This is a genomic window from Novosphingobium sp. ZW T3_23, from assembly GCF_044987305.1.
Lineage (GTDB): Bacteria > Pseudomonadota > Alphaproteobacteria > Sphingomonadales > Sphingomonadaceae > Novosphingobium.
Map to the genome: position 1 here is coordinate 1 of NZ_JBJDRF010000005.1, position 115,343 is coordinate 115,343.

A 115,343-nucleotide genomic window follows, 5' to 3' on the forward strand; every position below is an offset into this window, starting at 1 on the left:
GCCCCCTGGGGACCGCCCGCCCGTATCCGCGCGCCGTCCGCTATCGTCGTGACCTGCGCGATGTCGGCGCCGCTGGCATAGTCCGAGGTACCTACCAGCACTTCGCCGCCGCGTGTGCCCGAAGCATCGATATTGGCGGTTCCCGCCAGATGGACCTGCGCGCCGTTCACCACGACCTTGCCGCCGCTGCCGTCCGCGCCGGTTGCGGCAAGCGTGCCGCCCACTTCCACCGAGCCCGAAGGCGCGGTGAGCCACAGCTGGCCGTCGATCGTCGCCGTGCCGGTCGCCTGGACCAGGCCCTCGCGATTGCCCGCCAGAGCGAAGATGTTGCCGTTGGCGGCCTTCAGCGCCACCGCCGCAGCCTCTATGCGCCCGGTCTGGGTAATGTCGCCGCCACCTGCGCCGTAGGAAACGTAGATGCCGTCCGCCTTGCCGTCGGTCGTCGCGAGCAGGACGTCATCCGCCGCAGCCAGCGTCACCCGCCCATGGGGCGCACTGATCAGCCCGCTGTTCGCCACCGAACGGGCGATGAGCACGACGCTGCCCTCTCCGGAACGAATGGTGCCCTGGTTCTCAATGGCCCCCAATGAGGAACCCGAAGCACGAACCGCGCCTCCCGCCATGAAGGCGGCGGAATCGATGGCGCGGGTCGTGCCCACAAAGCTGCCGCCGGTGAGCACTTTGCCGCCCGGTCCGACGATCATCCCTGCCGGGTTCATCAGGTAGACCGAGCCCGTCGCCGAAAGCGTGCCGTCGATCCGGGCGAGCTGTCCGCCCATCACCCGGTTGAGCGTGGCGCCGGCGGCATTGTCGATCTGCACCTTGCGGTCCGCGCCGATCGAGAAATCGCTCCAGTCGATCACCGCCCGGGCCGAGCCCTGGGCGATCGTCATCGTCGTGCCGGATGTCGAGATAGTGCCGGAGCCGCCGACGAACACGCCGCCGGTAGGCAGGCTCACCGTCTGCGCCATCGTGGGACTGGCGGAGACGATGCTCATCAGGATCGCGGCGCCGGGCAGAAGGGTGAGGGCGTGGCCTGCGGGCGAGCGTCGGAACAGCCGTTCCAACGAGGTCGTGCCCAACGAAGTCGAACGAAGCATGATCGACCGGATGCGCGCAGATGGATGCATGATACCTCGCCAACTCCACCCGCCTCGAAGACTACCCCCCTGCCGGTGCTGCCGACATCGGGGATATCCCCGAAGAACAAGCGTAATGCTGGCGATGGGATTTTCAGAGTCAGGCCAAGGCCTTGGCCGCGTCGATCAGAACATCACGCCCAGGCCGATGATGCCCACGTTGGCATCCACCTCATCCTCTACGAAGAGGTGCTTGAATTCGAGCTTCGCGTAGATTTTCTCGGTGAGGTTCTGCTCCCAGCCGGTTCCCAGACCGATGGCGTTTCCGCACTCGCGGCAATCCTTCGACTGCCAGTTCGTGCCGACGAACACCTTGCTGCGCGGCAGGACTTCCGCGCCGACACGGCCACCGATACCCCATGCCACGCGGGTACCGCCGGTCAGCAGCTTTTCGGCCGTGGCTTCGACGCCGACGAAGACCTTTTCGCTCACGTCCACATCGTAGCCGACCGCGAAACCGCCGATCGCATCGGTAGCCTCATCGCTCCAGCTCACCCCGCCGGTTGCCTCGACATAGGCCTCGTTCGCCTGCGCCACGCTACCGGTGCAGCACCAGGCCAGCGCGATGAAAGTCGCGATGAATGTGACTGCGCAACGCATCGCCAACTCCTCGGTTTCGAAGAGCAATGCTATCGGGTGCGCAGAACCCATCCATCGGGATTAACACCGAGGCATCGATGGAAAATCGGTCGAGCCGTTTCGGGGAAGATCGAGGGCCTCGGCGGCCTCAGGTACACAGCGACTTGCCGCCGCCCCCCGTCACGCCGCCTGGCGTCCCGGTTGGATTGAGGCTGCGATCGTCGCGGATCATGTAGGCAGCCTCCTGCTTGAACACCGTCTCGTTCACGAACATGGTCCCGAACAGCGGCCGGTAGTGATAGTAGACTTCCACGAACATCACCGCCGAATTGGGAACGGCGTGGATCTTGTGGTCTTCCGCGCCCATGCCGTCGAGCAAGGCTCCGGTCTTGCCGGCCATGGCTACGCCATAGGCGGAATCGTGGTCCAGCTTGCCCCGGCAGCGCTGCCAGTGGATATATTGCCGCCCCGTTTCCTGATCGACCTCAAGGCTGGACAGGACGACCTTGCCGCGATCCTCGAAATCGTAGCTGCTGCCTTCCTTCAAGGCGCCCCACATGACCGAATCGACGTCCGTCTCCTTCACCGTGGGCATGACCGAACTGTTGTCGGTCTGGCCGAGACGCGAGGCATTGTCGGCGACGGAGGTCGCGATCTCTCCCACCTGCATGTTGATCATCGCCATGAAGGCAACCTCGGTGCCGTAGAGGCCGAGGGTGAGCAGGACGGGCAGCATGAGGGCCAGTTCGATGAAGGAAACCCCGCCCCTGTCCTCGCGCAAGGCGCGCAGGAAGGCTATGGAGCGGCGAACCGCTCCCGGATGCGGAACCGCAAGCCTCATTCGCAGACCCCGGCGGCGGCGCCATAGGCCATCTGGGTGGCGTAGGGCTGGTTCTTGCGCACCGAAGTTGCTGTCATCGTCCGCCGCGTGCCGGAATTGGTCAGGCCGGGAACGGGGAACACCGGGGCATAAGTGACCTTGACGGTGTAGACGACGACGTCGTTGGCGCCGCCGTTGCCGCTCTTGCCGATGTCCGCATCCCAGCGGCTGTTCTTGTTCTCGTCGGTATAGGCTTCGCCGTTGTCGCAGATGCCGTTGTTGTTCTTGTCGTTCCAGGCTTCGGCGCGGGCGATATCGGTGAAGTCGTAGTAGCTCGACCGCGAGACTTCCACCTCCGCCCCCGGCGCCACCCCGCGCACGAGTTTGCGGACATAGGCATCGCCCGCTTCCGTCTGCGCAACCTCCAGCGTGCCGTTGCGCGCCACTTCCTGGACGGCGCCCTGAAGAACGGCGCGGATATAGGCCATATGGCCAAGGTCGAAGATGCCCATCAGCAGGATGAACAGGACTGGCCCCGCCACCGCGAACTCGATGACCGTCACCCCGCGCCGATCGTCCCGGACACGCCGAAGCGCGGCCCTCGCCCGGCCTGCGACCGCTCGGAGGAAGGTCACTCGGTGATCCTCAGCTCGCCCACCTGCTTGGCGATTTCCTGGAAGGCGGTGTTCAGGTCAGTGGCGTTGGTGGCGATATAGGAGCTGTCGTCGGAAGCGCAGGTCTTGAGGTTGGTGGACAGGCCGGAGGTGAAGGCGATCACCCAGACGCGAATGCCCTTGGCCTTGATCGCCTCGCATACCGCCAGGAAACGGGAGTTGTGCCGCGCGTTGGCGGTGTCTTCCGATCCGTTGGACGTCACCCGCAAGTCCCACCAGTCCATGCCCCATGCGGTCGGCACATAGTTGGCGGTATCCATCTGACCATCGGTCATGAAGATGATGTGCCGCGCCACTTCACCCCCGTTGGTGGGCGCCTCGTTGACGACTTTCTTGAAGATGCCGTCCGGCGAGAGCAGCCGCCCGCCCCAGATCATGCCGATATCCAGATAGGTGCCGCCAACCGCCGTGAGCGAATTGGCGTAAGTGTTGAAGCTGGACTGGTCCATTTCGGCCAGGGGCTTGGCTTCCGCCGGGCAATAGGTTCCCGCCGAGGCACCGTCGCTGGTCGTGCTGCGGGTCCAGGTGCTGGAGTTGCTGCCGGCGCGGCGATAGGAAATCTCCGGCCAGAGCGGCCCCCACTTGGTCCTGGCATCGCCGGTCGGCGCGCTGTCGATATCGACGTCGAGCGCGGAGGACGGGCTCATGCCGGTTATCGTGGAATAGGAGAAGTCCGCCGTGTTGGAAGTGCTGCGCTCCTCGATACAGCCGCTCCAGGTGTAGTTCACCGAAGCGCCGTTGCTGCCGTTGAGCACGGGAGTCCGGGCGAAAGTCTTGAAGGTGCTGGTGTCCACGCCGGTGACCTGGCGATATTCCCAGTGATCGAACTTCGATCCCGCCACGTTGGTCGAATTGGTGGCGTCCTTGTAACTGTCCGTAGTTACCTTCGTCCGCGTGTAGGTCCGCGTGTAGCGCCTGCTGCTGTCGCAATAGTACGTCAGCATCTGCTGCGGCTGGCGGGTCACGACATTGACCGTGATGTTCGGAGTAGTGCCCGAGGTTGTCTGGGTGGTCGTCGACGATCCGGAGTTCGAATAGGCGGTCTGGTTGGATGGCAGGGCCTTGGTGCAGGCGCTCTGCGAGTTATATTTGCTGCCCGACGAGGTAGTGTAGGTCGGATCGGGGTACTCGTATTCCTCGCGAGAACCCGTCTTGGTCCCCTGCGACAGATTCACGAAGATCGGCACGCGCGACTGGTAGTTCCAGCTATCGGCCAGATAGCTCGGGTCGAGATCCTTGAGCAGCTTCCCGACGTTCACCGTCGAGCTGTAGGGCACGAAGCCGTAACGAACCCGCGCGTTGGTTTCGCGGGTGGCGGTGGAAATCGTGGTGTAGAAGTTCTTCATCGCGGCGCGGAGCGCTGCGATGCGGGTGCTGCCGCCCAGCGATTCTGACATCGATCCGGTGGTGTCGAGCACCATCATGACGTCCGCATTTCCGATGCCCATGGAGGAGGTGCACTTCACCGAAAGCGCGAAATTGTCGAAGCCGAACAGGCGCATCACCACCGTGTTGAGCACAGTGGAAGCGGTGCCCTCCACGGTCTGGCCGTTATCGGGCGAGGTGACGTCGAAACCGGTCGTGTCGGTGCCCTGGACGCCGTTGAAATTGGTGCGGAAATAATTGTCCGCCACGGTGTGAACCGAGGGCGCAAGGCCATGTACCGGAGGCTCGGGATTGGCTTCCGTGGCCACCGTGCGCCGGGCCGCCAGGACGGCGGAGTCGCAGGCCGCCTGAAGCTGGCTCTCCACCTTGAAGTTGCGGCTGAGATCGATTGCCGATCCGACGATCGCCGCCGCCACGACCATTCCGATCGCGGCAAGCGGCAGGACATTGCCGGCAACATCCGACACAAGGCGCTGCAACGGAAGGGTGATGGTGCGCATCGGAGAAACGGTCTTTCCGCGAAGTTCGTCGGTATTCCTGCACGATCTAACGGAACTTACTTAATGAAACCCTCACTCCGCCCCGCGCCGCCCTCGCGCCTGAGGCTCGGTAGCCCTGCGTAAATCGCCCTAGGTGAAAAATTTACCGCCTGTCTCGGGAACCTATCGCAATTCGCCGCGTTCAACCCTCCGATCCGGGGACCGTCTTTGGAAGTTTGGGGGAAAGGCGGTCCGCCTGCAGCCGGCCCGATCCCTTGAGATTCATAATGTCGCCCAGCAAGGCCCTCAGTCTTCACGTCCAGCTTGCGCTTGTCATCATCATCGTCCTGGGGTTCTGCCTGCTGGTAGACATCACGATCCCGCTGGGGACCGGGGTCAGCGTCCTCTATCTGATCCCCACGGTGATCGCCTTCATCGCACGGCGGCCGGTAACGCCATTGCTCACGGCCATCTGCGGCATCGGCTGCGCCATGGCGGCCTATTTCATCGCGCCTCAGGGCCTGGGGCTGGAAGTGGCGATGACCAACCGCGCCCTTTCCGGCGTGACCAACCTCCTGCTGGGAGGCATCGGCTTCTTTCTGATCCGCTACCGCAACGCCAATCGCCACCAGCAGTGGCTGCGCGAAAGCGAGACGGAACTCGCCCGCGCCACCGCCGGCAGCCTACCGCTGAACGAACTCGGCAGCCGCACGCTCGCCTTCCTGGCCGAGCGGTTCGGCGCAGTTGCCGGAGCGCTCTACGTCCGCGAGGAAGGCACCTTCCACAAGATCGCGACTTACGGCGTGCCCGCAGACGCGCAAGTGCCTGAACGGATGGCGCCGGGCGAAAGCCTGCTCGGCGAAGTCATGCGCCACGGCCGCACCACGACCATAACGAGCGTGCCGACCGGCTACCTGTCCTTCGGAACCGCTCTGGGCCAGACCACCCCTGCGCGCCTCGTGCTGGGAGCCGCGCAAGTTGACGGCACCGTGAACGCCGTGCTCGAAATCGGCTTCATCGACGCGCCGGAGGCCCGTCCGCAAGACCTTGCCGCTTTCCTCGATCTCGTCGGCGGCGCGCTGGGCATAACCCTGCGCTCGGCCAAGTTCCGCGCACGGCTGGAGCACCTCCTCTCGGAAACCCAGCAGCAGGCAGAGGAACTCCAGAACCAGAGCGAGGAACTGCGCGCCACCAACGACGAACTGGAAGCACAGAGCAAGCTCCTGCTCCATTCGCAGACGCAGCTCGAAGAGCAGCAGGCCGAACTTGAGCGCAACAATTCGCAGCTGGAGGAGCAGGCCCAGTCGCTCGAAGCCCAGCGCGACGAACTGACCCGTTCGCAGGCGCGCCTGCGCAGCCAGACCGACGAACTGGAACAGGCCAGCCGCTACAAGTCGGAATTCCTTGCCAACATGAGCCACGAATTGCGCACCCCGCTCAATTCGCTGCTGATCATGGCGCGTCTCCTGGCCGACAATCGCCAGGGCAATCTTTCCGGCGAGCAGGTGCGCTATGCCGAGACCATCGAATCCTCGGGCAACGACCTGCTGACGCTGATCAACGACGTGCTCGACATCTCTAAGATCGAGGCCGGCCGTCTGGAACTGGAGCCGCACCGGGTTCCGGTGCGCGCAATGCTCGGCAAGCTGGAGAACACCTTCGGCGCCGCCGCCTCGGGCAAGGGCCTGACGCTGACCTTGCGCGCAGCCGATAACGTGGACGAGATCGAAACCGACCCGCTCCGGCTCGAACAGGTGCTCAAGAACTTCCTGTCCAACGCGGTCAAGTTCACCTCCCATGGCGAGGTATCACTTACCGTCGCCCCGGCCGCGAAGGGCCGCATCGCCTTTGCCGTGCGCGATACCGGGCCGGGGATCGCCGCGGACCAGCAGGACGCGATCTTCGAAGCCTTCCGCCAGGCCGACGGCGGCATCGCCCGCAAGTATGGCGGCACCGGGCTGGGCCTGTCGATCTCCCGCGAGCTGGCGCATCTGCTGGGCGGCACGATCACGGTGGACAGCACCCCCGGCATCGGCAGCACCTTCACGCTCGAACTGCCCGAGAGCTTCAAGCCCGGCGATTCCGCCAGCACCCCGCTCATCCCCGGCCGTGCGACGCCCACCCCGACGCCGGCCGCCACGGCAACGACGGCGCCGCCGCGTCGACGCGGACCGGCGCTCCAGGATGACCGCGAGACGCTCTCGGGCGATTCCCGCGTGATCCTCATCGTCGAGGACGACCCCGCCTTCGCGCGCATTCTCTCTGACCTTGCCCATGAAGTCGGCTTCGAATGCCTGATCGCGGGCACGGCGGACGAAGGCGCCCTGCTCGCCCGCCAGTACCTGCCGCAGGCGGTGATCCTCGACATGCACCTGCCGGACCACACCGGCCTCTCCGTGCTGGACCGGATCAAGCGCGACACCCGCACCCGCCACATCCCGGTGCACATCGTTTCCGCCGACCATGACGATCACGCCGCGCTGGCCAGCGGTGCGGTCGGCTACCTGTTCAAGCCGGTCAGCCGGGACACGCTGGTCGACATGCTGGAAGGCCTGGAAGCCCGCATGGACCAGCGCCTGCGCCGCGTGCTCGTGGTGGAGGACGATCCCCGGCAGGCCGAGGCGATCCACCTCCTGCTCGCTTCGCGCGACGTGGAGACGGTGGACGTCCAGAGCGCCGCCGGCTGCCTTGCCCGCCTGGGCCAGGAGACGTTCGACTGCATGGTCCTGGACCTCAACCTGCCCGACATGTCCGGGCTCGACCTGCTCGAACGGCTCTCCCATGACGAAAGCGTCGGGTTCCCGCCGGTGATCGTCTATACCGGCCGCGAACTCTCCGAGGAGGAAGAGATGCGGCTGCGGCGCTATTCCAAGTCGATCATCGTCAAGGGCGCCAAGAGCCCCGAACGCCTGCTCGACGAAGTCACCCTGTTCCTCCACCAGGTCGTGTCGGAAATGCCCGACGAGAAGCAGCAGTTGCTCGCCCGCTCGCTGGGCCGCGATGCCGCGCTGGAGGGCCGCCAGATCCTGGTGGTGGAGGACGACATCCGCAACATATACGCGCTCACTTCGGTGCTGGAACCGCACGGCGTCCAGGTCCGCATCGCCCGCAACGGCATCGAGGCGCTGAACGAACTGGCCCGCGTGGCCGACAGCGACGGCGCAGGCGTGGACCTGGTGCTGATGGACGTGATGATGCCGGAGATGGACGGCCTCGCCTGCACGCGCGAAATCCGCCAGCAGGCCCAGTGGCGGAACCTGCCGATCATCGCCCTCACCGCCAAGGCCATGGAACGCGACCATCGCGAGTGCCTGGAGGCAGGCGCCAACGACTATCTGTCGAAGCCGCTCGACGTGGACAAGCTGCTCAGCCTGGTGCGCGTATGGATGCCCCGGTGAAGCAGATAACCGTGAAGCCGATGACCGCAAGGTTCCCCGGAAGGCGCGGCGTCGAGGCCGTGGAGGACATCGAGGTCGATCTGCTGGTGGAGGCGATCTGGCGGCGCTACCAGTACGATTTCCGCGACTATTCCCGCGCTTCGCTGCTGCGCCGACTCCAGCGGGCGCAGTCGCATTTCGGCTATCCGCACCTCTCCAGCCTGCTCGACCGCATCCTCCACGATCCCGAAAGCCTGAACGTCCTGATCGGCTTTCTCACCATCCAGGTCAGCGAGATGTTCCGTGATCCGGAGTATTTCCGCGCCATCCGCGAACAGGTAATCCCGCACTTGCGCACCTGGCCGTCGATCAAGGTATGGGTCGCCGGCTGCGCCAATGGCGAGGAGTTCTACTCACTGGCCATCCTCTTCCGCGAAGAGGGCCTGGAAGAGCGCACCATGTTCTATTGCACGGACATCAATCCCGCCGCGCTCGCCAAGGCCGAAGCAGGCGTCTACGAGATCGAGCGGATAGCCGGCTTTTCCCGCAATTACCGCGAGGCAGGCGGCGCCGGTTCGCTGGCGGACTACTACACGGCCAACTACGGCGTCGCGCGGTTCGATCCCACCTTGCGCCGCCGCGCCGTCTTCGCGGACCACAATCTTGCGAGCGACGCGGTGTTTTCCGAGGTCCAGCTGGTATCCAGCCGCAACGTGCTGATCTATTTCGACCGCGCCTTGCAGGACCGCGCGCTGGGGCTCTTCGCGCAGTCCCTCCCGCCCGGAGGATTCCTGGGTTTGGGGTCGAAAGAAACCGTGCACTTCTCTACAGAGAGCGACAACTTCGCCGAGTTCGCGCCTTACGAAAAGATCTGGCGCCGCAACAAGAACGACATCCAGGAGGCGACCTTTGCTGAATGAGCCGCTGAAAATCCTGGCCGTGGACGACATCCGGGAGAACCTGCTCGTCCTCGAAGCCGCGCTCGACCAGCCCGGCGTGGAACTCGTCACCGTCTCGTCCGGGTTCGAGGCGCTGGAGGCCATGCTCCGTCACGATTTCGCGCTGGCCCTGCTCGACGTCATGATGCCGGAGATGGACGGCTTCGAACTGGCCGAACTGATGCGCGGCACCGAACGCACCCGCGCCGTGCCGATCATCTTCCTCACCGCGCTCGCCACCGACGAACGCCGCCGCTTCCGGGGCTACGAGGCAGGCGCGGTGGATTATCTGCTCAAGCCGCTCGACATGGTGGAGCTGAATTCCAAGGTTGCGGTCTTCGTCGAACTGGCCCGCCAGCGCCGCGAGATCGCCCGTCAGCGCGACGAACTCGGCCTCGCTCTCGGCCGTCTGCGCGCCCACGGCGACAATTCGCCGCTCGCGGTGCTCGAGATCGACGCCAACCTGCGGATCGTCAGCTGGTATCGCAGTGCCGAACGCGAAGTGGGCTTTGCCGCGCAGGAGATCCTCGGCCTGAAGGTCGAGGAAGCCCCGTTCCTTGCCCCGGCCGACCGGCCCGGCTTCGTCGAAGGCATGCGCGCGCTGCTGGGCGGCGAAGACCGGCGCGAGACGCAGGAACATCGCTTCGTCCGTGCCGACGGGGCGCTGCGCGAAGGCGAATGGTACTGCTCCTCGCTGGCCGGCACCGGCTCGCGCGGGGCCAGCGTCATGATCGAGCTGCTCGACGTCACCGAACGACACCGCGCCGAGGAGACCCAGCGCCTGCTGATCGGCGAGCTGAACCATCGCGTGAAGAACACCCTGGCGACCGTACAGGCTATCGCCTCTCAGGGCTTCCGCCATGCCCGTTCGACCGAGGATTTCCAGCAGTCGTTCAGCGGCCGCCTCCAGTCCCTCGCCCGCGCCCATTCGCTGCTGAGCGTGACGACATGGGAACCGGCCAGCTTGCGCAGCCTGATCGCCGACCAGGTCGCCATCGGCGCCGTCAGCGAGGATCGGCTGAAGCTGTCGGGGCCCGACGTGGAACTGCCGCCGGAAATTGCGCTGCGGTTCTCGCTCATTCTCCACGAACTGGCCACCAATGCGCACAAGTACGGCGCTTTTTCGAATGAAGCGGGCACCGTCACGCTGGACTGGGCGTTCCGGGGGCAAGTGCTCTCGCTGACCTGGACCGAACGCGGCGGCCCTCCGGTGACGGCGCCGGATCGCCGCGGCTTCGGCTCCACCCTCATCGAGAGCAGCATGGCTGCCGATGGCGCCCGGATCGGCGCGGACTACGATCGCGAAGGCGTTCGCTGGCAGCTGGTGTTGCCGCTTGCCGATCAGGGCATCGAGAACGAGGTGGCTCGCACCGTCGACTCCGATCGACCTTCGGAAGAACCGCAAGCGGCTCAAGCCGCCCCGATCGAACGCAGCCCCCGCGAACTCAAGGTGCTGATCGTCGAGGATGAGCCGCTGGTGGCCATGGAACTGATGATGGAGATAGAGGACTGGGGCGCCATCGTGCTCGGTCCCGCCACGTCCTGCGAACAGGCGCTTGCCATGATCCGCGAAGCCGATCCAGACCTCGCCCTGCTCGACGGCAATCTCAATGGCGAGCGAATCGATGTGGTTGCGGACGAACTCGCCGCCCGCGACACGCCTTTCGCCTTCGTCAGCGGATACGACCGCCGCCATCTCCCCGCCGATCACGCCGACCGGCCGATGCTCGGCAAGCCGTTCATGGCCAAGGAGGTCTGCGACATGGTCCGGCTGCTTGCGCAGGAGGCCGGAGCGCCGGTCTGAGAGCCCGCCAGGAACGGCCTTGCTGCACGGTTAAGGAAACTTTCAGTCAGACTCGGGGTTTATTCTCAGGAATGACCCCGAGGAAAGGAGCCTCTGCCCATGGCCCTGACGCAAGACAGCACCTATCGTTCCGAGCGGATCTGGACCCCGCGCACCCCGCTCGATCCCGGCCTCCGCCGGCGCTTTCACGGCCCGATCCAGCCGATGGACCAGCCCACCCTTCTCGAACGCATCTTCGGACACCGCTAAACGCACGGCGGCGATTTTCGACCTGATTTGAGATCGCCCCGCTTCCGCGCTAGCTTCGGCTCATGTCCGAAAACGCGCATCGCCCCTCCGTCCTCTTCGTTTGCCTCGGCAATATCTGCCGCTCTCCCCTTGCTGAAGCCGCCCTGCGCCAGGCGGCGGAAGCCGCGGGGCTGGGCGTGGAGATCGATTCGGCGGGCACGGCCTCCTGGCACACCGGAAAATCACCCGACCCGCGCTCCTGCGCCGAAGCGCTCAAACACGGCATCGACATTTCCCGCTATGCGGCCCGCCAGGTGACCGCGGGCGACTTCAAGCGGTTCGACCGGATCGTAGCCCTCGATGCCGCCAATCTTGCCGACCTGAGGCGCATCGCCCCGGTGACGGCGAATGCCCGCCTGTCGCTATTGCTCGATCATGTTCCGGGCATGGAGGGGCGAGACGTGGAAGATCCCTACTATGGCGGTACGGAGGGGTTCGAAACGACCTGGACACAGGTCAAGCAAGCCGCGCAAGGCCTGGTTGCCGAACTCTCCGCTGCGCGCGGCTGATCCGTTCCCGCCCCCGTTCGGACAACGTCTCCCGCAAGCGCCGTTTGCTTTTGCCCCTGCTTCCATTATATGCCCGCTCGAACGCCCCGGCCCCGATTTCTCGTGATGCGATTTCCATCGGACCGAGGCTTGCTCTTTTACAGTTTCAAGGACGAACACGCATGTCCCGTCGCCGCCAGATCTACGAGGGCAAGGCCAAGATCCTCTACGAAGGCCCCGAACCCGGCACCCTGATCCAGTATTTCAAGGATGATGCCACTGCGTTCAACGCGCAGAAGAAGGGCACGATCCAGGGCAAGGGCGTGATCAACAACCGCATCAGCGAGTACGTGTTCACGCGCCTCAATCACATCGGCGTGCCCAACCACTTCATCCGCCGCCTCAACATGCGCGAACAGCTCGTTCGCCAGGTCGAGATCATCCCGATCGAGGTCGTGGTGCGCAACGTGGCCGCCGGTTCGATCTCCAAGCGCCTCGGCATTCCCGAGGGCGAGCCCCTGCCGCACACGCTGATCGAATACTATTACAAGGACGATGCGCTGGGCGATCCGATGATCGCGGAAGAGCACATCGCCTGCTTCGGCTGGGCCACCAACGAAGAGATGCAGGACATCTCGGCCATGGCCATCCGCGTGAACGACTTCATGTGCGGCATGTTCGCGGCGATCAACATCCGTCTGGTGGACTTCAAGCTTGAGTTCGGCCGCATCTGGGATGGCGACTACAGCCGCGTGATCCTGGCGGACGAAATCAGCCCCGACGGCTGCCGTCTGTGGGACATGCACACCGGCGAAAAGCTGGACAAGGACCGCTTCCGCCGCGATCTCGGCGGTGAAGAAGAGGCTTACCAGGAAGTCGCCCGCCGCCTCGGCCTGCTCCAGGACGACAACGGCCCGAGCGAAGTCCTCGACCTTTCGAAGCATCGCAAGCTGCGCGGCAAGTAAGCCTCGCAGGACAGCTGAAAAAGCCCGGCCACCGCAAGGTGCGCCGGGCTTTTTGCCGTCTTCGCCGCACACGGCTCCTGAATTCCCCTGCCCACGCCCCCTTGTTATCAGCGGCTTGCTGAGGCAGGCCATCGCCATGCGAACTGCTCTCATCGCCGCGCTGGTCCTTGCCGCCTCGCTTCCGGCCGCTGCCGTGCCCGCCCTGGCCAAGGACGCGCGCATCGACGACACGCGTTGGGCCTTCGAAACCAGCGACGTGCCTGTCGATCCCGATTTCCGGTTCGGCCGCCTCGCCAACGGCATGCGCTACGTGATCCGCCACAATGCCACCCCCGCCGGGACCGGGGTGGTGCGGATGGAAGTTTCCGCCGGCTCTCTCGACGAGAATGAGCGCGAACAGGGCTATGCGCACTTCGTCGAGCACATGGCCTTCAACGGCAGCACGCGCGTTCCCGAGGGCAAGATGATCCCGCTGCTCGAACGCGACGGGCTTGCCTTCGGCGCCGACACCAACGCCTCCACCAGTTTCGAACAGACGGTCTACAAGCTGGACCTGCCCCGCAACGACGCCGCCTTGCTGGACACCGCGCTGATGCTGATGCGCGAGACGGCCAGCGAGCTGACGATCTCGCAAGGCGCCGTCTCGCGTGAGCGCGGCGTGATCCTCTCGGAAATGCGCGACCGCAACACGTTCTCGCTGCGCAATGCCATCGATTCGGCGCGCTTCTTCTACCCCCGCGCCCTTTACGCCAGCCGCTTCCCGATCGGCACCGTCGCCACGCTCGATGCTGCCGACGCGCAGAGCCTCCGCGCCTTCTACGAGCGCGAATACGTCCCGTCCCAAGTTACCCTGGTGGTCGTCGGAGACTTCGATCCGAAGCAGGTCGAAGCCGGAATCGTCCGCCACTTCAATGACTGGCAAGGCCCCGCCGCCGAACCGCAGCCCGATGCCGGACCCGTGGATCGCAAGGACCGCGGCAGGACCGGCCTGTGGATCGACCCGGCCCTTTCCGAACGCGTGGTGATCCAGCGCAACGGCAGCTGGCTGGACGAGCCCGACACCATCGCCCAGCGCCAGGAGAACCTGCTCCGCTCTATCGGCTACGCGGTCGTCAATCGCCGCCTCCAACGGCTGTCGCGCAGTGCCGAGCCGCCGTTTCGCGGGGCCGGGTTCGGCACGGGAGACGTCTTCGAGACCGCCCGCTCCACCCGCCTCATCATCGACAGCGTCGACGGGAAGTGGGCAGAAGGCGTCAACGCCACCGCCCGTGAATATCGCCGCGCCCTCGCCCATGGCTTCGGCGCCGGAGAAATCGCCGAGCAGCTCGCGCAGTTGCGGACTTCGCTCATCAATGCCGCCGGTTCCGCGAACACGCGCAGCAATGCGACGCTGGCGGCGATCGCGCTGGCGCTCGTCGATGACGGCATCGTCCCTTCCACGCCTTCCTCGGCGCTGGAGCGCTTCGAATCCTTCGCACCCGCCATCACGCCCAAAGCCGTGCTTGCCGCGCTGAGACGCGAGGCTGTCGCGCTCGACAAACCGCTGATCCGCTTCGAAGGTCGCAAGGCGCCCGAAGGCGGAGAGCCGGCCATCCGCGACACGTGGAAACGCGCCATGCGCGGTCCGATCCCGCGCGAGGACGGGCAGGCGGCGGCGCAGTTCGCCTACACGGATTTCGGCAAGCCCGGCGCTGTGGTCGGCGACGCGCAGGATCCGCTGCTCGGCATCCGTAGGCTTCGCTTCGCCAACGGCGTCATGCTCAATCTCAAGCAGACCGAGCTGGAGAAGGACCGCATCCGCGTGAGCCTGTCCATCGACGGCGGCGACATGCTGGACACGCGCGAAAATCCCCTGGCCACCGACATGGTCGGCTGGCTGGAAAAAGGCGGTCTGGGCAAGCACAGCCGCGACGACCTCGACAGCATCATGGCGGGCCATTCCCTGGGCTTCGGGCTCTCCAGCGATGCCGCAAGCTTCGATGCGCAGACCGCCACCACCCCGCGCGACCTCGAACTGCAGCTGCAATTGCTCGCAGCGCTCGTCACCGATCCCGGCTACCGCCAGGAAGGCGAGGTGCAGTACCGGCAGCAGGTGAACAACACTTTCGCCCAGCTTCGCGCGACGCCATCCTCGGCACTGGGCGCGGACCTTGGACGGATCGTCTCGGACAACGACCCCCGCTTCAGTCTCCAGCCGGTGGAAGCCTATCGCCAGCTGACTTACGCGAAGCTGCGCGACGCCATCTCCGACCGGCTCGCAGGCTGCGCTCTCGAAATCGGGATTGTCGGCGATTTCGACGAGGCGAAAGCCATCGCCTTCGTGGCTGCCACTTTCGGCGCCCTTCCCTCGCGCGAAGCCGCCTTCCGGCCCTACGACGAACAACCGCCCCGCACTTTCACCGCCGATCGCACCCCCCGCGTCGTCCGCCACACCGGCCCCACGGACCAGGCCCTGCTCCGCCTGACCTGGCCCACCCGCGACGATGCCGATCCGCTCGATGCCCTCAAGCTGCAGATGCTGGAACGCGTCGTGCGCATCGAACTGACCGACAGCCTGCGCGAGGCGCTCGGCAAGGCCTATTCGCCCTCCGCCGGAAGCTCGCTTTCCCGCTACTGGAAGGGGTACGGCACTTTCGCCATCGCCGCCTCGCTCGACGTGGCGGACGTCCCCGCCGGACGCGAGGCCATTGTGAAAGTCCTGCGCGAACTGCGCGCGGCGCCGGTCAGCGATGATATGCTGCAACGCGCCCGCGCGCCGCTCGTCGAAGCCTACCAGAATGCGCTGAAAGGCAATGCCGGCTGGCTTTCGCTGGTCGATCGCGCGCAGAGCCAACCCGATCGCATCGAACGCTTCAGCAAGGCCCGCGATCGGCTGATGACCATCACTTCCGCAGATGTCCAGGCGATGGCGCAGCGCTATCTCGATCCGGCGCAGGGGCTGGAGGTTCTTGTCTTGCCGGAGCCTGAAAAAGTCTCGAAGAAGTAAGTGAAAGGCAGGGGCCATCGCCCCTGCACCCCGCTACTGTCGATGTTGCGCCTCGCCTATCCGTCCGGCGCCCATGGCTGCGTTGCACGCCTTATTGGCTGCGCCGCAAGACGTGAGGGTACTTCTCCTACCGCGCGTGATTGGGCCGCGTCGGCCGGCCCGTCCGCTCCGCCCATCCGACGATCAGGTCATCGTAGAGTTTCTGGTCGATCAGATCGTACTTCTCGGGGAAGTTGGTGAAGGCATTCATCGCGCTTTTCACCGCCCCGGTTTCCATCAACTCGCGCGCCATCGCCAGATGGCCGACCGCCGCCGAAACCCAGCCCCAGGCTGTGGAGAGCGTGAAGGCGGTGTTCGGCAAGTTGAAGCCGAGCGTGCAGACGGGAATCGGCATATGCGGAATGACTTCGGCCTGCTGCTCCGGCGGCGCGCTGGCGAAGACGATGGCATCCGCCCCGGCCTCGGCATAGGCATGCCCGCGCTTTATCGCTTCCTCGACCGAACCGGTGCCGCCGCCGCCATTGGCGATGGTATAGAGTTCATCGCAGCGCGCGATGATGACGAGCCCCGAATCGCCCCGCGCCTTCACCCCGGCCTCGATGCGCAACTGCATGTCCTCGATCGAGCAGAGCCCGTTGACGTGCTTTGAGTGCTTGGGGTTCACCTCGTCTTCGACATGATATCCGGCGATCCCGGCGGCGGCGTAGCGGCGGGTGAAGTGGTACGCGTCCGCCACCGTCTCGCCCAGGGTATCGGCATCGACGATCAGCGGGATATCGATGGCCTGCGCGATGCGGGCCGACTGCTCGATCATCTCGACCTGGCTGAAGATGCCGTTGTCGGGCACCGCATAATGAAACGCCGAGCAGGCATGTCCGCCGAGGTAGGCCGCCTTGAAGCCGACATGCTCGACGATCCTTCCGGTCAGCGCCGAATAGGCTTCGGCGGCCACGAAGTGCTCGCCGTTCTCGATCAGCGCGCGCAGTTTTTCACCCGGCGTCGGCATCGCGTTTCTCTCCCGCTCCTGTCCAGCAGGGGCTGGCACGATTGCGTCTGCGCCACAAGCCGTGGCCCCGCTTATCGGCAGGGCGTTGTGATCAGAGTCCGTTTGAAAAATGCCCGCAGGGGCATTTTTAGAGCGGCACCGGCCCGCGCCGCGAAATTCGCCTTCAGCGAATTTTCAAACGGGCTCTCAGGCGGTTTCGGCTGCCGCACCGATACGTTCGAGCGTCGGGATCAGTTCGTCGAAGTGATCGATAACCGCCGTCGCGCCAAGTTCTTGCGGGGGCCTGTCGTTGAACCCGAAGCTCACCGCCACGCAGGGAACGCCCGCCGCCGCCGCCGCACCGGTATCGTAAGTCGTATCGCCGACGAAGGCCGCCCGGATCGGCACGCCTCCGGCCCGCTCCAGCATCAGTTCGATGAGGTCCGGCCGGGGCTTGGCGCGACCGGGGCCGAGCGTATCGCCGCCGATGACCGTGAAGAAGTGGTGCGAAAGCTCCATCTCCGCGAAGATCTTAACGGCCAGCCGTTCCAGCTTGTTGGTCACGACCGCGATCTTCACCCCCCGCGCCGCCAGCCCCTGGAGCATGGCTTCACCGCCGGGATAGAGCCGCGTTTCCACGGCGATATGATCGCTGTAGAAGTCGATCAGCGCCTGGTGCAGTTCGGTCAGGCGCGCGTCCGAAACCGACCCGCCGGTAACCTCCAGCCCCTTGGCCAGCATCTTCCGGGCGCCGCCGCCGACCAAGTCGCGCACCGCATCCTTCGGGATAGCCGCCCGCCCCTCCAGGGACAGGGCGTGATTGAGTGCAACGCCCAGATCGCCAAGCGAATTGAGCAGGGTTCCGTCCAGATCGAAACCGACGATATCGAAAGGGAAGTCCGTCATTCGCAGATCAGTGGCTTGTCGCTGTGGAAACCGCAACAATTTGCTGGCAAGTGATGCGCATGGTCGAACATTCCACCCCTCTCGCTATCGTCGTCCTCGCCGCCGGCAAGGGCACTCGCATGAAGAGTGACCTGCACAAGGTGCTCCATCCCATAGCCGGCCGCCCGATGCTGGAACACCTGCTGGAAAGCGCAGCCGCACTGGCGCCGGAGCGGCAGGTGGTGGTGGCCGGTCACGGCCGCGAGCAGCTTGAAAAAGCGCTTGGCAGCCGCGCCGCGATCGCGGTGCAGGAACCGCAGCTGGGCACCGGCCACGCGGTGCAGCAGGCCGAAGGCGCGCTGGCGGATTTCACGGGCGACGTGCTGATTCTCTACGGCGACGTGCCCTTCGTCAGCACCGCGACGATGCGGGCGATGATCGACCGGCTTCATGCCGACGATTCGCCCGCTGTGGTCGTTCTCGGCTTCGAGCCCGAGGATCCGCTCCAGTACGGCCGCGTCCTCGCCCATGACGACGGGCGCATCGCGATGATGGTGGAATACAAGGACGCCACCGAAGAACAGCGCGCCTGCCGCCTCTGCAATTCCGGTCTCATGGCGGTAAAGTCCGCCGACCTGTTCGACCTGCTCGCCCGCGTGGGCAACGACAACGCCCAGGGCGAATACTACCTGGTGGACATCGTCAATGTCGCGACGCTGGAAGGGCGTGCCTGCGCGGTGATCGTCACGCCCGATCCCGATGAAGTGGGCGGCATCAACAGCCGCGGCGAACTGGCCGAGGCCGAGTCGCGCTGGCAAGCCAAGCGCCGCATCGCCGCCATGGCAGACGGCGCTACCCTGATCGCCCCGGAAACGGTGTTCTTCGCCTGGGACACCAAGCTGGGCCGGGACGTTACCGTCGAGCCCAACGTGGTCTTCGCACCCGGCGTGACGGTGGCCGACAATGTGGTCATTCACGCCTTCTCGCACCTCGAAGGCGCCACGCTGGAAAGCGGCGTCGCCATCGGGCCCTATGCGCGCCTGCGTCCGGGCGCGGTCCTGCGCAAGGGCGCCAAGGTGGGCAATTTCGTCGAAGTAAAGAATGCCGAACTGGGTGAAGGCGCCAAGGCCAATCACCTCACTTATGTCGGCGATGCAATCGTTGGCGCCAAGGCAAACCTCGGCGCGGGGACTATCACCTGCAACTACGACGGCTATTTCAAGCACCGCACCGTCATCGGTGAACGCGCCTTCATCGGCTCGAACAGCGCCCTCGTCGCGCCAGTGAAGATCGGCGCCGATGCCATCGTCGCCGCCGGTAGCACGGTGACCCGAGACGTGGCCGATGGCGAACTGCGCCTCGTTCGCGGCGAACAGCTGGTCAAGCCCGGCTGGGCCGACCGCTTCCACGATGCCATGAAGAAAAAGAAAGCCGAGAAGTCAGGAGGTTGACAGGAAACGGGCGGCCCATGGACCGCCCGTCCTCCCTGACGAACTTATCAGTATCAGGCCGCGATCAGGCGCCGATAGCCTGCTTCTGGGCGATGAAGTCCAGCTCGCTCTTGGCGCCTGCATTGGCGGGATCGTACTCCAGCGATTGACGGAACAGCCGTTCCGCCTCGCCAAGCTGGCCCATCTCGATCTTGGTATAGCCCATGCCGCGCAGCGCCCGCGCCGCTATCCCGGCATCACCGCCGGACGTGCTCTTGTCCACGATGTCCCAGGCATGCGCGAACAGGTCGTAAGAACGCTGCCATTCGCGGCGCGACTTGAACAGTTCCGCATACTCGTTGGCGAAATGCGCATCGGTCGGCGCGAGCTCGGTGGCGCGGCGCAATTCGGCTTCAGCGAGATCGCCCCGGCCGAGATCGACGAGCGCGAAGCCCTTGCCGAAATGCGCATCGCAAACCGCGCTGCTCACCGCCACCGCCTTGCCGGCGACGATCGGTTCCGGCGTCGCCTTCGACTGGCAGAGCCGAGGGCGAACGTCCCCGCCCAGCGCCTGTTCGTTGGCCAGGATCACCGAATCGAACATCTTGACGGCCTGCGCCGGCTTGCCTGCGCGAATGAGGGCGAAACCCTTGCTGACGTCGCTGCGGCTATCGACATGAAGCGCGGTGTTCACAACCGACGCACTGCCGATGTCCCGCGCGGAAGCAGCTCCGGAAAAAGCCCCACCTATGCTGGCCAGGCCGATGAAAACGAATGAAACCGACTTCTTGTTGAAGTTCATCGGCGCTTATCCTCTCAAGGAACACCGATCGCGCCCCAGTCTTGAACCAGCGGTTTCTTGAACCGAAAGGTCTTGCCGGGCGATTTTAGTCGGAACGGTGTTCGTCCAAGCGTCCAGACTATCCGACGAGCGCTATTTGACAAGAACTTTCACGATTCCCACATAGAACGCAACGAATCTGTCCCGATTACCGGAGTTTACATGTCGAACAGTCCTTGGACCCAAAGCCCTTCGAACCATAGGCGCAGCGCCGCGATCGCGGACGATGTCGATTTCGAGATCAAGGGGCATGAACTCCAGTTCGTGGAGATCGAGCTGGATCCCGGCGAAAGCGCGGTGGCCGAAGCTGGCGCGATGGTCTGGAAGGACTCTTCGATCACCATGTCCACCGTGTTCGGTGACGGCGCGGGTCAACAGGGCGGCGGCTTCATGGGCAAGCTGCTCGGCGCCGGCAAGCGCCTCGTCACCGGCGAAAGCCTGTTCACGACTGTCTTCACCCATGAAGGTCGCGGCAAGGCCCGTGTCGCCTTTTCGGCGCCGATCCCCGGCTCGATCGTGCCGATCAAGCTGGACGAGGTGGACGGCCGCCTGATCTGTCAGAAGGACGCCTTCCTCTGTGCCGCGCGCGGCGTGTCGATCGGCGTCCATTTCCAGCAGAAGATCATGACCGGCCTGTTCGGCGGCGAAGGCTTCATCATGCAGCGCCTCGACGGCGACGGCTGGGTCTTCGTGCAGATGGGCGGCACCGTGATCGAGAAAACGCTGGAACCCGGCGAGGAACTTCACATCGACACCGGCTGCGTCGCCGCCTTCACCTCCGGCATAGACTTCGACCTGGTGCGTGCCGGCTCGGTCAAATCGATGATTTTCGGCGGCGAAGGCGTGTTCTTCGCGCGGCTGCGCGGTCCGGGGAAAGTCTGGATCCAGTCGCTGCCGTTCTCGCGCCTGGCCGGGCGGATGATGGCCTCCGCAATGCCTTTCGGCGGGCAGAACCGCGGTGAGAGCACCCTGCTGGGCCTTGGCGCAGTCGGCGGGATCGGAGCCCTGCTCAGCGGAGACGATTGAGCAGGCGGATTACATCCGAAAAGCCAACCACTTTGCACACATTACCAAGCCTTCATGGTGGCGTCACCAGACACCAACCATTATCGAGGTATCGGTAAGGCAGTTTCGTTTCGAACCAGGGTACAGCAAGCACAATGTGTGGAATCATCGGCATCGTCGGCAAGGAACAGGTCGCGGATCGGCTCGTCGACGGCCTGAGGCGCATGGAATATCGCGGCTATGACAGTGCGGGCGTCTGCACGGTCGAGAATGGCCAGCTCATCCGCCGCCGCGCCCAGGGCAAGCTGATCAACCTCGTCAACGAACTCGCCCGAGATCCGGCGCCGGGTCTGATTGGCATCGCCCACACCCGCTGGGCCACCCACGGCGCGCCCACCGCCGCCAATGCGCATCCGCACGCCACCGAGCATCTCGCTCTGGTTCACAACGGCATCATCGAGAACTTCAAGCCTCTGCGCGAGGCCCTCGAATCGCGCGGTCGCACCTTCGAGAGCCAGACCGATACCGAAGTGGTCGCCCACCTCGTTTCCGAGCAGGTCGAAGCCGGACTGTCGCCGGAAGAGGCGGTGAAGATCGTGCTGCCGCAACTGCGCGGTGCCTTCGCGCTCGCCATCGCCTTCCGTCAGCATCCGGACTTGCTGATCGGCGCCCGCCTCGGCTCGCCGCTGGTGGTTGGCTACGGCGAAGGCGAGACCTATGTCGGCTCGGACGCCCTGGCCCTCGCCCCGCTCACCCAGCGCATCTCCTACCTTGAGGAAGGCGACTGGGTGGTGATCACCCGTGAAGGCGCGCGCATCTTCGATGCTGAAAACAACCCGGTCGAGCGCGAGATCGTCTCCTCCGGCGCCTCGGCCGTCGCCATCGAGAAGGGCAATTACCGCCACTTCATGCAGAAGGAGATCTTCGAGCAGCCCACCGTGGTGGCGCAGACCCTGCGCAGCTACATCCACCAGGTGGACGAATCGGTGGCTCTGCCTCAGATCGACTTCGACCTTTCGACGGTGAAGCGCATCACCATCGTCGCCTGCGGCACCAGCTTCTACGCGGGTATGGTGGCCAAGTACTGGATCGAGACTTTCGCGCGCCTGCCGGTCGACATCGATGTGGCTTCCGAATTCCGCTACCGCGACCCGGTGCTGGAACCCGGCGGCCTGGCTCTGTTCATCTCGCAGTCGGGCGAGACGGCCGATACGCTGGCAGCGCTGAAGCATTGCAAGGCCGCCGGCCAGACCATCGCCGTCGTTGTCAACGTGCCCACCAGCACCATGGCGCGCGAGGCGGACCTGCTGCTGCCGACGCACGCCGGTCCGGAAATCGGCGTGGCTTCCACCAAGGCCTTCACCTGCCAGCTTGCCGTGCTGGCCGCCCTTGCCGCGCATCTCGCCGTGAAGCGCGGCCGCATGGACCGGGCGGAAGAGAGCGAGGTGGTCCAGCATCTGCTCCAAACCCCCGCCAGCCTCAATGCCGCGCTCGATCATGACGAAGAGATCGCCGCTATGGCGCACCTCATCGCCCCGGCTCGGGACGTGCTCTATCTCGGCCGCGGCCCGGACTATCCGCTGGCGCTCGAAGGCGCGTTGAAACTGAAGGAAATCAGTTACATCCATGCCGAAGGTTATGCCTCGGGCGAGATGAAGCACGGCCCCATCGCCCTCATCGACGAGGCGGTGCCGGTGATCGTGCTCGCCCCGTCGGGCCCGCTGTTCGAGAAGACCGTCAGCAACATGCAGGAAGTGCGTGCGCGCGGCGGCAAGGTCGTGCTGATTTCGGACGCGGAAGGCATTGCCGAAGCGGGCGAAGGCTGCATAGCCACGATCGAGATGCCGCGCGTCCACCCGCTTATCGCACCCCTGGTCTACGCCGTTCCCGCCCAGTTGCTGGCCTATCACGTCGCCTGTGTAAAAGGCACCGATGTGGATCAGCCGCGCAACCTGGCCAAGAGCGTCACCGTCGAATAGCGCCGGATCGGAGGCTTTCCCCAGAGCGGGCGCCTTCACCGCAACGGCAAATGCGCTATGGTTTACCGGGCGATAAGGCTTCGCCCGGTAAAGGCTAGTTTGTGAGAAAGCGGTCACATTCCATTCACCCGCTGCCGCAGGAACTGCCGGTCTCCGCGATCCTTGGGTTTGCCCGGCGGGATAGCGATTCGAGCGCGGCATGCGACTGGGGACAATTGCGTGCGCTTCAATATGCCTGCCTTGGGCGGGCACCCGTCGCCCGTGCCGCAACGCGGTTCGCCGCCATGCTGGCCGCTGTCGCGCTGCTGGGGCCGCATTTCGATTATCGCCCGATCCTCGGTTGGATCGCAGCCGTCTGTATCGTCGGCTGGTACGCGGCTCGCGCGGAAAGAGCGCTTGCGAATGCGGAAGGCACTGGCCCCCGGCCGGATCAGATCCGCACCTATTTCACCGCGATCGCCGCAAAAGGACTGATCTGGTCGCTCCTTCTATGCGGATTCGGCCCATTCCTGGAACCGCGCGACCAGGTCATGCTGTGGACCGTAGTGGCGATGCTGATGACCGCATTCGCCGTGCTGGTCCCCGGCGTTGCATTCGGTACGCTGGTTTTCACCGCAATCGTCGGCGGTTCGGCCGTGGCCTGCTTCCTGTCTCTCGGCCTCTATGACGTTGCCCTTGTCACCTCTGCCTTCATCGTCGTCGTCTTGGCCGGAGCCGTCCAGTCCGCCCGGCAGTTCCTGGTCGGCAAAGTCGCCGAAGCAGGCATGGTCGAGCGCGACGAAGTGGTTTCGCTGCTGATGCGCGAATTCGAAGAAGGCGAAGCCGACTGGCTCTGGCAGACCGATCCGGCCCGCCGCATCCGGGCCGCCTCGCCCCGCCTCGCCTTCGCAATGGGCATGGATGCCCGCGAGATGGAGGGCCTGCCGTTCCTTCAACTGATCGCCGGCCCAACCTGGGAAACCGGAGACTTCCCGGCAAGCCTGCACGATCTGGCCGAACGCCTCAAGCGGCGCGAAAGCTTCTCCAACCTGCTGGTCCGCGCCACCGTAAGCGGCAGGCCGCGATGGTGGGAGCTTTCGGGTACACCGCAATTCGATGAAAGCGGCCGGTTCGAAGGGTTCCGCGGCCTGGGCTCGGACGTCACCGAGGCGCGCGAGAATTCGGATAAGATCGCCTGGCTCGCCCGCTACGATCCCCTCACCGGCATGCCCAACCGCCTGATGCTGACCGAGGCCCTGGGCCAGGCGCTTTCTCATGCCTCGCAATTGCGCATGCGCTGCGCGCTGCTGATGATCGATCTCGATCGCTTCAAGACGATCAACGAAACACTCGGCCACCACGTTGGCGACCAGTTGCTGACGCGCGTTGCCGAACGACTGAAGGAGCAGATGACCGAACGCGAAGTCTGCGGCCGCCTGGGCGGCGACGAATTTGCAGTGGTCGTTCGCGACGCTTCGGAACCAGGGTACGTGGAAAAGGTGGCGCAGCGCGTCATCCGGAGCCTTTCACAGCCCTACCAGGTCGATCATCACACCCTCTTCGTCGGCGTCTCCATCGGTTCGGCCATCGGTCCGCGCGATGGAGCGACGGCGGAAACCCTGATGCGCAACGCCGATCTCGCGCTCTATCGCTCGAAGGACGAAGGCGGCAACGCCCATTTTCCTTACGAGCCTGCGCTCCACGCCCATGCCGAGGAACGCCGCAAGCTGGAGTTCTCGATGCGCCGTGCACTGGAGCGCCGGGAGTTCTCGCTCTGCTTCCAGCCGGTGGTGGATGCGCGGGACGAAACCCTGGTCAGCTTCGAGGCGCTGCTGCGCTGGAACAGCGAGGAGCACGGCACGATCAGCCCGGTCAAGTTCATCCCGCTTGCCGAAGACACCCGGCAGATCGTCCCCATCGGGCAGTGGGTTCTTCGCGAAGCCTGCCGCGAAGCGATGAACTGGCCAGAGCATGTGCGCGTCGCCGCCAACGTATCGGGCGAACAATTGCTCGATCCGAACTTCGTCACCAGTGTCGTGTCGGCTCTCACCGAAAGCGGGCTCGCCGCCGCACGGCTGGAACTCGAAGTGACCGAGAGCATCTTCCTGCGCGATGCCACGCTGGCCCGGTCGGCGCTGGAACAGGTCATGGCGCTCGGCTGCAAGGTCGCGCTGGACGACTTCGGCACCGGCTATTCCTCCCTCGGTTACCTGCGCAAGCTTCGGTTCTCGACCATCAAGATAGATCGGTCCTTCGTTCAGGGCGCGGCGACCGGCAATGCGGAAAGCCTGGCGATCGTCCGCGCCGTGGTCGCCATGGCCGACAGTCTCGGCATGTCCACGACTGCCGAAGGTGCCGAAACCGAGAGGGAAGTCGACATGATCCGCAAATTGGGCTGCGGCAAGATCCAGGGCTATTACTATGGGCGCCCGATGTCTGCGAAAGATGCGATTGCCCTGTTTCGCAATCGCGCCTGTTCGTCACCCCGATCCATCGAGCAGGCTCCGGGGGTTTGAATCTTAGCCGAAGATCGGCAGGATCTGCGGCAGATCGGCCGTCGTGCGGATCCCCGGCGGCGCAGCGCAGACGGCAGGGATAGCGTTGACCGGCCGATGCGCCGTAAGCCCCGGCGTGTAGGCGGCGTATTCTTCCGCTGTGACCGGAAAGGTGATGTCCACTTTCACCGGCGTGTCCCCCTCAGTGGCAATTCGCCAGCCGGATTCGCGCAAGTCCCAATCGTGCTCGATATCCTGCGTGACGTACCAGTTCGCTCGAAAGCGCATGACGGGGCGGCCCCCGCTCTTGCAGGTGATGGTGGTGCGCATCGCGCCCACCGTTCCGGCGGGAACCGTTCCCGCCGCGATCGTCACGTCGCTCTGCGCCGGCGAAAGTTCGCCGAAAGCCTCGATCTCGTCCACTTCAAGGCCCACTGCATCGGCGATCTGCGATAGCGAACTGCCGAAGTCTCCCTTGAGATGCTCTGCCCGCTGTTGATCGAAGGGCGCCATGGGCGCACCGAACCCCATGACTTGAAACAGCATTTTCGGCGAGTTGCGACTGGAGACATCGGCATATTCGTCGATGGTGAGCAAGCCGTGCCTGCGCTGAAGCGCCATGAGCGGGATCGCCAACGCCTCGGTCACGAATCCAGGGCTGGAGCCGGTGCTGTAGACAGAGGCGTTCCCCGTTCGGCATGCCTGCTCCACCCGCTCGCGGAGCACCGGGTCCATTCGCGCCGGATTGTGAAAGTCCCCTCGCGTGGTGACGATGTTCTTGCCGGATTCCAGCAAGGCGCAGATTTCATCCCAGTCGGTGCCTTGCCGCATGTAGAGGACACAGTCCGCATCGAGCGCCACCAGTTCCTCCAGCGAATGCGTCGCCTTCACGCCCATCGGTCCAAGGCCGCAGAGTTCGCCCGCATCCTTGCCCACCTTGCCCGGCGAACTGACCCAGAGGCCGACCAGTTCCATGCGCGGATGCTCGATCACCGTGCGCAAGGCGCGGCTGCCCACGTTGCCGGTCGCCCATTGGATCACGCGCCAGGTGCGGCTTTCCGCCATCATCACTCTCCCTCGATTGGTTGCCGCCAGCAGGCCAGCGCCCCTGCCCCGCCGCAATCCCCGGATGGGAACAGCGGCGGAACGGCCCGGATCACGGAGCGATCCAGCTAACGGTGTCCTGCCGGGGATCCAGCGATTCGGCCTTCCAGCGCACCGATCCGAACGGCCGTTCGAGACGACGGCGGACGCGATTGCCGTGATGCGAACGATTGAACGAATCCGCCTGCGCCTGGATATCGGAATCTCCCTGGGTAAACCGGTCGCGCAGACGCAAGTAGTCGCCCCAGGTTGGGCAATGATAGCGTTCCGTCCAGAGCGCCGGATCGGCTATGTCGCGCGCGAGCGACCATTCGAAGCCGCCGTTCCGCTTGCGCATGGACTGCATCTTCATCATCACCGCGTAGAAGTCTCGCGCGCGGTTCGGGTCGACGTCGTAATCGACTTCGATGACGATCGGCCCCGATCGCAGGGTCAGCGCCATTCCTACCGCCGGTTCATGAAGGAGCGGCGCTTCGGCCGTGTCCGTCTGATCCGCCGCTATCGGAAAGATGAATCCCAGCAAGGCGGTGGCGCCCACTGCGATGCCGGAGGCGACGAGCGCGAAGGCGACGCTGCGACCGCTGGCGATCTCGCCCCAGGCCCATGCGCCCAGGGCGATCCCGGCAGTGATCGCGGAAGAGAACAGCGAGAGCGCCCGTGCCGTAACCCATCGCGGCGCGGAAAGTTGAACCGTCACATTGAGCATGGCGATGGTGAGGATGTTACAGGCCCCCACCACCAGGAACGCAGCGCAGGACACGACGAGATCCCGGCTCATGCCGATCGTGACGAGCGCCACTCCCGTGCCCACGGCGAAGATCCGCACCGCCAGTTCGGTGGAAATCGCCTCACGAATACGGCTGACGAACAGCGCGCCGATCACCGCGCCCACCCCCTGCGCGCCGAGGAGGATGCCGAACGTGGAAGCATCACCCTGCAACAGGTCACGCGCGATCAGCGGAGCCAGCGCCGAGGCCGTCGCCGTGCTCAGCCCGAAGACCAGCACCCTTACGAGCGCCGTCCGGATCGCGGGAGCATGAAGCGCATAGCGCACGCCGCCGACGATGGCCCGGTCCATGCGCTCCGGCGGCAGTCGCGAAGGCGCATGTCGACGCCGCCACAGGAAGAACGCGAAGAGCAGCGGCAGATAGAGCAGCGAAGTCATACCGAACACGGCTTTCGCCCCGTAGATGACGACGATCAGCCCACCCAGCGCGGGTCCGAAGCTGCGGGCGATATTGTAGCTGATGGTCCCCAATGCGACAGCCGCCGGCAGGTTCGCGCGGGAAACCTGTTCCGGGATGGAAGCCTGCCAGGACGGCGAATAGAGGGCCACCCCTGCGCCGATCAGCACGCAGAAGCCGAGCAACAGCCAGGGAGTCACCAGCCCCACGAAGGCGATGGCGGCCAGCACCGCCGCGCAGATGGCACTGAACGTCAATCCCGCCATGGCGATGCGGCGGCGATCGAACATGTCCGCGATCGCTCCTGCCGGCAATGTCACCAGCACCAGCGGCAGCATCATCGCCGACTGCACGAGCGCCACCATGCTGGGCGAATTGCTCAGCTGCGTCATTTCCCATGCCGCGCCGACACCGAGGAAAAGCTGGCCGAAATTCGAGAACAGACTGGCGATCCAGATCCGCCGAAACGTGGGTTCGCGCAAGGGTGCGAATGCACCGCCCGGCTCTTCGTTGCCTTCCATTCCCTCCCTTTCGCCCTACCTGGAAGAAGATGTTGGCGCAGCGCGCGGGATCGTCAAGCCGTGTCGCGCCGGCCTGCCGATGTTCCAGCGCAGCGTCGCTCCCGCGATATACTTTCACCTGAAAGCAACGCCAAGGCGATAGGAAACCGGCGTCCAATTGCAATTCGTCCGGGGCACCAGCATGACCCCTTCGAGGAACGACGGCCGCTTCAAACCGGCGCCCGACTTGGCCGACCACAAGATTCCCGAAGGAGAGCAGATCGTGACCGACGCCTATATCATCGACACGGTCCGCACGCCGCGCAGCATCGGCAAGATGGGCAAGGGCGCGCTTTCGACGATGCACCCCGAGCACCTTTCCGCTGCCGTGCTGGCCGCCCTGAAAGAACGCAACAGCTTCGACACGGCCGAAGTGGACGATGTGATCTGGGGCGTATCGGCGGCGCTCGGCCTCCAGGCCGGCGACATCGGCCGCATGGCCGCGCTCGATGCGGGATACGACATCAAGGCCGGGGGCGTCACGCTCAACCGCTTCTGCGGCTCCAGCCTCACCGCAACCAGCCTCGCCTCCGCGATGATCATGTCCGGCATGTCCGATCTCATGATCGCGGGCGGGATGGACATGCTGTCCTACGCGGGCGCCCATGGCATGAAGATGCGCGAGGCCGGGCTCGGCAGCGCGGGCATGGGTGCCGGCAATCCGCGCCTCCAGGCCAAGCACCCGCAGACCAACCAGGGCGTGGCAGCCGATGCCATCGCCGCCATGGAAGGCATCACGCGTGAGGAGCTGGAAGCGCTCGGCGTGGAAAGCCAGCGCCGCGCCGCCAGGGCCATAGCCGAAGGCCGGTTCGACAGATCCACGATCGTGGTGAAGGACGATGAGGGGCGGGTGACCCTCGATCATGAGGAATATCCCCGTCCCGACACCACCGCCGAAAGCCTTGCCCAGCTCAAGCCGGCTTTCGAGATGTTCCTCGACATGCCTTCCGCACCGGGGGGCAAGACCTTCCGCGACCTCGTGCTTCAGGTCTATCCCGATCTCGACATCAAGCCGATCCATCACGCCGGGATATCTTCCGGCGTGGTCGATGGCGCTTCGGCGATCCTGCTCGCCTCCGGGGCCTATGCCGAACGACACGGCTTGAAGCCCCGCGCGCGCATCGTGGCCATGGCCGAGACCGGCGATTGCCCCACCCTGATGCTCAACGGCCCGGTTCCAGCGGCGAAAAAGGTTCTGGCCAAGGCGGGACTCACCAAGGACCAGATCGACGTCTGGGAAGTGAACGAGGCTTTTGCCGTGGTCGTCGAGAAATTCGTGCGCGACCTTGACCTGGACCGCGCGAAGGTCAATCCGAATGGCGGGTCGATCGCGCTGGGCCATCCCATCGCGGGGACCGGGGCGATACTTATCGGCACCGCGCTCGACGAACTCGAACGCACGGGAGGCCGCTATGGCCTCATCACCATGTGCGCGGCGGGCGGCATGGCGCCGGCGATCGTGATAGAGCGCGTCTGACCGCCGGAATGAATCAGGAGTATTGCGTGGATACCGAGGCTGAAGAAAAGCTGACCGGAAAACTGGGCGAGGCCCTCAACGGCCGCGACATCAGCGTCCGTCGGCAGGTCGGCTTGCGCATGACCGTGATATCCCGCCTCCAGCGCAATAATTTCGACCGTAAGGTGGCGACGCTCAACGTCACCCGTTCGCAGTGGGCGATGATCGCCGTGGTCGCCCGCAATCCGGGCTCCACCCAGCGTAGCGTCGCGGAATATCTGGAGATGTCGGAGGCCTCCGCCGGCCGCCTGATCGACCGCCTCTGCGCGGAAGGACTGCTGGAACGCCGCGACCGGACGGACGATCGCCGCGCCCGCGCGGTCTACCTGACACCCAAGGCCAAGCCGCTTCTCGACCAGCTGGGCGAGATCGCCAACGAGAGCGAGGACCGCATGTTCCAGGGCTTTTCGGACGACGAAATCGAGCAGCTCCGCGATTACATGAGCCGCATCTACGACAACGTAAACCGCGGCTGATCAGCTGGCAGGCTCGCGGTTGCGGGCCAAATCTTAAGCCAGTGTCTCAGCGATGCACGAAAGCAAAAAGGGCGGCTCGCGAGAGCCGCCCTTTTCTTGTGCGCTTTGAGAAAGGACTTACTTCGCCGAAGCGATGTCCTTCTTCGAGAGCGAGGTGATCAGCTTGCCGTCGACCGACGAGAGGCTCGAAGCCGGTACGGTCACAAGGCGACCGTTGAGGATCACCTGCGGATTGCCGTCCGCAGCGACGCGATAGATCGGCGCAAGGCGGCCGTTGGCGACATAGAGCATCTTGCCGGCGGTCAGGTCGAGAGGCGCGGCGGCTTCTTCGGTAACGGCGCGAACCGACTGCGTGGTTTCGGCAAAGGCGGCCGGAACGACGGCGAAGGTGGCGACGGAAGCGGCAGCGGCAAGGGCAACGAACTTGTTCATCTTGGCATCTCCAAAAAACTTTATCTGTCGTTCTGGGAGAGCTCGAAAGTGCAAGCCCTGCCTCATTACTAACCTAGGTTAGGAGTTTTTGAACATTCGGTCAATTGTGATTTCTGCATTTGCGCAAACATTTTTTGCATCCGCGCACAATCACGCTGCTGCGCTGTTTTTTGCAGTGTGCACTGCAGCACGGCAAGATCGCACCGGCGTATGAAAGCCGGCAGGCGCGGCATGATCGTCGGCACGATGGCGCGCGGGTTGCCAGTGCCAGCCTTTGCGCTCACATCCGAAAGCAACCTCGGCAAGGGCGGAAATCCAGTCTTGCGGCGCGAGGGTTGGTGAAAAAATTACAGCGATGACGGGGACTGGCTGAACATGGCAACGAAGGTGATGCAGGGTGTGCGCGTCCTCGAAGTGGCGCAATTCACGTTCACGCCCGCAGCCGGCGCAATTCTGGCCGATTGGGGTGCGGACGTCATCAAGATCGAGCATCCGGTGCGCGGCGATACCCAGCGCGGCTTCCTCAACATGGGCGGCGTTCAGCTCGACCCCCTGCGCCACACCCTGTTCGAGCATCCGAACCGCGGCAAGCGCAGCGTCGGCATCGATCTCTCGACGGCGGAGGGCCAGGAACTGCTCTACGAGCTGGCGAAGCAGTGCGACGTGTTCCTCACGAACTACCTGCCGCAGGTTCGCCAGAAGAACCGGTTCGATGTGGAACATATCCGCGCCGCCAATCCCAACATCATCTACGCGCGCGGCAGCGCCTGGGGAGACAAGGGCCCCGAACGCGAAAAGGGTGGGTTCGACGGCACGGCGTTCTGGTCCCGCAGCGGCATCGCCGACTGCATGACCCCGCCGGAACTGCCCGGCCCGCTGTCTCAGGGCATGCCCGCATTCGGCGATTCCATCGGCGGCATGTTCATCGCCGGCGGCATCTCGGCGGCGCTGTTCCACCGCGAGAAGACCGGAGAGGCCGCCGAACTGGATGTCTCCTTGATGAGTACGGCGGCCTGGGCATCGGGCGCCAACATCGCGCAGGCCGTCGAGACCGGCATAATCTCGAAGAATTCGATGCCGAGTTCGGGGGGCGGCAAGAAGAACCCGTTCATGGGCAACTTCTGGACGTCGGACGACCGCACGATCAACTTGTGCATGGTCAGCCCCACCGGCCTGATCCGCGACACGTTCGAACATGTGGGCCGGCCCGAAGCCGCCGACGATCCGCGCTTCCAGGATGTGCTCAGCCTGATCGAGAATGCGAAGCCTGCCAGCGACATCCTGGTCGAAGCCTTTGCCGAAAAGCCGTTCGCCTACTGGCGGGAACATCTGAAGACCCTGAAGGGCCAATGGGCGCCGATCCTGAACCTCTTGGAACTTGCCGAGGACGAGCAGGCGCTGGCGAACGACATGCTTATCGAAGTGGAAGGCGCCGATGGCGGAAAACCGCTGAAGCTGGTGCGCGGCCCCGTCCAGTTCAACGGCGAGGCGCTGGAGACGACGCGCTCCCCGCAGGCTTCCGAGCACACCGAAATCGTCCTCATGGAAATGGGCGTGGAATGGGACCGGATCGAGGAACTCAAATCCAAGGGCGCCATTGCCTGAGGCAGGACCGCCGCCAGATCCTCCGGAATTCAGACTAACTGCAAATCGACCTCAAGGACCAAGAAGATGAAGCCTGGAACCCGTCTCAAGAGCGCCGCCTGCGATACCGAGGTCATGGTGATCCGCTGCGCCGACGGCACGATCGAATGCGGCGGCGCGCCGATGGGTGAAGCCAAACCCGCCGATCTTTCGCCCCTTGCCGCCGACTTCTCGGCCGGCACGCTGATGGGCAAGCGCTATGTCGACGCCGACGGCAAGTACGAACTGCTCTGCGTCAAACCCGGCAAGGGTTCGCTCTCGGTCGACGGAGTGGCTCTGGTGGTGAAGGATGCAAAGCCGCTTCCGGCCTCGGACTGACCCCGAACGGCCGCTTCACGGCACGCGATTCAAGGCACCTCAAAACGATGAACATCGCCCTCCTCCTCGAAATGGCGGCTGAAGCCGCACCGGACCGCGTCGGCCTCGTCTGCGAGGGGAAGCGGTGGACTTACGGCGATCTCCTGGATGCCGCCAGAGGCGCCTTCGAACTCATCCGGCAAAGCGACGCACAGTATGTTGCCCTGCTCGACGAGAGCAGCGAAGCGGCCATGATCGCGGTGTTCGGGGCGGCGCTGGCGGGCGTGCCCTACTGCCCGCTGAACTATCGCCTGCCGGATGCGGACCTTGCCGCCTTGCTCGATCGCATCGCTCCGGCCCTCGTCATCGGCGACGAAGAGCGCATTATCCGCATTGCGGGCGATCAGGGACACACCGTGCTCGCGCGCGAGGACTTTGCGCTCAAGGCGCAGGAAACCGTCCCGGCCGAAGATGCCCGCGAATACGATCCCGGCGAAGGGGTTGCGATCCAGCTTTTCACCAGCGGCACGACCGCCGCTCCGAAAGCCGCAATCCTGCGTCACTCGAATTTGCTCGGCTATATCCTCGGCACTGTCGAATTCGGCTCGGCCGACGAAGCGGACGCAGCGCTCGTGGTGGTGCCGCCCTATCACATCGCGGGGATTTCCGCCCTGCTCTCCTCGATCTACGCCCTGCGCACGATCGTCATGCTGCCCGCCTTCTCTCCCGAAGCATGGCTGGAGCTTGTCGCTGCGGAACGCGTGTCGAACGCCTTCGTCGTGCCGACGATGCTTTCGCGCATCATCGAAACCATGGAACGGACCGGCGGAGCGGACGTGTCGAGCCTGCGCTCGATCGCCTATGGCGGCGGCAAGATGCCCATGGAGGTGATCCGCAAGGCGCTGGACCTGTTTCCGGAAACCGGCTTCACCAATGCCTATGGGCTCACCGAAACCAGTTCCACGGTGGCCCTGCTCGGCCCTGAAGACCACCGCCAAGCCTTGGTTTCGGACGATCCGGCGGTGCGCGCAAGGCTCACCTCGCTCGGCAAGCCCATCCCCACCGTGGAAATCGAGATCCGCGGCGAGAACGGCGAAGTCCTGCCCCCCGGCGAGCCTGGCGAAATCTATGTGCGCGGCGAACAGGTCTCGGGCGAATACAAGGAAAAGAGCGCGCTCGATGCGCAAGGCTGGTTCCCCACGCGCGATGCGGGATACATGGATGAATATGGCTATCTCTTCCTTTCCGGCCGGGCCGACGATGTGATCGTGCGCGGCGGCGAAAACATGTCGCCAGGGGAAATCGAGGACGTGCTGCTGACTCATCCCGCCATCGCAGACGCCTGCGCCTGCGCCATCCCCTCCGTCGAATGGGGCGAAGCGGTGGGAATCGCGATCGTCCTTCGCGAAGGCCACGACGCCCCCGCCGAGCCCGACATCAAGGATCTCGTCCGCGCCCGCCTGCGCTCATCGCGCGTGCCGGAGAAAATCGTGTTCCTTTCGGAGCTGCCCTACAACGAGATGGGCAAGCTGCTGCGCCGCAAGGTCAAGGACGTACTTGCCGGCTGAACCATCCGCGACCGGGCCGGCGATCCCGCTGGCACGCTGGGCGGACCGGCAACTGGAGGCGCTCGCGCGCGACCATGGCCTGCCCCGTCTCGACGGTGCCACTTTGCTGGGGGAACGCGGCGCCAACGGCGGCTACCGGATTCGCGGACCCATCTCCGCCGGTCTGGGCGGCAGCCGCCTCCTGCCGACCCGCGACGGCGGATGGTTCGCCCTGACCCTGATCCGCGAGATCGATCGTGAACTGCTTCCCGCGCTGTTCGGTGACGCCACGCTCGCCATCCACGACAACGATGCCATCGCCGCCGCCACCCTGGCGCATGACTGCCACAATCTCGTCGAGCGCGGGCGCCTCCTTGGCCTTCCCGTCGCCGGAATTGACGAAGACCCGGTTTCACCCCCCATCGAAGTGCTTGAACTTGGCAAAGCCCGGTCCCGACCGATCGGACACCGGCCCCTCGTCGTCGATCTCTCGGCAATCTGGGCTGGCCCTCTGGCGGGGCACTTGCTCTGGCAAGCGGGCATGGACGTCGTCAAAGTGGAAAGCCGCACGCGTCCCGACCTCATACGCCGTGACGATCCCGCTACATTCGACCTGATCAACCAGGGAAAGGCCAGCCTGCTGGTCGACTTCGACAGCACCGATGAGAAGGCCCGCCTCATCGACCTGATCCGGCGTGCGGACGTGGTGATCGAAAGCTCGCGCCCCAGGGCGCTGCGCCACCTCGGCATCGATGCGGCCGCCCTGGTCCGGGAGGTTCCGGGGCTGGTCTGGCTGACGGTAACGGGCCACGGTGCGCGGGGAGAGGCCGCCGATTGGGTGGGCATCGGCAACGATTGCGGTGTGGCCGGGGGGCTTTCGCGGGCGCTCGCGGAGGTCACGGGCGAAGTGGGATATGTGGGCGATGCCATTGCCGACCCGCTCACCGGAATCGTCGGCGCCCGCACCGTGCTTCGCGCCTTGCACGAAGGGCGCGCAAAGCGCATCGGCCTCTCGATGAGCGCGATTACCGCCATGGCTGTTGCAGAGGAACGCGCCCACGATCGCGCGGCGTTCGAAGGCGAGTTGCGCGCCTGGGGGCGAGCCGTCGGCAGCGGTTTCCCCCACGTGTCCCGGCGCGCGTTGACGGCTCCGGTCCGGCCGATCGGCGCCGATACCGACCGCTATCTGGGGGCGTGCGTCGCATGCTGATCCGCGATGCCGAAATCTACAGGCAGGGCGTGGCCGACCTGCGCATCGAGGGGCGAACCATCGTTGCCATCGGCAATCTTGCCCCTCGCCCCGGAGAGCCGGTGATCAAGGCTCATGGGGGCGCCCTCCTGCCGGGCCTTCACGATCATCACATCCATTTGGCCGGGCTCGCCGTGCGGGACGCCTCCGTCGCCTGCGGCCCTCCGCAAGTTTCAAACCGTGACGATCTGGTCGCCGCCCTCGCCTTGCCGGGGCAGGGCTGGCTGCGCGGCGTCGGGCTGTGCGAAAGCGTGTTGGATGGCAAGCTTCCCGACGCGGCCATGCTCGATGCCATCGTGTCGGACCGTCCGCTGCGGATCCAGCACCGCACCGGCCGGATGTGGTTCCTGAACAGTGCCGCTCTCGACGAATTGCTTCGGCAGGCCGCGCCGTCGCCAGGTCTGGAACGCGATGGCGCAGGCTTTACCGGCCGGCTGTTCGACGAGGATCGCTGGCTGCAAGGCGCGCTCGGCGGTTCCCCGCCCGATTTCGGCAAGACCAGCGCCTGCCTCGCATCGTTCGGCATCACCGGCCTCACCGACCTTTCGCCCGCCAACGATGCGCGGATCGCCGACCATTTCGCGGCGCAACAGAACGACGGCACACTGCGGCAATCGGTTGTCCTCGGCGGTGCACTCTCGCTCACCGAGGCATTTCTCGACACCGATGTTCCAGACGGCCTGCGTCTCGGCCCCGCCAAGCTTCACCTGCACGAAAGCGCCCTGCCGGATTTCGACGAAACGCGCCGCTGGATCACGCAGGCCCATGGCCAGGGCCGCGACGTGGCGGTTCATTGCGTCACCGAAGTCGAGCTGGTGTTCACGCTGGCCTTGTTCGAAGCGACAGGAACGCGAGCCGGCGACCGCATCGAACATGCCTCCGTCGTTCCGTCCGCCCTTGTCCAGGCGATCGCCGCGCTCGGCATCGCAATCTGCGTGCAACCCCAGTTCGTTGCAGCACATGGAGACCGCTATCTGGCCGAGATCGAACCGGCCTGCCACCCGGATCTCTACCGGCTTCGCAGCCTGCGGGAAGCGGGGCTGGTCCTCGCCGGAGGAAGCGACGCCCCTTACGGCGCTGCCGATCCCTGGAGCGCCATGCATGCCGCGGTCCATCGGCGCACAGCGGCGGGCGCGGCCTTCAACGAGGAAGAGACCCTCACCCCGGAGCAGGCTTTGGCGCTCTATCTGTGCGATCCGATGGATCTCCGGCGTGAGCGCCGGGTGGCAGTGGGAGAGCCTGCGGACTTGTGCCTGCTCGATCGCCCCTGGCAAGCCGCGCGCGTCCGACTGAATGCTCGCGACGTACGAATCACCATCGCTTCAGGTCGGGTCGTCCACCAGAGCATCGACCAGCCCCCAGTCCAGCGCCTCTCGTGCATTGAGCCGACGACCGCTTAGCACCATCAACAAGGTCCGCTGGCGGCCGATTCGCTGGCTGACGGACACGCAACCGCCCGCTCCTGGAAGTATGCCCATCGCCAGTTCGGGAAGCTGGAACCACGATCGCCGGGTTGCCACGATGCGCGAGGCGAACGCGGCCAGTTCCAGGCCCGCGCCCACGCAAGCGCCGTCCACATGAACCTCCATACGGTCCCTGCACTTCACCGCCTCGCGCGCAGGCAGGGTGGTTCCGCGGATCGCATGGGCAAGAGCCGGATCACGCGTCGTGCCGAATTCGGCAAGTTCCGCGCCCAGGCTGAAACTGCGGCCACGCGCTTGCAAGACGACGCGCTCGATAGTGCGATCGGCATTGGCCAGAGCGAACGCTTCGTGCAGTCTATCCCGGATCGGGCGATCGATTGCATTATTCGCTTCGGGCCGATCGAGGACCACCGTCAGGGCATTTCCGTCTCTTGAAAGCTCCACCCTGCCCTCCGGCAAAGGAGCGCTCATAGAAGGCCGCCCGTCGATCCAGTCCCGATGGGCCGCGCTGCCCTGCAAGGTGGCATAGGCAAGCGATTCGGCGGTAAGAGCCTCCTCGTCGGGCAGATGGGGCAGGATCCGCAGAAGTTGCGTCACGATGGCGGCGGCAAGCGGCTGCGCGGCCGTCGCGGCGATCACGGATTCCCGTGTGAACCGGGGCTCCAGGAACGCATCGAGGCGCGTAGCCAGGGGATGATCGGCGGCTCCGAAACCTATCAGCGGAAACCTCGGGAGAACGCCGATTTCGGCTTCGGAACTCTCTCTCGACAGGTCCACGAATCCAACCGGCCAGTCCGGCAAGCTTCCGGCGCCGCCCAGATCCGAGGCACGCAGGATCATGGCGTCGAAACTATCGTGCATCATCTTCCTTCACGGTAATCTCACCGTTTCTTCCAGATCGAGATCCTCTGCACAATCCGAAGCGTCTCACCCTCCGAAAATGGCGCTTCGGCGCAATGTCCACGGGAAGATTCCACGATTTCCTCCGAATTCGTGCGGTTCCCGAAAGGGAAAGGCCATCGCGTGTGCGAAGCCTATTGATGCATCATCGCAGTGATGCTAACCAGGCTTAGCAAAAAACGAGTCAGGCTCAGTTTTATAGAGACCGACTCGCGGAGAGAAGTGAGTTTCCATCACCACCCTGAGGGAGGAGAGACCTCATGCCTGGAAAGACGACCTCATCGAACAAGGCGAAGATCGCCCGCCGCGTCATCGAAGTTCTCGAGTATTTCGACGACTCCCATCGTGAAGCAACCGTCATGGACATCGTCCGCCGCTATAACCGCCCGCAGTCGAGCACGTCGGAGCTGCTATCGAGCCTGGTGGAACTGGGCCTGCTCCACAAGGATCCCTATTCGCGTGCCTACAGCCTCACGCCGCGAGCAGCGCTGATCGGCACTTCCGGCCAGCCCGAACTCGTCCGCGACGGACGCATCGTTCGCCTGATGGACCGCCTCGTCGCGCAGACCGGACTGTCGGTCGCCCTGACCTCGATGGTCGGGCTGGACGTGCAGATCGTGAACTGGCGCCATGGCCCGCGCGCTCTTGCCGCTACTCGCGAACTCGCGGGCGGGATCAAGGAACCGCTGGGCCGGAACGGCGCCGGCTGGCTCATGCTCTCCACGATCGCGCGTCAGCGCTGCGAAGGCATGGTGCGTCGCCTCAACGCGGAAGCCACCGAGCTCGACAAGTTCCAGTTCTCGGACATGATGACCCGGATCGATACCTGCCGGGATCCCCGCTACGTGTTCGGTCCCGCTGGTTTCGGCAGCGGCGCCGAGGCGCTTTCGGGCCTCCTTCCGCGTCAGCCCGAAGGACATCCCCTGGTGATCAGCCTGATCTACGGCAAGGATGACAAGGTCAATTCCGAAGCGCTGCTGCAATCGCTCAGCGATGCGATGCGCAAATGCCTGCCCGACCCTACGCCCATGGCGGAGCCCGAGCAGCTTCCCCACGCCGCATGATGACATCCTGATCGGGTCGCACCGGACAAAGAAGGGCCTCGCGAGCGGATCGCGAGGCCCTTTTGTTTATGGTTTCGCCTTCGTGCCGGCTTCGATTTCATCCAGCATCGTTTTTGCGATTTTCAGGAAGTTCACCGTGTCCGTCTGCGCCGAAGGGATTGCCTGCCGGAACGTCGCGAAACCATGAACCAGTCCCCGGCCTTCGTAATAGGCCGTGGGCACGCCCGCCTCGACGAGCTTGGCGGCATAGGCCCTTCCCTGGTCGCGAAGAGGATCCAGCCCCGCCGTCACCAGCACCGTGGGCGGCAGGCCGGACAGGTCTCCCAGGAGCGGAGAAGTGCGCGGGCTCTTCGCGTCGGCTGCGTAGTGCTGGCGAAACAGCGCCGTCATGCTGTCATCCAGTCCATAGCCGTGCCCGAACTGTCCCGCAGACGGATAGTCGCGGGTAAAGTCGGCGGCCGGATAGATCGGCAACTGGAGGATGACCGGTACCGCCGCCGGTTTGTCGCGCAAGGCCGCCGCCGCGATCAGGGTAAGATTGCCGCCGGCGCTGTCGCCGCTCAGCACCAGACCCGTGACCTCGCGGCCCAGCGCCTTGCCGTTAGCCGCCACCCACCGCGCCGCAGCTTCGCCGTCGTCGGGAGCTGCAGGCCAGGGATGCTCCGGCGCCAGCCGATACTCGACCGATACGACCGGCAGATCGAGCCGCCGCGCGATCTCGGCTGCCAGGGCGGCGTGGGTATCGATGCTGCCGAGGACGTAGCCGCCGCCATGATAGAAGACCACCACCGGCCCGGGGCCGCGCTGGGCGCGACTGTCGAACAGGCGCAGCGGGATGGCCCCTCCGGAGCCGGGCATGGACAGATCCTTCACCACCGCCAGTTCGCCCACCGGAAGATCGCGCGACGGCATGGCCGAGGGCGGCAACTTGCGTATCTGTGCGATCACTTGCGCGGTCAGCGGCGGCATCGGTTGGGCGTTGGTGGCCTTGAGATAGGCGGCGACATCCGGCCGGACATAAGGCGCATTGCCTTGCCCTGCCCCCGCAGCTTTTACCGCTCCAACGGTCGGCGCCGCAGCACTTTCCTTCGCAGCCAAGCCCTGCGGAGCGCACAGGATCGGCAGGGCCGATAGCCCCAACGCAAGGCGCCCCAGCGCCACATGGCGGCGTTTCAGACGGGTCGAACCCGGAGATTTCTTCGCATCGTCTACGCGTCGCATCCAATCCTCCCTGTTATGGAGAATCGTTGTACGTCGCTTCAGTTGGGTTGGCGAGCGAGAGGCGCCGGCAAGCGCCCCCCGATGCTCAATAAACGCCCCCCTGTTGTTCCGCGAAGTCCTGCTGCTCGGCGGCACTTGCCGAAGCCGCAGCCTGACGCGCTTCGCGCACGCCGCGAATTTCCGCGACCAGCGCATCGCGACGGCGCGCGAATTCGTCTTCCGGGGTATATTGGCGCGGCTCCGTGTCCGGCTTGAAAGCCTCCCAGATGACGGCCGCCTTGGGATCGTTGCCCGGCTCGGCTCCCATCACCTGCTTGCCGCTGGCGCGATCGATCCGCACCATGCGAATGCCCGGAGGCGCGACGAAGGGCTGGGTGCCCCAGCGGTCCCTAGTAGCCTGCACGACCTGCTTGAAGATCGGGGCGGCGATGCGGCCGCCTTGGGCATATCCGCCCAGCGAACGAGGCGTGTCGTAACCGAGATAGACGCCGCCGACATAGTCCTGGGTGCCGCCGACGAACCACACGTCGGTAGGGCCGTTGGTGGTGCCGGTCTTGCCAAACATGGGAATGCCGAGATCGCGCAGGACCACGGCCGTTCCACGCGTCACCACGCCTTCGAGCATGTGGACCACCTGATAGGCCGTCCCCGAATCAAGCACCTGCTTGCCGCGACGAACGACGCGCGGCATCGGTTTACCGTCCCATTCGGCCATGTTGCAGGTATCGCAGCGCCGGTTGTCCGGCTTCCAGATCACCTTGCCGTTGCGATCCTGTACATAGTCGATCGGCGAAGAGGCGAACTGCACGCCGTTGTTGGCCAGCGCCGCATAGGCGTTGACCATACGGGCCACCGAAGTCTCGCCCGCGCCCAATGCGAACGAGAGATAAGGCTTGTAGTCACCGATGCCGACGGTCTTGAAGGTCTTCACCACGCGCTTCATGCCGGTATCGTTGGCGATGCGCACCGTCATCAGGTTGCGCGACTGTTCCAGGCCCCAGCGCATCGTATGACTGCCGGCCCCGCCCTCGCCGCCGAAGTTGCGGAAGCATTTGTTGCCCAGGGCGCCGCCCTGATAGACGCAGAAAGTGCCGTCCAGCACCTGCGTTGCCGGGGTCATGCCGTATTGCAGACCCGTGGCGTAGACGAAGGGCTTGATGGTCGAACCGGGCTGACGCTCTGCCTGGACGGCGCGATTGAAGCTGTCGAGGCCGGAATCGAAACCGCCCTGCATGGCCATGATGCGGCCCGTTCCCGGTTGCTCGATCACCATACCGCCCGAGACTTCGGGAATCGTGCGGACGGAGTAGCTATCCGAGGAAACCGGCGCCGCGGCGACGAGATCGCCCACTTTGGCAAGCTCGGAAATATTGGTCAGCGTCGCCGTATTGCCGTCGGAAAAGCCGATCCGGCCGGTCGAACCGCTGCGGTCGAGGATCACGCCGACGCGCCAGTCCTTGTAGTCGACCGTCTTGTTGGAAACGATCAGCTGCGACTGCCAGGTGCTCATGTCGTCGATATGCGCGATCGGCCGCGACCAGGCGCGGTTGCCCTGATAGCGCAACAGCCCGGCACGGAGCGAATCGCGCACGGCATCCTGCATCTGGCGGTCGAGCGAGGTGCGCACCCACAGCCCCCCGGCATAGACGCTGTTCGCCCCGTCTTCGGCCTTTTCGCCGTACTGGTCGATCAGGCGGCGGCGCACTTCCTCGATGAAGTAGCCGTTTCCGGAAGGGTAGGTCTCGACACGGCGCGGAATGAGGCCGAGCGGCTGCGCCTTGGCGGCGTCGGCATCGGCGCGGCTGGCCCAACCGTTGGTCACCATCTGGTCGAGCACCCAATTGCGACGCTCGATCGCCATGCCCTCATACTGCTTGCGGCCGTAGCGTTCCGGCGCCTTGGGCAGGATCGCCAGGAAAGCCGCCTCGTGCAATTGCAGTTGATCGACGTCCTTGCCGAAATAGGCACGCGCGGCAGCTTGAACGCCGAAACTCTGGCGACCAAGCGGGATCTCGTTGAGGTAGAGTTCCAGGATCTGCGGCTTGGTAAGCACGCTTTCGATCCTGCGGGCGACGACCATTTCCTTGAGCTTGCGGGTGACGGAATATTCGTCGCCGATCAGGATGTTCTTGGCCACCTGCTGCGTGATCGTCGAACCGCCGCGCGCACGTCCGCCGGTGCCGAGCTTGGAAGCGTAGTCCACAACGGCGCCGGCCAGGCCGGTGAAATCGACACCGCCGTGTGTCCAGAACGTCTTGTCCTCGGCAGAGAGAAAGGCATCCAGCAGCGGCTTCGGGAAATCGACGTAGCGCAGCTGCACGCGCCGCTCTCTGGCGTAGCTGTATATGATCTCGCCATCGAGGCCGCGCACCATCGTGGGCAACGGCGGCTGGTATTCCAGCAGCTTGTTGGCGTCCGGCAAATCATGGGTGAAGGCCACCCAGACGCCGCCGAACACGACCAGCCCCGCCCCCGCAACATAAGTGAGGCGCCGAAGCACCTTGCGCTCACGCCAGGCCCTGCCGATCGCGGCGAAGGGACCGGCGAAGCGGCCGCCAGCCCCGCGACGAATGCGATAGTGGGCGTCCTCAGGCGGCTGCTCGGAGCCGTTGTCGATGATCTCGTCGGTCATTTCGACTGCCTCTAGAGCATTTTCCGCTCAGGTGGAAACACCCGGCCTCATGGAAAATGTGGCAAGAATGGATTGATCGGAGCTTGCGCCCTTTGTTTAAGCGGAACGCCTAGCACGCCGATTTCGCGCAAGGCCAGATATCTGCACTCGCTTCATCGCAGGATAGCCCCCCCTCGAATGCGCGGCTCAAAGGCTGCCCTTCCTTGCGAAGTAGGCGCGAATGGCGCGGGCAGCGGCATCTGCAAGCGATTGCTGCCCCGCGCGCGAGGTGAGCAATTGGGCATCCGCCTCGTTGTTGATGTAGCCTGTCTCGAACAGGATCGAGGGAATATCCGGCGCCTTGAGCACGGCCAGTGCCGCCGTCTGCACGTCCTCGCGATGAAGTCCCAAGTTGGCTTCGCGCATTTCCCGCAGCACGAGTTCGCCCACTTGCGTCGATCCTGCCTGGGTACCGCGCTGGGACAGGTCGAGCAGGATCGCGCCGACTGTCTGGCTCGTCTGCGCCAGGGCGACCCCGTTGACGCGGCCGGCCGCATTCTCGCGCGCGGCAAAGCGCTCGGCCGCCTCGCTAGAGCCCTTTTCGGACAGGACATAGACGCTGGCGCCCCGCGCAGCATCGCTGTCGGCACTGTCGGCGTGGATCGACACGAAAAGGTCGGCGCCCAGCCGCCGCGCGATATCCGGGCGATCCGCCAGGGCGATGAAACGATCGGTATCGCGGGTAAGCGCGACACGGATGCCCCCATCCTCCAGCAGACGATTGCGCAGCGCCAGCGCGATCTTGAGCGCAACCGTCTTTTCGCTGGCCTCATCGTTTCCGGCACCCGGATCGAAGCCGCCGTGCCCGGCATCGATCACCACCAATGGCCGGCTGGCATCCGCCGGACCGTCGACACGCGGGAGGTCCACCGGCATGCCCACATCGGGAAGGTCGAAGCGCACGACATAATCCAGCGCTCGCTGGGACGGAAACAGACGCGGCCAGAGAACCGGCAACGCGATCGCCAGCGCCAATGGCGCGGAAAGGATCATGACGAGCTGGATGCTGCGCGACATGCCCTCTGACTAGAATCGCCGCGCCTTCACGACAATCCCGGCGAACGACGCTTTTCCCCCGATTTCGCCCCGGCCCGCACAATCGAGAGCCCTATATGAAGCACAATCGGGCAATGAACTTGCCGTACAGTGTCTTGGATGCTAGGCCGTTTCGACCCGGGCCAAAGAGCATCGGTCCTCGTATTCCGGAAAGACGCCACTTGGATGGCGCCGGACAGGATCGGCCAAACCTAGTCCCGGCCGTCAAAATCCGGAAAATTCGTTCCGGATCGAACAGGTTGACGCGAGAGATGAGAAGCCAATTGCCGCTTTGCCAGCCGACGCCTGAAAGGGCGGTGGCGGTATGGGCGCAATTCTTCGCGTGTCCGAAATCGCCACGCGCACTTCCGCTCGCAGACACGCCCGCCCGCCCCATGGCATCATGCCGGAAGGCCGCAGGCAACTTCGCCGCGCATGTCGCGGCAGACAAGAGAACAGTCGCACTCGGGGCGCTGGATTGCCCCGTTTCCAATTTTACCTCCGCCCGCAACAACGTGGGCCTTGCCGCATCCGGCAGGCCCGACGATCCCGGCGCGGGCTTCATCGAACAGACACGCGCCACCCTGGCTGATCCGGCCGGGGCAGAGCGCGTACGGAGACTATACAATGGCAACGCGCATGCTCATCGATGCGCGCCACCCGGAAGAAACGCGGGTGGCGGTACTCAAGGGAAATCGCATTGAAGAGTTCGATTTCGAATCGGCCGACAAAAAGCAGATAAAGGGCAACATCTACCTGGCGAAGGTCACCCGCGTGGAGCCTTCGCTTCAGGCGGCGTTCGTCGATTTCGGCGGCAACCGCCACGGGTTCCTAGCCTTCAGCGAAATCCATCCCGACTACTACCAGATCCCCAAGGAGGACCGCGAGGCCCTGCTGGCGGAAGAAGCCGCCCATGCCGAGGAAGAAGCCGCCCTGCGCGCTTCGGAAGGCGATGACGAGGACGAGGAAGGCGGCGAAGGCTACGATGCCGATGGTTACTCGGATGGCGGCCTGACCGAGGTAGACACGTCCGAAAAGGACCAGGTCGCCACGATCGAGGACGGCGCCGTCGAGAACGGCTTCGAAACCGCCGAGGAAGAAGCGTCCGAGGAAGAGAACGGTGGTCGTGGCCGTCGTGGTCGTGGACGCCGCCAGGGTGGCCGCAGCGGCGGTCGCTCGAAGGAAGCCGACGAACTGCGCGCCAAGCGCATGGCGCTGCGCCGCCGCTACAAGATCCAGGACGTGATCCATCGCCGCCAGGTGCTGCTGGTGCAGGTCGTCAAGGAAGAGCGCGGCAACAAGGGCGCCGCCCTTACCACCTACCTCAGCCTGGCGGGCCGTTACTGCGTGCTCATGCCGAATTCGAGCCATGGCGGCGGCATCAGCCGCAAGATCAGCTCGGCCTCGGACCGCAAGCGCCTGAAGTCGATCATCGCCGAAATGGACCTGCCGCGCTCGATGGGCTGCATCGTCCGCACCGCCGGCCTCCAGCGCACCAAAACCGAGATCAAGCGCGACTTCGACTACCTCGCCCGCCTCTGGGACGAGCTGCGCGAAATGACCATGCGCTCGGCCGCGCCAGCGCTGATCCATTCGGACAGCGACCTGATCAAGCGCGCCATTCGCGACATCTACAATCGCGATATCGAGGAAGTGATCGTCGAGGGCGAGGAAGGCTTCCGCGCGGCGAAGGACTTCATGAAGCTCCTGATGCCGAGCCACGGCCGCAAGGTTAAGCCTTACTCCGACCCCGTGCCGCTGTTCCAGCGCTTCGGCGCCGAAGATCAGCTCACCGCAATGTACGACCCCGTCGTGCAGCTGCGCTCAGGCGGCTACATCGTCATCAACCCGACCGAGGCCCTGGTTTCGATCGACATCAACTCGGGCCGCGCCACCAAGGAGCACGGCATCGAGCAGACGGCGGTCGCCACCAACCTCGAAGCCGCCCAGGAAATCGCCCGCCAGCTGCGTCTGCGCGACATGGCCGGCCTTGTCGTCATCGACTTCATTGACATGGAGTACGGCTCCAACGTCCGTAAGGTCGAGAAGGCGGTCAAGGAAGCGCTGAAGAACGACCGCGCCCGCATCCAGGTCGGCCGCATTTCCAGCTTCGGCCTGATGGAAATGAGCCGCCAGCGCCTGCGCACCGGCGTTCTGGAAGCCACCACGCGTTCGTGCCCGCACTGCGACGGTACCGGCCTGGTCCGCACCGCCAGCTCGGCAGGCCTCTCGGCGCTGCGCCTCATCGAGGACGAAGCCGCCAAGGGCAAGGGCGTAGTGGTTTCGCTGTTCGCCTCGACGGAAGCGGCGATCTACCTGCTCAACGCCAAGCGTGCCGATCTCGCCGACATCGAGGAACGTTACGGCGTCAACGTCGAAGTGATCCCCGAGGGCGAGAACGAAGGCGCGAAGATGCGCGTCATCTCCTCCGGTCCGCGCAACGATTTCGTGCCGCGCTTCGATCCGATCGCCGACGAGGTCGAGGACGACTTCATCGAGGAGGATGAGGAGTTCGAGGACGAGGACCGCGAGGAATCGCAGGGCCGTAGCGAAGGCGGAGACGACGAAGGCGGCTCCCGCCGCAAGCGCCGCAAGCGCCGTCGCGGCCGCAACCGCGACCGCCGTGACGAGGATGGCTCGGAAGAAGGCGCGAGCGACGAGTCCTTTGCCGAGGACGCCAACGACCAGACCGGGGGCGACGAAGCCACCGAGGGCGAAGGCGAAGCCGGGGATGACGAAGACTTCGGCCCCGCTTCCGAAGGGGACGATTCGGAAGCGCCGCGCAAGCGTCGCCGCCGTGGCGGTCGCCGTCGGCGCGGACGCCGCAACGGCGAAAACGAAAACGGTGAAATCGAGAACGGCGAAAACGGCGATCACTCGTCGGACGACGCCGCTCACGATGAAGCCGTGATCGAAGCCGCAGCGCCGGTGGAAGCAGACGCCTCAGCGGAAATCGTCGTCGAGCCTGTCGCGGAGGAAGCTCCGGCCAAGCCGAAGCGCACCCGCCGCAAGAAGGCCGATGTCGTCGAGGCGGTCGCACCGGTAGAAGCGCCTGCGGCCGAAGCCCCGGCCGCGGAAGCCCCAGCTGCCGACGCGCCTGCCGAAGAGGCGCCTGCCAAGCCCAAGCGTACGCGCCGCAAGAAGGCCGATACGGCCGAAGCCGTCGCGGAAGCACCGGTCAAGGCTCCGGCCCGGACCACCAGGGCTGCAGCGAAGTCGGTCAAGCCGGAAACGGCCGAGCCGGAAGCGGGCGAAGAGGCTCCCAAGCCGAAGCGCACGCGTCGCAAGAAGGCTGACACCGTCGAAGCCGTCGCGGAAGCCCCGGCTGAACCGGCGGGCGAGGAAGCCCCTGCCAAGCCCAAGCGCACGCGCCGCAAGAAGGCTGACAACGTCGAAGCCACGGCCGAGCCGGTCAGCGCTCCTGCGCCAGCGCCTGTCGAGGAACCGGCATCGCTGGAAGCGGCTGCCCAGGACGAATCGGGCGATGACAACTCGCCGCGTCGCGGCTGGTGGCAGCGCACCTTCGGGAACTGATCGCGAGCGGGGAGCGGCCTCAGCGCCCTCTCCCTCCTGATCCAGCTATAAGGGCCTCCGCGCGGAAGCGTGGGGGCCTTTCGCTTTTTTGATCGGGCTTCACGCTAGGCACGCAGCGTTGGAATGATCGGCCATCGCAGAAGGCGCGCGCCTCGCTAACCCGAACCGCGATTTTCAGAGAATCGTTCGTCCGCCGCAATCCCGCGGGACCGATTTGCAACACCATGGCACCACGAAACCGCTATCACGCGCACTCTGGCCCTTGCCCCACGCGGTTGAATCGCTAAGGGGACATTCAGTCGCGGTTCGTGCCGCAGTGCAAGATCACGGGGATTTCTTCATGGCTAGCTTCACCCTCCCGGCGAACAGCAAGATCAAGAAGCAGGGCAAGGTTCACAAGGCCGAGGGCGCTGCGCGCGTCAAGAAGTTCACCGTCTACCGCTACGATCCGGATTCGGGCGAAAACCCGCGCTACGACAGTTTCGAGATCGATCTCGACAATTGCGGCCCGATGGTCCTCGACGCGATTATCAAGATCAAGAACGAGATGGACTCGACGCTGACGTTCCGCCGTTCGTGCCGCGAGGGCATCTGCGGTTCCTGCGCGATGAACATGAACGGCTCGAACGGTCTGGCCTGCACCACGGCGATCGAAGACCTCAAGGGCGACATCCGCATCACCCCGCTGCCGCACATGGAAGTGATCAAGGACCTCGTTCCCGACTTCACGCATTTCTACGCGCAGTACGCCTCGATCCGCCCCTGGCTGCAGACGGTTTCCACCACGCCTTCGGGCAAAGAGCGCCTCCAGAGCCCCGAACAGCGCGAGAAGCTGGACGGCCTCTATGAGTGCATCCTCTGCGCCTGCTGCTCGACTTCGTGCCCCAGCTACTGGTGGAATTCCGACAAGTTCCTGGGCCCGGCCATCCTGCTTCAGGCCTATCGCTGGCTGGCCGACAGCCGCGATGAAATGACCGGCGAGCGCCTGGACGAGTTGGAAGATCCGTTCCGCCTCTACCGCTGCCACACCATCATGAACTGCGCCAACGTCTGCCCCAAGGGCCTGTCGCCGGCGCGCGCCATCGCCGAAATCAAGAAGATGCAGGCAGAGCGCCAGGTCTGATCCTCGCGGATCGGTCCGGGTAATCGTGGTCGTGTCCAGCGCCGCATTCATCCATGAACCGGCCCCGGAACACCCGGGCTGGTTCACCTGGACTCTCAACGACGACAGCCGCTTCAACGCGGTGGCGCTGGGTCCGATGGTGATCCGGCGCGAAGGCGAGCGCGCCGCACGGGTGCGGCTGCTCGAACTGGAACGCCGCCACAGCAACATGCACGGCAACGTCCACGGCGGCGTCACCCTTGCCCTTGTCGACGTAGCCATGTTCGCGACGATGTTCAGCGTTCTGGGCGCCGAAGTGGCCGGCTCGGTGACACTCGACCTCAACAACCAGTTTATCGGCGCGGGCCGAATCGGTGAGCCGCTGGACGTTTCCTGCGAGATCATGCGCGAGACGCGCCGCCTGGTGTTCCTGCGCGGCACGGTCGAACAGGGCGAAACCCTCGTGTCGAGCTTCCTCGGCACCCTTCGCAAGCCGAGCGTACGATGACCGCGATGCTGGAACGCTACGAAGCGCTGGTCGCGACCGGAGAACTTCGCTCGGACCCCGAACAGGCGGCCGCAGCCGAGCGACTCAACCAGCTTCAGCGGGAAATCTACAAGGCGCGCACCTCTACCGGCCTGTTCGGCAAGCTGCTCGGCAAGAAGGCCCCCTCGCCGCGCGGCCTTTATATGTGGGGCGGCGTCGGGCGCGGAAAGTCGATGCTGATGGACCTGTTCCACCAGACCCTCGACATCGAGGACAAGCGCCGCATCCATTTCCATGCCTTCATGCTGGAAGTCCATGCGCTTCTTCGCGAGGAACGGCGCAAGGAAAGCGGCGACCCGATCCCTCCCGTCGCCGCGACTATCGCCCGCAACGTTCGTGTCCTGGCCTTCGATGAGATGGTCGTGAACAATTCCGCCGACGCGATGATCATGAGCCGGCTGTTCACGCATCTTATCCTCGACGAAGGGGTGACCATCGTCACCACATCGAACCGAGCACCCAAGGATCTTTACAAGAACGGCCTCAATCGCGAGCATTTCCTGCCCTTTATCGATCTGATCGAGAAGGAGCTGGACGTACTGACGCTCAATGGACCGACTGATTATCGGCTCCACCGTCTGGGCGGCATGGCCACCTGGCATTCCCCGCTGGGCGAGGAAGCGACCGAACAGGCGCGCGAGGCATTCTATCGCCTGACTGACTACCCCCCCGAAGACAGCGATCATGTCCCCTCTGCGGACATTGACGTGGGTGGCGGGCGCATGTTGCACGTTCCCAAGAGCCTCAAGGGCGTGGGTGTCTTCAGCTTCAAGCGCCTCTGCGGGGAGGCACGCGGCGCCGCCGACTACCTGGCGATCGCCCGGGCCTATCACACAGTGATCCTGGTCGGCATCCCGAGGATGGGACCGGACCATCGCAACGAAGCAGCGCGTTTCGTCACCCTGATCGACGCCTTGTACGAGAACAAGGTCAAGCTGATCGCCGCTGCGGATGCAGCGCCGGAAGACCTTTACGAAGCGGGCGACGGCCGCTTCGAATTCGAGCGCACGGTTAGCCGTCTCAATGAGATGCAGAGCGCCGATTATCTCGCCATGGGCCACGGCGAAGACTGAAATCGTTAACAGTTTGCGAATCAAAAGTTAATGCGAGAGGCGCCTGCCCGCTTCCGCGCTGGGAGATTCGCGCGTGCCTTCCCCTGACTAAAGGTCGCCCTGCAATGAAAAACGCCCATTCCAACAGTGGAAAGGGCGTTGCGGCGCTTGAGAAAAATGGCTGATTTCTGCGGTTCTGAAAGTAAAAGTGCGGCACTTCCTGAGAAGTGCCGCACCTAATTGGTTATTAGCGGCCGAGGCTGCCCCAGTTCCAGCTGTACATAACATTACCCCATGTGAAACGCCGCTATGTTGCGGCTGAGCACATGGATAACAATAGGTTAAGAAGTCATCAAGACTTTTTTAACCAGTCTGCCGCGCTTCCCTTCCCACGATCTGCGTGAGGAGATCCCGGAACGGGACGGGCCGGCTGACATAGTACCCCTGGATGGCGTCGCACTGCATCGCCCTCAGTATCTCGAGCGCGGCTTGAGTCTCCACGCCTTCCGCCACCACCGTTCGATCCTGGGAATGCGCCATCTCGATGATCGACTGGACCAGCAGGAGATCCTCCTTGTTGCCTTCCATCGCCTGGATGAAGACCTTGTCGATCTTCACTTCGGTGGCGGGAAGGTAACGCAGATAGTCGATCGTCGCATTGCCGGTTCCGAAGTCGTCGATAGACAGGCGAATGCCTGACTGCACCAGCTTCTGAAGCATCTGGAACGTGCGCGAACTCCGATCGAGTCGGTCGGTTTCGGTGATCTCGAGAATCAGCATCTCGGCGGACAATCCGTAAGTCGCCAGGATTTCCGCTATCATCCCCGGCAACCCCGGATTCCGGAGGAGCTGGGCCGAGATGTTCACCGATACGGTCATGTCGAAGCCATGCCGGCGCAGTTCGACGGCACACCTTACGGCATCGTCGATCACGAAGCGGGTGATCCGCTCGATCCGGTGAAACTCCTCGGCGATGCGGATGAACTTGTCCGGACTGATCGGGCCGCGTTCGGGATGAGTCCAGCGCACGAGCGCCTCGGCGCCGGTGACGCGGTTGCTCGCGACGTCCAGCTTGGGCTGGTAGGCCACCCAGACCTCGCCATTGTCGATCGCGCGATCGAGTTGGGTCAGCAGCGAGATTTCCCACTGCGCTTCGTGCTTGCGGCTGTCGAACTTGTAGACCAGCTCGTCATTGCGGACGGCTTCCTCGGCCGACTGCATGGCGCTGGCGACGCGGCTGGATACGGGGCGGTCGAATTCCGAATCGATGCCGCAATTGAACGACAGGTCGATATCCAGCCCGCCGACCTGAATGCCGTTCTGAACGATGCGGTGCAGCCCTTCCAGATTCTCGAACAAGTCGAAAGTGCTGCGGATGGTCGAAAGCCACATGAACATGCCGCCTTCGTGATAGACCGTGACTTCGCTGTCGCTGATGCGGATGCGGCGGACGATCTCGTTGGCGACCTGCGCCTCGACGTGCTCGGCGAAACTGCCGATGATCGCGCCGTAATTGCGGATCTGAAGCGCGACGAGGATGCGGCTGGATACCGCTTCATACTTGCGGAGCACCTGCACGCTGGGCATTCCGGAGCCGGAGTTGGTCTCTCCGGCCACTTCCACGCGGTCCAGGTTGCGCATGCGGAATACGGCCACCGCCGCCATGGCGATGGCAGGAACGATATCCACCTGAATACGAAACTGGTCGAGCGCCAGGGGCGCGACGATAAGAACGCCAACTAGACCAGAGAACCGATAGACGTCGAGCACGCGACCTCGACCCAGGCCGGTAAGGATCACCCCCAGCACCACCAGGAAGGCAGGAAGCCAACCCATCTCTATCGGGACGCCTTCCTTCAGCGTTTCCGCCGCGATGGCGTGGAAGAACGCACCGGGCGCGTAGCCCTGCGCCGGCAAGGTATGGAGGTCGTGATAGACTTCCGCGCTTGGGGCGATGATGATGTCCTTGCCGCGGACAGTTGCCTTGTCGAAGCGCCCCTTGAGGATGTCGACATAGCTTACGGTCGGAATCGTCGTGTAATCGATGGCGTAATCCGGTCGAAACACGCGATCGGCAGGCCTCGTCACACCCGCGATGCTCGCAGCCAGACTGGGGACCACGCCTCTCGGACTGTTGGACGAGAACGGCAGGCTTTTGCTGAGGTTGAACGGATGATCGAGCGCCAGGAGCGAAACAGCCCGCGCATGTTCGAGAAATGCCCGTGAAGGCATCGCCGCAGCATAATTGCCGCGTGGTCCGTCCTTGGCAGGCATCGCGCCCAGGAAAACACGCTCCGGAAACGCCTTGAGCGCTTCCAGGAACTGCCCCCGGCCCGGATCCTTTGCACTATCGTCCAGATAGCGGTTGATGAAGACACGCTTCACGCCGGCGCCCTGCAAGTTGCGGATGACCTGCGCGTCTTCCGCGCGGGTCACGTCCAGAACTTCCAGTTCCTCAAGCGTTTTCCCGTCCTGCAGGACCATCACGATCTCGCCCTTGGACGGGTGGAGGCGCAGCCAGGTGCGTCCGTTCACCAGGACGTCCTCAAGCGGTAGCGCGGCGCCGGTGATGCCCAGAACTATGCCGGTAAGGGCCGCCCAGAAGACGATCCGGAATCTGGCACTCTTCCAGACTTTCGCGGTCCTTGTGCGGAGGTCAGACATGATGGCCTCGCAAATGATTCCCCTCTGCGCCCAATCGCAAGACATGGCTTTCCTCACCGGAAAGCTTCCGCATTTCAATCCTGTAATGGCGACCTGCTATCTTCATGCACGCCCTGCGATGACCATGTCGCTGCCCGAGTTAGAGCAAAGGTCCTAAGAAGAAGTTAGGTTAACCGGCATTGACAATAATTTCGGCAAACCGCTGCCGGATGAGGAAGCCGCCGAAAAGGGGAAAAATCAGGCGATCCCCAAATGGGTTAGCGACCGATCGAGCATCAGCAGCTGCCACAGGAGACGCGAATGGTCGCTCCGTGCGGCAATATGGTCTTCTACGAGGGTACCGATGCGGGCCGTGTCGAGCCATCCCGTGCGGGCCAGTGTGGCGCTGGACGCTATTTCCCGGGCGGAAGCAGCCAGGGGGCCGCGGAACCATTGCGCTATAGGCGTGACGAAGCCTTGCTTGGGGCGATAGAGAATCTCGTCCGGCAGGCTGCGCCGCATGGTGCGTTTCATCAGCCACTTGCCCTGCCCTGCCCGCACGCGCATCGTTTCGGGCAGGCTGGCCGCAAACTCGATCAGGCGGTGGTCCAGCAGCGGCTCACGGGCCTCCAGGCTTACCGCCATGCTCGTGCGATCGACTTTGGTCAGGATATCGCCGGGCAACCAGTGCTTGAGGTCGGCATATTGCGCGCGGTCCAGCCCCGACCGGGCAGGAGCGCCGCGCATCAGATCGATCACCGCGTCTTCGGCGCGATAGGCACCGCGAAGCCGGCGAAAATCATCGGAATAAAGGCCGTCCCGCAGTTCCGGCGCGGCAAATCCGATCGCACGGGCATAGCCCTGCGCGCTGTCCGCCGCCAGCGAGAGCAGCGTAGCCTTGGCCCGCAACGGACGCGGCGCCCAATCGGCTTTCGGATAGAGCTTGCCGAGAGAGCCGAACAGCGGTCCCCGGATCGCCTGGGGGATGACCCCGCGTACGCGATCCTCTCCGCGCTGGAAGACATGGCGGCGATAGCCGGCGAAAGCTTCGTCGGCGCCGTCTCCGGAAAGGGCCACCGTCACCGATTCGCGGGCCAGTTGGCAAACCCGCCAGGTGGGCAAGGCGGAGGCATCGGCGAAAGGCTCGTCGAACATCCCGGCGATAGCGTCGATCGCTTCGAAATCGTCGGGTGAGACCTGCCGGCCGCGGTGATCCGTGCCGAAACGCCCTGCGACTTGCGCGGCATAGTCGCTCTCATCCAGCGCGGCGATGTCGAAGCCGATCGAGCACGTCTTCACCGGCTGCGTGCTTGCCTCGGCCATGAGCGCGACGACGCTGGAACTGTCCACCCCGCCCGAGAGGAAAGCGCCGAGCGGAACGTCCGCCGCCATGCGGGATGTGACCGCCTCGCGCAGGAGGTGAAGCAGTTCCGCTTCGAGATCCTCGACCTTGCCCTTGCGGCGTCCGGCGAAGGATACGTCCCACCATTGATTCGGCTTCGGCAGGGGCTGGCCATGGCGCAGCAACAGGGAATGCCCCGCCGGCAGCTTGATCACGCCCTTCAGGATCGAGCGGGTGTCCGGCACATAGCCCCAGGCCAGGTAATCCTCGATAGCCAGCGGATCGATCTCGCGCCGCAACAGGGGGTGGGCCAGCAGTGCCTTGAGTTCGGAACCGAAGGCCAGGCTGCCGTCGCTGAGGGGAGCCAGGAACAAGGGCTTCACCCCCAGCCTGTCGCGGGCGAGGAACAGGGTCCGTGCATCGAGATCGTAGATCGCGAAAGCGAACATGCCGTGCAGGCGGGTCACGCAGTCCGGCCCCCAGCGCCGCCACGCTGCCAGGATCACCTCGCTGTCGCCATCGGTGCGGAACTCCGCGCCCCAGGCTTTCAGGTCACGGCGCAGTTCCCGGTAGTTGTAAATCTCACCGTTGAACACCAGCATGGCCCGCCCGTCCGGCGAAGCCATCGGTTGCGGGGAACCGGCAAGGTCGATGATCGAAAGACGCCGATGCCCCAAACCCACGCCGGGCGCGGTCCAGACGCCGCTGCCGTCGGGGCCGCGATGCGCCAGGGCATCGCACATGGCTTCCACCCGCGCCGGTTCGACCGGCTTGGGAGTTTCGAGATGGTAGATACCGGCGATGCCACACATACCGGACCGGCCTAGCGGAGCTTCACGACGCGGTCCATCCACGCGGCGGTCGGCCCGGTGGCGGCCAGGAAGCGCGTGATCGAATCGGGCGCGCGGGTGCCTTCCGAAGAGAGGATCAGCGTGGTCGTGGGCCTGGCGCACAGCAACAGGTTGTCACCGATGACGCCCAGCTTCAGGCGGGCATTGCTGCCGGTCAGGAGATCGCCGGTCCGATACCAGGTCACGGCGAGTCGCTCCACCTTGCCGTGACCGAGCAGGCGTTCGCTGCGCCCCTGTACGAAGACGGGGCCAGAGGCTTGCCACGACCAGCCCGTACCGGGCGTCAGCGCGCCCTGGCCGAAGCCGCCAGCCTCGCGCCCTTCGCCCTGTCCGGCATAGAGCGCAACGAACACGTCGACCTCATGGCCTTGCCCATCGGCATAGCGGCCCAGCAGGCGATGGTCGGCGCCTTCGGCACGCGGTTCCCACCAGATTGTCGGGGTGTAATCCACCCGCTTCCAGCCGGGGACGGCAGGCAAGTCTATATGCGTGGGCAGAGGCGCTTCAAGCCGGTCCCCGACATGCGCCCAGGCCTTGGCCGCCGCCAGCAGCAGCGCCAGAAGAACGACGGCGGCAACCGGCGAAAGGCGCATCCGCTCCAGTCGCGTCAAGGCCGGAGAACGCACGATCCGGTCGGCATCGATCATCGGTGCGTCGAGCGGGCGGTCGAAAAAGCGCCATGCCCCGGCGATCACCATCGCCAGCACCGCGGCGAAGAACACCCAGCCGTAGACGATGTGATCGAACCCCGCCGCCTTCTCCACCCCGACGAATTGCGCGGCGAAGATCGTGCCCCAGGCCCGTACTCCGTTGGCCAGGATCGGAACCACCACGCAGGCCAGCATCATCGCCGCGCGGCGGCGCCAGCTGACGAAGCAGACATGGCTGGCCAGCACGCCGAAGGCGATCATGGCGATCAGGAACTTCACGCCGGAGCAGGCCTCGGCCACCTCGAACAGCCCGGCGGGCGTATCGATGAACACCCCGTCGATCGTGGCGGGAATGCCGCTCAGATGCGTGAGCGCCACGGTGATCGCCGCCGTGACGGTTTGCAGGACTTCAACCAGTTCCTCGCCCACCGGCACCAGGAACGCCATGTAGCAGAGCGGGAAAAACAGCCCCGCCGTCACGCGCGGCCCCAGCAACAGCGGCACCGTCGATCCCAGCATGGCCACCGCACCGGCCTGCCGCGCGAGATCGAGGCCGGACAGCGCGCCCAGCAGCCAGAGGAACGCCGCCCCGATCATCGGCAGGAACCCCGGCCACCAGCACAGCGGCGTCAGCTTCGCCAGCTCGGCGCGGCGCTGCCAGACGAGCCAGACCAGGATCGGCGGGATCAGGACGATGTGGTTGTAGGTGGAGATATCCCACCATTGCCGGGCCATCTTGGCCCAATCATCCAGCAGCACAGCCACGACGACCAGCGCCACAAGACCCCAGCGCACCAGCGCCGGGCGCCAATGCGCGGGGATATCCAGCCAATGCGGGGCTCGCATCGGCGCTGCGGTTTCAGGCGGCATCGTTGAGGCTTTCCTGCGAAAGGGCCAGCATGTGCGGCAGGTCGGCCAGGGCGGCCTCCCAGCTTGCATTCGCGAGAATCCACGTCCGTGCGGCCTGGCCCATGTTGCGGGCGCGATCCCGGTCGCAGGACAGAGCGAGCACTCTCTCCGCCAGGGCCTCGTCGCTTTCGGCCATCGCGAAGTCGCGCCCGTCCACGGCATCGATGCCGGTTGCCGCGCCGGTCGAGAGCACGCTCGGCAAGGCCATCGCCATCGCTTCCAGTACCTTGTTCTGCACGCCCCGCGCAATTTCCAGCGGCACCAGCGCCAGATCCGCCGCGGCGAGCCAGGGCCGGATATCCGCGACCCGCCCCCAGACGTGAACACCCTCCCGTCCGTGACGGGCGAGCAGCGAGGCGGGTGGATTGCGGCCGACGACATGCAGGCTGGCCTGCGGAAGGCGCGCACGGACCAGCGGCAGGATGCGGTCCATCGCCCGTTCCACCGCTTCGATGTTGGGCGCGTAGTCCATCTGCCCGGTGAACACGAGACGGGGGCCTTCGATGGCCAGCATGCGTGGCTCCGGCACGACACGCGCGGGATCGAAAAGCGCACTGTCGATGCCGTTGCCCATGGATTCGATGCGATTCTCGGGCTCGCCCAGCCGCGCGGCGAAGAGCGCCGCCTCCGCCTTGCTGACGAGCAACGTGCGATCCGCGCGGCGCGCGATCCGGGCCTCCTCCGCGCGCAGGAGGCGCCCTTCCCGTCGCTCCATCCAGCCACGGAAGCCGCGACCTTTGGCGCCGTAAGCCTCGAACTTGGCGGAATCGACATCGACCAGATCGACGATCAGTCGTCCGCGATAGGTCTTGGGCACGTATTGCGCCATCTGGCCGGAGAACACGAAGATCGTCTCGATCGGACGGTTCGCGACAATCCGCTCCACCCACTCTCTCATGCGACGGTCCCGGAAAGCGGCGAGACTCAGCGGATCGCCGCCAATGAGCGCTTCCAGCCCGGCCACGGCCAGTGACTTGCCGCGCGGCAGCAGGAGATGGCTCTGCGCCAGGGCCGCCATCTCGCCCTCGCAGGCATGATCCGCCTCGTCGTCCGCGAAGCAGCCCAGATGGACCGGAGCCAGCGCGGCCAGCGCCTTGAGCACATGGTGCGAGCGGATCTTGTCCCCCCGATCGGGCGGAAACGGAATGCGATGCGCAAGAAACAGGATCTCGCCCATCAGCCGATTCCGCGCGCGATCAGCGGCCCGAGTCGGTTGGCCACCGCCAGAGGCAGGCGCTGCCAGAGCCGGATCTGGAGCGAGAGGCTGGAACTCGCGGGATCGGCCTCCCGCTTCGGAACGCCGGGCGCGGTCCATGCGGCATACGTCAGCGGCTCCGGCTCGAAGCCCCAGTTGCGCTTGAAGTGATAGGCTCCGCTGCCGGTCTTGGAGCGCCCGAAGTCGAACGTCGTGCACCCGCGCCGCCGCGCATGGAGCATGAGTTCGTAATACATGCGGTCGTTGGCGCGAAGGTGCCGCGCTTCACGCGTGCCGCCGCCCCAATAGGGCATCGCCGCGCCGCGATGGTAGAGCGTGATCACGCTGGAAACCGGCCTTTCCTGATGGCGCACGGTCAGCACGTCCGCCTCGTCGCCGAAAGCGTTCAGCACGGCATCAAGCAGGCAACGCGGAAATACCGGGGTGCCGAGATTGCGGTAGCTCTCCGCGAAGACCTGATAATGGGCGGCGCGGTCGCGCTCGGACGTGCCGATCTCGACTTCGAGGTCGCCTGCCAGCGCCTTGCGCACTTCCGCGCGCTGCTTGCGCGGGATGTCCAGAAGCTGCGCCTCGTCATCCGCCGCCAGTGGCCGCGCGAAGTTGCAGTGGCTCTCGGTCTTGAGCGTCCAGCCCGCCCCCGCATCGGGAAGCACCCCGCCGCGCAGCTCGATGGCCGGGCACGACTGGCGCAGCGCCAGTTCCTCCAGCGCCGCGAAAAGCGCGGACTTATCGGCGCCCGGCAGGGTCAGCAGCCCCCCGCCCACCGCGAAGCCGGTCGAGGCCAGCAGGCGTCCGAAGATCGGGGAATGGATCGCGTCGAGCGGGAGAAAGCCGAGGATTTCCCCCTGCCGTTCCTCGACCAGCGCCAGCGCGCGGTTGCCCGTGGCCTTCGCGACCGAGAGAAACCAGGCCGGGCGATGGAAGGGCGTCGCTTGCGCATGTCGGGCCGTGAACCGTTCCAGCCGCGTGACTTCGTCGGGGTCGGAAAGATCGACCAGCCGCACCGCGCCCGCAAGGGGAGCGAAAGGCGCGTTCATGCCGCCAGCGCCGCTTGCAGGGAAACGGCGCGGGTCGCCTCGCGCGCGGCAAGTTCGTCCATCCGCCCCCAGCGGAATTCGCCGATCAGCTGACGCAGCTTGCCGGCCATGACCCGCAAATTGGTATAGTGCCGCAGCCGCGACCGCAGCGGCGCATCGGGCACGCGCGGCTGGTTCGGGTCGATCTCCCAGGGGTGGAAGTAGAACACCGCAGGACGGCCCTCGCCGTTGACCTGCCGGATCGCCCAGCGCGAAAATCCGTAAGGCAGCACGCGGAAGAACCCGCCGCCCCCTGCTGCCAGCCGCCGCCCAGCAAAGGTCGCGGTGGTGACGGGAATCTCTACCAGCGGGCTGTCCGGCAGTGGGTTGAACGCAAAGCGCGGCGCCTCGCGCCAGCCGTAGTGGTCATGCACGATTGGCGCGACGCTGGAGCTATAGGCATAGCCCTGCTCGGCCAGCACGTCGAAGGCCCAGGGCGTGCGCGCATCTATGGAAAAGCTGGGCGCGCGGTAACCCGTCACCCGGACCCCTGCGGCATCCTCGATCGCCTTGCGGCTCATGTCGAGATCGCGGCCGAACATGGCGGCATCCATGCGGAACACGCGCTCATGGTCCCAGCCGTGGCTGGCCACTTCATGGCCCGCCTCGGCTATGCGCCGCAGCAGCCGGGGATGGCGGACCGCAACCCAGCCGAGCGTGAAGAACGTGCCTTTCACCCCGGCCGCGTCGAAGAGCGCCAGGATATCGTCGCAATTGCGCTCTACCCGCGTGCGGATCGCCGGCCAGTCGGCACGGTCGATCACGCCTTCGAAAGCGCCGACCTGGAACCAGTCCTCGACGTCGACCGAAAGGCCGTTGATGGGCCGGGTATCGTTCATAGCGTCCGTCCTCGTCTGCCGATGCGGCTGCGCGGGCATGCGAAAGTCAGGCCGCCCGGCGCCGGCCTTCGCCACCCTCGAACCATTCGATCAGCATGGTGAGCGTGTGGCGCAATGTGCGCTCCTGCTCGTCCAGCCGTGCTTCGAGAGCGGCATTGCCGGCGGCCATCTGCGCAAGCTGCTCCTGCAATCCGGCCACGCGCGGATCTTCAGAATCATCTTCTCCGGCCGGACCTTGCCTGACCTGCTCCAGCTTGGCGGCGAGTTCGAAAACGACGTTGCGAAGTTCTTCAAGCTGCGAGTCGCGCTGCGCCAGAGCCGCTTCGATCAGGCGCTTGGCGACATCCGGATCGGGTGTATCGGCATGAAGCCCTCCGCCCTGCGCGATCTCGGCAGGCGCCGCGATTTCGGTCGGCTCGCTTGCGCAGACCAGATTGCGGGTGCCGTCCTCATCGAGTTCGCCCAGCACTTCGTGCAGCATGTCGAGATCGATCAGCGAACGCTCTTCCACCGCGCCGAGCAGCAGCAGGCGGTTGACGATCTGGTTGATCCGGCGCGGGATGCCGCCGGTCGCCTCGTGCACTTCGGCGAAGACGCGATGGTCGAAGCCGGGATTGCCCTTCCAGCCGACGCGGTTCAGGCGATGCTCGACGTAAGGTTGGACTTCGCGCGGCTCCATCGCCGTAAGGTGATGGGTCGCGATCACGCGCTGGCGAAGCTGTTCCAGCAGCGGGCTTTCCAACAGCGTCGTGCGGAATTCCGGCTGACCCAGCAGCAGCGTCTGAAGCAGCGGATGCGAGCCGAGCTGGAAGTTCGACAGCATGCGCAGTTCCTCGACCGCGTCGATCGCCAGGTTCTGCGCCTCGTCCACGATCAGCAGGCAGCGGCGGCCCGCGCGCGCTTCTGCGTGGAGGAAGCCCTCGATCGCGCCGAGTGCCGAGGCCTTGTCATGCCCGGCGACCGGCAATCCGAAGCCCTGCGCCACGACATGGACGATCGCCTCGCCGTCCAGCGCGCTGGTGACGATGCAGGCAGCGGTAAGCCGCGCCGGATCGATCGTGGCCATGAGGTGCGAGACCAGCGTGGACTTGCCCGCGCCGACCTCGCCGGTGATGACCACGAAGCCTTCGCCCTGCGCCAGCCCGTAACCGAGATAGGACAGCGCCTTGCGGTGCGTCGCGCTCTCGAAATAGAAAGCCGGATCGGGCGTCAGCTGGAAAGGGCGGCCCTCGAACCCGTAGAATTGGTCGAACATCCCTGCTCTCCTTCGCAATCAGAAGCTGTAGCGCAAGCCCGCCAGGGCCGACGCTGTCCAGATATCATCATAAAGCGGATCGTTGCGGCTGGTGCCGTCGATCCCCAGGGCCACGCTCGCGCGCAGGCGGCGGGCCAGCATGCGGTAGTAGCCGAGCGTGGCGCCATAGCCCGCGACATCGCCGGTGAGCGCGTCGGTGCTGCTCAGCCAATTGGCGTAGACATTCGCGGACCAGCCCGCGTCGCGGCCCAGCTCGCCGTTGACATAGGCCGCGATCCACCAGTTCTCGTCGACCACCCCATCGGCGGCGCCGAGCACGGTATTGCGCGCCGCAATGAAATCGCGCCGATCGTAGCCCGCGCCGATCCCGGCGTTGAGACGGCCGATCTGGCGCGAATAGCTTACCGCGATGCCGCGTCCCCGGTACACCGCCGAGCGCACCGAACCCAGCGCGCCGGACAGGCAGTTGTTGCCGTCGAGCGAGATCACGCAGCCGCGCAGCTCGCCGGTGACGGGGTCGCGCACGGCCACGAAATCATCCGGCAACTGATCGAGCGCGCGGTTCAGCTGTCCGCCGAAACCGCTCACGCTGTCGTAGACGCCCACGCTCAGCTGGCTGCGGTCGTCCGGCGCATAGGCCAGGGTGCCGCCGAAGCTGGTCGAACCATAGCGGCGGCCGATATGGGCCGACAGCGAGGTGCGACGACTGGGCCGCCACATGACGGCGACATCCCAGAGCAATCCGCTGACGTCATAGGCCAGTTCGCGCGGGGCGCCCTTGTCGGTGACGTAGCGGCCGTCACTGCCGACCACGGGATTGCCCTCGGCATCGCGCAGCGCATCGCGGCTGGAAACCTCGACATCCTCGTAACCCAGCGCGCCCACCACCTGCACGGTGCGGCTGACCGGCACCGTCACCATCGCCCGCGCCTGCATGTCGCGCACGCGCTGGTCGAGGTTGGAAACGTCTTCCTGGTAGAAGCTGCCGCCGACGCCCAGCCCCACCGGCGCCACCACATAAGGGGCGACGCCGGCCTGGACGTCGGCCATCTGGGTCACGCTCTTGTCGAACAGATCCGCCGCAGCGCCGCCGGGCGTGGCGACATAGGCGTCCGGTTGTTCCACCTTGGTGAAACCGGCGCGATAGTTCGCGGAAAGGTCGATATCCCCGGCGCGGGTCTTGAACGAGGGGCCGCCGTAGACGGAATAGATGTTGGTCCGGGTGCTGTCGTCCACGAACCCGCCGGAAAGCGCGCCGCCGCCATTCTCGACGCGGGCCTGGGTGGCGAGGCCGCCAGCTTCGATCGTCAGGCCCGGCGCGATCCCGGCATAGCCCCGCACCACGCCGCTGATCGCGTCGCCGTCGCGCGCCTTCCGGCCCCAGCCGATATAGCGTTCGTAGCGAACCGAAGCGGATACCGCGTTGTTGCGCCCGGAAATGCCCGCGTCCACGCCCGCCGCAAGCTGGGTATAGGTCAGCACGTCGTTGCCGGGGGAAAGCTGCGCGTCGACGATCTGGTCGACCTCGATATAGGGCGTCACTTCCAGACGGCGCGGCTTGCGGCCGCGCTGGCCGCGAGACGATTTGCCTTGCCCGTCCGAAGGCGACGCCGTTCCACCCGAGCCGCCGCCCGCCTGATCTCCGGCGCGATCGGAACCCCCCGCCTGCGCATGCGCGGACGGCGCGGCCGCGAAGGCCAGCGCCGCCAAAGTCAATGTACCCAATTTCATCTGCCGGGACTTCATCCCTTGTATCCGTAATAGGAGCCGAACCGGCGGCCACTCGGGCTGAATTGCGCGTCGTTCAGCAGAAGCTGCACGTTGGGGCAGGCATTCAGCAGCGAGATCGCGTCTTCCAGCGCGCCTTGCCCGGTCCGGTCGGCGCGCACGATCACCACGGTCTGGCCGACGTACTTGGCAAGCTCCGCAGCGGGAGAGGCCGCCAGCGCGGGCGGGGAATCGAAGATCACCATGCGACGCGGCGCGTTCTCGGTCAGCCGCTCCAGCACGCGCGGCGTGCGCGATGACGACAGGTACTCGCTGTCGTTGATCGTGGCATCGCCCGCCGGCATGACCCAGAGGCCGGGAATATCCGTGCCAAGCACGCAGGACGCGGGATCGATCGTCTCGTCCATCAAAGCGTCCATCAGCCCCGGACCGCCCGGCAGCCCGAGCGCGGAAAGGATCGAAGGCTTGGCAAAGTCGGCGTCGACCAGCAGGACTTCGCTTTCCTTCTCGGCGGCGATCGAAAGCGCGAGGTTGAGCGCGCAATAGGTCTTGCCCTCACCCGGATGGGGGGAGCTGATGAGGATGCGCTGCGCGGCGGCGCCGGCACCCTGGCGGCGCAAGTCGCCCGCCTGGACCAGAAGTTGCCGCTTCACTATGCGGAATTCCTCCAGCAGCGCGGTCACGGTGCCTTCCGGCACGATCAGGCCCTGCTCGCGCAAATGCTCGCGGTCGATCGGGTGATGCTCGCCGCTAAAGTCGACTGGCCTGAAGTCGACTGGCCTGAAGTCAACTGGGCTGAAGTCGATCGGTTCGGCAAACGGGACCGGAGCAGCGCGCTCCGATGCGGCTTCCGGCTCCGCGCCCGGCGGAGGTGCGAAGGGAGCAGGCGTCGCAGTTGGAGCAGGCGCAACCGGCGCGGCGGCCACCTTGCGCGCGGGCGCGGGCGGCAGTGGGCCGGGACGCGCGATCATCGCGTTGAAATCGAAGCGTCCGGCGGCGCGCTCTATCAGCGATCGGCCGCGAACCGGCGCTTCGGCCTGAGCGGTGTCGTCCTGACCCGAGAGCGATGTCTTTCTGTGCCGTGCCATCACCGTTCCTCAGGCCACCATGCCGCGCTGGATGAATTCGACCGCCAGCAAGACCACGCAAAGGCCGCAAAGCGCCGCGCCCGCACCGAAGAAATACTTGAGCCGGCGGCGGCGAAGCTGGCGGACCCCGTCCGTGACGTTCTGCGAGATCGCGCCGAGCACCGGCAGACCGGTCGCCCGCTCCAGCCCGGCGGTCGTCGCGAATACCGAACGGACCTTGCCCAGCGCGAAAGCGCCCGCGCAGCCGCCGACGATCCCGGCGATCAACACGCCCACCAGCAGCAGCGGACGGTTCGGCGCCACTGGCTTGCGCGGTGTCGTCGGCGGATCGACCACCTGGAACTTCACGGCCTCGCGCTCGGTCTTCACTTCACCGCGCAGGCGCAGTTCCTCGCGGTCCTGGAGGAGCTTGTCGTACTGCTGACGAAGCACGTCATAGTCGCGATTGATGCGCTGCGCCTCGGTGGCGAGTTCCGGATCCTGGATCGCCGATGCCGTCATCGAGGCGAGGTCAGACTGCAAGGCCGCCTTGCGCGATGTAAGCGCCTGCACATTGGCGAGCCGTTCGGCGCGAATCGACTGGAGCGAACTATAGGCCGGGTTGGGCGTGCCGCCCCCGTGGGCCGCTTCCTGCGCGGCGACACCGCGCAGGGCGGTGACCTGATTGCGCGCGGCGATCACGTCGGGATGATTGTCGGTAAGCCCGCGCGCCTTCATGCTGGCCAGTTCGGCCTGGGCCGTGGCGAAGGCTCCGGCGGCGCCTCCGGTCGCCCCGCCCGCCACGACACGCGGGGTGCTGGCCAGCTGCCCATCGATCGCCGCCAGCGAGCTTTGCGCGGCGGAAATGTCGGCCTCCAGATCGCGAAGCTGGGTCCGCGCGCTTTCCAGCCGCTGCGCCACCGCCGCGCCGCCAAGGGCCATCTCGGGATGCTGGGCCTCGAAAGCGGTACGGCGCTGCTCGGCGGTCTCCAGTTCCTTCTCACGAGCGCGAAGCTGCTGGTTCACGAAAGTCAGCGTCTCGACCATGTCGCCGCGATCGCCCGAGAGGTTCTCCTCGCGGAAGATGTCGATCATCTTCTGCGCCACCTCGCGGGCAAGCTGGGCATTCTCCGCGTCGGACATCGAGGCGTAGTTGGCCGTGGCCGTGATCTCGAACAGGTTGTCCTGCTGCGCGACCACGGAAACGTTCTTGCCAAGCCCCGCCACTGCCGATTCCATCTGCTTGGGCGACTGGATGGTGTCTCCCAGACGGGTTCCGCGCACGACCTTTTCCAGGTTCACCGCGCTCGTCAGGGTTTGGCGGATGCGCTCGATATCGCGCTTCTTGTCGGCCACGCCGATGCCGACCTGTTCGGCCAACGCATCGTCAAGCTGGATGAAGATGCGCGCGCGCGATTCGTAGCTGTTGGGGATCAGCGCGATCGCCAGCCAGCCCAGCAGGCAGATCGCCCAGGCGGCAGCCAGCGCGATCCAGCGCCGGTGCCAGACGCTGTGCAGCGCGGCGAGCAATTCTTCGTAAAGGCCGTTCATCGCGCCGATCCGCTCCCCTCAGATCCTCAGAACATGCTTTCCGGGATGATGATGACGTCGCCCGGATTGAGCATGACGTTGGCCTTGCTCTTGCCCTTCTTCAGCAGGTCGCTGAGGCGCAGGGCATATTCGGTCTGCTTGCCAGTGGCCTTGTCGAAGCGGATCAGCCGGGCGCGATTGCCCGCGGCATATTCCGAAAGCCCGCCCACCGCGATCATCGCGTCCAGCACGGTCATGTTGGCGCGGTAGGGAATCGAGGCTGGCTTCTCGGTGGCGCCAACGATGCGGATCTGCTGGCTGTAAGTGCCGGAAAAGCCGTCGACGATCACCGAGACCAGCGGATCCTGGATATATTGCGAAAGCTGGAGCCGGATGTCTTCCGCCAGCATGGCAGGCGTCTTGCCCACGGCGGGCATGTCGGCGATCAGCGGCGTGGTGATGCGACCGTCGGGCCGCACCTGCACTTTGGCGCCCAGCTCTGGATTGCGCCAGACGAACACGGTCAGCTGATCCAGCGGGCCGATCACGTATTCCTCGCTCGGCCCTTCCTGCATCGCCACGAACTGCGCGGGCGGAAGCTCCGGCTTGGGCGCCGCATGAGCGCAGCCGGTCAGGACCATGCTACTGAGCACGGCGCCTGCCAGCACTCCGGTGAAGCGGCGATGCGACATAGTCCAATCCCTTCAGCGCCCGTCGCGTCCGCCGTATGAGATTGGCGGACCGGGCAAAATCCAGCCTCGCCTATCGCTCAAAAGGGTGAACATTGCGTTAGTCGTGAAGAGGCGATTCCCGCGCAGTCCCGCGATGGGACAATCCTGCGCCGAGTTCTGACACTAGGGAACCGAGGCCTGACAGGCTCAAGCCTAAACGGATCACCGGCGCACATCGTCATCCTGAACTTGTTTAGCTGCGCTGGCCTTCGGCTCAGGAACCATTCCTGACCATCGACGGCAGCCTGATCGGCGAGATGGATCCTGAAGTTCAGGATGACGTGCGTTTTCAACGATGAGTGCGGGGCGAAATCGACCCTATCAGACCAACATCTCCAGCGCCGGCCCCTGCCCCAGGAAGCTGGCAGGACTAGCCGAAGCCCCGTAAGCGCCCGCGCAGAACACCGCCACCAGATCGCCCACATCGGCGCGCGGAAAACCGCCCTTGTCGGCCAGCTTGTCCAGCGGTGTGCAGAGACAGCCGACGATCGAGGCCTGCTCTTCCACCGGCGCTTCGAACCGCGTGGCGATGGCGGAAGGATAGTTGCGCCGCACCACCGTGCCGAAGTTGCCCGAGGCGGCCAACTGGTGATGAAGCCCCCCGTCGGTGACGAGGAAAACCTCGCCATGGCTCTCCTTGCGGTCGATCACCCGCGCGACGTAGACGCCCGCTTCGCCAACCAGATAGCGGCCCAGTTCGATGCAGAACGCCGTGTCCTGCAAGATGTCGGGCAGGTTTTCGAAGCGTGCCGCCAGGCGCTCGCCCACCAGCGGAAGATCGACCGGCGTGTCGCCCGGGAAATAGGGGATGCCCAGCCCCCCTCCCAGGTTGCAATGCGGCAGCGCCGCGCCGCTTTGCAGCGCCAGCCGCGCCGCCAGGTCGAGCGCCTGCCCCTGCGTTTCCGCGATCGCCTCGGCATCCAGCGCCTGGCTGCCGGCGAAGATATGGAATCCGCGCCATTCCGCGCCGCTGGCCACGATATGGCGGACCAGTTCGGGCACACGTTCCGCATCGATGCCGAAGGGCTTCGCGCCGCCGCCCATCTTCATGCCCGACCCCTTGAGGTCGAAATCCGGATTGACCCGGATGGCGAGGCGCGGCGTGATTCCGAGCCTTTCAGCAATGGCGATGGCGCGATGGGCCTCGGCCTCCGATTCGAGGTTGAGCGTCACGCCCGCGCGGATCGCCGCCTCCAGTTCGCGGTCGCGCTTGCCCGGCCCGGCGAAGCTGACGAGCGCGGGATCGATGCCCGCTTCGCGCACGATCGCCAGTTCGCCGCCCGACGCGATGTCGAAGCCATCGACCAGGCCGTTCATCAAGCCCAGCAGGGGCGGAAACGGGTTGGCCTTGACCGCATAGTGCAGCGCCAGCCGCTCGGGCATGGCGGCGCGCAGTTCCGCCACCCTGCTGCGGATGCGGCCGGATTCGTAGAGGAACAGCGGGGTATCGCCGGCCTCCTCCACCCACGCCGCCACCGGCCTGCCGCCGATCGCGAGAACGCCGTCGATGGCCATGAAACCGGCCGGGATCGGACCGAGCGGCTTCATGCCCCCATCTCCGCGGCCAGTTCGGCTGCAAGCCCGGTGCGATCGATCTTGCCATTGGGCCCGATCGGCATCGACGCGCGCCAGTGAATCACTTTTGGCTGCATGAAATTCGGCAGTTCCTGCATGAGTTTACGCGGCAATTCTTCCTCCGCCTCTACGATCCCGCGCGCGGCACGAACCACCAGATGGACCGCCTGCCCCAGCCGCGCATCCGACACGCCCAGCGCCGCCGCTTCGACCACGAGGCCGGTGGCCAGCGCCGCTTCCTCCACCTCCTGCGGACTGATGCGGTTGCCCGCGCTCTTGATCATGGCATCGCGGCGCCCGACGAAATGGAGCAATCCTTCCCGGTCACGCCGCACCCGGTCGCCCGACCAGACCGCCATGCCCCCATAGCGCGACCCGGCGGGCGCAGGCCGATAGCGCTCGGCCGTTCGCTCGGCGTCCTGCCAATAGCCCTGCGCGACCAGCGGACCGCAGTGGACCAATTCGCCTTCCTCATCATCGGCGGCGATCTCCCCCGCATCGTTGACCACCAGCACTTCGGCATGGGGTATCGCCCTGCCCATCGAGGTCGGGTGCCTATCGATCAGCGCGGGATCGAGGTAGGTCGAACGGAACGCCTCGGTCAGGCCATACATGGCGAAGAGCCGCGCCCTGGGGAACAGCGCGCGCATCCTGCGGACGAGGTCCACCGTCAGCGCACCGCCGCTATTGGTGAGGCGGCGCAGGTTCGCGGCCACCTCGGGCGGCCAGTCCAGCTCGCAGACCTGCACCCACAGCGGCGGAACGGCGGCGAGCGTGGTGATGGCATGGCGGTCCACCGCCTTCATCACGTCGCGCGGCATCAGGTAGTCCAGCGGGACGACGCAGCCGCCGGCATGCCATGTGGAAAGCAGCTGGTTCTGCCCATAGTCGAACGAGAGCGGCAGCACCGCCAGCACGCGGTCGTCCGGCGCGAGGCCGAGATAGTCGGCAACGCTCTCCGCCCCCAGCCACATGTTCGCATGGCTGAGCATCACTCCCTTGGGGCGCCCGGTGGAGCCGCTGGTATAGAGAATCGCGGCCAGTTCCTCGGGATCGGCCTGCGAGGGCGGCATCTCTCCGCCAAGCGCTTCCGCCTCGGCCAGCGCCGCGCCTTCGTCGATCTGGCGACATGCCGAAGGCACGTCCCCCGCTTGCAGCGAGGCCATCCGCGAGGGCGTGCCGATCAGCAGGGCCGCGCCGCTATCGGCCAGGATATGCGCGACTTGCGCATGCTTGAGCAAGGGATTGACCGGCACATGCACCAGCCCCGCGCGCGCGGCGGCCAGCGGCAGCAGGCAGGTCAGTTCGCCCTTGGCCGCCCACGACGCCACCCGCGCGCCCTTTTCCGGCACCGCACGTCCGAGCCAGGCCGCAAGACGGGAGACACGCGATCTTAAGGCCTTGTAGTCCAGCACTTCTCCGCGCAGCACGAGCGCCTCGGCCGAATCCTCTCCGCACAGGGCGAGATGGTCGAGCGGCAGGATCATGGCGAGGGAGGCTCCGCAAAGGGGGTTCGAAGGAACGTGACGAGGATCGATTATCACCGCGATCTTAAGCAAGTGCAATCGGATGGCCAGCTAGCGGCGTGGCTTTCCGAGAGCAACCAGCGCGCGCCTTTCGACCGGCTGGCGTGGTTCGAGGGGCTGGCCGAGCATTGCGGGCTGGCACCACTGATCGCCGTGGCGCGCGAGGGAGACGACATGGCCGTGCTGCCGCTGCAGGACGGTCGCGGCCATCTTCACGCCTTGTCCAATTGGTACACCTTCCGGTATCGCCCCCTTGCCTCCGGGTCCGACGTCCTGCTTCGTGCCTTGGCCGAAGATCTGGCTGGCAAGGTCCGCCGCGTGACGCTTTCCGGCGTTCCGAACGAGGATCGCAGCGCCACGCGGCTGGAAACCGCCTTTCGCGCCGCCGGGTGGCTGGTCCGGCGCAGCACCTGCGATACGAACCACATCCTGCCCGTCAGCGGTCGCAGCTACGCAGAGTACCTTGCTTCGCGGCCCGGCAAGCTGCGCACCACGCTGAAACGCAAGGCCGGCAAACTGGACACCCGCGTGCTCGACCGTTTCGACGAGGATGTCTGGCGCGCCTACGAATCGATCTATTCCGAAAGCTGGAAGCCGGAGGAAGGCAGCCCCGCGTTCCTGCGTGACTTTGCAAAGGCGGAAGGCTCCGCCGGGCGGCTTCGGCTGGGAATTGCGCTGGCCGAAGGCGAACCGGTGGCCGCGCAGATGTGGACCGTGGAGGGCAGCACGGCCTGGATCCACAAGCTGGCGCACCGGGAGGCCGCCAAACCGCTCTCGCCCGGCTCGGTGCTGAGCGCGGCGCTGTTTCGCCATGTCATCGATGTGGACAAGGTCGGACTGGTCGACTTCGGCGCCGGCGACGATTCCTACAAGCGCGACTGGATGGAAATTGTGCGACCGCGATACAGGCTGGACATGCTCCGGCCCTGGTCTCCACGAAACTGGCCGTTGCTCGCGCATGATGCCCTGCGCAAGGGCGCACAATATCTTGCCGCGACTGCGAAGCCCGGCTAGAGGCGCGGAGGTTGTGAAAATGCCCGAAGAGAGGGGCCATGCAAGACGATACCGACCTGCTGCTGCGCCGCATCCTGACGGACGTGCTGGGCCTCAAGCAGGGTCAGGCCGAGACGTTCGATGCCGATACCGGCCTGTTCGGGCACCTGCCCGAGCTGGATTCGATGGCGGTCGCCGGCCTGCTGACCGAGCTGGAAGACCGGCTGGACATCATCATCGAGGACGACGAGATCGACGGCGAGATGCTGGAGACCTTCGGCGGCCTGCTCGAATTCGCGAAAGCCAAACGCGCGCCCGCGTGATTCTTCGGTGTGCGATCGGATCGGCGGGGATCAGGACATGACCCCCGCGCGCTGGTCGCTACCCGGTGAAGACGCGGGTGAGGAAATGGCGCTCGTGTCCAGTGGCCTCTCCAGAGGCGTGCGCGATGCCGCGCGTCCATGCCGCCTGCTGATCGTCCCCGCCCTGTTCGACGAAGCCAATCGCCTGCGCCGTTTCACCGTCGAGGTGATGCGGCGGCTCGACCGGGCGGGTATCGACAGTGTCCTGCCAGACTTTCCCGGCACGAACGAAAGCCTGCTTCCGCTGGAAACTCAGGACGCACGCCTGTGGGGCGAGGCCATGGCGGCAGCCGCGCACCGGTTCGCGGCAACGCATGTGCTGGGCATACGCGGCGGGTGCCTGTTCACGCCAGACCTTCCCGCCTTCCACTATGCGCCGCTCAAGGGCGCGCAGATCCTGCGCGGAATGCTTCGCGCCCGAATGCTCGCCAGCCGCGAGGCGGGGCTTGAGGAAAGCCGGGAGATGCTGACGGAGCGGGCGCGGTCAGAGGGTATAGTGCTGGCCGGATACCCGCTCGGCAGCGGCCTGTTTCGCGATCTCGAAAACCGCCAACCCGGCCCCGGCGCCCATGTCATCCCGCAGGACCGAATCGGCGGCAGCGGCCTCTGGCTTCGCGCCGAGCCGGACGAGGACGCGGCGCAGGCCGATGCTCTTGCGGTATTGCTGGCAGAGGCGATGCGCCCATGACGCGGCGGCATTTCGTCTTTTCCTGCGAAAGCGCACGGCTCGTCGCCACGCTGGACGACGCGCCCGGCGACGCGGCCCTCCTGCTGGTTTCCGGCGGGAACGAAACACGCGCCGGCGCCTGGAACGGACAGGCCCGCCTCGCCGCCCTTGTCGCTGACGCAGGGTTCCCCGTCCTGCGCTTCGATCGGCGCGGCGTGGGCGACAGCGAGGGCGAAAACGGCGGCTTCCGTTCGGGTGGGCCGGATATCCGCGCCGCTCTCTCAGCCCTGCGCAGGGAATGCCCGCAGGTCCGCCGCGTCGTGGGGTTCGGAAACTGCGATGCCGCCAGCGCGCTGATGCTGGCCGAAGGGGCCGGGTTGGATGCGCTAGTATTGTCCAATCCCTGGACCATCGAAGGCGGTGCGGAAGAGGCGCCGGCCGAAGTGGTGCGCGACCATTATCGCCGCCGTCTGGGCGATCCGGCAGCCATCAAGCGCCTGCTCACCGGCAAAGTCGCAATCGGCGGGCTGGCCCGCAGCCTGCTTGCCGCGATGCGCCCTGCCCCCGCGGAGACCCTGGGCCTGGCACGGGAGATCGCCCAGGGCCTTGCCGCGTTTTCAGGCGAGGTGCGCTTGCTCGTTGCCGAGCGCGACCGGACGGGGCAAGCCTTCCTGGCGAACTGGGACAGGGCCGATGCGCGGCTGCGGCGCTGCCCGGAAGCCACGCACAGCTACGTGGAACTCGCAGCCCAGGAATGGCTGCTCGCGCAAGTGCTGGGCCTGTTGAACAAGGCGTAGTTCACCTGCCCGCGCAACGCGGACGTTTCGCGGGTCTGGGGGCTCAGCCCCCAGAATCCCTTATCTTCCTGAAAATCAGGCCTCGACCTTAGCCGCCTCGGCGAAGTCACGGTGGGCGAGGTAACGCTCGGCATCGAGCGCCGCCATGCAGCCGGTGCCCGCAGCAGTGATCGCCTGGCGATAAACATGGTCCATCACGTCGCCGCAGGCGAAGACGCCGGGAATGGCGGTCTTGGGCGTGCCGGGCTCGACCAGCAGATAGCCGGTCTCGTCCATGGCGAGCTTGCCCTTGAACAGTTCGGTCGCGGGCGCATGGCCGATGGCCACGAAGGCGCCGTCGGTAAGGATTTCGCTCTGTTCGCCGGTCTTGGTGTCGATCAGCGCCAGCGCGCGCAAGCCGCCGTCCTCGCCTTCCATGAAGCGCTCCACCCGCTTGTCCCACACGACCTTGATCTTGGGATTGGCGAAGAGGCGGTCCTGGAGGATCTTCTCGGCGCGCAGGGTGTCGCGGCGGTGGATCAGGGTCACTTCGTCGGAGTGGTTGGTGAGGTACAGCGCTTCCTCGACCGCGGTATTGCCGCCGCCGATCACCACGACCTTCTTGCCGCGATAGAAGAACCCGTCGCAAGTGGCGCAGGCCGAAACGCCCTTGCCCGAGAGTTCCTGCTCACCGGGCACGCCCAGCCACTGCGCCTGCGCGCCGGTGGCGATCACCAGGGTGTCACCTTCATAGATGTCGCCCGAATCGCTGGTGGCGGTGAACACCGGGCCGGTCAGATCGACCGAGGTGATGATGTCGTACATCATGCGCGTGCCGACGTGGACGGCCTGGGCCTCCATCTCCTGCATCAGCCAGGGGCCCTGGATGACTTCGCGGAAACCGGGATAGTTCTCGACGTCGGTGGTGATGGTCAGCTGGCCGCCGGGCTGAAGACCCTGCACCACGATCGGCTCCATCCCGGCGCGCGCGCCGTAGATCGCGGCCGAAAGGCCTGCGGGGCCGGAGCCGATGATGAGCATGCGGGTCTTGTGCGTCGTCGCCATGTGTACCTCCGGCGTGAATCTGTCGAATATCGTTGGGGCGCGAGATAGGGCCAAGCACCCCGGTTTGCCAAGCGGTGCGCGGCATAAGGAAATACTTGATCCCCGCAAAATCAAGCTAGCCCTCCATTGACGTCCATCGCGCGGCGGATCACGGTTCCGCCATGAAAAGCCAGCTCGGACCTACCTCGAACCGTTTCATATCGCAGCGCCTGCGGCTCAACTATGTCGACTGGGGCAATCCGGACGCCCCGCCGCTGATCCTCCAGCACGGCGGCCGCGATCATTGTCGAAGCTGGGATTGGGTGGCCGAGGAACTGCGGCACGACTGGCATGTGATCTGCCCGGACCTGCGCGGGCATGGCGATTCCGAATGGTCGCCCGAGGGGCACTACGGCATGGACGCCTTCCTCTACGATTTCGCGCAGCTCATCCACACGCTGGGGCATGAGCAAGTGACGATCGTCGCGCATTCGCTGGGCGGCAACATCGCCACCCGCTTCACAGGGCTGTTCCCGGAGAAAGTGGCGAAGTTCGTCAATATCGAGGGACTCGGCCCGCCCCCGCACATCCGCCGCCAGATGGAGGAGCGCGGTGTGGGCGATCGGCTGCGGCAGTGGGTAGAGGACAAGCGCCGCGCCGCCGGCCGCGCACCGCGCAAGTACGCGACCCGCAAGGATGCCTACCAGCGCATGAAGGAGGAAAACTCGTTCCTGACCGAGGAACAGGCTCGCCACCTCACCATCCACGGTGCCAGCCGGAACGAGGACGGCACCTGGAGCTGGAAGTTCGACAATTACGTCAACGTCTGGTCCGCTTCCGACCTGCCGACAGCGGACGTGGTCGCGCTATGGCAGGCGATCACCTGCCCGATGCTGATGCTCTGGGGCAAGAACAGCTTCGCGCAGAGCCCGGCGGAAGACGGCCGCATCGACTATTTCTCGACCGCCCGCCTGATCGAGTACGAGAACGCCGGACACTGGCTCCATCACGACCAGTTCGACCGCTTCATGGGCGACGTGAAAGACTTCCTGGGCAGTTGAATCTGGGAGTTGACGGGCGCCGCCAGAAGGTGGCGCCGATCGCTGCGTCAGGTCAGCAGGAAGTATCCCAGGCCCATCCAGCAGCAGGCGCAGAGCGCGACGGCGATCATCAGGCCGCGCGCGTCATGCTCCGGATTGCCGAGCCTGCCGCTTTGCGCAGCATAGACGAGATTTGAACTGATTCCGTGGCGCAGCCCGGCGAAGCCTTCTCCGCGACGTTCGAAAAGCATGATACCTTCGTCAACGACGTTCATTCACAACATCCCCTTTTGCGCGGCCCTTATCCGTTCGCCTTTTGGCGTAACGTCGCCGGCGTTACCGCCGAACCTTCCCGCAGAATCGGGATGCTAACACCTTCCTTTCGCCTTGCCCATAGCCTCTTGCAGCGGCCGGTTCGCCCGCACAACGCCTTGCAATGCTTCGAGCAAGCCATATACGATCGAATACAATGATCCTCCGGAGACTTCCCGAAATGCGCCGGCTGCTTGCCTTCGTCACATCGCTGATCCTGGCGTTCACGGCACTGGTCCAACCCGCCGCCGCGCAGTCCGGCCCGCTGGTACTGGCCGCCGCAAGTCTTCAGGAATCGATGAACGCCGCCGCCGATGCATGGGCCGCCAAGGGCCATCCGCGCCCCAGGATCTCCTTCGCCGGATCCTCCGCCCTCGCCCGCCAGATCGAAGCGGGCGCTCCGGCGGACATCTTCGTCTCGGCCGACGAACCGTGGATGGACGAGGTGCAGTCGAAGGGCCTGCTTCGTCCGAAAACCCGCGTGTCGTTCCTGACCAACAGCCTCGTGCTGATTGCCCCGGCGAACAAGCCCGTTCGCCTGAAGATCGCGCCCGGCTTTCGCCTTGCCGCCGCGCTGGGTCCGAACCGGCTGGCCGTTGCCGACCCCAACGCCGTGCCGGCCGGGGTCTATGCCAAGCAGGCGCTGACGCGGCTGAAAGTCTGGCCTTCGGTGCAGGGCAAGCTCGCCCCGGCCGAGAACGTGCGGGCCGCCCTCGCCCTCGTCAGCCGCGGCGCCGCACCGCTGGGCGTGGTCTACCTGACCGACGCCCGCGCCGAGCCCGGCGTGCGCGTGGTCGATACCTTCCCCGCCGCGTCGCACGATCCGATCAGCTACCCGGTCGCCCTGCTCGCCGCCTCGCGCCACAAGGACGCCGAAGGTTTCCGCCGCTTCCTGATTTCCGCGCAGGGCAAGGCCGTGTTCCGCCGCTTCGGCTTCGGCACGCGCTGATCGACCAGCGGCCATGACGGGGCTCACCCTGGAGGAGTGGCAGGTGCTGGTCCTGTCGCTGAAGGTCAGCGGCGTGGCCATGGCCGCCGCGCTGCCCGTCGCCTTCGCTCTCGCCTGGGTGCTGGCGCGCTGGCGCTTTCCCGGCAAGGTGCTGCTCGATGCGATGGTCCACCTGCCGCTGGTATTGCCGCCCGTCGTCACCGGCTGGCTCCTGCTGATCGCCTTCGGCACCAATGGACCGCTGGGCCGGTTCCTGGCGGACTGGCTGGGGCTCACCTTCATCTTCCGCTGGACCGGCGCCGCGCTGGCCGCCGCCGTCATGGCGCTGCCGCTGATGGTTCGCGCCATGCGCCTCTCCATCGAGGCGGTGGATCGCCGCCTTGAAAGCGCCGCCCGTTCCCTTGGCGCCGGACGTTGGCGGACTTTCATGACCGTTACCCTCCCGCTGGCGATGCCGGGGGTGCTAGCGGGACTCGTCCTCGGCCTTGCCCGCTCGATCGGCGAGTTCGGGGCGACGATCACGTTCGCCTCCAACATCCCCGGCGAAACGCAGACTCTGCCGCTGGCGATCTACAGCGCGCTCCAGATACCGGGCTCCGAATGGCAGGTGACGCGGCTCGCCGTGCTGTCGATCCTGGTTTCGGTCACGGCGCTCGTCGCTTCCGAGTGGCTCGCCCGGCGCAGCCAACACGGCCGCAGCGGGCCGGGAAGCGCGCACCATGCCCTTTGACGTCGCGATTTCGCTGAGGCGTGGCAAGCTCCGGCTCGACTATGCCTTCCAGACCGAGAAGGGCGGGCTGACCGCTCTGTTCGGCCCGTCGGGCGCGGGCAAGACCTCGCTCCTGGATGCCATCGCCGGCCTGGCGCGGCCCGGTGACGGCCATATCCACGTCGAAGGCACCGTGCTGTTCGACAAGGCGCGCCGCATCGACCTCCGCCCGGAGCAGCGCCGCTGCGGCTACGTGTTCCAGGACTTGCGCCTGTTCCCGCACAAGTCCGTGCGCGACAACCTGCTCTACGGCTGGCACCTCGCCCCTGCCGAACAGCGCTGGATGGACCTCGACACCGCGCTCGGCTTCCTCGGCATCGGCCACCTGCTGGACCGCCGGCCCGCCACGCTGTCCGGAGGCGAGGCGCAGCGCGTGGCGATCGGCCGCGCCCTGCTTTCCGGCCCGCGCTTCCTGCTGATGGACGAGCCGCTCGCCTCCCTCGATGCGGAAAGGCGCGAGGACATCCTCTCCGTGATCGAGCGCATCCGCGACGAACTGTCGCTGCCGATCCTCTATGTCAGCCACGACCGCGCCGAAGTGGACCGGCTGGCCGATCGCGTCATCGTCATCTCGCCGCAAGGCTGACGCACCCGCCCTGAATCGTGCTCCCGCCGATTGACAGCCCTTGTTGCATTGCTAAAACAGGAATTGAAATTCTAATACTGTTGAGCAGGGTTTGGCCCTGCGCGGGAGAGGAACCAATGTCGAAAATCCAACGGGGCATCAGCCTCTACAGCTTCCAGGAAGAGATGTTCCTGGGGCAGATGACGGTCGAGGACTGCATAGCCTTCGGCGCGTCCATCGGTGCGAAAGGCATCGAAATCCTGCCCGAGCAGAACATGCCCGCGTTCCCCCATATCGATGACGCCGAAGTGGCACGCTGGCAGGACATGCTTGCCCGCCACGGCGCCCACTTCACCTGCTACGACATGTTCCTCGACACCAAGCTGCGCAAGGGCGAGACGCTTTCCGACGAGGAGCAGGTCGACAGCATCCGGCGCGATCTGGTGCTCTGCAACCGGCTGGGCATCCGCAACATGCGCGTGCTCATCTTCGTGCGGCCCGACATCCTGGAAAAGTGCGTGCCTTATGCCGAGGAACTCGACGTCCACATGGGCGTGGAAGTCCACGCGCCCTGGCATCTCGAACATGCCTGGATCCTGCGCACGATCGACGTGGCTGACCGGCTGGGCACGCGGCACCTCGGCATCCTGCCCGACATGGGCGTGTTCATGAAGCACTACCCGCCCGAGTTCCGCGCCCGCTTCGAACGCCAGGGCGCGCGACCGGAAGTGGCGCAGTTCATCGTCGACCAGCATGAGCAGAAGATCATGTGCGAATACACGATCTACGAGGTCGCGGTGAAGATGGGCGGCAACAAGGCAGAGATCGCCATGGCCGAAACCCTGCGTCACGCCCCTTATGCCAACCCGAAGCGGATCAAGGACTATGCCCCCTACTTCCGCCACATCCAGGCCAAGTTCTACGGCATGACCGAGGACTGCACCGACCCCACGATCGCCTATGAAGAGGTGATCCCGGAACTGGTGAAGTGCGGTTGGGAAGGCACGCTCTCCAGCGAGTACGAAGGCAACCGCTGGATCCAGGACGTGATGCCGGTCGACAGCCGCGAGCAGGTTCGCCGCCAGCATGTGATGTTCGAGCGCCTCATCGCCGGGGCCGAAGCGGAACGGGAGATCGCCTGATGTTCGACAAGTACCTGATCGACGCAGCCACGCTGCGCAACATCGGCCCGGCCGAGGCCCCCACCGGCTTCGCGTTCGAAGCCAGGCTCGGGTATTATCGTGGCCTCGGTCTCTCGATGATCGAAAAACTGGACGTGTCCATCGACGGCGAGCCGCTCCCGCGTGAAGCGGTGCGCTTCGACGAGGGCAAGGGGCCGCTGACTCTGGACCAGATGGAGACCGCCTACGATCGCCGCTGGCCCTTCGGTGCCCCCGCCACCATCCTGGTCGATCGCGAAGGCGGCTTCCCCAGCGGCGAGCACGCGCTGGCGCTGCTCCAGCAGCTCCGCGTGTCGTACCTGCCCTTCCCCTCGATAAATACCGACAGCAAGACCGTCTCGCTCTGAGAGCGGACAGGGCCTGCCAAGGAAGGGCGGCGCGCGGGGGCACGCCGCCCTTTTTGCGTCAGGCCGCCACCACCGTTTCCGCCCGGCGTAGCTGCATCAGGCGACGCCGGGCGCGAATGGCCCCGGCATCGGTTTCCAGGATCGCCGGGCGGGCCTCCCAGAAATCCCGGTCGCCCAGCGCCGCCTGCGCCGCCTCGATCATCGGCTCGTCCTCCTCGACGAAAACCTGCCGTGCGAGCGCCTCGGCTTCCGGCGTGGCCTCGTGATCGTAGAAGTAGTGGCTGCTGGTTCGCGTCTCTGGGGTGATGATGTGCGGATTGACCATCTGCGGCACCACCATCTCCGTGCGCCGGGTGCCGGCTCTGGCGAGGCCCACCGTCAGCGCCATGGCGGCGGGTGCGTGCCAGCGCATATGCAGCCATTGGTCGACCCGATCGCCCTGACCCAGCATCGGCGCCGCCCACATCGGCGGGTTGACTGCCTCCATGTCCCAGTTGTTCCAGATCGCCCCGCTCTCGTCGGCTACCACCGACTGGCGGCCCATGAAGATCGATCCGTTCACGCCGAAGCTGGTAACGTGCAGGAATTCGGCATGGGTCAGGTCCATGAGGTTGTCCGTCACCAATTCGTAATGCCCCTGGATGACGAGGCGGCTGCGCTGCATGCCTTCGCGCTCTACGAATGCGAAGTCCGGGATCAGCGCCGGGTCGGCACGTTCCGGATCGCCCGGCCAGAACCACAGGCCGCGATGCCGGTGCACCAGCGGCATCGCCCGAGCGCGAACATGCGCGGGCGGCGGCGCGGGAAAGGGATTGTGGACGCAGGCCCCCGTCCGGTCGAAGCCGAGCCCGTGGTAGGGGCAGTGGATCACGTCGCCTTGCAGCCGCCCCTTGCTCAGGGGCACGAAGCGATGCGGGCAACGGTCCGCCAGCATGGCATATGTCCCATCGGATAGGTTGGCGATCAGCCACGTCTCGTCGAGCAGCCTGCGGGACAACATGCCCGCTTCGGGGACTTCATGATCCCAGGCGGCCAGATACCAGAGATTGCGCACATAGTCGGACATCGGCTTCTCCCGGCCATGCTCAGGAGCGGCGCGCAATTCGTGAATATGCTGCGCCGCCGCCCCCGAAAGGGTCGTCCCGAAGGACAAAGCGGCCCGCAGCATGAAGGCACGGCAGGATCATGCCGCGCCCACTTCCCAAGCGGAGAAACCCCGCTACCAGGCTCGGATCAAGCTCTAAATAGAACGATGATTCCAGTCAAGTGTCCTGCTCTGGGAACAGCGGCGCCGGAAGCCGCAAGGCAAGGACCAAGCAGATCAGCATCAACCCCTCGATCGCCGCGATGGCCGGGAAGACGGCGCCCGGATCGCCTGTCGCGGCACCGGCGAAGAAGGCCGTCCCCACCACCGCGATGCCCAGCGCCATGCCCAGTTCCTGCACCGTCTTGATCAGCCCGCTCGCCGCGCCCGCATGGCTGCGATCCACGCGCGCCAGTATCACCGGGGTCAAGGGCCCACTGGTCATGCCCATGCCCGTTCCCGCCAGCGCCAGGCAAGGCACCGCCCACCAGAACGAAACGGCGGTCTCGATCCAGGCCAGCGTCCCCCCGGCGAACAGCGCCATCAGCACGATTCCGCCGACGAGCACCCATTTGCCGTGACTCGTCACCAGCTTGCGACCGAGGAAGGCGATGCCCAGCATCACGCCGGCGCTGAAGGGAATGTGCAGCAGCCCGGTTTCCAATGGCGAAAAGCCGAGCAGCTTCTGCGCACCGAACGCGAAGACGAACAGGAACCCGCCCGTCGCCGCGCCGAAGGCCAGCGCGATGGCCAGGCCAAGCGGGAATTGCCGCTGCCGGAAGAGTTCCGGCGAGAACAGCGCCGGTGCGCCCGCCTCCGCGCGCCGGCAGGTCCGCCGCCAGGCCAGCGCCAGCAGGACCGGAGCGGCCAGCAGCAGGGCAATGTGCCAGGGCTGCCAACCAAGGTCATGCCCGCGCACTAGCGGATAGAGCAGCGCGGCCATCGATGCTGCGAACAGCAGGGTTCCCCCGCCGTCTACCCCCCGCGCCGAAGGCGAGCGCGTGGCGGGCAGCAGGCGCCAGGCCACGATCACCGCCGCCACGCCCACCGGCACATTGATCAGGAACACGCTGCGCCAGCCGAGATCGAACGGGTTCGCATGGATCAGCACGCCGCCGATGATCGGTCCGCAGATGGCCGAAAGCCCGCCGATCACGCCGACCCAGGCCAGCTTGGCGACGCGCTCCAGCGGTTCGAACAGCACCTGGATCAGCGCCATGACCTGCGGCGCCATCATCGCCCCGGCCCCGCCCTGCAACACGCGCGCGGCAATCAGCTGGTCCGGCGTGCCCGAGAGGCCGCAGAGCAGCGAGGCGAAGGTGAAACCCGACACGCCGCCGATGAACAGGCGATTGTAGCCGAAGGCATCGCCCAGCCGCCCGCCCAGCATCAGCAGAAGCGCGAAGGCCAGCGAATAGCCCGCCGCCACCCACTGCGCCTGCGCCGCCGCCGCGCCGAAATCGCGCTCGATCACCGGCAGCGCGGTATTGACGATGGTGACGTCGACGATCTCCAGCACCAGCGCCACCATCAGCGTCAGGTAGGCCAGCGACTTCTGCCGCTCGGTCAGTTTCACGGCGAGCGCCCGCGACGCCGATGCGGTCAAATCACGCCTTCCTTGAGCATCGAGACCGCCGTCGCGCAGGCACGCGCGGTGAGTGCCATGTAGGTCAGCGACGGGTTCTGGCAGGCCGAGGAACTCATCTGCGCACCATCGGTGACGAACAGGTTGGGGATGTCGTGCGCCTGGCTGTGGCGGTTGAGCACGGACGTTCCGGGATCCCACCCCATCCGCGCGCCGCCCATTTCGTGGATCGAAGTCCCGCCGTGGCCCGGCTTGTCGAAGCCCATGATGACGTGTCCGCCCGCTTCGGTGAGCATCGCCGTCGCCTCGCGGTGGGCATCGGCGAGCGCGGCCATCTCCTCCTTGCCGTGCTCGAAGGCGATCTCGAGCTGGCGCACGCCGCGCGGGTCGGTGCGCTTGCTCAGGGTCAGGCGGTTGCTTGCGCGCGGCATCGAATCCGCGAAGACGACCAGCACCATCGTCCAGGGTCCGATCTGGTGCAGCTCTTCCTTGTAGTCCTTGCCGATGCCGCCCATGCGCTTGCCGCGCGTCCAGGTGCCCTGGAGCGCGCCGCCCTGGAACGAATAGCCGCGCGTGAAGCCCTCTCCGTCCAGCGTATCGAGATTGCGGAAGCGCGGGATGACGATGCCGGTGGGCCGGTTGCCGAAGCTGGTCCGCCCTTCGAAGCCCGGCATGACCGCCATGGCCGCCATCGTATTGGCATGGTCCATGATATGCGTGCCCAGCACCCCGCTGGAATTGGCAAGACCCTGCGGCATCGCCTCATTCGCGGAATTCAGCATCAGGTGGACCGAGTTGAACGCCCCCGCATTGAGGAAGACCACGCGCGCGCGGGCCACCTTGTGCTCGCCCGTTGCGGTGTCGATCCAGCGTACGCCGGTGACGCGGCCGGTTTTCGCGTCGTAGTCCACCTTGTGAACCTGGGCATCGGTGACGACCTTGAGCCGCCCGGTCTTCTTCGCCGCCGGCAGCGTCGCCGATTGCGTCGAGAAGTAGGCGCCATAGGAACAGCCGCGCGCGCAGATGCTGCGGTATTGGCAATGGGCGCGGCCCTGCTCCGGGCGGGCTTCCGTGAGATTGGCGGTGCGGCCGATGGTCATCACCCGGTCCGGGTACTTTGCCCGGATCCGCTCGCGAGCAGCCTGCTCGACGCAGTTCAGTTCCATCGGCGGCAGGAAGCGCCCGTCCGGAAGCTGCGCCAGCCCCTCCGCCGCGCCCGAGACGCCGACGAATTCCTCCACCTTGTCATACCAGGGCGCAAGGTCGGCATAGCGGATCGGCCAGTCGGTGCCGAAGCCGTCGCGCCTGTTGGCATCGAAATCGTAGTCCGACCAGCGATAGCACTGCCGTCCCCAGGTCAGCGAGCGCCCGCCCAACTGGTAGGAACGGAACCAGTCGAAATCCTTGCCCGGCGCCTTCTGATAGGGCTGATCGGCATCGTTGACGAAGTGGCCTTCGGTGAATTCGTTGAAATGCCGGTTGAGCATCTGCACCGGGTATTCCCGCGCATATAGCTCGGCATCGCCTTGCCCGCGGAACGGCATTTCCCACGGTGCCTTGAGTTCGGTGTCGTAGCCGGTCTGGTGCTCGATATTGCGGCCGCGCTCGATCATGAGCACGGTCAGCCCCGCCTCGGTCAGTTCCTTGGCCGCCCAGCCGCCGGTGATGCCGGAGCCGACGACGATCGCGTCGAATTGCGTGTTATTGGTCATTGTCAGCCGAAATCCACTGCGGTCCAGTCGCTGGAAAATGCGCGCATCTCCGGCGTCATCGGGATGTCCCATTCCCACTTGCCGGGGACGAGTTCGTAGCGAAGCTCCTGCGATCCGCCCGCTTCGCTGGTGTAATAGCCGGTGAGGATCAGCCCCTTCAGAGCGGTCCACGGAGAGAACGCCGCACCTTGCGCGAAAGCCTCTGCATCGAGCGCGGCCAGCAGTCGCGAGCGCTCGGCCGTGCCGTGGCGCAGGAAGTCGCCGCCTGCCGCCCGGTCGAGAGCATGCTCCAGCCACGGCAGATGGCGCAGAGATCCGTCGCGGCGGCGGAAAGGTTCAAGCGCCGCCGTGACCATGCCCGAGGCCATCGGCGCACGCGTGCCCGAAAGCCCGTGGGCAAGCGCCAGCACCACGAAATCACCAACGCCCACGTCCATCGCCCCCGGCGTGTCGGTACGCGGGATCACCAGGTCCGATACTTCGGCGATCAGCCTGCGCTGGCGGTCGCTCGGCAGTTCCGCGCTGTCGAGATCGGTAAGCCTCACCCCCGCCACCGGAATACCCAGCGCCAAAGCCAGCAGCGCCGCGCCGCCCGCGAATTCGCGGCGGTTCCAGCCTTTTCGCGCGCCGCTCATGCTCTCACCCAAGGCGCTGATCGGCCAATCGTGCGGTCCGATTCGGCGGCGATTCGGTGCATCGGGCCGATGACGGAGCACCGTCCTCCGCCTACCATGCCCCTACGCAGGCGCGCTCTATTCATGCTTCCTCTCGCCTAATTTATAATTACCGTTCTAATTTTATCGAGGCCGTTCGGTCAAGGGCTTCGATCGCATTGACCGTGATCAAAATCGTCGATAGGAAAACGCGAATAGTAATTCTAATATAGCGCCGATCAGCGGCGCGGGCGGAGAGGCATGAACCCGGTTTCCCGATTCTTCAGCAAGCTCACCATGAAGCCGCAGGGCATGACCATCGTCATCGCGGCCTTCCTTCCGATCTTCGCGATCGTCTCGATGTTCCCGATCGTCGCCTCGATGATCGCGCACTTCCAGACAGACCCGGACGCGGCGGCCAAAGTGCCGATGATGGTCACTGCGCCGGGCCTGACGATCGCGATCCTCGCCCCTTTCGCGGGCTGGTTCGTGGACAGGTTCGGCCGTCGTCGGCTGCTGCTGATCTGCACGTTCTTCTACGGATTGTTCGGCACCCTGCCCTTCTTCCTCGACGACCTGGACCAGATCTTCGCCAGCCGCTTGGCGCTGGGGGTATGCGAGGCGGGGATCCTGACCATCGTCAACACCCTGATCGGCGACTACTGGGACAACGAAAGCCGCCGGAACTGGCTGTTCCTGCAAGGGGTGATCGGCCCGTTCCTGGCTTCCGGCGTGATCCTGATGTCGGGGCTGGTGGCCTCGGTGCGCTGGAACGGCGGGTTCCTGGTCTACCTCGTCGCCTTCCCGATCTACTTCGCGATGCTGGCCTTTCTCTATGAGCCGAAGGGCCGCGCCGCGCATGACGCAGTGCCCGGAACGGACACCGCCGAGAAGGCGCCCTTCCCGATCGGCGCGGCGCTGGGCGTCGGCGCGCTGACGCTGTTCTCGGCCGCGCAATACTACGTGTTCATCGTCAATGGCAGCATCGCCTTCGGAGAAGTGGGCGTCACTGATCCGGCCGCCGTGGCCAAGATGAGCTTCCTGCCAAGCCTTTTCGTCATCTTCGGGGCACTGCTGTTCCGCACCCTTTCCGGACGCTCGAACGGCGTGCAGCTGGGCGCCTTTCTCGCCATTCTCGGCACCGGGCTTGCGGTGATCGGCCTCGCCCGCAATCCCGGCGAGATGATCGTCGGCCTTGCGATCCAGCAAACCGGCGCGGGCATGGCCGTGCCCTCGCTGATCGCCTGGGCCCAGACCAAGTTTCCCTTCGAGCATCGCGGCCGTGGCATGGGCATCTGGACGGGATCGTTCTTCTTCGGCCAGTTCATATCGCCCATCCTCGTCCACCAGGCGAGCGGCGCGACCGGCTCCATGCAGGGCGCCTTCGTCGCCGCGGGCGTGGTGTCGCTGGTGGTCGCCATCGGAGCGCTGGGCATGGGCGTTACGCGCGGCAGGACGCCGCTCACGGCCTGACAGACGCTTCGTCGCACAAGAAAAGGCCCGCCGGGATCGCTCCCGGCGGGCCTTTTCTTTTGTTCTCAACCTGCCGCGCTTCAAGCGAGCGCGGCTATCTCCAGTTCGACGCATAGTCCTTCATCCTCGCAGTGCCTCGCGAGGCGCAGCGAGAGACGCTCCGCGACCGGCTGCCAGCCCTGGCTTTCGTCGCTCCAGCGCTGAAGTGCGCGCGGTTCCAGCGGCACCGCCACGCGGCGGCTCTCCCCGGCGGCCAGTTCGACGCGGACGAAGCCCACCAGCGCGGACTCCGGAGCGTCGCGGTAGACCTGCACGACATCGCTGCCCGCGCGGTCCGATAGGTTGGTGACGGTAAGCTGAGGCACCCCGTCCTCCACATCGGCGTCGGACCAGGCGAAACGGGCATAGCCCATGCCCGATCCAAACGGATGGCGCGCTTTCCTGCCTGCGGCGAGAAGACCGCGATAGCCCGGCAGGACCCCTTTCGAATAGGTCAGCGTGCCATCGGCGGCAGGCTGGAGTGCGAAAGCAGGGTAGTCCGCCTCGTCGGCCGCGATCGTCACCGGCAGTCGCCCGCCCGGCTCCCGCGCGCCCGAAAGCACGTCCGCCAGCGCGCGGGCAAAGCCCTCGCCCGGATACCACACTGAAAGCAGCGCCGCTGCCTTGTGGTCCCAGCTGCTGTCGAAGGCGTGGCCGACATTGACGATCACCGCCGTGCGCGGATTCGCCGCCGTCACCGCGTCGATCAGGCGAAGCTGCTCGGCCGGCAGCAGGGTATCGGGACGGTCCTTGCTCTCTACACTCGAGTCCGACGTCTCGCCCACGATCAGGAACACCGCATCTGCTCCGCGCGCGGCATCGACGGCGGCTTGCAGCATCTCCTCGGCGCTGCCGGGACCGCGCAGACCGTACCAGAGGCCCTGTACGCGCCCGCCGGTCCACGAGAACTCGATCGCAATCGTCACCTCCTGCCCCTCGGCGAGGTCGATGCCGATGCAGTCGGAATCGCCGCGCTTCAGCACGCCCATCACGTCGCTCGCCGGGATCTCTCCGCCGGCGCGCAGAACCTCCTCGCCATCGACGAGAATGCGCGCCGCGCCGGTCGATCCCAGATGCAGCACATGGGTGCCGCCGCGCGTGGCGGTGTAGCGGCCGCTGGCGCGGACCGAGCCCGGCTCGCCGAACCGGGCCTGCTCGTGGACCCCGACGAACCAGACCAGCGAATTGGTGTCGCGCGTTTCTCGGGAGAGCACATCGCCCGTGCAGCCCGGCGCGGCGAAATATTCCAGCGTCATCCCGCGCCCGCAACCGTCGCCGATGTCGAACGCCGGAGCGACGCTCATGTTCGGCAGGTTCGGCTGCGGATCGACGCCCGGTTCGAACAGGATCTCGCAGGAAGTGCCATAAGTGCGGCGCAAGGCCTCGACCGGCGTCGGCGCATCGGGCGAGATCGAGATCTTGGCGAATGTACCGCCCTGGAAACACGGCGCCCAGGCATTGGGTCCGATCACCGCCAGCCTCTTCACCGATCCCGGCGCCAGCGGCAGCATCTGGCCTTCGTTGCGCAGCAGAGTGAACCCGGCAGCGGCAGCCTCGACCAGCAAGGCCTCGGCCTCGGCGGCAGGCATCGGCGGCGCCTTGTCGGCAGTAACCCGCCGCGCAACGGAGGCGACGCGCGAGGCCGCATCCTCGATACGGGCCGGATCGACGGCCCCGGCGGAAACCGCCGCTGCCAGCTTCTCGCCCATGAACCGCGCCGGCCCCGGCATTTCCAGATCGAGCCCGGCATTGATGGTGCCTTCGCTGGAATGGGTGCCGAACCAGTCGCTCATGATCAGGCCATCGAAACCCCATTCGCGCTTCACCACGTCGGTCAGGACATGGCCCTGCTCCGAGCACCAGGCGCCGTTGACCTTGTTGTAGGCCGCCAGCAGGCCCACGCAGCCCGCCTCCACCGCGTATTGAAACGGCAGCAGGTAGACTTCGCGCAAGGTGCGCTCGTCCAGGCGCACATCCACTTCGTCCCGCGCGGTTTCGCTGTCATTGCAGACCAGGTGCTTGGCGACCGAGCCAGTGCCGGTCGCTTGCAGGCCCAGGACCCATTCCGCGCCGAGCACGCCGGTCAGCACCGGATCTTCGGAGAAATACTCGAAGGCCCGGCCCGCCAGCGGGCTGCGCGCGAGGTTGAGATTGGGCGCCAGCACCGCATCCACGCCGCGCGCCACGGCCTCGCTGCCGACCAGGGCGCCGATACGGCGGTTGAGGTCGCGGTCCCAGGTCGCGCCCAGCAGCGTCGAGCAGGGGCTGAGCAAGGCGATGTCGCGCTCATCCACTTTGCCGCTGGCAATGCCCAGTGGGCCATCGGACATCGTGAAAGACGGGATCCCCGCCTCCGGCACTGCCAGCGTGGACCACATCGCCGCACCTGCGGTGAGCGCGCAGGCTTCTTCGAACGTGGGGCCGCTCACGCTGCGACCTCCATGCGGAAGCCCATGATCTGCTCGGCCTGCGCGCGCACGGCGCGGGCGATGCTTTCGTCCGCCAGCGAACCGTCCGGCGCGAAGGGCTTCTGCTCCACCGAGTTGACGGCAACGCCCACCGGCGTCGGCCAGCCGCGCATGGCATGAACCACGTCGCGCATGGCCGAGAGCGTGGTGCCGCAAGCCTGCCAGCCCGCCGCCGTGACGACGAGCCCGACCGGACGACCGTCGAAGTAGACGCGCGCATCGCTGCGCAAGTCTTCCAGCAGGTCGACGGCGTTCTTGACGAGGCCGGAATAACCGCCGTGATAGCCGGGGCTGCCGATCACGATGCCGTCCGCGCCGCGCACCGCCTCGACCAGCGCCTGCTCATCCGGCGTGCGATCCGGCTTTTCCGGGTTGAAATGCGGCAGGCCGGCAAGCGCCGGCCCGTCGAACATCACGGTTTCGGCGCCCAGTGCCGCACATTCGGCCAGCACGGCGCGCACAATCCGCTCGCTGGAAGACGCCTGGCGGAAAGTGCCGCCAAGCCCCACGATCCGCCGGGGCGCGGCGGGCGAATTCACGGTCATCGCATTCTCCTCAAGCAACGCGGCCTTCTATGGCACCGCGCCGTCATGTCAGTTCAGTCTCAGGCCGGAACCGCCGCCTTGAAAGCCGGCATGACCTTTTCCGCCATCAGCCGCAGCGTCTGGTCGCCATAGGCGAGGCGCTGCTCGGTCAGCGGGCCGGTGGTGGTGCCGCAGAGCACGTTGCCGATGCCCAGTTCGGCATAGGGCGCCAAATGCTCGGCCACCGTTTCGGGCGAGCCGTAGAGGCACCAGGTACCGATCCAGTCGTCGCTCAGGGCATCCGGCGTGCGGTCGGTCTTCCGGTTGGCATCGTCGCTTTCGGCGCGGGCGTTGAACTCGGCCTCGCGCTCGATCGCGTCCTGGTAGCTGCGCAGGATCACTTCCAGTTCCTCGCGCGCCTGGTCGTCGCTCTCCGCGACATGGACGACCTGGTAGGTATGCGTCGTCCAGTCGAGCGCGGCCTGCACCACCTCGTCCGAGTGCCCGGCTTCGAGCAGGAAGCCCTTGTAGATGTCGAACCACTTCTTGACATGGAGGAACGGTTCGGTGCCGCCGATCCTGGGGGGCGTAAAAGCGGGGATGAACGCCGGCCAGCCGTTCTCGGCCGCGCGGCGCGAACTGGCTTCCTTCATGGCCACCGGCATCAGCCGGGCATGACCCGGCGTATAGGGTGCCGGGGTGATGCGCTGGAGCACGCGGCCCTTGTACGGCCCGTTGTCGATCACGACCGCCGGGTCGTCCATCCGCTTGGCCCAGAGCTGCTCTGCCAGCGCCAGGTTGTTCTCCGCGATCGCGCCGGCATCCCTGTAGTCCACCGCGAAGCCGATCATCTCCTCGGGCGTGGTGCCCGAGCCCACGCCGACCAGCAGCTTGCCGTCGGTGAGCTGGTCCAGGATGTTGATCCGCTCCGCAAAGCGCACCGGGTGGTGCAACGGCACCGAGACCACCGAGAAGCCGAAATGCATCTGCGGCATCTGCGCGGCGAGGTAGCCGGCGAAGATGAAGCTGTCGCTGGCCACCGGCATATAGCCGTTGAAGTGGTGGTCCGGCAGGAAGATCGCATCATAGTCGAGACCGGCGGCGAGCTTCGCGTGCGCCTCCAGATCCTTCATCAGTTTGCGGTCCTGATCGGGGCCGAGCGAACGGGCGTTCAGAAATACGGAAAAGCGCATGTACCCTCCCAAGGAAACATCGCGGCAATGATATGCCGTTAAATTAGAATTGACGTTCTGATTTCGATAATGTGTTTATGGCAGTCATGTCAACTCGTCCAAAGCCACGCGCCTCCGAAAAAAAACTGGCCGTCGAAACCGTCAGCCGCACACCCCAGCAGGGGCGAAGCAAGGCGTCGCTGGAACGGATGCTGGTCGCTGCCGAAAAGCTGATGCTCGAACGCGGGAGCGAGGAGTTCACGCTCCAGGACGTGAGCCAGAACGGCAATGTCTCGATCGGGTCGATCTACTTGCGCTTCAAGAGCAAGGAGAACCTCGTTCGCGCGGTGATCGCCAGCCACCTCGAACGCATGGCTGCGGACGAGGACGCGATGATGGCCACCGTGCGGGCCGAATCGACCTCGCTCGACACTTTCGTGCCCCGCTATGTCCAGGCCTTCGCCGAAGTCCTGCGCGAACATGCCCCGCTGCTGCGCCTGAGCATGCAGCGCGCCGCCTTCGACCCGCTCGTCTCCGAGCCCGGCAAGCAAAGCGCCAACCGCGCCGCGACGCTGGGCATCACGGCCATGCTGGAATATCGCGCAGCGTTCGGGGGCGAGGACCACGAGGCCAAGGCCAACGCTGCCTATCAGATCATCTTCGCCACCCTGGCCCGCCAGCTGAGCCTCGGCTCCACGGCGGAATCCGCCTATTCGCATGACTGGAAAGAGCTGAACCGCGAACTCGGCAAGATGTGCCTGGCCTATCTGAAGGCCGACGTCTGAGAAATCCTCGCGGAATGCGCTGAACTTCTCCGAAAAAAGGGGCGCGGCAGCGATGCCGCGCCCCTTGCAGTTTACCGCAGGCCCAAGGAGGAGAAACGCGGGCCTGCGATGACACTCTCGACGCGTCAGAAACTGACGCTGGCACGCACACCGTAAGTGCGCGGCGGCTGGAACTGGTAGCTGTTGATGAACGAGTTGAAGTTCTGCTGCGCATAGGCGAGCACGTTCTTGTCGAAGATGTTGCGCACGTAGGCCTGCACCTTCCACCCGCCGACATCCGGTTCGTAACCGAGCGAAGCATTCGCCAGGAAGAACGAGGCGGTGGAAACATCTTCCAGGTTGAAGACCGAGAAGTAATATTTGGACGAATACTTCCCGTCGACATGCGCGGTGATCTTGCCGGAAGACAGCGGCACGTCCTGGTCCAGCGACGCGGTGACCGTGAAGCTGGGCGAGTTCGGCAGGCGATTGCCGCTGATGTCCTGCGGATTGCCGTCACCGTCGTTGACGGAGATACCGCTGCCGAACTTGGTGTGCAGGTAAGCCCCATTGATGCCCACGCGGGTGTGTTCGCCCAGCAGCGCCTTCACTTCACCCTCCACGCCGAAGATCTTCGCGCTGCCGACGTTGAAGATGCCGCTGAGGGTTTCGTTGCTGTCCGGGTAGGCCTGCGCCGTCTGCGAGGCCTGGTAGCCGCGATAGTTCGAGTAGAACGCGCTGGCATTGATCTGGAGCGAGTTGCCCAGCAGCGAGTTCTTGGTGCCGATTTCGAAAGCATCGAGCTGTTCCGCGTCATAGGGCACGGTGGCGGCGCTGCCGTTCGAGTTGAAGCCGCCCGACTTGTAGCCGCGATCGTACTTCGCATAGATCAGCGTGTCGGGCCGAGGCCGGAAGTTCAGGCCCGCATGCCAGGTCGGCTGGCTGTCCTTCAGACTGCCGTTGCCCGGCGTGGTGATCAGCGGCGCGGTGATGAACGGGTTCACCAGCGCGGCCAGATTGAGCACGGCCTGGCCGGTGCGCCGCTTTTCGTCCCAGGTGTAACGACCGCCCAGGCTGATTTCGAGCGTGTCGGTCAGGTCGTACTCCACCTGCCCGAACACAGCCTGCGACAGCGTCTTGATCTTGTAGTCGAACTTCAGCGAATAGCGGTCGGGCTGGCCGAGCGCCTCCAGCGGGCCGCCGGTCGCGAAGTCTCCGGTGGCATCGTTGTTGTAGATGCCCGAATCGACGGTGTTGTTTTCCTCGAACCGGAAGTAGCCGGCCTGGAAGAACAGCTTCGAAGCCGAGTCATTGGCTACGCGGAACTCATGGTTCCAGGTCTTCGGGGTTTCGTGCTGGCGGAACTGACGGGTGGCGTAAGGATAGGCCGGGCCGGTCGCGTCCAGCACGTTGCGCCAGTTCTGCCTGTCATACCCGCCGGCATAAGTGAAGCTGAGGTTCGAGTCCGTGGCGTAGGAAAGCTCCCAGCGGACCCGGTCGCCTTCCAGCTTCGTCATGATCGGAGTGCTGCTGGTGAACTGCGGATTCTTGAGATCCGGCTTGGGCCCGCCGAGCGTGCTGTTCAGCACGGCATCGCCGTTCACGTCGCGGGAATCGTGCTGGTACGAAACCCAGGCAGAGAGGCCGCCCGACTGGTAGAGCGCCTGAATACGGCCCGAAGCAAAGTTCTCGTCGTCACCCTCGCGCGAGGGACCGGCGATCTTGCGGTAGCCGTCATGCGTGATCATCGTGCCCGAGGCGCGGATCGCGAAAGTATCGGTCAGTGCGAGGTTGGCGCCCATCTCGCCGTTCAGCGTGCCGTAGTTGCCCACTTCCGCCGAGGCGTAGCCGCCGTTCTTGAACTGCGGCCGATTGGTGATGATGCTGACGAGGCCGCCGGTCGAATTACGGCCGTTCAGGGTGCCCTGCGGCCCCTTCAGCACTTCGATGCGGGCGAGGTCGTACATGGAGGCGTTAATCGCGAAGGGACGGTTGGTGTAGAACCCGTCGCGGGCGATCGGCACCGAAGGGTCGCCGATTTCGGTCACGTCCGTCGAGGCGATGCCGCGCACCGCGACGAAGGCCGCGCCGCCCGAAGGCGAGATGTTCACGCTGGGATCGATCAGCGACAGATCGCGCACCGACGAGATGCCGGCATCACGCAGGGCATCGCCCGAATAGACGTTCAGCGCGGTCGGCGTGTCCTGGGCATCCGAGGCGGTGCGGTTGGCCGTGACGATGATGTCGCCCAGACCGGTGCCCTGGTTCTGGCCGAGATTTTGAGCTGCGGCGTCTTCCGCGACTTGCGGCGAAGCCTGCGCGTGGGCGGCCATCGGAACGGCCATTGCGGACGTCGAAAGGAGCACGAATGCCAGTCTCATCAATCTCTCCCATGTCGGCGCCACCTTGCGAAAGCGCGCCTTTATAAAACCGGAATGTTTATTCTAATTACGATGCGAATCGATGACCGTCAAGCCGATAGAACGGCTGTTCTCGCCGGAGTGCATCGATTGGATGCCCGCTTGCGCCAGCGCTACGCAACGCGTTGTTATGCCGCCGAAAAGCGTCGAAAAGGAGCCTGCGACATTGCCGCAGCGTCCGGCGGCTCTATATCTGCAACCCACGCAATGCATTTGCATGAAGAGGATTTGAACCATGACCATCGCCGTTGGTGACAAGCTGCCCGACATCAAGCTGATCAAGGTCGGCGCAGACGGCCCCGAGCCGGTTCAGAGCGCCGAATACTTTGCGGGCCGCAAGGTCGCGCTGTTCTCGGTTCCCGGCGCCTTCACGCCCACCTGCTCGGCCAAGCACCTGCCGGGCTTCGTCGACAAGGCCGCCGATCTCAAGGCAAAGGGCGTCGATGAAATCGCCTGCACCGCCGTCAACGACGCCTTCGTGATGGGCGCCTGGGGCAAGGCCTCCGGCTCGAACGATGTCACCATGCTGTCGGACGGCAACGGCGACTTCGTGAAGGCGCTGGATCTGGTGATGGACGGCACCGGCTTCGGCATGGGCCATCGCGGCAAGCGCTTTTCCATGGTCGTGAACGATGGCGTGGTCGAACAGATCAACGTCGAAGCACCCGGTGCGTTCGAAGTCAGCTCCGCCGATCACATGCTCGGCCAGCTCTGAGAACATCCCTTCGCAAGGGTTTAGAGAGGCGGCCTCCTGTGAGGGGGGCCGCCTTTTGCCTGCCCCCCTCCTCGGCCGCTTACATCGACGGGGCGTTGGCTGCCCGCTGACGGCATGCCATGCCTTGCAGCGCCCGGACCCGGCCGTTAGCCTCCCGCCAAACGAGGAGTTATCATGGCACGTTCGGTTATCGTCACCGGTGGTTTCGGCATTCTCGGCGCGGCCGTGGCCGCCGCCTTCGCCAAGGCAGGGGACAAGGTCGCCCGCATAGACTACGCGGCAGCGGCGAAAGACCCGCTCGCGGGCGCGGTCGACATCGGCGGTGTCGATCTCACCGACGAGGCCGCCACGCGCGCTGCACTGGACCGGGTTGCGGCAGAACATGGCGGCATCGACGTGCTGGTCAATGTGGCGGGCGGCTTCACCTGGGAGACGCTGGAAGACGGCTCGTTGGCAAGCTGGGCGCGCATGCAGGCGATGAACCTGACGACGGCGGCAACGATCACCCAGCTCGCCCTGCCCCGGCTCAAACAGTCCTCGGCGGGCCGCATCGTCAACATTGGCGCGGGCGCGGCGATCAAGGCTGGCATGGGCATGGGCGCCTATGCCGCCTCGAAGTCCGGCGTCCATCGCCTGACGGAAGCTCTGGCGGAGGAACTTGCCGGCACCGGAGTCACCGTCAACGCCGTGCTGCCCAGCATCATCGACACGCCCACAAACCGCGCCGACATGCCCGACGCCGACTTCTCAAGCTGGGTTCAACCCCAGGCGATCGCGGACGTCATCAGCTTCCTCGCCTCGGACGCGGCGCGGGCCGTTACCGGAGCGCTGATCCCGGTCACGCGCGGCGGCTGAAATGGCTGGTGTTGAGTCGGCTGATAGAGGGACTCAGCCGCGCTCGCCGAACAGGCGGCAGGCCACCGCATCGAGCCGCGCGACCAGTGCAGGGTCGCGCGCTTCGGGCGCGGTGATCAGCGCATGGTCCAGCGCCCTGTCGATCGGGCTGGGCGCTCGCTCCGCCGGAAGGCTTGCCGCCAGGTGCCGCAGGGAATCGCGCGCAATGCGGGCATTGGCATGCATGACTTCAAGGACGTGGCTCACTTCGACGCCGGCCTCTTCCTCGCGCCAGCAATCGTAATCGGTGACCATGCCCAGCATCGCATAGGGAAGCTCGGCCTCCCGTGCCAGACGCGCTTCGGGCATGCCGGTCATGCCGATCACGTCCGCGCCCCAGGCGCGGTACATGCGGCTTTCTGCCCGCGTGGAGAACTGCGGCCCTTCCATCGCGAGATAGCAGCCGCCGCCATGCACCGTGGCCCCCGCCGCTTCCGCTGCCGCGCCGACCATCCCAGAAAGGCGCGGACATGTCGGGTCGGCCAGGCTGACGTGCGCCACCAGCCCGGTGCCGAAGAAGCTGCCTGCGCGGCCCTGCGTGCGGTCGATGAACTGGTCCACCATGACCATCTGCCCCGGCACCATCTCTTCGCGCAGCGAGCCGATGGCCGAAAGCGCCACGAGGTCCGTCACCCCGCAGCGCTTCAGCACGTCGATATTGGCGCGGTAGTTCACCGCCGATGGCGGGATCGCATGCCCGGCCCCATGCCGGGCGAGAAAAGTGAAGCGCACGCCGTCAAGCCAGCCGGTCCTTACCGGGCCGGAGGGCGCGCCGAATGGGCTGGAGACGGCGATTTCCTGTGCTTCTTCCAGCTCGATGCCGGCGGCCAGACCCGAACCGCCGATAACGCCGATGTGCCAGAAGCTGCTTTTTTCAGCGCGCAAGAATACCTGCCATGATGATGTCTATCGTGTGTTCGCGATAGCGGTCGCGCAGTTCCTCGGTCAATGTGTCCTGGTCGAAGCAGTGCTTCAGCACCAGCCGCGCCGAGAAGAACCGGTCCACCGCGCCGGTGACGGTGAAGTAGAACAGCTGCGGATCGATCTCGCGAAAGACGCCTGCCCGCACGCCATTGCCGATCAGTTGCTCATAGGCGCGGTAGATGGGCGAGAGATAGCTGTCGGCGATGCGCCGCGCCTCCGCATCGTCGCTCTCGCGCACCATGCGCATGGTCAGGCGGTTGAGGTAGGGCACCTCGTAAAAGGTATCGACGACTTTCCAGAGGTGGCGCCGCAGCTTCGCCTCGGGCGACCAGCCGTCCTTCTCGACGAGCGCGTCCACGCTGGTGACGATGGCCTGCCAGTCGCGGTCGAGCAGCGCCTTCAGCAGGCCCGCCTTGTTGCCGAAATAGTATTTAACCAGAGCCGAATTGAGCCCCGAACGAAGCGACAGCTCCGACAGCGAGATATCGATCACATCTCCGTCGCGCATGATGGCGCTGGCCGTTTCCAGCAGTTGCGCCCGCGCGCCGGGCGGGGCGCCCGCCGGGCTGCCCGCTGCCACTATGCCGTTCCCGGCCGGAAGATTGCCTTGCGCCATCGTTCTGCGGACCGCGAACCTTACTTCGGGCCCATGCGGATCGCGCCGTCGAGCCGGACGGATTCGCCGTTGAGATAATCATGCTCCAGCATGAAAAGCGCCAGATCGGCATATTCCTCGGGCTTGCCGAGGCGCTTGGGGAACGGCACCGCTGCCGCCAGCGCATCCTGCACCTGCTGGGGCATGCCTGCCATCATCGGCGTCTCGAAAATGCCCGGCAGGATCGTGTTGACGCGGATGCCTTCACCCATCAGATCGCGCGCCAGCGGCAGGGTCATGGCCAGGACGCCGCCCTTGGAGGCCGCATAGGCCGCCTGACCGATCTGCCCATCCTGCGCCGCCACCGAGGCGGTATTGACGATGGCGCCGCGCTGGCCCGCCGCGTCCAGCGGATCGAGCGTTGCCATTCCCGCCGCCGCCCTGCTGACGCAGCGGAAAGTGCCGACGAGATTGATGGCGATCGCCTTTTCGAACAGTCCCATGTCGTGCGCGCGCGGCGCGCCGGTCTCGCGGTTGCGGCCGACGGTCTTGGCGGCCGGAGCGATCCCGGCGCAATTCACCAGAATGCGTTCCTGGCCGTGCGCGGCGCGGGCTTTCGCGAAGCCCGCATCGACACTGGCATCGTCGGTGACGTTGACTTCGCAGAACACGCCGCCGATCTCGGCCGCCACGGCTTCTCCCGCCTCTACGTTCAGGTCGAACACCGCGACTTTCACGCCCTGCGCTGCCAAAGCGCGCGCGGTGGCCGCGCCAAGCCCCGAAGCCGCGCCGGTGACGACTGCGGCAAGGCTGCTGTCCAGTTTCATGCGATTCCCCTTCCTGCTCGCGAGAAAGCCGACCGGACGGCGGCCCAGCCAGTCTGCACGGTGATTTAATCAACCGGTTAAGCAGCTCCGGCGGGGAGGTCAATCTCGCAGAGCGAAATCACGCCCCGGCGTGTTTACTTGCGCGCGCAGGAGTCGTCAGCTTGCGCGAAGAGGATAAGCCCTCTCCCGCCCGCGACGAACCGAACCTTTCCCGGAAGGGCGGGAATCAGCCGACCGGATCCATGCCGCGCTGGATCTGCGAGCGCTCGATATTGGAGCGATCGCCACGACGTTGTTCGGCCCACTCGCTCTTGGTCATGCAGATTTTCTTGGCGCGCAGGCGCGAACCGATCTCCGTCACCCGCTCGCAGACGATCGGGTCGTTCTTGTCGATCTCGCTCTTGGCGACATCGGCCTTTCCGGGGGCAGCCGGCGCAACGGGCGCCGTCTGCGGCGCGGGATCGCCGGCCAGAACGGGCGCGGCCGCCAGAACGCCGGCGCCCATGCCCAGGACGGCGGCAAGTTTCGTCATGATATGCATCGTGCAAACTCCGTGGCACGGGGATTATGTTTTCGTGCCGAAAAGACTGGATGGAACGAAGGTAAATCGGGACGGATCGCAGTTCAAGTACGCGCGATATCGAAGGCGATCGTCAGCCGCTCGCCCGCCGCGAAGGGCCGCGTTCCGTGCCACATCCACGAGGGAAACAGCACGAGGCGGGCCGGGCGAGGCTCCACCGACAGGCGCGGCGCGAGATCGCCCAGGCCTGCCGGTGCGCCGCCGAGGTCCAGCCACCCCTCGCCGGGCGAAAGTCCTTTGGGAATAGCCAGATAGAGCGCGGAACTGATCCAGCCCTGCGGATGGTGATGCGCGGCGTGGAAGCCCGCGCCGGCCAGCCGCACCGACCAGCTTCCCGCAAACCTCGGCCGTTCGGCACTACGGAGGCCCAGCATCGGATGCGTCGGATCCGGCTGCGGCAATCCGGCTGCGAAGCCCGCCACTTCACGGCGCAGCACCTCGCGAACCCGCGCGATCTCGGGTTCGCATCGGCCCAGCAGGGCGCCATCGGTCTGCGTTCCGCCCCGCACCGACTGGTCCAGAAACCGCCCTGACCGCGCATGGAGATCGCGCAGCAGTGGGACGAGCGCGGCCAATCCGATCTCTGCCGGATCGAGATCGATCACCCTCACCAGACCGTCCTGACCGTCCAGCCAGTCTGCTCGCGGATCGCCGCCGAGCCGCCAGGCCAGCGCGGCATATGGCCAGATCGCCTCCGCCCCGGGCCCCGCCAGCCAGGGCTCGATCTCGGCGATCGCCCCGGCCACCTCGCCAATGCGCAGAAGATGGCGAAGGCGCCAAATCGCGTGCCCCTGGTCTTTCGCGGCGCCGAGCCCTTCGAAAGCGGCTGCGGCTTCCTCCAGGCGACCAAGTTCATCGAGGGCGGCGGCGCGGGAAAGCAGGAAGGAATGCTGCGGCCCGTGCGCGGCGATGGCGCGATCGGCCACCATCAACGCTTCCGCGTAGCGTTCGCCTGACAGCAGCAGCTCGATCGCAAGCGCCCGCAAGGCCTCGCTCTGCGGAAAGCGCTGCAAGGCCGCCTCGATACTGGCGAGCGCGCGTTGCGGCTGGCCGGTCATCACGGCAAGCTGGGCGAACTGACGATGCCCCTCCGTCCATCCGGGATTGGCGCCGAGCATCGCCTCCACTTCACCCAGCCCCCGCGCGCCTTCGCCCTCGGCAAGGCGCGCAGAAGCCAGACCGAGGCGAATTTCGCCCTTTGCCGGGGCCAGCCGGATCGCCTGTTCGAACAGCCGGGCCGATGGCCTGCCGGCTTCCAGCGAGACATGCGCGAGGGCGTGGACTACCCCGGCATCGTCCGGCGCCAGACGCATGGCCGCTTCCAGCGCGGCAATGGCGCCTTCGCGCCGGTCAAGCGCGCGGCGCAGCATCGCCGTCCAGTGCAAGAGGACGACGTTGGCCGGATTGGGCGCCGTCTGGCGCGCCAGCCAGGCCGTCAGCCGCGCTTCCGCCTGTTCTTCCTCGCCCCGAGACAGCGCCTGCTCGGCCAGCTCCGCCAGGGCTTGTCGTTCATCGCGTGCCATCGCCCCTCTCACAGGCCACCAGCGCCCTGCCCTGCACCATGGCCCGCGGCGGCGATCGTAGCGGCCACAGCCGTACGCTCGCTTGCGGTCAGGCCGGGATGCCAGACATCGAAAATGAACACGACGCGCAGCAGGTCCGTGGGGTTCATCGCTTCATGCTCGATGGTATCGTCGAAAGCGAAAGCCTCTCCCTCTCGCCATTCGCGTGTCTCCGCGCCGACGCGAAACCAGCATCCCGGCGGCACTGCAAGAGGCAGGTGGCAGACCAGCCGCGTGTTATCGACACCGACATGCGGGGGAATCGCGGTGTGCGGCGCCAGGAGCGAGAACATCGCATTGGGCGAAGCGCCCGGCACGCGCGGCTGCGGCAGGCGCGAGAGGATCTCCATGGTGCGCGGCGCCTGCGCGGCATTGACGGGGACTTCGACCCCTTGCTTCAGCAGGTGTATGGCGCTCCAGTCCCTGCTCCTGTTGAGCGGCCGCCATTGCGCGAGGTTTTCGTGATCCGCGTACTGGATATAGGGCTCCAATTCCGCGCGTTCCGACTGGACGAGCGCCAGCATTTCGGCACGGATGTCCTCGAAACCGGCCTCCACTTCGGCCAGCCAGGGCGTTGCATGGCGCGGATGGAACTCGCGCTCGACCAGACCGGGATAATGAAAATGCGTGGGTTCGCTGTGGTAGACCCGTGTCTTGCGCAGGATATTGTCGCGGAAGCGGGCCAATCGCCAGGCAAGGTCGGCTTCGCGCTCGACCGGGCTTTCCGGAAGCCGTTCCACCGAGCCCGCAGCGTCGTTCCCGGCACTACCGGCCGCCGCTTGCGCGACCTGCTCCAACCGCTGTTCCTGCCGGTCCAGCCAGTCGGCATGGAACGCCCGGCCCGCCGAAACCGCCGCTTCGAGCGGCGGCGGCAGAGGGCCTTGCGGGGTCTGCGCCAGAGCCTCTCCCCAGGCCGCGCCGGCCCCGGCATCACCGCTTCTTTCCAGCAGGCCCGCGCGCATGACCAGCGCCATGAAGTCCAGCGGCGCCAGTTCCAGCGCGCGGTGCACCGCCGCCAACGCCTGCTGCGGCTGCCGCAAGGCACGACGCAGACCCGCGAGCTTGAGCCACTGGGCCACGCCAGCCGCGCCATCCATGCCAGGCCCGGCATCTGGCCCGGCCGCTGCCAGCAGCGTCTCCAGCGTCTGCGCCGCGCCGGCCAGATTTCCGGCCGCCGTCAGCCGGTCAACTTCAACGAACGTCGAAACTCCTGAGTTCATGGCCCCCCCGAGCGCTATCAGACCGGATCGACCACGACGCCCGGCGTGCCATCCCACGCCGGAACCCTGTCATCGTCGAGCGAATAACCGAAGCGATCTACCCAGGGCCGCAAAATCTCCAGCACCGGTTCGAGATGCTTCTCGTAGCGGCGCCAGCGCCCTGCGGATCGGGTATAGACTGCCTCGGTAACCTGGGCGTAGCTGGCCGTCCGCACCACGCCCCGCGCCCGGGCTGCCTCGCGATGGTCGAACGCGCTGCCGTTCCACGGCAGGCCGAGCCAGTCGAACAGAGGCGCCAGTTCCCGCGACTGATCCGCCACCAGACGTTCGTAAACAACGGTGCGAACGGGAAGATCGAACACTTCCCTTGCCTGCTCCCAGTAGGAGAACGTCAGGTCGTAGAAGCGGGCCGCCGTTTCCAGGTCCAGGAAGTTGCTCATGGCGTTGTTGGGACGAAAATTGGTAATGAAGCAGCTCAGGACGACATCGCAGGGATGCCGCAGCGCCAACACGAACTTGGCCTCGGGAAACAGCCGGCGGATGACCGGAACCTTGTTGAGATGCAGCGGATGCTTGTCGATCACCATGGTCCCCGAAGCGAGCCCGCCATGCTTCGAAACTTTCTCGAAGTATCGCGCGCGTGCTGCGAGCAGAGCCTTCGCGTCTAGGTCTGAAAGAGCCTTTACCCCGCCCAGTTCCGCCTCGATCTCCCCAACGAAGGGTTCTTCCTCAAGTACCAGGGTGTTGGGGGCGGTCATCAGCATCGTATCGAGGAGCGTCGTTCCCGAGCGCGGAAAACCGAGCAGAATGACCGGTGCAGCCCGATCTTCCGGCGGGCTGCCGGTCCAGCCGGCCAGCCATTGCGGCGTAACAAGCGCCTTGTCCCTGGCGAGATCGGCGCGAAAACGCTCCGCCCGCTCGCCGGGACGCGACGGCTCTTTCAGATGGCTGGCGTTCATTTCCGCAAACTCGCCGAACGCCTCGTCGTAACGGGCCATGCGATCGAGCATGATGCCGCGCAGCTGGTGACAGCGGTTATCGAGGACGACCTCCCCCGCGCGCTCCAACGCGTCGAACGCCTCCTCGAACGCATCGGCACGCTTGAAACGCAAGGCATCGACATAAGCGATCGATGCGGCATCGGCGCCGTTGGCCATGGCACGCTCACGCAGGGGTTCAAGCTCCGCCTCGCGATTGCTGCGCTCGTAGACCGCAGCGAGCCCGACGAAGGAAGGGCCAAGCGCAGGCTCGATCGCCAGTGCTGCCTCGAACCGGCTTTCGGCAATGTCATAGTCATTGCGGCGCGCGGCTTCCTGGCCGTAGTCCGACTGCAATCCCGCATTTTCAGGCGCACGGCGCGCAGCCTCCGCGATCGCCTCGTACTGGCGATCATCCATGCCGTTCTCGCCGTAGAACGTCGCCAGCGTCCGCATGGGAACATGGTCGTCAGGGTAATCGCGAGCAGCCTCGCGCAGGATACGCTCGCCTTCCTCGACACGCGCCGCTTTCAGCAACGCGGTGCCGAGATTGACGCGGATCGGCGGCGAATCCGGCATAAGCGTCATCGCTCGCTGCAACAGTTCCACGCCCTCCGCGCGCCTTCCCGCCTCGCTCAGGAGATTGCCCAGGTTATTGAGAACCGACCAGTCGTCCGGCTGCTGCGCCAACACATGCCGGTAGAGACTGGAAGCCAGTTCGACATCGCCAGCCTCTTGCGCAAGGTGGGCTCCCAGGCGCGCCAGTTTCAAGCTCGGCTCCGCCATGGCTGAAGCCTTATCACAAAGCGCCAGCGCCTGCTCGGCACGCCCGGTGTGAAAATAGGATTCGGCCAGGTTGGTGCGCACCACCAGATCCTGCGGCCGCAAGGCGTGAGCGCGCTCCAGGTAGACCGCGGCTTCCGCGAAACTTCCCCGATGAACCTCGACCGCCCCCCCCAAGGCGGCAAGAACGGGATCCTCGGGATCGACTGCAACGGCTTCGGCTACCGCCGACGAGGCTTCATCGAGCCGCCCCATCCGCGCCAGACCGGCTATGCGGCGAAGCTCGTCCGAAGGCGTGGCACTGCTGGTCATGCGAGATATGTTCCGGAACTCATGGCGAACTTACCTTGCGAGGGAAGAGCGCCGAATACAAAGGCGGCGGCCTTCCCAGGAAGACCGCCGCCGAAGACTAACCGTTCGTGAAAGCGATTAGAAGTTCATCGTGATGCCGGTGAACACATAGCGACCCAGCGCGTCGTAAGTGCCCGGATAGACGTTGCCGTTGCAGAACACCGAGGCGCAAGCAGCCTGGGTGACGAGCGGCGGATCCTTGTCCAGCAGATTGGTCGCGCCGAGGCGCCACGTCAGGTTCTTGCCGAGGTCGGCGGTGAGCGTCAGGTCGAAATAGTCCTGGCTGTTGATCTTGTCGTCCAGGGTGTTCGTCCGACCGGCGAGCGAGCTCGACGGGTTGAGGAACTCGACGGTGGCCGACGAGAGGTGACGCCACTGTACCGAAAGGCCGACGCCGTTGGTCATCGTGTAGGTCACACGGGCCTTATGACGCCACTTGGGACGGGGTACGCCGCAGGTGGGACCATAGTATCCGGCGCAGTTGTACTGCTCGGTCAGGCCGTTATCGACGACATAGTTGTTCAGCCAGGTTCCGACGAAGTTAAGCGACACGCGGCCAGCATTGCCCACCTCGGTCGAATAGTTGCCGTTGAACTCGAAGCCACGCGTCTTCACGCCGCCGACGTTCTGGTTGGTGTCGATGACATAGCCATCGGGGCTCAGCCACAGCGAACCGGCGGGGTTGCGATTGACGAGATCGCAGGCGTCGGAGACACCGTCGCCGCAGGCGGCGAGGATGGCGTCAGCACCGAACTGGCGGATGGCGTTGTTCACCTTGATGTCGAACCAGTCGACGCTGGCGGTCAGGCCCGGGATCCAACGCGGCTGAAGAACGACGCCGATGGTCTTGGTGGTCGACTTCTCGGGCGTAAGGTCAGGGTTGCCGCCGATCAGGCCGTTATACTGCGAAGCCGGGTTGAGCGGCGTGCCGGCAACCAGACCCTGTGCAGCGCAAGCGGGCGAAATCGTGTCCTCGCCAGCGCAAGGATCGGTCGTACCATCGAGTGCGACGATCTGCGGAGCGAACAGCTCCTGGATGTTCGGCACGCGGACGGCGCGGTTGTAGCCTGCACGGATGCGGATATCCGAGATCGGTGCAAGATCGACGCCCAGCTTGAAGGTGTCGGTGTTGAAGGTGCGGCCGTTCGAAACCTTGTAGTGCGAATAGCGGTAGCCGCCATTGAACGACAGGTTCTGGACGAAACCGTCCTGGATCAGCGGAATGTCGATTTCGCCGAACAGTTCGGTGACCTTGTAGTTGCCCGAGGTCGAGAGTGTCGGAGCGCCCTGGCCGGTAAGATCGCCGGTGGTGAAGGCGTAGTCGGTCTTCAGGTCCAGCGCATCGCGGCGATATTCGGCGCCGAGAGCGATGTTGATGCCATCAGCGGCAAGCGGCGACTTGATGCCGTATTCGCCGAGCAGGCCGGTGAAGCTGGCGCTCGCGACCTGCTGCGAGGTGTTACCCTTCATGAAGCCGGTCGAGGTGAGGTAATCCAGCGCACCCTGCGAAATCGGCGCTCCGCTGAACACGTCGTAGGGCACGCAGCGCGTGTCCTGCCCGGTGACGGCGACGCGGCAGGCGGGGCCATTGGCCGTGGACACGACGTCCAGAGCATTGGCGAGACGCGAGGCCGAGAACTCGTTGGTATAGACCTGCGAGTAGTTGGTGCGACCATACTGGTAGTAGGCGTCGTAGGACCAGGCGTTGCCCAGTTCACCGCGCGAACCGATGATGGTGCGGAACGCCGTGTGCTGGAGATCGCTCTGGCGCGCGCCGCCTTCCACGTTGCGGCGAAGCAGCTGGAAGAAGGCCTTGTTGTAGGTCGCGCCCGTCGTCGGGTCGATGAAGTTGACCGGCGCGGCACCCTGGTTGGGGTTGAAGGCAGCGCCTGCGGCCAGCGGGAAGTTGCCGAGATAGCCGTTGATCAGGTTCGACGCGTTACAGATTTCGCCGCGCTGCTGAGCCGACAACAGCGGATTGTCGCAGTTGATCGTCAGCGTATTGCCGAAGTTGCCCGAAGGCGCGATCTGCGCAACCGTGCGGTCATCCATGAACATGAATTCCATGTACGGATGGATGGCCTTGTTGATCTCGTAGTCTGCGAAGACGCCGGCCGTATAGCGCTCGTCGGGGCGCTGGTAGTAGTTCACGGGCGCGAAGTTGTAGATGTTGCGTCCGCCAGGGGTGATCGTGCCCGCGCCGAGTGCGCCGGTCGTCGAAGCGTCAGCGCCTGCCGGGAAGTAGTAGCCGTTGCCTGGAGCAGCCGTACCCGAACCGCCGCAGTTGAAGGTGCTGCCGGAAGCTGCGATGGCGCACGACGAATAGTCGCGACGACCCTGGAGCAGCGGATCGGCGCGGCGATAGCCGACATAGGCGGTGGCGTGGCCACGGCCGTCGTCGAAACTGGTGCCGAATGCCGCCGTCAGATCGTACTGACCACCGCCCACGGAATTGCCACGCGGATAGTCATAAGCCGGGTCTCCGGCCTTCTTGTCGAGAGCCGAGCGGATGAACTCGTTGTTGTTGTTGTGCATGTAGACGCCGTAGTTGGCGTCGATCTTGAAGCCTTCGAACTCCGTGTCCATCACGAAGTTGACGACACCAGCCACGGCGTCGGCGCCGTAGGTGGCCGAAGCGCCGCCCGTCAGCACGTCCACCCGCTTCACCAGCGCAGCCGGGATGAAGTTAAGGTCGGCGGCGGAAGTGGTGGTATTCGGATCGCCGGTCATCAGGCGGCGACCGTTGATCAGCACCAGCGTGCGCGACGGACCGAGGCCACGAAGGTCGACGTTGGCCGTACCGGTAGCGCCGTTGGCAAGGTTGGAGCTTTGTGAAGCCAGGACCTGCGGCAGCGAGTTCAGCAGGTCTTCGGTGCGGGTGGTGCCCTGAAGCTGGATGTCCTGCGAGGAAACGGTGGTGATCGGCGCGATCGAGGTCTGGTTCGGCGCGACGATGCGGCTGCCGGTGACGACGATAGCTTCGCCGGTCGAGCTGTCGTCAGCCGTAGCGTCCTGCGCGTAAGCGCCGCTGCTGAGCATGGCGAAGCCCAGCACCAACGGTGCCGCACCTGCCTTCAACGCGGTGAGAGTTTGTTTGTTCACTGGTATGTCCCTTTTTCTAAGGCGCAGTGCAAACCCCTGCGCCTTGGATACTCCGGCCCGCGACCCTCCCCTGTAAGGATATTTCGCGAGATGGAAGATGCGCTTTCATTACGCAAAGAAGGACTTGCTCAAAGGGCTTTGCTTGGTGCCGTGCAACATTCACGAAACCTTGTGATAAATCCGCAACAAAAGCACCGTATGCGCGCCAGTTTTCGCGAATTCCCGCCTAAGCCATCAAATATATATGTGACGAAACCCGTGACATTGCCGCAACATCATTTCACAACGGCGGCCTTACTAGACTTAATGCTGCAGAAGCGCGGTTTTCGACATGGCAGCCACCCACATCCCCAAGCGCGCTTGCCGCGCCCCTGACCGGCTTGCTACGAAGCGAAATGTTTCGTGCAACGCGGAGGGCAAGGCATTGAGCAAGGCACACATGTCGGCAGCAGCAGTACTATTGCTCATTTCGCAGACAGCGCTCGCCGCCGAAAAGAGCGACGCGAAACAACCGGAAACCTTCCGTCAGGTCGTTGCCTGCCGGACGATTCCCGACGCGATGGCCCGCCTGACCTGCTACGATCAGCAGGTCGCGGCATTGGAACAGGCCGCCAGCAGGCGAGAGATCGTGATCGCGGACAAGCAGGCAGTCGAAACGGCGCAGCGGGGCCTGTTCGGCTTTGCCACTCCGGTCGCCAAGCTGATGGGCTTTGGCGGCAATGACGATGCGGCGACGGAGTTGAAGGAAATCTCGACCAAGGTCGGCGGCGTCCGCAAAACCGGCGCGGGCTGGCTGCTAGATTTCGAGGACGGCAGCACCTGGGAGCAGAATGACACTCGTGACTTCGTGCTCTCGCCCAAGGTGGGCAACGAGGCCCTTATCTCACGCGGCGCGCTTGGCACATTCACGGTTTCGGTGAAAGGTCAGCGACCGATCAAGATGCGCCGGGTCAAGTGATCCTGGCCTCGGACGGCGAGCGCCCTGATGCCAACGAGTAACAATGAGGCGAGCGATTGCGCAACCAGCGATACATTGTTCCCAGAAAAGCCTGTACATTATAGTTTTGCGACAATGCTGTCACACTCGCTGCCGCAGCAATCGGCCTGATTGCCGGAAAATATGGGTTTTCACTGTTGCTACATTGCCACAATGATCCCCCCAATTCATCCTTCCGAGGTCTTTGCGATTGAAAGCCGAGCCACTCGGCGCAAGAAATCCCCTTATGGCTTTCGCGTGCGTTCGCGCACAAAGATTGCCGCCTCCGTGCGCACGGCGGGTCTGGTCACGCTTCCAGTCATGCGCACGAAAGCAACAAGGGACACAAAACTTGAAGAACAACCTCATGAAGTCCGCCCTGCGGGGCGCGACGAGCCTGACGGCGTTTGCGCTGCTGTGCTCCACCGCGGCCTACGCGCAAGACGCGGCGGAAGACGCTCCGGTCGAAGAAGGTGCGGCCATCGTCGTCACCGGCTCGCGCATCGCCAGCCCCATCACCAGCTCCAACGCGCCGCTGCAGATCGTCGATAGCGCCCGCATCCAGCAGTCCGGCGTTGCGAACGTTCAGGACCTGCTGCTCAAGAACCCGGTCTTCGGTACGCCGGCGCTCAGCCGCACCAACTCCGCGTTCCTGACCTCGGGCACCGGCGTCGCATCGATCGACCTTCGCGACCTCGGCAGCGCCCGCACCCTGGTGCTGATCAACGGCCGCCGCGTCGTTTCCAGTCTTCCCGGCAGCTCGACCGTCGACCTTAACGTCATCCCGACCCAGTTCCTCGAGCGTGTCGACACGCTGACCGGCGGCGCCTCGTCGCTCTACGGTTCGGACGCTGTCGCTGGCGTGGTCAACTTCGTCTACAAGAAGGACTTCCAGGGTCTTGAGGGCAATGCCCAGTACGGCCTGACGAATCGCGGCGACGACATCCGCTACCAAGCCAACATGACCATGGGCGCGAACTTCGACGACGGTCGCGGCAACATCATGATCAACTTCGGTTATTCGAACGAGAAGGGCCTGCTCTCGCGCCAGCGCAAGAACACCCGCGTCGATGACATCGACCAGTCGGCACTTACCGGCGACATGGCCGACTACGGCACGCCTGTCGAACCCTACTACTCGGGCTTCAACGAACAGGGCCGCTTCATCTCGGGCGGAAACACCTTCACATACAGCCCGACCGGCCAGCTTCAGCCGTGCTCGACCACCAATGGCGCTACCTGCTCGGGCCCGCTCGGCACCGGCGTAGGCCCCAACGGTTTCAACCGCCAGTTCTACCGCACGCTTGCCGTGCCGGTTAAGCGCTACACCGTTGCTGCCGTCGGCCACTATGATGTTACCGACAACATCTCGGCCTTCTTCGAGGGCACCTACAACAAGACGCAGTCCTCGCGCATCATCGAACCGTTCGCGCTTTCTTCTGACGGCTCGACCGGCGTCTATCCGGACTCCGGCCTGATGCCGATCGAGAACTATCTGATCGGCGCCGATGGCACGACCACCAAGGTTCTGAACCCGCTGGTTCCGACTGCCATCGCCAATGCCGCCGTTGATGGCGACGGCGACGGCCTGCGCGACATCGGCTTCGCCCGCCGCCTCAGCGAATTCGGCAACCGCACCGGCAGCACGACGCGCGATTTCATGCGCTTCGTCGTCGGGCTGGAAGGCACGCTGGCAGAAAAGTTCAACTGGGATCTGAGCTACAACTTCGGCCAGGTCACTGAAAACCAGATCTCGAACGGCCAGATCAACATCAACAATTTCCGCAATGCACTTGCGGCGATGACCGATATCAACGACCTCAACGGCAACGGCATAACCACCGACACCGTCTGCGTCAGCGCGGAAGCACGGGCCAGCGGTTGCGTTCCGGTCAACATCTTCGGCAAGGGCTCGATCAGCCCCGAAGCCATCGAGTACATCGCTGCCCAGCAGTCGCTGCAGACCAACATCAAGCAGCAGGTCGTCCAGGGTAACATCAGCGGTTCGCTGTTCGAACTTCCGGCCGGTCCGCTGGGCATCGCCCTCGGCTTCGAATACCGCAAGGAAGAAAGCTCGGAAGACAACGATGCCCTGACCAACCAGGGTCTCAACGGCTCGAACAAGCTGCCCGACACCTACGGCCAGTTCGACGTCATCGAAGGCTACGCCGAAGTCAAGGTTCCGATCCTTCGCGATCAGCCCTTCTTCCGCCTTCTCGAAGTGGGCGGCGCCTTCCGCGCAGCCGACTACTCGACCATCGGCTCGATCTACAGCTACAACGTTCAGGGAACCTGGCAGCCGATCGACGACCTGCGCATCCGTGGTACTTATGCCCGCGCGGTTCGTGCTCCGAACATCGGTGAGCTCTACTCGGGTCTGTCGCAGACGTTCCCGTCGGGCTTGCAGGATCCTTGCGTCGGCATCGGCGCCACGGGCGGCGGCACCGCCGGCGACATCTGCCGTGCCAATGCGGGCGTTGCGGCCAACATCGCAGCCAATGGCGTGTTCACGGTTTCGCAGCTCGATCGCCAAGGTATCAGCGGCTTCGATGGTGGCAACAATAACCTGCAGGAAGAAAAGTCCGATTCCTGGACGGTTGGTGCCGTGCTCACACCACGTTCGCTGGGCGGCCCGCTTAGCCGCCTGACGCTGACTGCCGACTACTACAACATCAAGATCGACAACATCATCGATACTTATGGTCGCGGCGTCATTCTCGATCAGTGCTACAACCAAGCCAATTCGACGCTTTGCAGCCTGATCACCCGTCGCGCTACCGCCACGTCGACTAACAGCGCAGGATCGCTGGAGTTCATCAACGACTTCGCCGTCAACGCCGCGACGCTCAGGACCCAGGGTCTCGACATCACGGGAAGCTGGTACACGCCGGTCAACTTCTTCGGCAATGACGCCCGCGTGAACTTCAACATCTCGTACACCCACCTGTTCCAGTACGACTACTACGCTCTCCCCGGCCAGCTGGATCGTCAGGACGGTGAGATCGGTACGGCTGCAGATCGCTTCACCGCGACCCTCGGCTACACCAGCGACAAGTTCGACTGGTCGTTCACCGGCACCTTCATCGGCAAGTCGTACGAAGACGATGTCAGCTGGTGCGCTGCATTCGATCTGGCTCCGAAGTGCGTCTCGGTTCCGGCCCAGTTCTATCTGGACAGCCAGATGAGCTTCAAGCCGACCGAGAAGTTCGACGTCTACTTCGGCATCGACAACCTGCTCGACAAGAAGGCCCCGAACATCCTCTCGGGCACCACCTTCAACGTCACGGGTTCGGATACGGCAGCAGATGTCTACGACATCTTCGGACGCCGCTTCTACGCCGGTGTTCGCGTTCACTTCTAATTCGAACGCAAACAGCTAAAACGAAAGGGCAGCGAGAAATCGCTGCCCTTTCTTTTTTCGAGGCGAATTGTCGATGCGTCTTTATCTACCGCTATTGCTTGCCCTTTCCGCCACCTCGGTGCTGGCATCGGAGGACAAACCCACCGTTCCCGAAAACCCCAAAACAGTGCAGTGCCGCGCCGTCCGCGAAGTGGGCTCGCGTATCCCCAAACGTGTTTGCAAGACGAATGCCGAGTGGGCCCGAGAGGCCGCGGCTGCGCGACAGGCCATGGAAAACCGCAACCGGAACAGTCAATGCGCCGGTTCTGGATGTTGACGTAGAAAAGCCGGCCGCGTTCCTTCGCAGCCGGCCTTCATTTCGTGAAACTGTGGTCTTTACTTGACCCGCTTGACGCCAACTTCGGCTGTCTTGCCTTCCAGCTTCAAGCGATATCCGCCCAACGGTCCGGAACTGACAAGAACCTTCTGGCCGACACGTGGGACAGTGTTCATTCGTCCGAACGACGTCGTCTGCCATACTTGCCCGTTGTCGAGGGTGAACACCGCGCCCAACTGGTTCATGTCGACGGCGGCGATGGCAGCTTCCACCCGCTGGTTTTCCTGGCGAACGGCCTGCTTGCGTGCCGCCATTTCAGGGGCTTCGCGCGAAGCCCGCTCGTTGCGTTGCGAGGGATTAAGCCCGAATTCCGCCTTGTTGGCGGCCGACACCTCCGCACGACGTTCGCTTTCGGTTTTCCTGGCCTTCGGAAGCAGAGCATCGAAGCATCGCAGGCGCGCCCCATCCTCGGCAAGCTCTCCGCATTGAACGAACTCTTCCGAAAAGTCCTGCGCAGTTGCGAGCGAGGGCATTGCGCAGGCAAGTGCCGCCAATGTCAGACAACGGCTCAAGGACACGGACGTCTTCATCGATAAATCCCCATGCGCGCAGGCGAACGCCGCCTCCGGCTTTGCGACGATAGGGTAGCCGAGCCTCACCCACGGTCAAGCAGGCGAGGCTCGCAAGAGGCAGTCCTGGATCACTCCACCACGATGGCCAGTGCCCCGTCGCCATCGTCGATCCGCAGATGCGAACCGTCCGGGACTTCGCCCGCCAGCAGCTTTTCGGCGAGCGGGTCCTGTAGATACCGCTGCACCGCGCGCTTCAGCGGACGCGCGCCATAGACCGGATCGTAGCCCACCCGACCGAGCCAGCGCTTGGCAGCCTCGGTAAGGTCCAGTACGATCTTGCGGTCCTTGAGCAGCTTCTGCACCCGCGCCACCTGGATATCGACGATCGGGCCCATGTGCTCCTGGCCGAGCCGGTGGAACAGCACGATCTCGTCGAGGCGGTTGAGGAACTCGGGCCGGAAATGCCCGCGCACCACTTCCATAACCTGCGGCTCCACCGCGTCCACGTCCTGCCCCTCGTCGAGTTGGGTCAGGTACTGGCTGCCGAGGTTGCTGGTCAGGATGATGAGGGTATTGGTGAAGTCCACTACCCTGCCCTGCCCGTCGGTCAGGCGGCCATCGTCGAGCACTTGCAACAGCACGTTGAACACGTCCGGATGCGCCTTCTCCACCTCGTCGAACAGCACCACCTGATAGGGCCGGCGCCGCACCGCTTCGGTCAGCACACCGCCTTCATCGTAACCGACATAGCCCGGAGGCGCGCCGATCAGGCGGGACACCGCGTGCTTCTCCATGAATTCGCTCATGTCGATGCGCACCATCGCGCTGTCGTCGTCGAACAGGAAACCGGCCAGCGCCTTGGTCAGCTCGGTCTTGCCGACGCCCGTGGGGCCGAGGAACAGGAACGAACCGAGCGGCCGGTTCGGATCCTGAAGCCCGGCGCGGGCACGCCGCACCGCCTTGGACACCGCCGAAACCGCGTCCTTCTGCCCGATCACGCGCGCGCCGATCATCTCCTCCATCTTGAGGAGCTTCTCGCGCTCGCCTTCCAGCATCTTATCTACCGGCACCCCGGTCCAGCGGCTGACGACACCGGCGATGTCATCCTCGGTCACTTCCTCGCGCAGGAGCGCATTGCCCGCCTGGGCCTGCGCTTCGGTCAGCTTGCGCTCCAGCGAGGGTATCGTGCCGTAGGACAGCTCGCCCGCCTTGGCGAGATCGCCAAGCCGCTGGGCCTGATCGAGTTCGCTGCGCGCGGCATCGAGTTGCTCCTTGATCCTGCCCTCGGCGGCGATCTTGTCGCGCTCGTTCTGCCAGCGGGTGGTCAGTTCGCTCGACTGCTGTTCCAGATTGGCCAGTTCCTCGCGCAGGCTGACAAGACGCTCCCTGGAAGCCTCGTCGGTTTCCTTGGCAAGGGCCATTTCCTCGATCTTGAGCTGGATGATCCGGCGATCGAGCTTCTCGATCTCCTCGGGCTTGCTCTCCACTTCCATGCGGATGCGGCTGGCGGCTTCGTCCATGAGGTCGATCGCCTTGTCCGGCAGGAAGCGGTTGGTGATGTAGCGGTTGGAGAGCGTCGCCGCCGCCACCAGCGCCGCATCGGTGATGCGCACGCCGTGGTGCAGCTCGTACTTTTCCTTGAGCCCGCGCAGGATCGAGATGGTGTCCTCCACGGTCGGCTCGCCCACGAAGACCGGCTGGAACCGGCGTTGCAGGGCAGCGTCCTTCTCGACGTACTTCTGGTACTCGTCGAGCGTGGTCGCGCCGATGCAGTGCAGTTCGCCGCGCGCAAGCGCGGGCTTGAGCAGGTTGCCCGCGTCCATCGAGCCTTCGGAAGCGCCCGCGCCGATCAGCGTGTGCATCTCGTCGATGAACAGGATGATCTGCCCGTCCGCGCCCTTCACTTCGTCGAGCACGGCTTTCAGGCGTTCCTCGAACTCGCCGCGATACTTGGCGCCCGCGATCAGCGCGCCCATGTCGAGCGCCATGAGGCTGCGGTCCTTAAGGCTGTCAGGCACGTCGCCATTGGCGATGCGCAGGGCCAGGCCTTCGGCAATGGCTGTCTTGCCGACGCCGGGATCGCCGATGAGGACGGGGTTGTTCTTGGTGCGGCGCGCGAGGATCTGCACGGTGCGGCGGATTTCCTCGTCGCGGCCAATCACCGGATCGAGCTTTCCGTCGCGCGCGGCCTGGGTGAGGTCGCGGGCGTACTTCTTCATCGCGTCATAGGCGTTCTCGGCCGAGGCGCTGTCAGCATTGCGGCCGCCGCGCAGCTCGGAAATCGCCGCTTCCAGCCCTTGCGGCGTGAGATTCGCGGCCTTGAGCGCCTGCCCGGCCGAAGTCGTGGTGGCCAGCGCCAGCGCAAGCAGCATGCGCTCCACGGTGACGAAGCTGTCACCGGATTTCGCGGCGAGCTGCTCGGCCTGGTCGAGCACGCGCACGGCATCGTTGTCCAGCCCCGGCGCGCCTTGCGCGCCGCTGCCCGAAACGGTGGGGATCTTGCCCAGGGTCTTGTCGACTTCCTGCACGGCGAAAGCAGGATTGCCGCCGGCGCGCTGGATCAAGCCGGCCGCCATGCCCTCGCTGTCTTCGAGCAGTGCCTTGAGGATATGGTCGGGGCTGATGCGCTGGTGATTCATGCGGATCGCAACGGTCTGCGCCGCCTGAAGGAACCCCTTGGCCCGGTCGGTGAACTTTTCGAGATTCATGGTATGAATTGCCTCCTGATCTCGACCATATAGTGTTGCATAATTGCAACACAAGACTAGCTGCGATATTTTTTGCCGGCGGCCTGACGCCTGCATGCAAACGCCAAGAAACCGTGGATTCTCAAGAGCCGCAAGCCCAGTGGCCCCAAGATGGGTTTCGCCTTGCCGAATGCTAGCCCCTCGATCGAAGCTAAAGGCTCCGTGATTTCCCGGAGAAGGCCCTCCGCCAAAACGCCGGGGCGGTGAAAGCAGGCCTGCGGCCGCATTCGCTTGGCGGGCGAGGCAGGCTTGCCTAGCTTCGACCACGAACCCGAAAAGCGATGGCCGGGAAGCAATAGGAAGAGGCATCACGTGGCGAAATTCACTCCCCAGCAGGCAGCAGACGTGCTCGCGATCAAGCAGGTCGTCTACGAATGGGGCGACGAACTGGACATCCACAACGGGTTGCAGATGCGGCAAACGGACGTCCTGGCCGATGACGTCTCCTACAACGTGGGCGGCGAATGGCGCGAAGGGCTGGCCGCAGTGGAGGCCTTCTACAACGGCCGCGCCGAAGCCATGCGCGCAGGCGCCGGGCTGATGACCATGCGGCACATCATCACGTCGCTGCGGGTGTCGTTCGACGACGCCGATCATGCGAAAGTCGGATACTTGCTGGTGTTCTTCGCCGCCCTTGGGGACGGCCCCTTCGACAAGTATTGCGATCCCCTGGCCGTGGCCGACGTGAAGATGGAATGCCGGCGCGACGCCGATGGCGAATGGCGCATCACCCGCTTCGATTCCGGGCAGATCTTCAAGCGCGGATAGGCGTCGGGCGGGAAGTGGAAATCTGCAGACGGAGTTGGAAAGTCCCGTCGTCCCGGACTTGATCCGGGACCGCTGGCCTTGCCAAGCCCAACCCTCGGCAAGGCGCCCTGACGCAAGCTCGCGCCTGAAGATTTGCCAGCGGTCCCGGATCAAGTCCAGGACGACGTAAAGCTGCCGGCGCCTCCAACCTTTGCCGCTGGCCCTTGCCGAACAACGTGCTAAACCTTCGGCCATGCGACTTGCTTCTCGTTCCAGCGCCCTCGCGCTCGCCACCGTTCTGCTCCTCTCCGCCTGTGCCGGCGCTCCCACGGCGAACCTCGCCTCGGCACCGGATGCGCCTGCCCGGCAGGAGGCTCCGAGCCCGGCCTCGCCCGCCGAACTCGTCGCCAAGGTGGACATCCCTTATGAGAAATTCGTGCTGGCAAACGGCCTCACCACGATCGTCCACACCGATCGCAAGGCCCCGATCGTCGGCGTGACCGCCTATTACAAGGTCGGCTCCAAGAACGAACCGCGGGGCAAGACCGGCTTTGCGCACCTTTACGAGCACCTGTTCTTCGGCGGCTCGGCCAATGTGCCGGACTTCGACATCCCGCTGGAAGCCGCCGGCTCCACCCCCACCAACGGCTCCACCTGGTACGACCGCACCAACTACGTCGAGACGGTACCCACAGGCGCGCTCGACGTGGCGCTGTTCATGGAGAGCGACCGCATGGGGCACCTGCTGCCCGCAGTCACCCAGGACAAGCTCGACAAGCAGCGGGGCGTCGTCCAGAACGAGAAGCGTCAGGGCGACAACCAGCCCTACGGCCTCTTCGAATATGCGCAGAGCGAAGGCCTGCTGCCGGTCGGCCACCCCTATCGCCATTCCACGATCGGCTCGATGGCCGACCTTGACGCCGCCACCCTCACCGATGTGCGCCAGTGGTTTACCGACCATTACGGCCCGAACAATGTCGTGCTCGTGCTCTCCGGCGACATCGATGCCGCCACCGCCCGCAGCAAAGTGGAGAAGTGGTTCGGCCAGATTCCGCGCGGACCGGACATCAAGCCCGTCGCCGCCGAGCCGGTCACCCTTGCCGCACCGGTAACGCGCGAGATCGCCGACCAGGTGCCCGTCCTGCGCCTTACCCGCAACTGGACCGCGCCCGGCCTCAACGATGCCGATACCCCCGCGCTCCAGATCGGCATGCATATCCTGGGCGGCCTCGCCAGCTCCCGGCTCGACAACGAACTGGTGCGCGGCCAGCAGCTCGCCGTCGCGGTGACGGCATCCGCGCAAGTGTTCCAGCAGCTCGGCATGTTGAACATGGCCATGGACGTGAAACCCGGCGTGGATCGCGCCCAGGCCAATGCCGCCTTCGACAAGGTGCTGGCGGACTACTTGCGAGACGGCCCTACCGAAGACGAAGTGCGCCGCGCGGTGGTCAGCACGCTTTCCGGCGAAATCGGCGGCCTCGAACGCGTCGGCGGCTTCAGCGGCAAGGGCGCGACCCTGGCCGAGGGGCAGGTCTATTCGGACGATCCGGCCAAGTACAAGGAAAACCTGGCCCGGATGGCCGCGCTCACCCCGGCCGAGATCAAGGCGGCGTTGAACAAGTGGCTCTCCCGCCCCGTCTATGCGCTGGACGTCGTTCCCGGCGCCCGCAAGGAAAGCGGAGACGCCATGGGCGGCTGGGGCGACGAGGCCCAGAATCCGGCCCAGCATCCGGCACCCCGCCAAGATCCCAAGACCGAAGCCCCGGCCCTCGCCGCCGGACCGAAGCGCGAAATGCCCCCGCTCGGCCAGATCGGCGCGCTGACCTTCCCCGCGATCGAGCGCGCCACGCTGTCGAACGGCATCCCCGTAGCGCTTGCCCGCCGCAGCGCGGTGCCCAAGCTGGTGCTGTCGCTCGATTTCGATGCCGGCTATGCCGCCGACGCGCTCGACACCCCGGGCACGCAGGGCCTGATGCTCGCGATGCTCGACCAGGGCACTTCGAAGCTCGACGCCACGCAGATCGCGGAGGCGCAGGAGCGGCTCGGTGCCAGCATCTCCATCGACGGCTCGCTCGACACCAGCAGCGTGACGCTTTCGGCACTCTCGGCCAACCTCGCCCCCTCGCTGGACCTCATGGCCCAGATCGTCCGCGATCCGACCTTCGCGCCTTTGGAA

Annotated in this window: 91 protein-coding genes (1 of these 91 running past the window's edge); 42 read left to right on the forward strand and 49 right to left on the reverse strand. The window is 65.3% G+C overall.

Features of this window, described 5'->3' with window-relative positions; genetic code table 11:
* The 5 genes from ACI3K3_RS04460 to ACI3K3_RS04480 all read right to left on the reverse strand — a co-directional run.
* The coding region (locus ACI3K3_RS04460; protein WP_404912381.1) for a filamentous hemagglutinin N-terminal domain-containing protein at positions 1-1,100 on the reverse strand (1,100 nt) is incomplete at its 3' end.
* A 165-nt stretch (positions 1,101-1,265) separates the two neighbouring features.
* The gene (locus ACI3K3_RS04465) at positions 1,266-1,739 is read right to left on the reverse strand and encodes a hypothetical protein (RefSeq protein WP_404912383.1); all 474 of its coding nucleotides are present in this window, start codon (positions 1,737-1,739) and stop codon (positions 1,266-1,268) included.
* A gap of 127 nt (positions 1,740-1,866) precedes the next feature.
* Positions 1,867-2,559, reverse strand: a complete 693-nt coding sequence (locus tag ACI3K3_RS04470; protein ID WP_404912385.1) for a TadE/TadG family type IV pilus assembly protein — start codon at positions 2,557-2,559, stop codon at positions 1,867-1,869.
* Positions 2,556-3,173: a TadE/TadG family type IV pilus assembly protein gene (locus ACI3K3_RS04475; RefSeq protein WP_404912387.1), complete on the reverse strand. Its 618-nt coding sequence runs from the start codon at positions 3,171-3,173 to the stop codon at positions 2,556-2,558. Before ACI3K3_RS04475 ends, ACI3K3_RS04470 begins: the two co-directional genes overlap by 4 nt.
* Entirely contained in the window at positions 3,170-5,098 is a 1,929-nt protein-coding gene (locus ACI3K3_RS04480; RefSeq protein WP_404912389.1) for a pilus assembly protein TadG-related protein, read from the reverse strand. Before ACI3K3_RS04480 ends, ACI3K3_RS04475 begins: the two co-directional genes overlap by 4 nt.
* Positions 5,099-5,364: 266 nt before the next feature.
* Between ACI3K3_RS04480 and ACI3K3_RS04485 the strand changes: the two genes are divergently transcribed.
* From ACI3K3_RS04485 to ACI3K3_RS04515, 7 genes are all read left to right on the forward strand, one after another.
* Complete coding sequence (locus ACI3K3_RS04485; protein WP_404912391.1) at positions 5,365-8,475, forward strand: response regulator; 3,111 nt, start codon at positions 5,365-5,367, stop codon at positions 8,473-8,475.
* A 20-nt stretch (positions 8,476-8,495) separates the two neighbouring features.
* On the forward strand, positions 8,496-9,374 hold the full coding sequence (locus tag ACI3K3_RS04490; protein ID WP_404912562.1) for a CheR family methyltransferase: 879 nt from the start codon (positions 8,496-8,498) through the stop codon (positions 9,372-9,374).
* Complete coding sequence (locus ACI3K3_RS04495) at positions 9,364-11,196, forward strand: response regulator (protein WP_404912393.1); 1,833 nt, start codon at positions 9,364-9,366, stop codon at positions 11,194-11,196. Before ACI3K3_RS04490 ends, ACI3K3_RS04495 begins: the two co-directional genes overlap by 11 nt.
* Before the next feature lie 99 nt (positions 11,197-11,295).
* On the forward strand, positions 11,296-11,445 hold the full coding sequence (locus tag ACI3K3_RS04500; RefSeq protein ID WP_313437491.1) for a hypothetical protein: 150 nt from the start codon (positions 11,296-11,298) through the stop codon (positions 11,443-11,445).
* Positions 11,446-11,507: 62 nt separating this feature from the next.
* Positions 11,508-11,993: a low molecular weight protein-tyrosine-phosphatase gene (locus ACI3K3_RS04505; protein ID WP_404912395.1), complete on the forward strand. Its 486-nt coding sequence runs from the start codon at positions 11,508-11,510 to the stop codon at positions 11,991-11,993.
* 161 nt (positions 11,994-12,154) lie between these two features.
* A complete protein-coding gene (purC, locus tag ACI3K3_RS04510) occupies positions 12,155-12,937 on the forward strand; it encodes a phosphoribosylaminoimidazolesuccinocarboxamide synthase (protein ID WP_404912396.1) in 783 nt (260 codons plus the stop codon).
* A 136-nt stretch (positions 12,938-13,073) separates the two neighbouring features.
* Complete coding sequence (locus ACI3K3_RS04515; RefSeq protein WP_404912398.1) at positions 13,074-15,923, forward strand: M16 family metallopeptidase; 2,850 nt, start codon at positions 13,074-13,076, stop codon at positions 15,921-15,923.
* Positions 15,924-16,050: 127 nt separating this feature from the next.
* Here the strand turns inward: ACI3K3_RS04515 and ACI3K3_RS04520 are convergent, their stop codons facing one another.
* On the reverse strand, positions 16,051-16,929 hold the full coding sequence (locus ACI3K3_RS04520; RefSeq protein WP_404912399.1) for an oxaloacetate decarboxylase: 879 nt from the start codon (positions 16,927-16,929) through the stop codon (positions 16,051-16,053).
* Between the two features lie 186 nt (positions 16,930-17,115).
* Positions 17,116-17,814 (reverse strand): HAD hydrolase-like protein, encoded by a 699-nt coding sequence (locus tag ACI3K3_RS04525; RefSeq protein WP_404912401.1) that lies wholly within the window; start codon positions 17,812-17,814, stop codon positions 17,116-17,118.
* Positions 17,815-17,873: 59 nt separating this feature from the next.
* Between ACI3K3_RS04525 and glmU the strand changes: the two genes are divergently transcribed.
* Positions 17,874-19,244, forward strand: a complete 1,371-nt coding sequence (gene glmU, locus ACI3K3_RS04530; protein ID WP_404912403.1) for a bifunctional UDP-N-acetylglucosamine diphosphorylase/glucosamine-1-phosphate N-acetyltransferase GlmU — start codon at positions 17,874-17,876, stop codon at positions 19,242-19,244.
* 64 nt (positions 19,245-19,308) lie between these two features.
* On the opposite strand, the gene ACI3K3_RS04535 is transcribed toward glmU, so the two are convergent.
* The gene (locus ACI3K3_RS04535) at positions 19,309-20,025 is read right to left on the reverse strand and encodes a tetratricopeptide repeat protein (RefSeq protein WP_404912405.1); all 717 of its coding nucleotides are present in this window, start codon (positions 20,023-20,025) and stop codon (positions 19,309-19,311) included.
* 201 nt (positions 20,026-20,226) lie between these two features.
* On the opposite strand from ACI3K3_RS04535, the gene ACI3K3_RS04540 reads away from it, so the two are divergent.
* The 3 genes from ACI3K3_RS04540 (at position 20,227) to ACI3K3_RS04550 (ending at position 25,543) form a co-directional block, all read left to right on the forward strand.
* The gene (locus ACI3K3_RS04540; RefSeq protein WP_404912407.1) at positions 20,227-21,090 is read left to right on the forward strand and encodes a TIGR00266 family protein; all 864 of its coding nucleotides are present in this window, start codon (positions 20,227-20,229) and stop codon (positions 21,088-21,090) included.
* A gap of 134 nt (positions 21,091-21,224) precedes the next feature.
* The gene (glmS, locus tag ACI3K3_RS04545; RefSeq protein WP_404912409.1) at positions 21,225-23,048 is read left to right on the forward strand and encodes a glutamine--fructose-6-phosphate transaminase (isomerizing); all 1,824 of its coding nucleotides are present in this window, start codon (positions 21,225-21,227) and stop codon (positions 23,046-23,048) included.
* A gap of 101 nt (positions 23,049-23,149) precedes the next feature.
* Positions 23,150-25,543 (forward strand): putative bifunctional diguanylate cyclase/phosphodiesterase, encoded by a 2,394-nt coding sequence (locus ACI3K3_RS04550; RefSeq protein WP_404912411.1) that lies wholly within the window; start codon positions 23,150-23,152, stop codon positions 25,541-25,543.
* A gap of 3 nt (positions 25,544-25,546) precedes the next feature.
* Here the strand turns inward: ACI3K3_RS04550 and ACI3K3_RS04555 are convergent, their stop codons facing one another.
* Together ACI3K3_RS04555 and ACI3K3_RS04560 are read right to left on the reverse strand one after the other, a co-directional pair.
* Complete coding sequence (locus ACI3K3_RS04555; protein ID WP_404912413.1) at positions 25,547-26,587, reverse strand: dihydrodipicolinate reductase; 1,041 nt, start codon at positions 26,585-26,587, stop codon at positions 25,547-25,549.
* A 91-nt stretch (positions 26,588-26,678) separates the two neighbouring features.
* Positions 26,679-28,331, reverse strand: coding sequence for an MFS transporter (locus ACI3K3_RS04560; protein WP_404912415.1), 1,653 nt, complete (start codon positions 28,329-28,331; stop codon positions 26,679-26,681).
* A 262-nt stretch (positions 28,332-28,593) separates the two neighbouring features.
* Between ACI3K3_RS04560 and ACI3K3_RS04565 the strand changes: the two genes are divergently transcribed.
* Entirely contained in the window at positions 28,594-29,847 is a 1,254-nt protein-coding gene (locus ACI3K3_RS04565; protein WP_404912563.1) for an acetyl-CoA C-acetyltransferase, read from the forward strand.
* A gap of 26 nt (positions 29,848-29,873) precedes the next feature.
* Positions 29,874-30,362, forward strand: a complete 489-nt coding sequence (locus tag ACI3K3_RS04570; protein WP_404912417.1) for a MarR family winged helix-turn-helix transcriptional regulator — start codon at positions 29,874-29,876, stop codon at positions 30,360-30,362.
* A gap of 117 nt (positions 30,363-30,479) precedes the next feature.
* Here ACI3K3_RS04570 and ACI3K3_RS04575 read toward each other — a convergent pair whose 3' ends face one another.
* On the reverse strand, positions 30,480-30,794 hold the full coding sequence (locus ACI3K3_RS04575) for a hypothetical protein (protein ID WP_404912419.1): 315 nt from the start codon (positions 30,792-30,794) through the stop codon (positions 30,480-30,482).
* 68 nt (positions 30,795-30,862) lie between these two features.
* Positions 30,863-31,078 (reverse strand): hypothetical protein, encoded by a 216-nt coding sequence (locus ACI3K3_RS04580; protein ID WP_404912421.1) that lies wholly within the window; start codon positions 31,076-31,078, stop codon positions 30,863-30,865.
* 91 nt (positions 31,079-31,169) lie between these two features.
* Between ACI3K3_RS04580 and ACI3K3_RS04585 the strand changes: the two genes are divergently transcribed.
* The 5 genes from ACI3K3_RS04585 to ACI3K3_RS04605 all read left to right on the forward strand — a co-directional run bounded on the left by ACI3K3_RS04585 (position 31,170) and on the right by ACI3K3_RS04605 (position 36,931).
* The gene (locus ACI3K3_RS04585) at positions 31,170-32,399 is read left to right on the forward strand and encodes a CaiB/BaiF CoA transferase family protein (RefSeq protein ID WP_404912422.1); all 1,230 of its coding nucleotides are present in this window, start codon (positions 31,170-31,172) and stop codon (positions 32,397-32,399) included.
* Positions 32,400-32,465: 66 nt separating this feature from the next.
* The gene (locus ACI3K3_RS04590; RefSeq protein ID WP_404912424.1) at positions 32,466-32,756 is read left to right on the forward strand and encodes a hypothetical protein; all 291 of its coding nucleotides are present in this window, start codon (positions 32,466-32,468) and stop codon (positions 32,754-32,756) included.
* A gap of 47 nt (positions 32,757-32,803) precedes the next feature.
* Positions 32,804-34,303 (forward strand): class I adenylate-forming enzyme family protein, encoded by a 1,500-nt coding sequence (locus ACI3K3_RS04595; protein WP_404912426.1) that lies wholly within the window; start codon positions 32,804-32,806, stop codon positions 34,301-34,303.
* Complete coding sequence (locus ACI3K3_RS04600; RefSeq protein WP_404912427.1) at positions 34,293-35,492, forward strand: CoA transferase; 1,200 nt, start codon at positions 34,293-34,295, stop codon at positions 35,490-35,492. The genes ACI3K3_RS04595 and ACI3K3_RS04600 overlap by 11 nt, the downstream gene beginning before the upstream one ends.
* Positions 35,486-36,931, forward strand: a complete 1,446-nt coding sequence (locus ACI3K3_RS04605) for an amidohydrolase family protein (RefSeq protein ID WP_404912429.1) — start codon at positions 35,486-35,488, stop codon at positions 36,929-36,931. Before ACI3K3_RS04600 ends, ACI3K3_RS04605 begins: the two co-directional genes overlap by 7 nt.
* Here the strand turns inward: ACI3K3_RS04605 and ACI3K3_RS04610 are convergent.
* On the reverse strand, positions 36,854-37,816 hold the full coding sequence (locus ACI3K3_RS04610) for an enoyl-CoA hydratase/isomerase family protein (protein ID WP_404912431.1): 963 nt from the start codon (positions 37,814-37,816) through the stop codon (positions 36,854-36,856). The genes ACI3K3_RS04605 and ACI3K3_RS04610 overlap by 78 nt on opposite strands.
* A gap of 299 nt (positions 37,817-38,115) precedes the next feature.
* Here ACI3K3_RS04610 and ACI3K3_RS04615 point away from each other — a divergent pair, with 299 nt between their 5' ends.
* On the forward strand, positions 38,116-38,919 hold the full coding sequence (locus tag ACI3K3_RS04615) for a helix-turn-helix domain-containing protein (RefSeq protein WP_404912432.1): 804 nt from the start codon (positions 38,116-38,118) through the stop codon (positions 38,917-38,919).
* Between the two features lie 66 nt (positions 38,920-38,985).
* Here the strand turns inward: ACI3K3_RS04615 and ACI3K3_RS04620 are convergent, their stop codons facing one another.
* From ACI3K3_RS04620 to ACI3K3_RS04630, 3 genes are all read right to left on the reverse strand, one after another.
* A complete protein-coding gene (locus ACI3K3_RS04620) occupies positions 38,986-40,140 on the reverse strand; it encodes an alpha/beta hydrolase (RefSeq protein WP_404912434.1) in 1,155 nt (384 codons plus the stop codon).
* Positions 40,141-40,225: 85 nt separating this feature from the next.
* Entirely contained in the window at positions 40,226-42,772 is a 2,547-nt protein-coding gene (locus tag ACI3K3_RS04625) for a penicillin-binding protein 1A (RefSeq protein WP_404912435.1), read from the reverse strand.
* A 186-nt stretch (positions 42,773-42,958) separates the two neighbouring features.
* Entirely contained in the window at positions 42,959-43,828 is an 870-nt protein-coding gene (locus ACI3K3_RS04630) for an N-acetylmuramoyl-L-alanine amidase (RefSeq protein WP_404912436.1), read from the reverse strand.
* A 645-nt stretch (positions 43,829-44,473) separates the two neighbouring features.
* On the opposite strand from ACI3K3_RS04630, the gene ACI3K3_RS04635 reads away from it, so the two are divergent.
* The 4 genes from ACI3K3_RS04635 (at position 44,474) to zapE (ending at position 50,102) form a co-directional block, all read left to right on the forward strand.
* Positions 44,474-47,380 carry a ribonuclease E/G gene (locus ACI3K3_RS04635; RefSeq protein WP_404912438.1) on the forward strand — a complete coding sequence of 969 codons (2,907 nt, stop codon included), beginning with the start codon at positions 44,474-44,476 and terminating at the stop codon, positions 47,378-47,380.
* Between the two features lie 340 nt (positions 47,381-47,720).
* Entirely contained in the window at positions 47,721-48,503 is a 783-nt protein-coding gene (locus tag ACI3K3_RS04640; RefSeq protein WP_334182838.1) for a succinate dehydrogenase iron-sulfur subunit, read from the forward strand.
* Between the two features lie 31 nt (positions 48,504-48,534).
* On the forward strand, positions 48,535-48,990 hold the full coding sequence (locus tag ACI3K3_RS04645; protein ID WP_404912440.1) for a PaaI family thioesterase: 456 nt from the start codon (positions 48,535-48,537) through the stop codon (positions 48,988-48,990).
* Positions 48,987-50,102 (forward strand): cell division protein ZapE, encoded by a 1,116-nt coding sequence (gene zapE, locus ACI3K3_RS04650; protein WP_404912442.1) that lies wholly within the window; start codon positions 48,987-48,989, stop codon positions 50,100-50,102. The genes ACI3K3_RS04645 and zapE overlap by 4 nt, the downstream gene beginning before the upstream one ends.
* Before the next feature lie 342 nt (positions 50,103-50,444).
* Here the strand turns inward: zapE and ACI3K3_RS04655 are convergent, their stop codons facing one another.
* The 13 genes from ACI3K3_RS04655 to ACI3K3_RS04715 all read right to left on the reverse strand — a co-directional run bounded on the left by ACI3K3_RS04655 (position 50,445) and on the right by ACI3K3_RS04715 (position 68,980).
* Entirely contained in the window at positions 50,445-52,745 is a 2,301-nt protein-coding gene (locus ACI3K3_RS04655; protein WP_404912444.1) for an EAL domain-containing protein, read from the reverse strand.
* Positions 52,746-52,982: 237 nt separating this feature from the next.
* Entirely contained in the window at positions 52,983-54,878 is a 1,896-nt protein-coding gene (locus ACI3K3_RS04660; RefSeq protein WP_404912446.1) for an XrtA/PEP-CTERM system amidotransferase, read from the reverse strand.
* A gap of 11 nt (positions 54,879-54,889) precedes the next feature.
* The gene (gene xrtA / locus ACI3K3_RS04665; RefSeq protein WP_404912448.1) at positions 54,890-56,437 is read right to left on the reverse strand and encodes an exosortase A; all 1,548 of its coding nucleotides are present in this window, start codon (positions 56,435-56,437) and stop codon (positions 54,890-54,892) included.
* Positions 56,427-57,653, reverse strand: coding sequence for a TIGR03087 family PEP-CTERM/XrtA system glycosyltransferase (locus ACI3K3_RS04670; protein ID WP_404912450.1), 1,227 nt, complete (start codon positions 57,651-57,653; stop codon positions 56,427-56,429). Before ACI3K3_RS04670 ends, xrtA begins: the two co-directional genes overlap by 11 nt.
* A complete protein-coding gene (locus ACI3K3_RS04675; protein WP_404912451.1) occupies positions 57,653-58,729 on the reverse strand; it encodes a FemAB family XrtA/PEP-CTERM system-associated protein in 1,077 nt (358 codons plus the stop codon). Before ACI3K3_RS04675 ends, ACI3K3_RS04670 begins: the two co-directional genes overlap by 1 nt.
* The gene (locus ACI3K3_RS04680) at positions 58,726-59,607 is read right to left on the reverse strand and encodes an XrtA system polysaccharide deacetylase (RefSeq protein ID WP_404912453.1); all 882 of its coding nucleotides are present in this window, start codon (positions 59,605-59,607) and stop codon (positions 58,726-58,728) included. The genes ACI3K3_RS04675 and ACI3K3_RS04680 overlap by 4 nt, the downstream gene beginning before the upstream one ends.
* Before the next feature lie 46 nt (positions 59,608-59,653).
* Complete coding sequence (locus ACI3K3_RS04685; protein ID WP_404912455.1) at positions 59,654-60,862, reverse strand: XrtA/PEP-CTERM system-associated ATPase; 1,209 nt, start codon at positions 60,860-60,862, stop codon at positions 59,654-59,656.
* An 18-nt stretch (positions 60,863-60,880) separates the two neighbouring features.
* Positions 60,881-62,593 (reverse strand): preprotein translocase subunit YajC, encoded by a 1,713-nt coding sequence (locus ACI3K3_RS04690; protein ID WP_404912457.1) that lies wholly within the window; start codon positions 62,591-62,593, stop codon positions 60,881-60,883.
* 11 nt (positions 62,594-62,604) lie between these two features.
* Positions 62,605-63,678, reverse strand: a complete 1,074-nt coding sequence (locus ACI3K3_RS04695) for a capsular biosynthesis protein (RefSeq protein ID WP_404912459.1) — start codon at positions 63,676-63,678, stop codon at positions 62,605-62,607.
* Between the two features lie 9 nt (positions 63,679-63,687).
* Entirely contained in the window at positions 63,688-65,208 is a 1,521-nt protein-coding gene (locus ACI3K3_RS04700; RefSeq protein WP_404912461.1) for an XrtA system polysaccharide chain length determinant, read from the reverse strand.
* A 26-nt stretch (positions 65,209-65,234) separates the two neighbouring features.
* Complete coding sequence (locus ACI3K3_RS04705; RefSeq protein ID WP_404912463.1) at positions 65,235-65,879, reverse strand: XrtA/PEP-CTERM system exopolysaccharide export protein; 645 nt, start codon at positions 65,877-65,879, stop codon at positions 65,235-65,237.
* A 360-nt stretch (positions 65,880-66,239) separates the two neighbouring features.
* Complete coding sequence (locus ACI3K3_RS04710) at positions 66,240-67,466, reverse strand: pyridoxal-dependent decarboxylase, exosortase A system-associated (protein ID WP_404912465.1); 1,227 nt, start codon at positions 67,464-67,466, stop codon at positions 66,240-66,242.
* A complete protein-coding gene (locus tag ACI3K3_RS04715; RefSeq protein ID WP_404912466.1) occupies positions 67,463-68,980 on the reverse strand; it encodes an acyl-CoA ligase (AMP-forming), exosortase A system-associated in 1,518 nt (505 codons plus the stop codon). Before ACI3K3_RS04715 ends, ACI3K3_RS04710 begins: the two co-directional genes overlap by 4 nt.
* Before the next feature lie 36 nt (positions 68,981-69,016).
* Here ACI3K3_RS04715 and ACI3K3_RS04720 point away from each other — a divergent pair, with 36 nt between their 5' ends.
* The 4 genes from ACI3K3_RS04720 to ACI3K3_RS04735 are packed head-to-tail and all read left to right on the forward strand — an operon-like array spanning position 69,017 to position 71,838.
* Positions 69,017-70,033: a GNAT family N-acetyltransferase gene (locus ACI3K3_RS04720; protein ID WP_404912468.1), complete on the forward strand. Its 1,017-nt coding sequence runs from the start codon at positions 69,017-69,019 to the stop codon at positions 70,031-70,033.
* Positions 70,034-70,071: 38 nt separating this feature from the next.
* Positions 70,072-70,335: a phosphopantetheine-binding protein gene (locus tag ACI3K3_RS04725; protein ID WP_147220069.1), complete on the forward strand. Its 264-nt coding sequence runs from the start codon at positions 70,072-70,074 to the stop codon at positions 70,333-70,335.
* A 37-nt stretch (positions 70,336-70,372) separates the two neighbouring features.
* Positions 70,373-71,062, forward strand: a complete 690-nt coding sequence (locus ACI3K3_RS04730) for a hypothetical protein (RefSeq protein ID WP_404912470.1) — start codon at positions 70,373-70,375, stop codon at positions 71,060-71,062.
* Positions 71,059-71,838 carry a hydrolase 1, exosortase A system-associated gene (locus ACI3K3_RS04735; RefSeq protein ID WP_404912471.1) on the forward strand — a complete coding sequence of 260 codons (780 nt, stop codon included), beginning with the start codon at positions 71,059-71,061 and terminating at the stop codon, positions 71,836-71,838. The genes ACI3K3_RS04730 and ACI3K3_RS04735 overlap by 4 nt, the downstream gene beginning before the upstream one ends.
* A gap of 75 nt (positions 71,839-71,913) precedes the next feature.
* Here ACI3K3_RS04735 and trxB read toward each other — a convergent pair whose 3' ends face one another.
* Positions 71,914-72,882: a thioredoxin-disulfide reductase gene (gene trxB, locus ACI3K3_RS04740; protein WP_404912472.1), complete on the reverse strand. Its 969-nt coding sequence runs from the start codon at positions 72,880-72,882 to the stop codon at positions 71,914-71,916.
* Between the two features lie 161 nt (positions 72,883-73,043).
* On the opposite strand from trxB, the gene ACI3K3_RS04745 reads away from it, so the two are divergent.
* On the forward strand, positions 73,044-73,922 hold the full coding sequence (locus ACI3K3_RS04745; RefSeq protein ID WP_404912473.1) for an alpha/beta fold hydrolase: 879 nt from the start codon (positions 73,044-73,046) through the stop codon (positions 73,920-73,922).
* Positions 73,923-73,969: 47 nt separating this feature from the next.
* Here ACI3K3_RS04745 and ACI3K3_RS04750 read toward each other — a convergent pair whose 3' ends face one another.
* Entirely contained in the window at positions 73,970-74,176 is a 207-nt protein-coding gene (locus ACI3K3_RS04750) for a hypothetical protein (protein WP_313441868.1), read from the reverse strand.
* Positions 74,177-74,394: 218 nt separating this feature from the next.
* Here ACI3K3_RS04750 and modA point away from each other — a divergent pair, with 218 nt between their 5' ends.
* From modA to ACI3K3_RS04775, 5 genes are all read left to right on the forward strand, one after another.
* Entirely contained in the window at positions 74,395-75,162 is a 768-nt protein-coding gene (gene modA / locus ACI3K3_RS04755) for a molybdate ABC transporter substrate-binding protein (RefSeq protein ID WP_404912474.1), read from the forward strand.
* Between the two features lie 13 nt (positions 75,163-75,175).
* Positions 75,176-75,892: a molybdate ABC transporter permease subunit gene (gene modB / locus ACI3K3_RS04760; protein ID WP_404912475.1), complete on the forward strand. Its 717-nt coding sequence runs from the start codon at positions 75,176-75,178 to the stop codon at positions 75,890-75,892.
* Positions 75,882-76,517: a molybdenum ABC transporter ATP-binding protein gene (locus ACI3K3_RS04765; protein ID WP_404912476.1), complete on the forward strand. Its 636-nt coding sequence runs from the start codon at positions 75,882-75,884 to the stop codon at positions 76,515-76,517. Before modB ends, ACI3K3_RS04765 begins: the two co-directional genes overlap by 11 nt.
* Before the next feature lie 116 nt (positions 76,518-76,633).
* Entirely contained in the window at positions 76,634-77,638 is a 1,005-nt protein-coding gene (locus ACI3K3_RS04770) for a sugar phosphate isomerase/epimerase family protein (protein WP_404912477.1), read from the forward strand.
* Entirely contained in the window at positions 77,638-78,024 is a 387-nt protein-coding gene (locus ACI3K3_RS04775; protein WP_404912478.1) for a DUF6379 domain-containing protein, read from the forward strand. Before ACI3K3_RS04770 ends, ACI3K3_RS04775 begins: the two co-directional genes overlap by 1 nt.
* Before the next feature lie 58 nt (positions 78,025-78,082).
* On the opposite strand, the gene ACI3K3_RS04780 is transcribed toward ACI3K3_RS04775, so the two are convergent.
* The 4 genes from ACI3K3_RS04780 to ACI3K3_RS04795 all read right to left on the reverse strand — a co-directional run bounded on the left by ACI3K3_RS04780 (position 78,083) and on the right by ACI3K3_RS04795 (position 83,040).
* Positions 78,083-79,090 carry a Rieske 2Fe-2S domain-containing protein gene (locus ACI3K3_RS04780; RefSeq protein ID WP_404912479.1) on the reverse strand — a complete coding sequence of 336 codons (1,008 nt, stop codon included), beginning with the start codon at positions 79,088-79,090 and terminating at the stop codon, positions 78,083-78,085.
* Positions 79,091-79,286: 196 nt separating this feature from the next.
* Complete coding sequence (locus ACI3K3_RS04785; protein WP_404912480.1) at positions 79,287-80,714, reverse strand: MFS transporter; 1,428 nt, start codon at positions 80,712-80,714, stop codon at positions 79,287-79,289.
* A complete protein-coding gene (locus ACI3K3_RS04790; RefSeq protein ID WP_404912481.1) occupies positions 80,711-82,405 on the reverse strand; it encodes a GMC oxidoreductase in 1,695 nt (564 codons plus the stop codon). Before ACI3K3_RS04790 ends, ACI3K3_RS04785 begins: the two co-directional genes overlap by 4 nt.
* Positions 82,406-82,407: 2 nt before the next feature.
* Positions 82,408-83,040 (reverse strand): gluconate 2-dehydrogenase subunit 3 family protein, encoded by a 633-nt coding sequence (locus ACI3K3_RS04795; protein ID WP_404912482.1) that lies wholly within the window; start codon positions 83,038-83,040, stop codon positions 82,408-82,410.
* A gap of 279 nt (positions 83,041-83,319) precedes the next feature.
* Between ACI3K3_RS04795 and ACI3K3_RS04800 the strand changes: the two genes are divergently transcribed.
* The gene (locus tag ACI3K3_RS04800; RefSeq protein ID WP_404912483.1) at positions 83,320-84,531 is read left to right on the forward strand and encodes an MFS transporter; all 1,212 of its coding nucleotides are present in this window, start codon (positions 83,320-83,322) and stop codon (positions 84,529-84,531) included.
* Between the two features lie 80 nt (positions 84,532-84,611).
* Here the strand turns inward: ACI3K3_RS04800 and ACI3K3_RS04805 are convergent, their stop codons facing one another.
* The 3 genes from ACI3K3_RS04805 to ACI3K3_RS04815 are packed head-to-tail and all read right to left on the reverse strand — an operon-like array spanning position 84,612 to position 88,755.
* Positions 84,612-86,999 (reverse strand): glycoside hydrolase family 3 protein, encoded by a 2,388-nt coding sequence (locus ACI3K3_RS04805; protein ID WP_404912484.1) that lies wholly within the window; start codon positions 86,997-86,999, stop codon positions 84,612-84,614.
* Positions 86,996-87,583 (reverse strand): NADPH-dependent FMN reductase, encoded by a 588-nt coding sequence (locus ACI3K3_RS04810; RefSeq protein ID WP_404912485.1) that lies wholly within the window; start codon positions 87,581-87,583, stop codon positions 86,996-86,998. The genes ACI3K3_RS04805 and ACI3K3_RS04810 overlap by 4 nt, the downstream gene beginning before the upstream one ends.
* Before the next feature lie 59 nt (positions 87,584-87,642).
* The gene (locus tag ACI3K3_RS04815) at positions 87,643-88,755 is read right to left on the reverse strand and encodes an LLM class flavin-dependent oxidoreductase (protein WP_404912486.1); all 1,113 of its coding nucleotides are present in this window, start codon (positions 88,753-88,755) and stop codon (positions 87,643-87,645) included.
* Between the two features lie 86 nt (positions 88,756-88,841).
* On the opposite strand from ACI3K3_RS04815, the gene ACI3K3_RS04820 reads away from it, so the two are divergent.
* Positions 88,842-89,519, forward strand: coding sequence for a TetR/AcrR family transcriptional regulator (locus tag ACI3K3_RS04820; RefSeq protein ID WP_404912487.1), 678 nt, complete (start codon positions 88,842-88,844; stop codon positions 89,517-89,519).
* A 125-nt stretch (positions 89,520-89,644) separates the two neighbouring features.
* Here ACI3K3_RS04820 and ACI3K3_RS04825 read toward each other — a convergent pair whose 3' ends face one another.
* A complete protein-coding gene (locus ACI3K3_RS04825; protein ID WP_404912488.1) occupies positions 89,645-91,879 on the reverse strand; it encodes a TonB-dependent receptor in 2,235 nt (744 codons plus the stop codon).
* A 274-nt stretch (positions 91,880-92,153) separates the two neighbouring features.
* Here ACI3K3_RS04825 and ACI3K3_RS04830 point away from each other — a divergent pair, with 274 nt between their 5' ends.
* Positions 92,154-92,633 carry a peroxiredoxin gene (locus ACI3K3_RS04830; protein ID WP_404912489.1) on the forward strand — a complete coding sequence of 160 codons (480 nt, stop codon included), beginning with the start codon at positions 92,154-92,156 and terminating at the stop codon, positions 92,631-92,633.
* Between the two features lie 174 nt (positions 92,634-92,807).
* Positions 92,808-93,488, forward strand: coding sequence for an SDR family NAD(P)-dependent oxidoreductase (locus ACI3K3_RS04835; protein WP_404912490.1), 681 nt, complete (start codon positions 92,808-92,810; stop codon positions 93,486-93,488).
* Positions 93,489-93,521: 33 nt separating this feature from the next.
* On the opposite strand, the gene mtnP is transcribed toward ACI3K3_RS04835, so the two are convergent.
* The 8 genes from mtnP to ACI3K3_RS04875 all read right to left on the reverse strand — a co-directional run bounded on the left by mtnP (position 93,522) and on the right by ACI3K3_RS04875 (position 104,448).
* Positions 93,522-94,412 carry an S-methyl-5'-thioadenosine phosphorylase gene (gene mtnP / locus ACI3K3_RS04840; RefSeq protein WP_404912491.1) on the reverse strand — a complete coding sequence of 297 codons (891 nt, stop codon included), beginning with the start codon at positions 94,410-94,412 and terminating at the stop codon, positions 93,522-93,524.
* Positions 94,402-95,067 (reverse strand): TetR family transcriptional regulator, encoded by a 666-nt coding sequence (locus ACI3K3_RS04845; protein ID WP_404912492.1) that lies wholly within the window; start codon positions 95,065-95,067, stop codon positions 94,402-94,404. Before ACI3K3_RS04845 ends, mtnP begins: the two co-directional genes overlap by 11 nt.
* 20 nt (positions 95,068-95,087) lie before the next feature.
* A complete protein-coding gene (locus ACI3K3_RS04850) occupies positions 95,088-95,873 on the reverse strand; it encodes an SDR family oxidoreductase (protein WP_313441890.1) in 786 nt (261 codons plus the stop codon).
* 226 nt (positions 95,874-96,099) lie between these two features.
* Positions 96,100-96,405, reverse strand: coding sequence for a hypothetical protein (locus ACI3K3_RS04855; RefSeq protein WP_404912493.1), 306 nt, complete (start codon positions 96,403-96,405; stop codon positions 96,100-96,102).
* Between the two features lie 92 nt (positions 96,406-96,497).
* The gene (locus ACI3K3_RS04860; protein WP_404912494.1) at positions 96,498-97,976 is read right to left on the reverse strand and encodes a 2OG-Fe(II) oxygenase family protein; all 1,479 of its coding nucleotides are present in this window, start codon (positions 97,974-97,976) and stop codon (positions 96,498-96,500) included.
* An 8-nt stretch (positions 97,977-97,984) separates the two neighbouring features.
* Positions 97,985-99,235, reverse strand: a complete 1,251-nt coding sequence (locus ACI3K3_RS04865; RefSeq protein ID WP_404912495.1) for an aspartyl/asparaginyl beta-hydroxylase domain-containing protein — start codon at positions 99,233-99,235, stop codon at positions 97,985-97,987.
* 17 nt (positions 99,236-99,252) lie between these two features.
* The gene (locus ACI3K3_RS04870; RefSeq protein ID WP_404912496.1) at positions 99,253-101,307 is read right to left on the reverse strand and encodes a sulfotransferase; all 2,055 of its coding nucleotides are present in this window, start codon (positions 101,305-101,307) and stop codon (positions 99,253-99,255) included.
* A gap of 117 nt (positions 101,308-101,424) precedes the next feature.
* On the reverse strand, positions 101,425-104,448 hold the full coding sequence (locus tag ACI3K3_RS04875) for a TonB-dependent receptor domain-containing protein (protein WP_404912497.1): 3,024 nt from the start codon (positions 104,446-104,448) through the stop codon (positions 101,425-101,427).
* Positions 104,449-104,538: 90 nt separating this feature from the next.
* Between ACI3K3_RS04875 and ACI3K3_RS04880 the strand changes: the two genes are divergently transcribed.
* The 3 genes from ACI3K3_RS04880 to ACI3K3_RS04890 all read left to right on the forward strand — a co-directional run bounded on the left by ACI3K3_RS04880 (position 104,539) and on the right by ACI3K3_RS04890 (position 108,785).
* On the forward strand, positions 104,539-104,823 hold the full coding sequence (locus ACI3K3_RS04880; RefSeq protein ID WP_404912498.1) for a hypothetical protein: 285 nt from the start codon (positions 104,539-104,541) through the stop codon (positions 104,821-104,823).
* Positions 104,824-104,887: 64 nt separating this feature from the next.
* Positions 104,888-105,406: a hypothetical protein gene (locus ACI3K3_RS04885; protein WP_404912499.1), complete on the forward strand. Its 519-nt coding sequence runs from the start codon at positions 104,888-104,890 to the stop codon at positions 105,404-105,406.
* 370 nt (positions 105,407-105,776) lie between these two features.
* Positions 105,777-108,785 carry a TonB-dependent receptor domain-containing protein gene (locus ACI3K3_RS04890; RefSeq protein ID WP_404912500.1) on the forward strand — a complete coding sequence of 1,003 codons (3,009 nt, stop codon included), beginning with the start codon at positions 105,777-105,779 and terminating at the stop codon, positions 108,783-108,785.
* Positions 108,786-109,160: 375 nt separating this feature from the next.
* Here ACI3K3_RS04890 and ACI3K3_RS04895 read toward each other — a convergent pair whose 3' ends face one another.
* Together ACI3K3_RS04895 and clpB are read right to left on the reverse strand one after the other, a co-directional pair.
* Positions 109,161-109,691 (reverse strand): hypothetical protein, encoded by a 531-nt coding sequence (locus ACI3K3_RS04895; RefSeq protein WP_404912501.1) that lies wholly within the window; start codon positions 109,689-109,691, stop codon positions 109,161-109,163.
* A gap of 110 nt (positions 109,692-109,801) precedes the next feature.
* On the reverse strand, positions 109,802-112,381 hold the full coding sequence (gene clpB / locus ACI3K3_RS04900) for an ATP-dependent chaperone ClpB (protein ID WP_404912502.1): 2,580 nt from the start codon (positions 112,379-112,381) through the stop codon (positions 109,802-109,804).
* A gap of 351 nt (positions 112,382-112,732) precedes the next feature.
* Here clpB and ACI3K3_RS04905 point away from each other — a divergent pair, with 351 nt between their 5' ends.
* Together ACI3K3_RS04905 and ACI3K3_RS04910 are read left to right on the forward strand one after the other, a co-directional pair.
* The gene (locus ACI3K3_RS04905; protein WP_404912503.1) at positions 112,733-113,188 is read left to right on the forward strand and encodes a nuclear transport factor 2 family protein; all 456 of its coding nucleotides are present in this window, start codon (positions 112,733-112,735) and stop codon (positions 113,186-113,188) included.
* A gap of 232 nt (positions 113,189-113,420) precedes the next feature.
* A protein-coding gene (locus ACI3K3_RS04910) for a M16 family metallopeptidase (RefSeq protein ID WP_404912504.1) crosses the window boundary here: on the forward strand, positions 113,421-115,343 show its 5' portion. The gene runs 990 nt beyond the window's last position; only the first 1,923 of its 2,913 coding nucleotides appear in the window; it begins with the start codon at positions 113,421-113,423; the stop codon falls past the right edge of the window.

Excerpts from the sequence above, each read along its gene's own strand:
- ACI3K3_RS04465 (WP_404912383.1), bottom strand. The coding sequence starts at position 1,739 with ATGCGTTGCGCAGTCACATTCATCGCGACTTTCATCGCGCTGGCCTGG.
- ACI3K3_RS04470 (WP_404912385.1), bottom strand. The coding sequence starts at position 2,559 with ATGAGGCTTGCGGTTCCGCATCCGGGAGCGGTTCGCCGCTCCATAGCC.
- ACI3K3_RS04480 (WP_404912389.1), bottom strand. The coding sequence starts at position 5,098 with ATGCGCACCATCACCCTTCCGTTGCAGCGCCTTGTGTCGGATGTTGCC.
- ACI3K3_RS04485 (WP_404912391.1), top strand. The coding sequence starts at position 5,365 with ATGTCGCCCAGCAAGGCCCTCAGTCTTCACGTCCAGCTTGCGCTTGTC.
- ACI3K3_RS04490 (WP_404912562.1), top strand. The coding sequence starts at position 8,496 with ATGACCGCAAGGTTCCCCGGAAGGCGCGGCGTCGAGGCCGTGGAGGAC.
- ACI3K3_RS04500 (WP_313437491.1), top strand. The coding sequence starts at position 11,296 with ATGGCCCTGACGCAAGACAGCACCTATCGTTCCGAGCGGATCTGGACC.
- ACI3K3_RS04505 (WP_404912395.1), top strand. The coding sequence starts at position 11,508 with ATGTCCGAAAACGCGCATCGCCCCTCCGTCCTCTTCGTTTGCCTCGGC.
- purC (WP_404912396.1), top strand. The coding sequence starts at position 12,155 with ATGTCCCGTCGCCGCCAGATCTACGAGGGCAAGGCCAAGATCCTCTAC.
- ACI3K3_RS04515 (WP_404912398.1), top strand. The coding sequence starts at position 13,074 with ATGCGAACTGCTCTCATCGCCGCGCTGGTCCTTGCCGCCTCGCTTCCG.
- ACI3K3_RS04520 (WP_404912399.1), bottom strand. The coding sequence starts at position 16,929 with ATGCCGACGCCGGGTGAAAAACTGCGCGCGCTGATCGAGAACGGCGAG.
- ACI3K3_RS04525 (WP_404912401.1), bottom strand. The coding sequence starts at position 17,814 with ATGACGGACTTCCCTTTCGATATCGTCGGTTTCGATCTGGACGGAACC.
- glmU (WP_404912403.1), top strand. The coding sequence starts at position 17,874 with ATGGTCGAACATTCCACCCCTCTCGCTATCGTCGTCCTCGCCGCCGGC.
- ACI3K3_RS04535 (WP_404912405.1), bottom strand. The coding sequence starts at position 20,025 with ATGAACTTCAACAAGAAGTCGGTTTCATTCGTTTTCATCGGCCTGGCC.
- ACI3K3_RS04540 (WP_404912407.1), top strand. The coding sequence starts at position 20,227 with ATGTCGAACAGTCCTTGGACCCAAAGCCCTTCGAACCATAGGCGCAGC.
- glmS (WP_404912409.1), top strand. The coding sequence starts at position 21,225 with ATGTGTGGAATCATCGGCATCGTCGGCAAGGAACAGGTCGCGGATCGG.
- ACI3K3_RS04555 (WP_404912413.1), bottom strand. The coding sequence starts at position 26,587 with ATGGCGGAAAGCCGCACCTGGCGCGTGATCCAATGGGCGACCGGCAAC.
- ACI3K3_RS04560 (WP_404912415.1), bottom strand. The coding sequence starts at position 28,331 with ATGGAAGGCAACGAAGAGCCGGGCGGTGCATTCGCACCCTTGCGCGAA.
- ACI3K3_RS04575 (WP_404912419.1), bottom strand. The coding sequence starts at position 30,794 with ATGAACAAGTTCGTTGCCCTTGCCGCTGCCGCTTCCGTCGCCACCTTC.
- ACI3K3_RS04585 (WP_404912422.1), top strand. The coding sequence starts at position 31,170 with ATGGCAACGAAGGTGATGCAGGGTGTGCGCGTCCTCGAAGTGGCGCAA.
- ACI3K3_RS04590 (WP_404912424.1), top strand. The coding sequence starts at position 32,466 with ATGAAGCCTGGAACCCGTCTCAAGAGCGCCGCCTGCGATACCGAGGTC.
- ACI3K3_RS04595 (WP_404912426.1), top strand. The coding sequence starts at position 32,804 with ATGAACATCGCCCTCCTCCTCGAAATGGCGGCTGAAGCCGCACCGGAC.
- ACI3K3_RS04605 (WP_404912429.1), top strand. The coding sequence starts at position 35,486 with ATGCTGATCCGCGATGCCGAAATCTACAGGCAGGGCGTGGCCGACCTG.
- ACI3K3_RS04610 (WP_404912431.1), bottom strand. The coding sequence starts at position 37,816 with ATGCACGATAGTTTCGACGCCATGATCCTGCGTGCCTCGGATCTGGGC.
- ACI3K3_RS04615 (WP_404912432.1), top strand. The coding sequence starts at position 38,116 with ATGCCTGGAAAGACGACCTCATCGAACAAGGCGAAGATCGCCCGCCGC.
- ACI3K3_RS04620 (WP_404912434.1), bottom strand. The coding sequence starts at position 40,140 with ATGCGACGCGTAGACGATGCGAAGAAATCTCCGGGTTCGACCCGTCTG.
- ACI3K3_RS04625 (WP_404912435.1), bottom strand. The coding sequence starts at position 42,772 with ATGACCGACGAGATCATCGACAACGGCTCCGAGCAGCCGCCTGAGGAC.
- ACI3K3_RS04630 (WP_404912436.1), bottom strand. The coding sequence starts at position 43,828 with ATGTCGCGCAGCATCCAGCTCGTCATGATCCTTTCCGCGCCATTGGCG.
- ACI3K3_RS04635 (WP_404912438.1), top strand. The coding sequence starts at position 44,474 with ATGGCAACGCGCATGCTCATCGATGCGCGCCACCCGGAAGAAACGCGG.
- ACI3K3_RS04640 (WP_334182838.1), top strand. The coding sequence starts at position 47,721 with ATGGCTAGCTTCACCCTCCCGGCGAACAGCAAGATCAAGAAGCAGGGC.
- zapE (WP_404912442.1), top strand. The coding sequence starts at position 48,987 with ATGACCGCGATGCTGGAACGCTACGAAGCGCTGGTCGCGACCGGAGAA.
- ACI3K3_RS04655 (WP_404912444.1), bottom strand. The coding sequence starts at position 52,745 with ATGTCTGACCTCCGCACAAGGACCGCGAAAGTCTGGAAGAGTGCCAGA.
- ACI3K3_RS04660 (WP_404912446.1), bottom strand. The coding sequence starts at position 54,878 with ATGTGTGGCATCGCCGGTATCTACCATCTCGAAACTCCCAAGCCGGTC.
- xrtA (WP_404912448.1), bottom strand. The coding sequence starts at position 56,437 with ATGCCGCCTGAAACCGCAGCGCCGATGCGAGCCCCGCATTGGCTGGAT.
- ACI3K3_RS04670 (WP_404912450.1), bottom strand. The coding sequence starts at position 57,653 with ATGGGCGAGATCCTGTTTCTTGCGCATCGCATTCCGTTTCCGCCCGAT.
- ACI3K3_RS04675 (WP_404912451.1), bottom strand. The coding sequence starts at position 58,729 with ATGAACGCGCCTTTCGCTCCCCTTGCGGGCGCGGTGCGGCTGGTCGAT.
- ACI3K3_RS04680 (WP_404912453.1), bottom strand. The coding sequence starts at position 59,607 with ATGAACGATACCCGGCCCATCAACGGCCTTTCGGTCGACGTCGAGGAC.
- ACI3K3_RS04685 (WP_404912455.1), bottom strand. The coding sequence starts at position 60,862 with ATGTTCGACCAATTCTACGGGTTCGAGGGCCGCCCTTTCCAGCTGACG.
- ACI3K3_RS04690 (WP_404912457.1), bottom strand. The coding sequence starts at position 62,593 with ATGAAATTGGGTACATTGACTTTGGCGGCGCTGGCCTTCGCGGCCGCG.
- ACI3K3_RS04695 (WP_404912459.1), bottom strand. The coding sequence starts at position 63,678 with ATGGCACGGCACAGAAAGACATCGCTCTCGGGTCAGGACGACACCGCT.
- ACI3K3_RS04700 (WP_404912461.1), bottom strand. The coding sequence starts at position 65,208 with ATGAACGGCCTTTACGAAGAATTGCTCGCCGCGCTGCACAGCGTCTGG.
- ACI3K3_RS04705 (WP_404912463.1), bottom strand. The coding sequence starts at position 65,879 with ATGTCGCATCGCCGCTTCACCGGAGTGCTGGCAGGCGCCGTGCTCAGT.
- ACI3K3_RS04710 (WP_404912465.1), bottom strand. The coding sequence starts at position 67,466 with ATGAAGCCGCTCGGTCCGATCCCGGCCGGTTTCATGGCCATCGACGGC.
- ACI3K3_RS04715 (WP_404912466.1), bottom strand. The coding sequence starts at position 68,980 with ATGATCCTGCCGCTCGACCATCTCGCCCTGTGCGGAGAGGATTCGGCC.
- ACI3K3_RS04725 (WP_147220069.1), top strand. The coding sequence starts at position 70,072 with ATGCAAGACGATACCGACCTGCTGCTGCGCCGCATCCTGACGGACGTG.
- ACI3K3_RS04730 (WP_404912470.1), top strand. The coding sequence starts at position 70,373 with ATGACCCCCGCGCGCTGGTCGCTACCCGGTGAAGACGCGGGTGAGGAA.
- ACI3K3_RS04735 (WP_404912471.1), top strand. The coding sequence starts at position 71,059 with ATGACGCGGCGGCATTTCGTCTTTTCCTGCGAAAGCGCACGGCTCGTC.
- trxB (WP_404912472.1), bottom strand. The coding sequence starts at position 72,882 with ATGGCGACGACGCACAAGACCCGCATGCTCATCATCGGCTCCGGCCCC.
- ACI3K3_RS04745 (WP_404912473.1), top strand. The coding sequence starts at position 73,044 with ATGAAAAGCCAGCTCGGACCTACCTCGAACCGTTTCATATCGCAGCGC.
- ACI3K3_RS04750 (WP_313441868.1), bottom strand. The coding sequence starts at position 74,176 with ATGAACGTCGTTGACGAAGGTATCATGCTTTTCGAACGTCGCGGAGAA.
- modA (WP_404912474.1), top strand. The coding sequence starts at position 74,395 with ATGCGCCGGCTGCTTGCCTTCGTCACATCGCTGATCCTGGCGTTCACG.
- modB (WP_404912475.1), top strand. The coding sequence starts at position 75,176 with ATGACGGGGCTCACCCTGGAGGAGTGGCAGGTGCTGGTCCTGTCGCTG.
- ACI3K3_RS04765 (WP_404912476.1), top strand. The coding sequence starts at position 75,882 with ATGCCCTTTGACGTCGCGATTTCGCTGAGGCGTGGCAAGCTCCGGCTC.
- ACI3K3_RS04770 (WP_404912477.1), top strand. The coding sequence starts at position 76,634 with ATGTCGAAAATCCAACGGGGCATCAGCCTCTACAGCTTCCAGGAAGAG.
- ACI3K3_RS04775 (WP_404912478.1), top strand. The coding sequence starts at position 77,638 with ATGTTCGACAAGTACCTGATCGACGCAGCCACGCTGCGCAACATCGGC.
- ACI3K3_RS04780 (WP_404912479.1), bottom strand. The coding sequence starts at position 79,090 with ATGTCCGACTATGTGCGCAATCTCTGGTATCTGGCCGCCTGGGATCAT.
- ACI3K3_RS04790 (WP_404912481.1), bottom strand. The coding sequence starts at position 82,405 with ATGACCAATAACACGCAATTCGACGCGATCGTCGTCGGCTCCGGCATC.
- ACI3K3_RS04795 (WP_404912482.1), bottom strand. The coding sequence starts at position 83,040 with ATGAGCGGCGCGCGAAAAGGCTGGAACCGCCGCGAATTCGCGGGCGGC.
- ACI3K3_RS04800 (WP_404912483.1), top strand. The coding sequence starts at position 83,320 with ATGAACCCGGTTTCCCGATTCTTCAGCAAGCTCACCATGAAGCCGCAG.
- ACI3K3_RS04810 (WP_404912485.1), bottom strand. The coding sequence starts at position 87,583 with ATGACCGTGAATTCGCCCGCCGCGCCCCGGCGGATCGTGGGGCTTGGC.
- ACI3K3_RS04815 (WP_404912486.1), bottom strand. The coding sequence starts at position 88,755 with ATGCGCTTTTCCGTATTTCTGAACGCCCGTTCGCTCGGCCCCGATCAG.
- ACI3K3_RS04820 (WP_404912487.1), top strand. The coding sequence starts at position 88,842 with ATGTCAACTCGTCCAAAGCCACGCGCCTCCGAAAAAAAACTGGCCGTC.
- ACI3K3_RS04825 (WP_404912488.1), bottom strand. The coding sequence starts at position 91,879 with ATGAGACTGGCATTCGTGCTCCTTTCGACGTCCGCAATGGCCGTTCCG.
- ACI3K3_RS04830 (WP_404912489.1), top strand. The coding sequence starts at position 92,154 with ATGACCATCGCCGTTGGTGACAAGCTGCCCGACATCAAGCTGATCAAG.
- ACI3K3_RS04835 (WP_404912490.1), top strand. The coding sequence starts at position 92,808 with ATGGCACGTTCGGTTATCGTCACCGGTGGTTTCGGCATTCTCGGCGCG.
- ACI3K3_RS04845 (WP_404912492.1), bottom strand. The coding sequence starts at position 95,067 with ATGGCGCAAGGCAATCTTCCGGCCGGGAACGGCATAGTGGCAGCGGGC.
- ACI3K3_RS04850 (WP_313441890.1), bottom strand. The coding sequence starts at position 95,873 with ATGAAACTGGACAGCAGCCTTGCCGCAGTCGTCACCGGCGCGGCTTCG.
- ACI3K3_RS04855 (WP_404912493.1), bottom strand. The coding sequence starts at position 96,405 with ATGACGAAACTTGCCGCCGTCCTGGGCATGGGCGCCGGCGTTCTGGCG.
- ACI3K3_RS04860 (WP_404912494.1), bottom strand. The coding sequence starts at position 97,976 with ATGGCACGCGATGAACGACAAGCCCTGGCGGAGCTGGCCGAGCAGGCG.
- ACI3K3_RS04865 (WP_404912495.1), bottom strand. The coding sequence starts at position 99,235 with ATGAACTCAGGAGTTTCGACGTTCGTTGAAGTTGACCGGCTGACGGCG.
- ACI3K3_RS04870 (WP_404912496.1), bottom strand. The coding sequence starts at position 101,307 with ATGACCAGCAGTGCCACGCCTTCGGACGAGCTTCGCCGCATAGCCGGT.
- ACI3K3_RS04880 (WP_404912498.1), top strand. The coding sequence starts at position 104,539 with ATGGAAGATGCGCTTTCATTACGCAAAGAAGGACTTGCTCAAAGGGCT.
- ACI3K3_RS04885 (WP_404912499.1), top strand. The coding sequence starts at position 104,888 with ATGTCGGCAGCAGCAGTACTATTGCTCATTTCGCAGACAGCGCTCGCC.
- ACI3K3_RS04895 (WP_404912501.1), bottom strand. The coding sequence starts at position 109,691 with ATGAAGACGTCCGTGTCCTTGAGCCGTTGTCTGACATTGGCGGCACTT.
- clpB (WP_404912502.1), bottom strand. The coding sequence starts at position 112,381 with ATGAATCTCGAAAAGTTCACCGACCGGGCCAAGGGGTTCCTTCAGGCG.